The 114,927-nt window shown below is 60.1% G+C and carries 104 protein-coding genes, 1 tRNA gene and 2 pseudogenes (1 of these 107 only partly in view); 66 read left to right on the forward strand and 41 right to left on the reverse strand.

Annotated features, from left to right (window positions below; translation table 11 throughout):
* The first annotated feature begins 762 nt into the window (after positions 1–762).
* The 4 genes and pseudogenes from J1G18_RS15035 to J1G18_RS15045 all read left to right on the forward strand — a co-directional run bounded on the left by J1G18_RS15035 (position 763) and on the right by J1G18_RS15045 (position 3,159).
* Positions 763–1,068, forward strand: coding sequence for a type 1 fimbrial protein (locus tag J1G18_RS15035; protein ID WP_135296525.1), 306 nt, complete (start codon positions 763–765; stop codon positions 1,066–1,068).
* Between the two features lie 112 nt (positions 1,069–1,180).
* Positions 1,181–1,420: a hypothetical protein gene (locus J1G18_RS15040; RefSeq protein WP_003228000.1), complete on the forward strand. Its 240-nt coding sequence runs from the start codon at positions 1,181–1,183 to the stop codon at positions 1,418–1,420.
* A gap of 149 nt (positions 1,421–1,569) precedes the next feature.
* A pseudogene (locus J1G18_RS28435) lies at positions 1,570–1,851 on the forward strand (PAS domain-containing protein); the annotation flags it as partial.
* 204 nt (positions 1,852–2,055) lie between these two features.
* A complete protein-coding gene (locus J1G18_RS15045) occupies positions 2,056–3,159 on the forward strand; it encodes a methyl-accepting chemotaxis protein (protein ID WP_372241229.1) in 1,104 nt (367 codons plus the stop codon).
* Positions 3,160–3,299: 140 nt separating this feature from the next.
* Here the strand turns inward: J1G18_RS15045 and J1G18_RS15050 are convergent, their stop codons facing one another.
* From J1G18_RS15050 to norR, 5 genes are all read right to left on the reverse strand, one after another.
* Positions 3,300–4,049, reverse strand: a complete 750-nt coding sequence (locus J1G18_RS15050; RefSeq protein WP_098965525.1) for a YkgJ family cysteine cluster protein — start codon at positions 4,047–4,049, stop codon at positions 3,300–3,302.
* Positions 4,050–4,135: 86 nt separating this feature from the next.
* Positions 4,136–4,459 carry a hypothetical protein gene (locus J1G18_RS15055; RefSeq protein WP_098965524.1) on the reverse strand — a complete coding sequence of 108 codons (324 nt, stop codon included), beginning with the start codon at positions 4,457–4,459 and terminating at the stop codon, positions 4,136–4,138.
* Positions 4,460–4,604: 145 nt separating this feature from the next.
* Entirely contained in the window at positions 4,605–5,063 is a 459-nt protein-coding gene (locus J1G18_RS15060; RefSeq protein WP_139054200.1) for a GNAT family N-acetyltransferase, read from the reverse strand.
* Positions 5,064–5,090: 27 nt separating this feature from the next.
* Positions 5,091–5,993, reverse strand: a complete 903-nt coding sequence (locus J1G18_RS15065; RefSeq protein ID WP_223007993.1) for a chemotaxis protein CheV — start codon at positions 5,991–5,993, stop codon at positions 5,091–5,093.
* Positions 5,994–6,300: 307 nt separating this feature from the next.
* Entirely contained in the window at positions 6,301–7,860 is a 1,560-nt protein-coding gene (gene norR / locus J1G18_RS15070; protein WP_223007994.1) for a nitric oxide reductase transcriptional regulator NorR, read from the reverse strand.
* A gap of 162 nt (positions 7,861–8,022) precedes the next feature.
* Here norR and hmpA point away from each other — a divergent pair, with 162 nt between their 5' ends.
* The 11 genes from hmpA (at position 8,023) to J1G18_RS15125 (ending at position 17,667) form a co-directional block, all read left to right on the forward strand.
* Positions 8,023–9,204, forward strand: a complete 1,182-nt coding sequence (gene hmpA / locus J1G18_RS15075; protein WP_223007995.1) for an NO-inducible flavohemoprotein — start codon at positions 8,023–8,025, stop codon at positions 9,202–9,204.
* 237 nt (positions 9,205–9,441) lie between these two features.
* Complete coding sequence (locus tag J1G18_RS15080) at positions 9,442–10,002, forward strand: ester cyclase (protein ID WP_134787291.1); 561 nt, start codon at positions 9,442–9,444, stop codon at positions 10,000–10,002.
* A 25-nt stretch (positions 10,003–10,027) separates the two neighbouring features.
* Positions 10,028–10,537 (forward strand): disulfide bond formation protein B, encoded by a 510-nt coding sequence (locus tag J1G18_RS15085; protein WP_025109264.1) that lies wholly within the window; start codon positions 10,028–10,030, stop codon positions 10,535–10,537.
* An 825-nt stretch (positions 10,538–11,362) separates the two neighbouring features.
* On the forward strand, positions 11,363–12,304 hold the full coding sequence (cyoA, locus tag J1G18_RS15090) for a ubiquinol oxidase subunit II (RefSeq protein ID WP_027612162.1): 942 nt from the start codon (positions 11,363–11,365) through the stop codon (positions 12,302–12,304).
* 3 nt (positions 12,305–12,307) lie between these two features.
* Positions 12,308–14,335 carry a cytochrome o ubiquinol oxidase subunit I gene (cyoB, locus tag J1G18_RS15095; RefSeq protein ID WP_007968380.1) on the forward strand — a complete coding sequence of 676 codons (2,028 nt, stop codon included), beginning with the start codon at positions 12,308–12,310 and terminating at the stop codon, positions 14,333–14,335.
* 3 nt (positions 14,336–14,338) lie between these two features.
* Positions 14,339–14,962: a cytochrome o ubiquinol oxidase subunit III gene (gene cyoC, locus J1G18_RS15100; protein WP_003227982.1), complete on the forward strand. Its 624-nt coding sequence runs from the start codon at positions 14,339–14,341 to the stop codon at positions 14,960–14,962.
* Positions 14,962–15,297, forward strand: a complete 336-nt coding sequence (gene cyoD / locus J1G18_RS15105) for a cytochrome o ubiquinol oxidase subunit IV (protein WP_003227981.1) — start codon at positions 14,962–14,964, stop codon at positions 15,295–15,297. Before cyoC ends, cyoD begins: the two co-directional genes overlap by 1 nt.
* A 10-nt stretch (positions 15,298–15,307) precedes the next feature.
* The gene (gene cyoE / locus J1G18_RS15110) at positions 15,308–16,195 is read left to right on the forward strand and encodes a heme o synthase (RefSeq protein ID WP_003227980.1); all 888 of its coding nucleotides are present in this window, start codon (positions 15,308–15,310) and stop codon (positions 16,193–16,195) included.
* 126 nt (positions 16,196–16,321) lie between these two features.
* Positions 16,322–16,666, forward strand: coding sequence for a toxin (locus J1G18_RS15115; RefSeq protein ID WP_223007996.1), 345 nt, complete (start codon positions 16,322–16,324; stop codon positions 16,664–16,666).
* Positions 16,663–16,977 (forward strand): helix-turn-helix domain-containing protein, encoded by a 315-nt coding sequence (locus tag J1G18_RS15120; RefSeq protein ID WP_047599259.1) that lies wholly within the window; start codon positions 16,663–16,665, stop codon positions 16,975–16,977. Before J1G18_RS15115 ends, J1G18_RS15120 begins: the two co-directional genes overlap by 4 nt.
* A 198-nt stretch (positions 16,978–17,175) precedes the next feature.
* Complete coding sequence (locus tag J1G18_RS15125; protein WP_223007997.1) at positions 17,176–17,667, forward strand: RidA family protein; 492 nt, start codon at positions 17,176–17,178, stop codon at positions 17,665–17,667.
* A 67-nt stretch (positions 17,668–17,734) separates the two neighbouring features.
* Here the strand turns inward: J1G18_RS15125 and J1G18_RS15130 are convergent, their stop codons facing one another.
* The 3 genes from J1G18_RS15130 to J1G18_RS15140 form a co-directional block, all read right to left on the reverse strand.
* Positions 17,735–18,436, reverse strand: coding sequence for a hypothetical protein (locus J1G18_RS15130; protein ID WP_135296518.1), 702 nt, complete (start codon positions 18,434–18,436; stop codon positions 17,735–17,737).
* 119 nt (positions 18,437–18,555) lie between these two features.
* Positions 18,556–20,076: a sensor histidine kinase gene (locus J1G18_RS15135; protein WP_223007998.1), complete on the reverse strand. Its 1,521-nt coding sequence runs from the start codon at positions 20,074–20,076 to the stop codon at positions 18,556–18,558.
* Complete coding sequence (locus tag J1G18_RS15140; RefSeq protein WP_223007999.1) at positions 20,073–20,783, reverse strand: response regulator transcription factor; 711 nt, start codon at positions 20,781–20,783, stop codon at positions 20,073–20,075. Before J1G18_RS15140 ends, J1G18_RS15135 begins: the two co-directional genes overlap by 4 nt.
* 151 nt (positions 20,784–20,934) lie before the next feature.
* Between J1G18_RS15140 and msrB the strand changes: the two genes are divergently transcribed.
* Genes msrB through msrA form a run of 3 tightly spaced genes read left to right on the forward strand, consistent with a single transcriptional unit; the run spans position 20,935 to position 23,992 of the window.
* Entirely contained in the window at positions 20,935–21,453 is a 519-nt protein-coding gene (msrB, locus tag J1G18_RS15145) for a peptide-methionine (R)-S-oxide reductase MsrB (protein ID WP_223008000.1), read from the forward strand.
* 43 nt (positions 21,454–21,496) lie between these two features.
* The gene (locus J1G18_RS15150; protein WP_223008001.1) at positions 21,497–23,272 is read left to right on the forward strand and encodes a cytochrome c biogenesis protein DipZ; all 1,776 of its coding nucleotides are present in this window, start codon (positions 21,497–21,499) and stop codon (positions 23,270–23,272) included.
* 15 nt (positions 23,273–23,287) lie between these two features.
* Positions 23,288–23,992: a peptide-methionine (S)-S-oxide reductase MsrA gene (gene msrA, locus J1G18_RS15155; protein ID WP_223008002.1), complete on the forward strand. Its 705-nt coding sequence runs from the start codon at positions 23,288–23,290 to the stop codon at positions 23,990–23,992.
* A gap of 1 nt (position 23,993) precedes the next feature.
* Here the strand turns inward: msrA and J1G18_RS15160 are convergent, their stop codons facing one another.
* The 3 genes from J1G18_RS15160 to J1G18_RS15170 form a co-directional block, all read right to left on the reverse strand.
* Positions 23,994–24,509, reverse strand: coding sequence for a hypothetical protein (locus J1G18_RS15160; RefSeq protein WP_135296512.1), 516 nt, complete (start codon positions 24,507–24,509; stop codon positions 23,994–23,996).
* 61 nt (positions 24,510–24,570) lie between these two features.
* Positions 24,571–24,975: a GNAT family N-acetyltransferase gene (locus J1G18_RS15165; protein ID WP_135296511.1), complete on the reverse strand. Its 405-nt coding sequence runs from the start codon at positions 24,973–24,975 to the stop codon at positions 24,571–24,573.
* A 53-nt stretch (positions 24,976–25,028) separates the two neighbouring features.
* Positions 25,029–25,934 carry a LysR family transcriptional regulator gene (locus tag J1G18_RS15170; RefSeq protein WP_134787282.1) on the reverse strand — a complete coding sequence of 302 codons (906 nt, stop codon included), beginning with the start codon at positions 25,932–25,934 and terminating at the stop codon, positions 25,029–25,031.
* Positions 25,935–26,036: 102 nt separating this feature from the next.
* Between J1G18_RS15170 and J1G18_RS15175 the strand changes: the two genes are divergently transcribed.
* Complete coding sequence (locus J1G18_RS15175; protein ID WP_223008003.1) at positions 26,037–27,209, forward strand: aspartate aminotransferase family protein; 1,173 nt, start codon at positions 26,037–26,039, stop codon at positions 27,207–27,209.
* Positions 27,210–27,332: 123 nt separating this feature from the next.
* Here the strand turns inward: J1G18_RS15175 and J1G18_RS15180 are convergent, their stop codons facing one another.
* From J1G18_RS15180 to J1G18_RS15190, 3 genes are all read right to left on the reverse strand, one after another.
* Positions 27,333–29,252 carry an alkaline phosphatase D family protein gene (locus J1G18_RS15180; protein ID WP_223008004.1) on the reverse strand — a complete coding sequence of 640 codons (1,920 nt, stop codon included), beginning with the start codon at positions 29,250–29,252 and terminating at the stop codon, positions 27,333–27,335.
* A 73-nt stretch (positions 29,253–29,325) separates the two neighbouring features.
* Positions 29,326–30,057, reverse strand: a complete 732-nt coding sequence (locus J1G18_RS15185) for a hypothetical protein (RefSeq protein WP_223008005.1) — start codon at positions 30,055–30,057, stop codon at positions 29,326–29,328.
* Between the two features lie 110 nt (positions 30,058–30,167).
* Entirely contained in the window at positions 30,168–30,542 is a 375-nt protein-coding gene (locus tag J1G18_RS15190) for a hypothetical protein (protein ID WP_049827877.1), read from the reverse strand.
* Between the two features lie 119 nt (positions 30,543–30,661).
* On the opposite strand from J1G18_RS15190, the gene J1G18_RS15195 reads away from it, so the two are divergent.
* Positions 30,662–31,411 carry a hypothetical protein gene (locus tag J1G18_RS15195; protein ID WP_223008006.1) on the forward strand — a complete coding sequence of 250 codons (750 nt, stop codon included), beginning with the start codon at positions 30,662–30,664 and terminating at the stop codon, positions 31,409–31,411.
* A 24-nt stretch (positions 31,412–31,435) separates the two neighbouring features.
* On the opposite strand, the gene J1G18_RS15200 is transcribed toward J1G18_RS15195, so the two are convergent.
* Positions 31,436–31,765, reverse strand: coding sequence for a hypothetical protein (locus tag J1G18_RS15200; protein ID WP_135296506.1), 330 nt, complete (start codon positions 31,763–31,765; stop codon positions 31,436–31,438).
* A gap of 265 nt (positions 31,766–32,030) precedes the next feature.
* Between J1G18_RS15200 and J1G18_RS15205 the strand changes: the two genes are divergently transcribed.
* Positions 32,031–32,291 (forward strand): DUF6429 family protein, encoded by a 261-nt coding sequence (locus J1G18_RS15205; RefSeq protein WP_027612145.1) that lies wholly within the window; start codon positions 32,031–32,033, stop codon positions 32,289–32,291.
* Between the two features lie 67 nt (positions 32,292–32,358).
* Positions 32,359–32,715, forward strand: coding sequence for a hypothetical protein (locus tag J1G18_RS15210; RefSeq protein WP_223008007.1), 357 nt, complete (start codon positions 32,359–32,361; stop codon positions 32,713–32,715).
* Between the two features lie 166 nt (positions 32,716–32,881).
* Here the strand turns inward: J1G18_RS15210 and J1G18_RS15215 are convergent.
* A tRNA-Leu gene (locus tag J1G18_RS15215) sits at positions 32,882–32,966 on the reverse strand.
* Positions 32,967–33,074: 108 nt separating this feature from the next.
* Here J1G18_RS15215 and queA point away from each other — a divergent pair.
* The 6 genes from queA to J1G18_RS15245 all read left to right on the forward strand — a co-directional run bounded on the left by queA (position 33,075) and on the right by J1G18_RS15245 (position 39,178).
* Positions 33,075–34,139 (forward strand): tRNA preQ1(34) S-adenosylmethionine ribosyltransferase-isomerase QueA, encoded by a 1,065-nt coding sequence (queA, locus tag J1G18_RS15220; protein WP_121187070.1) that lies wholly within the window; start codon positions 33,075–33,077, stop codon positions 34,137–34,139.
* A 14-nt stretch (positions 34,140–34,153) separates the two neighbouring features.
* Positions 34,154–35,269: a tRNA guanosine(34) transglycosylase Tgt gene (tgt, locus tag J1G18_RS15225; protein WP_161794909.1), complete on the forward strand. Its 1,116-nt coding sequence runs from the start codon at positions 34,154–34,156 to the stop codon at positions 35,267–35,269.
* 43 nt (positions 35,270–35,312) lie between these two features.
* Positions 35,313–35,651 (forward strand): preprotein translocase subunit YajC, encoded by a 339-nt coding sequence (yajC, locus tag J1G18_RS15230; protein ID WP_003227923.1) that lies wholly within the window; start codon positions 35,313–35,315, stop codon positions 35,649–35,651.
* Between the two features lie 64 nt (positions 35,652–35,715).
* Positions 35,716–37,584: a protein translocase subunit SecD gene (gene secD, locus J1G18_RS15235; RefSeq protein ID WP_003227922.1), complete on the forward strand. Its 1,869-nt coding sequence runs from the start codon at positions 35,716–35,718 to the stop codon at positions 37,582–37,584.
* A 9-nt stretch (positions 37,585–37,593) separates the two neighbouring features.
* On the forward strand, positions 37,594–38,508 hold the full coding sequence (gene secF, locus J1G18_RS15240) for a protein translocase subunit SecF (RefSeq protein ID WP_139054231.1): 915 nt from the start codon (positions 37,594–37,596) through the stop codon (positions 38,506–38,508).
* 121 nt (positions 38,509–38,629) lie between these two features.
* Positions 38,630–39,178 carry a glycine zipper 2TM domain-containing protein gene (locus J1G18_RS15245; protein WP_027612139.1) on the forward strand — a complete coding sequence of 183 codons (549 nt, stop codon included), beginning with the start codon at positions 38,630–38,632 and terminating at the stop codon, positions 39,176–39,178.
* Between the two features lie 244 nt (positions 39,179–39,422).
* On the opposite strand, the gene suhB is transcribed toward J1G18_RS15245, so the two are convergent.
* A complete protein-coding gene (suhB, locus tag J1G18_RS15250; protein ID WP_003227916.1) occupies positions 39,423–40,241 on the reverse strand; it encodes an inositol-phosphate phosphatase in 819 nt (272 codons plus the stop codon).
* A gap of 145 nt (positions 40,242–40,386) precedes the next feature.
* Between suhB and trmJ the strand changes: the two genes are divergently transcribed.
* From trmJ to der, 19 genes are all read left to right on the forward strand, one after another.
* Positions 40,387–41,157: a tRNA (cytosine(32)/uridine(32)-2'-O)-methyltransferase TrmJ gene (trmJ, locus tag J1G18_RS15255; protein WP_027612138.1), complete on the forward strand. Its 771-nt coding sequence runs from the start codon at positions 40,387–40,389 to the stop codon at positions 41,155–41,157.
* Positions 41,158–41,160: 3 nt separating this feature from the next.
* The gene (gene cysE / locus J1G18_RS15260) at positions 41,161–41,937 is read left to right on the forward strand and encodes a serine O-acetyltransferase (RefSeq protein WP_003227913.1); all 777 of its coding nucleotides are present in this window, start codon (positions 41,161–41,163) and stop codon (positions 41,935–41,937) included.
* 239 nt (positions 41,938–42,176) lie between these two features.
* The gene (gene iscR / locus J1G18_RS15265) at positions 42,177–42,668 is read left to right on the forward strand and encodes a Fe-S cluster assembly transcriptional regulator IscR (RefSeq protein ID WP_007956690.1); all 492 of its coding nucleotides are present in this window, start codon (positions 42,177–42,179) and stop codon (positions 42,666–42,668) included.
* Between the two features lie 50 nt (positions 42,669–42,718).
* The gene (locus tag J1G18_RS15270) at positions 42,719–43,933 is read left to right on the forward strand and encodes an IscS subfamily cysteine desulfurase (RefSeq protein WP_007964423.1); all 1,215 of its coding nucleotides are present in this window, start codon (positions 42,719–42,721) and stop codon (positions 43,931–43,933) included.
* 83 nt (positions 43,934–44,016) lie between these two features.
* On the forward strand, positions 44,017–44,403 hold the full coding sequence (gene iscU / locus J1G18_RS15275) for a Fe-S cluster assembly scaffold IscU (protein WP_003227907.1): 387 nt from the start codon (positions 44,017–44,019) through the stop codon (positions 44,401–44,403).
* Between the two features lie 28 nt (positions 44,404–44,431).
* Entirely contained in the window at positions 44,432–44,755 is a 324-nt protein-coding gene (iscA, locus tag J1G18_RS15280; RefSeq protein WP_003227904.1) for an iron-sulfur cluster assembly protein IscA, read from the forward strand.
* An 8-nt stretch (positions 44,756–44,763) separates the two neighbouring features.
* Positions 44,764–45,285, forward strand: coding sequence for a co-chaperone HscB (gene hscB, locus J1G18_RS15285; RefSeq protein WP_003227901.1), 522 nt, complete (start codon positions 44,764–44,766; stop codon positions 45,283–45,285).
* Positions 45,286–45,336: 51 nt separating this feature from the next.
* Positions 45,337–47,202: a Fe-S protein assembly chaperone HscA gene (hscA, locus tag J1G18_RS15290; protein WP_003227899.1), complete on the forward strand. Its 1,866-nt coding sequence runs from the start codon at positions 45,337–45,339 to the stop codon at positions 47,200–47,202.
* Positions 47,202–47,543, forward strand: coding sequence for an ISC system 2Fe-2S type ferredoxin (gene fdx, locus J1G18_RS15295; protein ID WP_007964424.1), 342 nt, complete (start codon positions 47,202–47,204; stop codon positions 47,541–47,543). The genes hscA and fdx overlap by 1 nt, the downstream gene beginning before the upstream one ends.
* A gap of 14 nt (positions 47,544–47,557) precedes the next feature.
* On the forward strand, positions 47,558–47,758 hold the full coding sequence (iscX, locus tag J1G18_RS15300; RefSeq protein WP_003227895.1) for a Fe-S cluster assembly protein IscX: 201 nt from the start codon (positions 47,558–47,560) through the stop codon (positions 47,756–47,758).
* Between the two features lie 87 nt (positions 47,759–47,845).
* On the forward strand, positions 47,846–48,271 hold the full coding sequence (gene ndk, locus J1G18_RS15305) for a nucleoside-diphosphate kinase (RefSeq protein ID WP_098965481.1): 426 nt from the start codon (positions 47,846–47,848) through the stop codon (positions 48,269–48,271).
* A 28-nt stretch (positions 48,272–48,299) separates the two neighbouring features.
* The gene (gene rlmN / locus J1G18_RS15310; protein ID WP_003227893.1) at positions 48,300–49,448 is read left to right on the forward strand and encodes a 23S rRNA (adenine(2503)-C(2))-methyltransferase RlmN; all 1,149 of its coding nucleotides are present in this window, start codon (positions 48,300–48,302) and stop codon (positions 49,446–49,448) included.
* 12 nt (positions 49,449–49,460) lie between these two features.
* Complete coding sequence (pilW, locus tag J1G18_RS15315) at positions 49,461–50,219, forward strand: type IV pilus biogenesis/stability protein PilW (RefSeq protein WP_007964430.1); 759 nt, start codon at positions 49,461–49,463, stop codon at positions 50,217–50,219.
* Entirely contained in the window at positions 50,219–51,256 is a 1,038-nt protein-coding gene (locus J1G18_RS15320) for a helix-turn-helix domain-containing protein (RefSeq protein WP_098965479.1), read from the forward strand. Before pilW ends, J1G18_RS15320 begins: the two co-directional genes overlap by 1 nt.
* A gap of 3 nt (positions 51,257–51,259) precedes the next feature.
* Entirely contained in the window at positions 51,260–52,369 is a 1,110-nt protein-coding gene (gene ispG, locus J1G18_RS15325; protein WP_007964434.1) for a flavodoxin-dependent (E)-4-hydroxy-3-methylbut-2-enyl-diphosphate synthase, read from the forward strand.
* Positions 52,370–52,405: 36 nt separating this feature from the next.
* Positions 52,406–53,695, forward strand: a complete 1,290-nt coding sequence (hisS, locus tag J1G18_RS15330; protein WP_223008008.1) for a histidine--tRNA ligase — start codon at positions 52,406–52,408, stop codon at positions 53,693–53,695.
* 41 nt (positions 53,696–53,736) lie between these two features.
* Positions 53,737–54,378, forward strand: a complete 642-nt coding sequence (locus tag J1G18_RS15335; RefSeq protein WP_007964436.1) for a tetratricopeptide repeat protein — start codon at positions 53,737–53,739, stop codon at positions 54,376–54,378.
* Positions 54,371–55,522 carry an outer membrane protein assembly factor BamB gene (gene bamB / locus J1G18_RS15340; RefSeq protein ID WP_027612133.1) on the forward strand — a complete coding sequence of 384 codons (1,152 nt, stop codon included), beginning with the start codon at positions 54,371–54,373 and terminating at the stop codon, positions 55,520–55,522. Before J1G18_RS15335 ends, bamB begins: the two co-directional genes overlap by 8 nt.
* A 212-nt stretch (positions 55,523–55,734) precedes the next feature.
* Positions 55,735–57,207 (forward strand): ribosome biogenesis GTPase Der, encoded by a 1,473-nt coding sequence (gene der, locus J1G18_RS15345; RefSeq protein ID WP_027612132.1) that lies wholly within the window; start codon positions 55,735–55,737, stop codon positions 57,205–57,207.
* 41 nt (positions 57,208–57,248) lie between these two features.
* Here the strand turns inward: der and J1G18_RS15350 are convergent, their stop codons facing one another.
* Positions 57,249–58,538 (reverse strand): hypothetical protein, encoded by a 1,290-nt coding sequence (locus J1G18_RS15350; RefSeq protein ID WP_223008009.1) that lies wholly within the window; start codon positions 58,536–58,538, stop codon positions 57,249–57,251.
* 270 nt (positions 58,539–58,808) lie between these two features.
* Between J1G18_RS15350 and J1G18_RS15355 the strand changes: the two genes are divergently transcribed.
* Complete coding sequence (locus tag J1G18_RS15355) at positions 58,809–59,957, forward strand: pyridoxal phosphate-dependent aminotransferase (protein WP_223008010.1); 1,149 nt, start codon at positions 58,809–58,811, stop codon at positions 59,955–59,957.
* Positions 59,945–60,736, forward strand: coding sequence for an amidohydrolase (locus tag J1G18_RS15360; protein WP_098965474.1), 792 nt, complete (start codon positions 59,945–59,947; stop codon positions 60,734–60,736). The genes J1G18_RS15355 and J1G18_RS15360 overlap by 13 nt, the downstream gene beginning before the upstream one ends.
* Before the next feature lie 168 nt (positions 60,737–60,904).
* Here the strand turns inward: J1G18_RS15360 and leuA are convergent, their stop codons facing one another.
* The 4 genes from leuA to J1G18_RS15380 form a co-directional block, all read right to left on the reverse strand.
* Positions 60,905–62,584, reverse strand: coding sequence for a 2-isopropylmalate synthase (gene leuA / locus J1G18_RS15365; protein WP_223008011.1), 1,680 nt, complete (start codon positions 62,582–62,584; stop codon positions 60,905–60,907).
* Positions 62,585–63,048: 464 nt separating this feature from the next.
* A complete protein-coding gene (locus tag J1G18_RS15370) occupies positions 63,049–63,873 on the reverse strand; it encodes a peptidoglycan DD-metalloendopeptidase family protein (RefSeq protein WP_135296503.1) in 825 nt (274 codons plus the stop codon).
* Positions 63,874–63,876: 3 nt separating this feature from the next.
* Positions 63,877–65,256, reverse strand: coding sequence for an exodeoxyribonuclease VII large subunit (xseA, locus tag J1G18_RS15375; RefSeq protein ID WP_223008012.1), 1,380 nt, complete (start codon positions 65,254–65,256; stop codon positions 63,877–63,879).
* Between the two features lie 99 nt (positions 65,257–65,355).
* Positions 65,356–66,285: a LysR family transcriptional regulator gene (locus J1G18_RS15380; protein ID WP_223008013.1), complete on the reverse strand. Its 930-nt coding sequence runs from the start codon at positions 66,283–66,285 to the stop codon at positions 65,356–65,358.
* A 100-nt stretch (positions 66,286–66,385) separates the two neighbouring features.
* Between J1G18_RS15380 and J1G18_RS15385 the strand changes: the two genes are divergently transcribed.
* The 4 genes from J1G18_RS15385 (at position 66,386) to guaA (ending at position 71,115) form a co-directional block, all read left to right on the forward strand.
* Complete coding sequence (locus J1G18_RS15385; protein WP_223008014.1) at positions 66,386–67,159, forward strand: sulfite exporter TauE/SafE family protein; 774 nt, start codon at positions 66,386–66,388, stop codon at positions 67,157–67,159.
* Between the two features lie 144 nt (positions 67,160–67,303).
* On the forward strand, positions 67,304–67,852 hold the full coding sequence (locus tag J1G18_RS15390) for a hypothetical protein (RefSeq protein WP_027612124.1): 549 nt from the start codon (positions 67,304–67,306) through the stop codon (positions 67,850–67,852).
* Between the two features lie 116 nt (positions 67,853–67,968).
* Positions 67,969–69,438: an IMP dehydrogenase gene (gene guaB / locus J1G18_RS15395; RefSeq protein WP_027612123.1), complete on the forward strand. Its 1,470-nt coding sequence runs from the start codon at positions 67,969–67,971 to the stop codon at positions 69,436–69,438.
* Between the two features lie 99 nt (positions 69,439–69,537).
* Positions 69,538–71,115 carry a glutamine-hydrolyzing GMP synthase gene (gene guaA, locus J1G18_RS15400; protein ID WP_027612122.1) on the forward strand — a complete coding sequence of 526 codons (1,578 nt, stop codon included), beginning with the start codon at positions 69,538–69,540 and terminating at the stop codon, positions 71,113–71,115.
* 82 nt (positions 71,116–71,197) lie between these two features.
* On the opposite strand, the gene J1G18_RS15405 is transcribed toward guaA, so the two are convergent.
* Positions 71,198–74,140: a membrane-targeted effector domain-containing toxin gene (locus tag J1G18_RS15405; protein WP_223008015.1), complete on the reverse strand. Its 2,943-nt coding sequence runs from the start codon at positions 74,138–74,140 to the stop codon at positions 71,198–71,200.
* 226 nt (positions 74,141–74,366) lie between these two features.
* On the opposite strand from J1G18_RS15405, the gene J1G18_RS15410 reads away from it, so the two are divergent.
* Both J1G18_RS15410 and tadA read left to right on the forward strand, forming a co-directional pair.
* Positions 74,367–75,743, forward strand: a complete 1,377-nt coding sequence (locus J1G18_RS15410) for a multicopper oxidase family protein (RefSeq protein WP_095136913.1) — start codon at positions 74,367–74,369, stop codon at positions 75,741–75,743.
* Entirely contained in the window at positions 75,743–76,240 is a 498-nt protein-coding gene (gene tadA / locus J1G18_RS15415) for a tRNA adenosine(34) deaminase TadA (RefSeq protein WP_135296498.1), read from the forward strand. Before J1G18_RS15410 ends, tadA begins: the two co-directional genes overlap by 1 nt.
* Before the next feature lie 126 nt (positions 76,241–76,366).
* Here tadA and cmoB read toward each other — a convergent pair whose 3' ends face one another.
* The 10 genes and pseudogenes from cmoB to J1G18_RS15460 form a co-directional block, all read right to left on the reverse strand.
* On the reverse strand, positions 76,367–77,323 hold the full coding sequence (cmoB, locus tag J1G18_RS15420) for a tRNA 5-methoxyuridine(34)/uridine 5-oxyacetic acid(34) synthase CmoB (RefSeq protein ID WP_098965457.1): 957 nt from the start codon (positions 77,321–77,323) through the stop codon (positions 76,367–76,369).
* Positions 77,320–78,027 (reverse strand): carboxy-S-adenosyl-L-methionine synthase CmoA, encoded by a 708-nt coding sequence (gene cmoA, locus J1G18_RS15425; RefSeq protein ID WP_219737930.1) that lies wholly within the window; start codon positions 78,025–78,027, stop codon positions 77,320–77,322. Before cmoA ends, cmoB begins: the two co-directional genes overlap by 4 nt.
* A gap of 245 nt (positions 78,028–78,272) precedes the next feature.
* Positions 78,273–78,908 carry a lysoplasmalogenase gene (locus J1G18_RS15430; protein WP_223008016.1) on the reverse strand — a complete coding sequence of 212 codons (636 nt, stop codon included), beginning with the start codon at positions 78,906–78,908 and terminating at the stop codon, positions 78,273–78,275.
* 2 nt (positions 78,909–78,910) lie between these two features.
* Positions 78,911–79,303 carry a protease inhibitor I42 family protein gene (locus tag J1G18_RS15435; RefSeq protein ID WP_098965453.1) on the reverse strand — a complete coding sequence of 131 codons (393 nt, stop codon included), beginning with the start codon at positions 79,301–79,303 and terminating at the stop codon, positions 78,911–78,913.
* A gap of 218 nt (positions 79,304–79,521) precedes the next feature.
* Positions 79,522–79,602: pseudogene (locus tag J1G18_RS28440) on the reverse strand (hypothetical protein); the annotation flags it as partial.
* Positions 79,603–79,645: 43 nt separating this feature from the next.
* The gene (locus J1G18_RS15440) at positions 79,646–80,074 is read right to left on the reverse strand and encodes a hypothetical protein (RefSeq protein WP_135296494.1); all 429 of its coding nucleotides are present in this window, start codon (positions 80,072–80,074) and stop codon (positions 79,646–79,648) included.
* Between the two features lie 179 nt (positions 80,075–80,253).
* Positions 80,254–82,671: an endopeptidase La gene (gene lon / locus J1G18_RS15445; protein ID WP_027612113.1), complete on the reverse strand. Its 2,418-nt coding sequence runs from the start codon at positions 82,669–82,671 to the stop codon at positions 80,254–80,256.
* Positions 82,672–83,426: 755 nt separating this feature from the next.
* A complete protein-coding gene (locus J1G18_RS15450; protein ID WP_027612112.1) occupies positions 83,427–83,792 on the reverse strand; it encodes a DUF6124 family protein in 366 nt (121 codons plus the stop codon).
* A gap of 507 nt (positions 83,793–84,299) precedes the next feature.
* Positions 84,300–86,711 carry a glucose/quinate/shikimate family membrane-bound PQQ-dependent dehydrogenase gene (locus J1G18_RS15455; RefSeq protein WP_223008017.1) on the reverse strand — a complete coding sequence of 804 codons (2,412 nt, stop codon included), beginning with the start codon at positions 86,709–86,711 and terminating at the stop codon, positions 84,300–84,302.
* Between the two features lie 225 nt (positions 86,712–86,936).
* Complete coding sequence (locus tag J1G18_RS15460) at positions 86,937–88,298, reverse strand: carbohydrate porin (RefSeq protein ID WP_098965447.1); 1,362 nt, start codon at positions 88,296–88,298, stop codon at positions 86,937–86,939.
* Positions 88,299–88,597: 299 nt separating this feature from the next.
* Between J1G18_RS15460 and J1G18_RS15465 the strand changes: the two genes are divergently transcribed.
* On the forward strand, positions 88,598–88,828 hold the full coding sequence (locus J1G18_RS15465; RefSeq protein WP_003227831.1) for a VF530 family DNA-binding protein: 231 nt from the start codon (positions 88,598–88,600) through the stop codon (positions 88,826–88,828).
* A 1-nt stretch (position 88,829) separates the two neighbouring features.
* On the forward strand, positions 88,830–89,468 hold the full coding sequence (locus J1G18_RS15470) for a Pr6Pr family membrane protein (protein ID WP_098965445.1): 639 nt from the start codon (positions 88,830–88,832) through the stop codon (positions 89,466–89,468).
* Between the two features lie 106 nt (positions 89,469–89,574).
* Here J1G18_RS15470 and J1G18_RS15475 read toward each other — a convergent pair whose 3' ends face one another.
* Together J1G18_RS15475 and J1G18_RS15480 are read right to left on the reverse strand one after the other, a co-directional pair.
* Positions 89,575–90,360 (reverse strand): siderophore-interacting protein, encoded by a 786-nt coding sequence (locus tag J1G18_RS15475; protein ID WP_223008018.1) that lies wholly within the window; start codon positions 90,358–90,360, stop codon positions 89,575–89,577.
* Positions 90,357–90,938, reverse strand: a complete 582-nt coding sequence (locus tag J1G18_RS15480; RefSeq protein ID WP_223008019.1) for a PadR family transcriptional regulator — start codon at positions 90,936–90,938, stop codon at positions 90,357–90,359. Before J1G18_RS15480 ends, J1G18_RS15475 begins: the two co-directional genes overlap by 4 nt.
* A gap of 516 nt (positions 90,939–91,454) precedes the next feature.
* Here J1G18_RS15480 and J1G18_RS15485 point away from each other — a divergent pair.
* From J1G18_RS15485 to J1G18_RS15505, 5 genes are all read left to right on the forward strand, one after another.
* Positions 91,455–91,931 carry a CS1 type fimbrial major subunit gene (locus J1G18_RS15485; protein WP_177416203.1) on the forward strand — a complete coding sequence of 159 codons (477 nt, stop codon included), beginning with the start codon at positions 91,455–91,457 and terminating at the stop codon, positions 91,929–91,931.
* Positions 91,932–92,036: 105 nt separating this feature from the next.
* Positions 92,037–94,559, forward strand: coding sequence for a CS1-pili formation C-terminal domain-containing protein (locus J1G18_RS15490; RefSeq protein ID WP_223008020.1), 2,523 nt, complete (start codon positions 92,037–92,039; stop codon positions 94,557–94,559).
* A gap of 28 nt (positions 94,560–94,587) precedes the next feature.
* A complete protein-coding gene (locus J1G18_RS15495; RefSeq protein ID WP_223008021.1) occupies positions 94,588–95,844 on the forward strand; it encodes a hypothetical protein in 1,257 nt (418 codons plus the stop codon).
* Between the two features lie 59 nt (positions 95,845–95,903).
* Positions 95,904–96,668: a molecular chaperone gene (locus J1G18_RS15500; protein ID WP_223008022.1), complete on the forward strand. Its 765-nt coding sequence runs from the start codon at positions 95,904–95,906 to the stop codon at positions 96,666–96,668.
* Positions 96,665–97,156, forward strand: a complete 492-nt coding sequence (locus J1G18_RS15505; RefSeq protein WP_098965436.1) for a CS1 type fimbrial major subunit — start codon at positions 96,665–96,667, stop codon at positions 97,154–97,156. Before J1G18_RS15500 ends, J1G18_RS15505 begins: the two co-directional genes overlap by 4 nt.
* A gap of 48 nt (positions 97,157–97,204) precedes the next feature.
* Here the strand turns inward: J1G18_RS15505 and J1G18_RS15510 are convergent, their stop codons facing one another.
* From J1G18_RS15510 to J1G18_RS15520, 3 genes are all read right to left on the reverse strand, one after another.
* Positions 97,205–101,887: an NEL-type E3 ubiquitin ligase domain-containing protein gene (locus J1G18_RS15510; protein WP_223008023.1), complete on the reverse strand. Its 4,683-nt coding sequence runs from the start codon at positions 101,885–101,887 to the stop codon at positions 97,205–97,207.
* A gap of 165 nt (positions 101,888–102,052) precedes the next feature.
* On the reverse strand, positions 102,053–105,166 hold the full coding sequence (locus J1G18_RS15515; protein ID WP_098965432.1) for a transglycosylase domain-containing protein: 3,114 nt from the start codon (positions 105,164–105,166) through the stop codon (positions 102,053–102,055).
* 341 nt (positions 105,167–105,507) lie between these two features.
* On the reverse strand, positions 105,508–105,966 hold the full coding sequence (locus tag J1G18_RS15520; protein WP_098965430.1) for an REP-associated tyrosine transposase: 459 nt from the start codon (positions 105,964–105,966) through the stop codon (positions 105,508–105,510).
* Positions 105,967–106,591: 625 nt separating this feature from the next.
* Here J1G18_RS15520 and J1G18_RS15525 point away from each other — a divergent pair.
* Together J1G18_RS15525 and J1G18_RS15530 are read left to right on the forward strand one after the other, a co-directional pair.
* On the forward strand, positions 106,592–108,010 hold the full coding sequence (locus J1G18_RS15525; RefSeq protein ID WP_027612097.1) for an amino acid permease: 1,419 nt from the start codon (positions 106,592–106,594) through the stop codon (positions 108,008–108,010).
* Between the two features lie 166 nt (positions 108,011–108,176).
* Positions 108,177–109,664, forward strand: coding sequence for a glucosyltransferase domain-containing protein (locus J1G18_RS15530; RefSeq protein ID WP_223008024.1), 1,488 nt, complete (start codon positions 108,177–108,179; stop codon positions 109,662–109,664).
* A gap of 6 nt (positions 109,665–109,670) precedes the next feature.
* Here the strand turns inward: J1G18_RS15530 and J1G18_RS15535 are convergent, their stop codons facing one another.
* A complete protein-coding gene (locus J1G18_RS15535) occupies positions 109,671–111,290 on the reverse strand; it encodes an FMN-binding glutamate synthase family protein (protein WP_150368542.1) in 1,620 nt (539 codons plus the stop codon).
* A gap of 241 nt (positions 111,291–111,531) precedes the next feature.
* On the reverse strand, positions 111,532–112,332 hold the full coding sequence (locus J1G18_RS15540) for a helix-turn-helix transcriptional regulator (protein WP_223008025.1): 801 nt from the start codon (positions 112,330–112,332) through the stop codon (positions 111,532–111,534).
* 125 nt (positions 112,333–112,457) lie between these two features.
* Here J1G18_RS15540 and J1G18_RS15545 point away from each other — a divergent pair, with 125 nt between their 5' ends.
* On the forward strand, positions 112,458–113,279 hold the full coding sequence (locus J1G18_RS15545) for a carbon-nitrogen hydrolase family protein (RefSeq protein ID WP_223008026.1): 822 nt from the start codon (positions 112,458–112,460) through the stop codon (positions 113,277–113,279).
* A 207-nt stretch (positions 113,280–113,486) separates the two neighbouring features.
* Entirely contained in the window at positions 113,487–114,812 is a 1,326-nt protein-coding gene (locus J1G18_RS15550; protein ID WP_223008027.1) for an APC family permease, read from the forward strand.
* A 6-nt stretch (positions 114,813–114,818) separates the two neighbouring features.
* On the opposite strand, the gene J1G18_RS15555 is transcribed toward J1G18_RS15550, so the two are convergent.
* Positions 114,819–114,927: the 3' portion of an ATP-binding protein gene (locus J1G18_RS15555; RefSeq protein ID WP_123588571.1), read on the reverse strand. It continues 1,295 nt past the right edge of the window; the window shows 109 of its 1,404 coding nt (coding positions 1,296–1,404); its start codon lies beyond the right edge, outside the window — the gene reads right to left on this strand; it ends in the stop codon at positions 114,819–114,821.

Raw genomic sequence — 114,927 nt, forward strand, 5'->3', positions numbered from 1 at the left:
ACGCTGGGCCTCTCGGGCCGGTTTCTTTTTGGTCGGCATACATGCACCTCTGCGACATGTTATGCCCGAACACAAAATTTATGACACTCCCACAGCGGCTCACTTTTCCAGACGCCGGAGTGCCGGCCCAGCGAAAAGTAAGCAAAAGGCTTGGCCCCAACGTACGGCCCTCGCTGTGGCTCGGGTTCCTTCGCTCCGGGATTGATCCGGGCGCAGCGCCTCCGGTTTGCTTCGCTGCACCTCCTCTCGCCGTGTTTGGCTGCGCCAAACGGTCGCTGCGCTCCCACCCCCGGATCAATCCCTCCACTCAGCCTTCCGACGGGGCCGGCACGGCAAGATCAAGAGCTTTCGGCGAGCTGACACTCGGCCATTTGAGTGGTGAAGAGCGTGCGCTCGGCTTTAGCGCTTTGTTGGGAGCCAGCCTGCTGGCGATGGCGACCTGCGAGCCGACCACTCTCCACCTGACCACACCCATTCCAATTGTGGGAGCGGGCTTGCTCGCGAAGGCGGCCTGACAGCCGACCATTTTCCAGCTGAATGCACCCAATCCCATTGTGGGAGCCAGCCTGCTGGCGATGACGACAGTCCAGCCAGCGCCATTCAAAACCGTGACCATCCCCCCAATTCCACCACCCAATATCTCTAAATCGGAACGTTTGTGCCTCGCAACATCTACGCTCCTAAAGATCCGCCCCCACCCGCGGATAAACGTTGTACAGCCCGGCCGTCAAATTGAGCGGGCCTCTTCGGGAGTGTCGTGCAATGAATCTGAAAACCGCTTTGGCGAGTGTGCTTGTTTTGCTTCCATTGGCAGTCTGTGCCGCGCCGCAATCGACTTCCGGCGAGATCCGTTTCACCGGGCAGATTGTCGATTCCGGTTGTGCGGTGGAGCGTGCCGGGTCGTTGGCCTCCGATGTGTCCCGTCAGGTTGAAATCAAACCGGGTCTGCAAGTTGATGTGGATACCTATCGCAACGCTTGCAGCCATCAGTCGCTGCCGTTTTCCATGAACTATCAAGCGCTGAAGACGTCGAGCGATAAAGGCATCGTCACCATCACTTACCTGTAAACCGTTCGGCGAGCGGTGCAAATCTTCAGGTGCCGAGTCTGGGCGCGCAGGTATACTGCGCGCCTTCGCGGCTCACTGTTCGGGCCCGACTTTTTTGCTTTGCGGAGCTTTTATGACTTCCCCGACCCAACCGCCGGTTGACGACGCTGTGAGCGATGTCCCGGCTGAACTGGCTGACGCCAGCGAGAGCAAACCCGAGATTGCGGCTTTCAAATTCCCGTTCAAACCGGGTGAACTGGCGGCCGCCAAGGGTTCGAATCAGCCGTGGTACAAGAACGGCGCCAAGAACGGCCACACCAAGACCCCGGGCATGGCGCCGCCGGGCACCCGTCGCTCGATGGGCAAGCGCTGAGTTTCATCCCGCCTTCAGCCATCGACTGCGATTTTCGGTCGCAGTGATGGCTAAGTGCTCAGATCCTGAGCCAGATCAATATTTGACCAATTGGTGCGCTTAGAGTCAGCAGCCCTGCCGACTCTTCCCATAAAACGAGCGCGCTTTCCATGAAGATCAATCTCCCGGTAACCGGCCGTAACGTCGATGTGGCGCCGGACGCGAACATTCTTTCGACCACTGATCTGACCAGCGCGATCACTTACGCCAACGACGATTTCATCAGGATCAGCGGCTACAGCCGCGACGAATTGCTCGGCACGCCACACAACCTGCTGCGCCATCCGGACATGCCGGCGCAGGCGTTTGCGCACATGTGGCAGACGCTAAAGGGCGGGCGCTCGTGGATGGGGCTGGTGAAGAATCGTTGCAAGAATGGCGACCATTATTGGGTCAGCGCGTATGTCACGCCGGTCACGCAGAGCGGCGTGGCGGTGGAGTATCAGTCGGTGCGCACCCGGCCGGATGCACGGCAGGTGGCGGCGGCGGAGCGGGTGTACGCGCAGTTGCGTGGAGAGTTGAAGGGACGGCCGCCGCTGCCCACTTTAGGTCTGCGTGGCAGGATCACGGTGTTGGCCAGTGCGTTGCTGGGGCTGGTGTTGGGGATCGAGGCCTGGTTGCGTCCGGAGTCGGCATGGATCGATGGGCTGGCATTTGTTGTCGGCAGCAGTCTCTGCGCGTTGGGCGTGCGCTGGATCTTGCGGCCGCTGGAGCGGCTGAGCGAACGGGCGCGGCAGGTCGCGGACAATCCGTTGAGTCAGAGCATTTACACCGGGCGCCGCGATGAAATCGGCCAGATTGAATTCGCCCTGCAGATGCTCGAAGCGCAGGTCGGCGCTGTGGTCGGGCGCATCGGTGATGCATCGCAGCAGTTGGCCGGGCATGCGGCGCAACTGGTTGATCATTTGCAAAGCAGCCACAGCAGTTCGTTGGCGCAGCAAGCGGAAACCGATCAGGTGGCGGCGGCGATTCATCAGATGGCCGCCAGCGTCGCGCAAGTTGCCAGCCATGCGCAGCAGGCGTCGGTAGCGGCGGACATGGCCGGCACGGAAACCCGCGAAGGGCATTTGCTGGTCGGCGAGAGTCGCAGTGCGGTGTTGCGTCTGGCCGAGGAGTTGCGGCGGGCGACCGAGGTGATTCATCAGCTCGAAGGCCACAGCAGCGAGATTTCCGGGGTGATGGAGGTGATCCGCAGCATTGCCGAGCAGACCAATCTGCTGGCGCTCAACGCGGCGATCGAAGCGGCGCGCGCTGGTGATGCCGGGCGCGGTTTTGCAGTGGTGGCCGATGAGGTGCGCGGGTTGGCGCAACGCACGCAGCAGTCGACCAACGAGATCCAGCGGATGATCAGCAGCCTGCAAAATGGCGCGCGCGATGCAGTGCTGGTGATGCAGCAGAGCAGCGAGCATGTGGATAACAGCGTCGAACAGGCACAGCGCGCGGCGCGGGCGCTGGACGGGATCAGTGAGCGGGTCGAGCAGATCACCGAGATGAGCCTGCAGATTGCCGCGGCGGTGGAGCAGCAGAGTGCGGTGAGCGAGGACATCAATCGCAACATCGTCAGCATTCGCACGGCGTCGGAATTGACGGTGGATGAGGGGCGGCAGAGTCAGCGCAATTCGGAAGATGTGGCGGGGCTGGCGGGGGATTTGCGGTTGCTGGCGCGGGAGTTCTGGGGGCGGCGGCAGGTTCGGGATTGAGGTAGTCTGGGCCGACCTCTTCGGGAGCAAGCCCCCTCCCACAGGTTTGTGAGTTGATCATTTATTCTGTGTACAACTCAAAACCCTGTGGGAGGGGGCTTGCTCCCGAAGGGGCCATTGCAGGCAGTACAAAATCCGGATCAAGCCGCCCGCAGCGAAATGAATGCATACGTCTGCGCCGGCTCCGTCACCACCTTTGCTCCGGCGGCGAGCAACTGCCCAGCCACATCATCCCCGGACAAATGAAACAGCCATTCACTGGACGTTCCACTCAGCGGCTGTGCTGAAACCTGATCGATCACAGCCGCAAAAGCATCCATCTGCGGCAAATACGCGGTAAACCCGTCGCCCTTGAGCGCCGTAGTGCGAATCCCCAGCGCCGCGCAGATTGCATCCTTGATCCGGATGTCATCGCGATCAGCCTGGCGCGAGCGCTGGATCAGCTCCAGCAGTTCCTGATCGACCAGCTCCCCGCCGACAATCAGCAGCGGCCCCTGTTGCCACGACTCTGGCGGGCAATCCTTGGCCGCCGGGTTGAGCGGAATGTGCGGATTGATCTCTGCCGGATAAATCCTGCACACCAACGGTCGGCGTTCGTAAATGCGGCACAGGTTTTCTTCGTCAAGATTCCGGCAGCGACCGACGTTGTAGGCGGCGAAGGTGATGGCCACGTGGGCCTCGGTCGTGCCGCTGCGTACCACCAGCGAACGCCGTTCGGCGTGTTCACGCTGCTGCGCCGGCAGGCCCAGGCCGTTGCCGAGAAAGGCCTCCACCAGCACGATCACCTGACCGCCATCCGCCGCCCACATGCGGGCTTCGGCGAGGGTCAGGGGCACATGGTGGTCGGTGCAGCATTTGCCGCAACCGACGCAGGAAAATGTCGTATTCATTGCACGATCAATCTTCAATCAGAGTGTGATACGGCGACGTAAAGTCGCCAGGCTGAGGCTGATCGAAGCAAGTTGTGCGCCAGCCCTCAGGGCTTGGCGGTCGGGCGGATCGAGTCCCATTCGGTGACGAACGCGGTTTTCGACTTTTTGCTGTACAGGCACAGCTCAGTGCCTTGCTGACCTTTCATGTGTTTTTGCGGGTATTGGCCTTGCAACAGCACGGCGGTGTAGCCGACGCGGTCATCGAATTGCGCGGGGTTGCCGACCGGTTTGGCGTCTTTCAGGCCGCTGGCCTTGGTGCAGCTGGCGAGCACGGTTTTATCGTAAGCGGCCCAGGCGTCGGGGCTGGAGGCGTGGGCCTGTGAGGCCAGGGCGGTGAGGCAGAGCAGGCTCAGGGAGAGGGTTTTCATGGTTGGGCATCCTTGGTTTGGCCAAGGTTTGAGTATGCCTGAGGGGGAGAAGTTGCCTGGGCCGGCCTCTTCGCGAGCAAGCCCGCTCCCACAATTTGGAATGCGTTCCCCCTGTGGGAGCGGGCTTGCTCGCGAAGACGGTCGATCAGTCCGGCACAAGTTCCCGGCGAACCACCATCATCCCGGCACTCTCATACAACCGCTGCGCCCGCAGATTGTCTTCCAGCACCTTCAGATCGACAAATCCTTCGCGCCTTTGCTGAAACACCTTGAATGCATTCAGCAGCAATGCCCGACCCAAACCTCGGCCCTGAGCACGTGGGTGCACCACCAGATTCTTGATGTACGAACTGGTCCAGCATTGCGCCACGCCGATCACGCCTTCGTTATCGCGGGCGATGAAGCACAATTCAGGATCGTATTCGGCATCGCTTTCAAACCGCTGCTGCCACTCCTCCAGTGCCGGCACGCGACCACCGCCTTCGCGGTAGCCGAGTTGCATCAGCTGATGCACCGCCGCCGCCAGTTCCGGGCGATAAGTGCTCAGCTCAATGCCTTCCGGCCAGTGGATCGGCGGCACGCCTTGGCGAAGGTCGCGCCGCATCAAAAAGCAGTACGTCTGGCCCAAAACTCAGTGACCGTTGGCGGCGACGTGTTTGGCCGCTTCGATCAGGCGCTGGGTCAGTTCCGGCGAGGAGAACTTGGTCAGCACCGCGTTGGCCCCGGCCTGACGCGCTTTCTCGCTGTTCATCGCGCTGTCGAGCGAGGTGTGCAGCAGCACGTAGAGGTGGGCGAAGTCCGGCGTCTCGCGCAGGGTGCGGGTGAAGGCGTAGCCGTCCATCTCGGACATTTCGATGTCGGAGACGATCAGGTTGATCTGTTGCGCGGTGCCTTGCAGATCCAGCAGGCAGTCGATGGCTTCCTTGGCACTGCGCGCGGTGTGGCATTGCAGGCCGAGGTTGCGCAGGGTGTGCACCGATTGCTGCAGCGCTACCTGGCTGTCGTCGACCACCAGAATCCGTGCGTTACCAAGGACTTCGGCGTCTTCCATGCTCAGGTCGGTCGGGGCCATTTCGATCTGCGCCGGGGCGATGCTGTGGATGACTTTCTCGATGTCCAGCACTTGTACCAGCGTGCCGTCGACTGAGGTCACGCCAGTGATGTAGGCGCGCGAACCACCGGAGCCGAACGGCGGCGGCTTGATGTCGGTGGTCAGGCAATGGACGATTTTGCTCACCGCCTGCACATGCAGGCCCTGCTTCGAACGGCTGACATCGGTGACGATCAGGCAGCCGCCGTTCGGGTCTTCCAGTGGTCGCTCGCCGATGGCGCGGCTGAGGTCGATCACCGACAGCGACGCGCCGCGCAGGGTGGCGATGCCTTTAATGTGCGGGTGCGACTCGGGCATTTTGGTCAGTGGCGGACAGGGGATGATTTCACTGACTTTCAGCAGGTTGATCGCCATCAGCTTGCCGCTGCGCAAGGTAAACAGCAGAAGCGAAAGTGAATCTGCGCGGGCTTTGGTGGAAGACATATAAACCTTCTGTGGAAAAAGGTGATGGGCGAGGGTGCAAATCGCCAGAAACTATTGATGCCGGGTTATCGGCGTTAACGGGGTGGGCTTTAGGTCGGTTATCGGCTGGCGGCAGATCCAAAGCCCCTCACCCCAGCCCTCTCCCGAAGGGAGAGGGGGCCGAACGAGGTGTCTGGCGCTGTACATCGACCTGAATGACCGAGTCGATTATGGATTCAGTACGGATCTCTCACGTCGGCGGAATTCTTGAATATCCCCCAATCAGTCCCCTCTCCCTCCGGGAGAGGGCCAGGGTGAGGGTGTGCTTTTAGCTCTTCATCCCCAACCGCTTGGCCATCCGCCCAAGATTCGCCCTATCCAGCCCCAGCTCCCGCGCCGCACTCGCCCAGTTATCCTGATTGCGTTCCAGCGCCGCACTGATCAAGCGGCGCTGATACTCCTCAGTGGCGCTGCGCAAGTCGCCATTGATCAACGGTGCCACGGTTAAAATATTGGCAGTAGGCGCGGGCGAGTTATCCACAACCTCACGCGGCAGATCCAGATCCGCCGCGCTCAAACTGAGGATCTTCGGCCGCACCTTGCAATTGCCCAGTGCCTTCAGCGCGCTACGCCCGATCAAGTGTTCCAGTTCGCGCACGTTGCCCGGCCAAGTGTAGGCGAGCAACGCGTCCTGGGCATCGCTACTCAAACGCAGGCTGTTGAGGCCCATGCGCGAGCGGTTCTGTTCCAGAAAGAAGCCGCTGAGCAGCAACACATCGCGGCCGCGATCGCGCAGCGCCGGGACGCGCAGCGGGTACACGCTCAGGCGGTGATAGAAGTCGGCGCGGTAGCGGCCGCTGCGCACTTCTTCGGCCAGATCGCGGTTGGTCGCGGCGATCAGGCGCACATCGACCTGATGTTCCTTGTCCGAGCCGAGCCGCTGCAACTGGCCGCTTTGCAGCACGCGCAGCAACTTGGCCTGTACGGTCAGCGACAGTTCGCCGACTTCATCGAGAAACAGCGTGCCGCCATTGGCCAGTTCGAACTTGCCGCGGCGGTCGCTGGTGGCGCCGGTAAAGGCGCCGCGCACGTGGCCGAACAGTTCGCTCTCGACCAGGGTGTCGGGCAGGGCGGCACAGTTGAGGCTGATGATCGGTTTGTCGGCGCGCGGCGAGGCGGCGTGGATCGCTTGCGCCACCAGTTCCTTGCCGACCCCGGTTTCGCCGGTGATCAGCACAGTCAAGTCGCTGCCACCGACCAGGTTGATTTCCTCCACCAGCCGTTTGTGCGCTTTGCTTTGGCCGATCATTTCGCGTTGCTGCTGACCGCTGGCCTGGCGGTAGACCTCGGCGCGTTGGTGTTCGTCTTCGGCACGCAGCGCCAGGCGTTCGATACGTTCGGCGGCGTTGACCGTGGCCGAGGCGAGGCTGGCGAAGGCTTGCAAGGCGTCGAGTTCGATCGGCTCGAAACGCTCCGGATCGAGCGCATCAAGGGTGATCAGGCCCCAGAGTTTTTCATCGACGAACAGCGGACAGCCGAGACAGTCATGCACTTCGAGATGATCGCCCAGACCATCGACCAAGCCGTCGTAAGGATCGGGCAAGTCGCTGTCGGCGGCGAACCGCGTTGGCCCGGCGCCGTCCAGCAGGATCTCGAAACGGGGATGTTCGCTGACCTTGAAGCGCCGGCCGAGGGTGTCGGTGCTCAAACCATCCACCGCCAGCGGCACCAGCCATTCGCCGTCCAGGCGCAGCAACGCGGCGGCATCGCACGGCAGCAGGGCGCGCATGGCTTCGAGCAGGCGCCGATAGCGCTCGCCCTCGGGCAGTTCGCGGGACAGGTCGGAGACCAGTGGCAGTAGAGCGGTGAGCAGGGATTTGGCGGTCATGGTCTTGTAGTCAAAGAGACTCGATGTAGTCGCGATGACTATAAAACGCTTTGAGTCTAAATGACTACGTAAAAAATAAACCATTGATTTATAACGATAATTTATCTGGCACGAAAACTGATAAGCCTAAGGTAATTCTCAAAAAGCTCAGGAGTCATTCTTATGCTTAGCGTCCAGGATCGTGCCATCGTCAAATCCACTGTGCCTCTGTTGGAAAGCGGCGGAGAAGCGCTGATCACCCACTTCTACCGCATGATGCTCTCCGAATACCCTGAGGTGCGCCCACTGTTCAACCAGGCGCATCAGGCCAGTGGCGATCAGCCGCGCGCGTTGGCCAATGGTGTGTTGATGTACGCCCGGCACATCGATCAGCTCGACCAGTTGGGCGATCTGGTGGCGAAGATCATCAACAAGCACGTCGCCCTGCAAATTCTCCCGGAGCATTACCCGATTGTCGGCACCTGCCTGCTGCGTGCCATCTCCGAAGTGCTCGGCGACGAGATCGCCACTCCGGAAGTGATGAGCGCGTGGGGCGCGGCGTACGGGCAATTGGCCGAGATTCTGATCGGCGCTGAAGCCGCGATCTACGACCAGAAAGAACAAGCGGTCGGCGGCTGGCGTGGCGCGCGGGAGTTCATCGTGGTGAACAAGGTCGAGGAGAGCGCGGAAATCATTTCGTTCTACTTCGAGCCGGCGGACAAAGGCCCGATCCTGGCCGCAGAGCCGGGTCAGTACATCGGCATGAAGCTGATCCTCGACGGCGAAGAAGTCCGTCGCAACTACTCACTGTCGGCGCTGGCCGATAAAGGTCAGTACCGCATCAGCGTCAAACGCGAACCGGGCGGTCGTGCGTCCAACCACTTGCATGACCAATTGCACGTCGGCGCGAGCATTCAGCTGTTCCCGCCATCGGGCGAGTTCACCCTGACTGCCAGCGACAAGCCGTTGGTGCTGATCAGTGGCGGGGTCGGCATCACGCCAACTTTGGCGATGCTCGAAGCAGCGCTGCAAACCGAGCGCCCGGTGCACTTTATCCACTGCGCGCGCAACGGCAGCGTGCATGCGTTCCGCGACTGGATCGATGGGCTGGCGGCGCGTCATCCGCAGCTCAAGCGCTTCTATTGCTACGCCGAAGACGACGGCGTGAGCCCGGCGGCGGACAAGGTCGGGATCCTCAGCCAAGAGCAATTGGGTGAGTGGCTGCCGGCGCAACGCGATGTCGACGCTTACTTCTTGGGGCCGAAGGGCTTCATGGGCGCGATCAAGCGGCATCTGAAAGCGTTGGGCGTGCCGGAGCAGCAGAGCCGGTATGAGTTCTTCGGGCCGGCGGCGGCTTTGGAATAATCCTTAGGACTGAGTCGCCTTCATCGCGAGCAGGCTCACTCCTACAGGGGCGGTGGCGTACATGAAAATGGTGTACGAAGCAGACCTCTTGTAGGAGTGAGCCTGCTCGCGATGGCCGTTACACAACTTTGATTCTTAAAAAGTGTTTAAAGGTTAATCGTTTCTTAACCGGTTTATCGTTTATTCCCCGATGCTGATGATAGGCGCTCGTTCGTTTAACTGATCAGGATCGCCCCCATGTCGCACATCATCTTCTCCTCTCGTCTGAGCCTGGCAATGCTTGGCCTGTCGGCCGCTTTGCTGGCCAGTCCGTTTGCTGCGGCCGAATCGGCGTTGATCGCACCACAGACCCTGGTCGTCGATCAGAGCCTGCCCAAGGCTCAGCGCGATGCAATGGAGTTGGCGGCGCGGCGTTACGGCAGTTTCTGGAACAGTGGGGAAGAGGCCCTGGCCACGGCCGCCTTGTCGCCGCAGTTTGTCGACAAGACCCCGCCCGAAGGTCGGGTGCAGGGGCCGACCGGGCCGTTGCTGGCATCGAAGTTCTTTCGCACGGCGGTGCCGGACCTGAGCTGCGAGATCGAGCAAATGATCATTGCCGGTGACCGCGTGGTGGTGCATCTGCACTTTCGCGGACACTTCAGTGGGACGTTCAAGGCTCTCAAAGGGCAGGGCCAGCGTGTAGACTTCCGGGCAACCGATATCTATCAGATCGACAACGGTCGCATCGCGGCCAATTGGCATATCGAAGACAACATCAGTCTGATGGCGCAACTGCAAGCGCAGCCGCCAGCCAGCTGAACCATGGACATACAAGGGAAACGCGATGAGCGAGGAAACGATTCGACTGGGACGTGAGCGGCGCTTTCTGGTGCTGCTGGGCATCATCTGTCTGGCACTGATCGGCGGCGCGCTGTACATGCAGATCGTGCTGGGCGAGGCACCATGCCCGCTGTGCATCCTGCAGCGTTATGCGTTGCTGCTGATTGCGCTGTTCGCGTTTATCGGCGCGGCCATGCGCACCCGCCGCAGCATCACGGTGTTCGAAGTGCTGGTGGTGATCTGCGCGATCGCCGGCGCCGGTGTTGCCGGGCATCACGTGTACACCCAGTTCTATCCGGCGGTGAGCTGCGGCATCGATGTGTTGCAGCCGATTGTCGACGACCTGCCGCTGGCGAAGATCTTCCCGCTGGGCTTCCAGGTCGATGGTTTCTGCTCGACGCCGTACCCGCCGATCCTCGGTCTGTCGCTGGCGCAATGGGCGCTGGTGGCGTTCGTGCTGGTGGTGATTCTGGTGCCGCTGCTGACCTCGCGTAACCGAAAAGCACTGCGCTGAATCAACTCTTCGGCAGATTGGCCGATACAGAAAACGCCCCGATTTGCGTATCAGCCGATCGGGGCGTTTTGCATTTCAGAGTGTTTGTGAAATCACCGTGACGAACGGCAATGGAGAGTGCGGCAGGTGTGCGACATGTTGTCACACGCGCCATGTCGCAGGGCCTTTCGGCGACCCGGATTGGCGTAATGTTACAAAAAAGGATTGGTCTGTTTCGGCATTTTTCTGGTTTTGCACGCAGGTGCCAGATCAGGCAGTTTTAACAGGCTCTGGCAGATGGCCAGAGGCCTTTGAATATCGGGCTTTGCGCCGATTCGCTGCCGGGAAAATCCCTTCGGAGCTGTCTGAACTGAGGTGTATAGGCCTACATTTTTTGGTGTTTTTGTTGAGAATCGATTTCGATAACATGCGGAACTTTTGCAAAAACGGTGATGGATTGTTGCTCTGAGCGATAAAAATTATTTCGGGATAAGACATGGTGTATAGGGCGCTACCTATCTACAATCGCCCGCACTGAATTCCCGGCACTGTTCAGCCTTTATTAAGGAACTGGACAGGAAGTCGGGTGTCGAGCGGGCCGAAAGGCTTTTGCGACACCCAGGTGTCGGTGCCTTCCAACTTTCCGCACCAAATGGAATTGGTCTGTAACAAGGCCTTTGACCACGAATTCGAATAAGAACTGACCGCTGTCCATGGTTTTGTCGAGCGTCTGACGCGCGACGGGCGGCCCTTATTCAATCCAAAGAAAATGCCAACCCTTGGCAGGGTGAAGTGTTGGCGATCAAAACCCAACTGCATTGCGCAAGCTGCTTTAGAGGTCGTGAGATGAGTAAAAACAGGTACCCCAGATTACTAGGCCTAGTGCCGCTGCTCGGCACGTTGTTGCTGGGAGGCTGCAACATGACCCTGCTCAATCCAACGGGCCAGGTCGGCCTGGAACAGCGCAACCTGATCATCACCGCCACGCTGCTGATGCTGTTGGTCGTTGTGCCGGTTATCGTCATGACCTTCCTGTTCGCCTGGAAGTACCGCGCGTCCAACAAGGATGCCGTCTACACCCCGAAATGGTCGCACTCGACCAAAATCGAAGTGGCGGTCTGGACCATCCCGGTTCTGATCATCATCGCCCTGGGTTACATCACCTACATTTCGACCCACAAACTGGACCCGTACCGTCCGATTGAATCCGACGTCAAGCCGGTGACCATCGAAGTCGTTGCGCTGGACTGGAAGTGGCTGTTCATCTACCCGGAACAAGGCATTGCCACGGTCAACAAGATCGTGTTCCCGGCGCATACTCCGGTCAACTTCCGGATCACCTCCGACGCCGTGATGAACTCGTTCTTCATCCCGGGCCTGGGCGGCCAGATCTACGCGATGGCGGGCATGACCACCAAGCTGCACCTGATCGCTGACCGCAACGCTGAAATGGACGGTATCTCCGCCAACTACAGCGGCGCTGGTTTCACCGGTATGAAATTCAAAGCGATCGCAACTTCTCAGGAAGATTTCGACGCCTGGGTAAGTGAAGTCAAAAAGGCACCTAAACAGCTTGAACAAGCTGAATACGCAGCCCTTGCCAAGCCAAGCCAGAACAATCCAGTCGAGCTCTACTCCTCGGTCACGCCGAACCTGTTCCAGACCATCGTCGACAAGTACGAAGGCATGAAACCGGGCAAGCCGCTGAAGCACGAGAAGAAAGAGAAAGAAGTGGCGGCAACGGACATGGACTCGAATTCGCATTCAGCTGCCGGGGCAGAGGAGTAAACGATGTTTGGTAAATTAAGTTGGGAAGCGATCCCTTTCCACGAGCCGATCGTGATGGTCACCATCTCGATGATCGCGCTCGGTGGTCTGGCGTTGTTCGCTGCAATCACCTACTTCAAGAAGTGGACCTACTTGTGGACCGAGTGGCTGACGTCGGTCGACCACAAGAAAATCGGTGTGATGTACATCATCGTTGCCATGGTCATGCTGCTGCGTGGCTTTGCCGACGCCATCATGATGCGTACCCAGCTGGCCATGGCCACCGAGGGTTCGCCTGGCTACCTGCCGCCTGAACACTATGACCAGATCTTCACCGCTCACGGTGTGATCATGATCATCTTCATGGCGATGCCATTCTTCACCGGCCTGATGAACCTTGCAGTGCCGCTGCAGATCGGCGCGCGTGACGTTGCCTTCCCGTTCCTGAACTCCCTGAGCTTCTGGCTGCTGGTGTCCGGCGTTGTGCTGATCAACCTGTCGCTGGGTGTCGGCGAATTCGCCAAGACTGGTTGGGTTGCCTATCCGCCGCTGTCGGGTCTGCAGTACAGCCCTGGCGTGGGTATGGACTACTACATCTGGGCGCTACAGCTATCCGGGTTAGGTACGACGCTGACGGGGGTCAACTTCCTCGCCACCGTGCTGAAAATGCGTACCCCTGGCATGAAACTGATGGACATGCCGATCTTCACCTGGACCTGCACCTGGGCTAACGTCCTGATCGTGGCTTCGTTCCCGATCCTGACCGCTACCCTGGCACTGCTGACCCTCGACCGTTACATGGATTTCCACATTTTCACCAATGAACTTGGTGGCAATCCAATGATGTACGTCAACCTGTTCTGGGCCTGGGGCCACCCTGAGGTTTACATCCTGATCCTGCCGGCATTCGGCATCTTCTCGGAAGTGATCTCGGCGTTCACCGGCAAGAAACTGTTCGGCCACCACTCGATGATCTACGCTTCGGGCGCGATCTCGGTACTGGGCTTCATGGTTTGGCTGCACCACTTCTTCACCATGGGTTCGGGTGCCAGCGTCAACGCCTTCTTCGGTCTGGCGACGATGCTGATTTCCATCCCGACGGGTGTGAAACTGTTCAACTGGCTGTTCACCATCTACCAGGGCCGTCTGCGCTTCACCAGCCAGGTTCTGTGGACTCTGGGCTTCATGGTGACCTTCGCCATCGGCGGCATGACCGGCGTACTGCTGGCCATCCCGGGTGCTGACTTCGTTCTGCACAACAGCCTGTTCGTGATCGCGCACTTCCACAACGTGATCATCGGCGGCGCGGTATTCGGCTACATCGCAGGTTTCGGCTTCTACTTCCCGAAAGCGTTCGGCTTCAAGCTGCACGAAGGCTGGGGTAAAGCAGCGTTCTGGTTCTGGATCTCGGGCTTCTTCGTCGCGTTCATGCCGCTCTATGCACTGGGCTTCATGGGCATGACCCGTCGTCTGAACGCCACCACCAACCCTGAGTGGGTACCGTACCTGTACGTTGCCATGTTCGGTGCGGTGATGATCGCTGTCGGTATCGCCTGCCAACTGATCCAGCTGTACGTCAGTGTGCGTGACCGCAACAAGCCAGAGAACATGTGCGAACACGGTGACCCGTGGAATGCCCACACTCTGGAATGGTCGACCTCGTCGCCACCTCCGTTCTACAACTTCGCTGTGCTGCCTAAGGCTGACTGCATCGACCCGTTCACCGAAGCCAAGGAAAACGGTACTGCGTACCAGGCTCCGGCCAAGTACGAGCCGATCCACATGCCGAACAACACCGCCACTGGCGTGGTGATGGGCGCACTGCTGACCGTCTTCGGTTTCGCGATGATCTGGCACATCTGGTGGTTGGCGATCGCCAGCCTGGCCGGCACTGTCATCTACTTCGTGATCCACGCCGCACGTGACGACCAGGGCTACATGGTTCCGGTTGAAACGATCGAGCGCATCGAAGCCGAGCAGCACAAGCGTCTGGTCGCGGCAGGGAAAATCCCGGCCAATGCCACCCGTGTAACCTCGTTGGAACAGGCTTAAACCATGTCGAACTTAGTGACCAATGTTGGACACGCCCATGGTGACCATGGGCACGATGACCATCACCACGACTCGGGCGAGATGACCGTATACGGTTTCTGGCTCTACCTGATGACCGACTGCATTCTGTTTGCGTCGATCTTCGCGGTGTACGCAGTACTGGTAAACAACGTCGCCGGTGGCCCGTCGGGCCACGACATTTTCGAACTGCCATACGTGCTGGGCGAAACCGCTCTGCTGTTGTTCAGTTCGATCACCTACGGCTTCGCCATGCTGGCGTTGTACAAAGGCAAGAAGCAGCAGGTTCTGGGCTGGTTGTTCATGACCTTCCTGCTCGGCGCAGGCTTCATCGCCATGGAGATCAACGAGTTCCACCTGCTGATCTCCGAGGGCTTCGGTCCTAGCCGTTCGGGCTTCCTGTCGGCGTTCTTCACCCTGGTCGGTACCCACGGTCTGCACGTGTCCGCGGGTCTGATCTGGATGGGCATCATGATGTACCAGGTCAACAAGCACGGCCTGACGGCGACCAACAAGACCCGTCTGAGCTGCCTGAGCCTGTTCTGGCACTTCCTGGACGTGGTGTGGATCTGCGTATTCACCGTTGTTTACCTGATGGGGACTCTGTAATGGCTAATGCACACTCCCATGACAGCCATGATGCTGGCCACGGCAGCGTAAAGTCGTACGCCATCGGCTTCATCCTGTCGGTGATCCTGACTGCCATCCCGTTCGGCCTGGTGATGTTCCCGACCTTGCCGAAGTCGACCACGCTGGCAATCGTCCTGCTGTTCGCGGTAATCCAGGTGATCGTTCACCTGTATTACTTCCTGCACCTGGACCGTTCGATTGCACAACGTAACAACGTGATCGCGTTTGTCTTTACGGCCATCGTGATCCTGCTGCTGGTTGGCCTGTCGCTGTGGATCATGTTCAGCATCCACACGTACATGATGGCGAAGTGAGGTAGACCCGATGTCGCTCAAGCACTTTATCCAAATCACCAAACCGGGGATCATTTTCGGTAACGTGCTTTCTGTGGCAGGCGGGTTCTTCCTGGCCTCGAAAGGGCATGTAGATCTGGCGGTGTTCCTGGCCGCCATGATCGGCACATCCCTGGTTGTGGCCTCCGGTTGCGTGTTCAACAACTGCATCGACCGCGACATCGACCTGAAGATGGAACGCACCAAGAACCGGGTGCTGGTGCAGGGCTTGATCTCCCTGAAACTGGCCCTGGTCTACGCGACCATCCTGGGTGTTCTCGGCGTTGCCTTGTTGTACAAGGTGGCCAACCCGTTGGCCGCCCTGTTCGCGGTAATCGGCTTCATCATCTACGTCGGCTTCTACAGCCTGTACCTCAAGCGCAAGTCGGTGCACGGCACGCTGGTGGGCAGTCTGTCGGGCGCCATGCCGCCAGTGATCGGTTACGTTGCCGTAACCAACAGCTTCGACATGGCCGCACTGACCCTGCTGGTGATGTTCAGCCTGTGGCAGATGCCGCATTCCTACGCCATCGCGATCTTCCGCTTCAACGACTACCTGGCCGCATCGATTCCGGTGCTGCCCGTCAAGCGCGGAATCGAAGTGGCCAAGAAGCACATCCTGCTCTACATCCTGGCGTTCCTCGTGGCGACCTTGATGCTGACCTTCAGCGGTTACGCCGGCATGAGCTACCTCGCGGTCGCCGCGGCCATGGGCATGTACTGGTTGTACATGGCCTGGACCGGCTACAAGGCAGTGGATGACACGGTCTGGGCACGCAAGCTGTTCGTGTTCTCGATCTTCACTATCACCGCCCTGAGCGTCATGATGTCCCTGGACTTCAAGGTGCCGGCCGAGCTGCTGCTGACGTACGCGCCGTAAGGCTGGATGGCTTCACGAAAAACCCCGCACATTGAGAGATGTGCGGGGTTTTTTGTTGATCGGATGTTTATCAAAGGTCGAATTTGTTGATAGTCTGTCTATAGGCAATTTGCCTATAGTTTGCCCATGCGAACCGTATTTTTTGAAACCACAATATTCACCGCGAGCGTTGGTCGTTACCTGACGGACAATGAGTATCGGGAGTTGCAGAGTTATCTGCAGTGCAATCCAGCGGCGGGCGACGTAATACCGCGGACTGGTGGCTTCCGAAAAGTACGTTGGTCTGATGCACGACGTGGCAAAGGCCGACGAGGTGGCTTGCGGGTCATCTACTATTGGCTTATGAATGATCGTCAGTTCTGGATGTTTGCGATTTATGACAAAGATGAGCTTGAGAATCTGTCCGCCGAGAAAGAGAAGGCGCTCAAAAAAGCCATTGAGATAGAGTTGAGAAAAAGAGGTGCCTCATGAAAAAACGCGACCTGTTTGCGGAACTGATGCAGGGCGTTGAAGAGATGGCGGCCCATCGCGAAGGTAAAATTACGCTGCGCAATACGGTCGTCGAGGACAAACCGGTTCCCGAGGTTGGTGCACAAGAGATCGTTGCACTGCGTGAAAAATTGCACATGTCACAAGCGGTATTTGCAAAGCGAATCAGGACCAGCCCGAGCACATTGAGGAATTGGGAGCAGGAGAAGTCCAAGCCCAATGCTCAGGCGGCACTGTTGATCCGCTTGGTGGAGAAATTCCCTGATATGGTTGAGCGCTTGGGCGCTGTGTAGATAGTTCGTTGATATAGGTCATCAAGCCCCGCGATTCGATAGAGTCGCGGGGTTTTTCGTCCAGAACGACAGGTTGCGGTATCGCCGCAAACCACCTAGATTTGGATCCAGTCTTCAGTGATAGCGCCATGCCACTTCCTCGGCGCTCAACTGTTCCACTCCGCGATTCTTCATGCACTGATCAAAAGGCTGGGCGAAATGACTGAGAGGATGACCTGCGACGAACGTTTCATTGCCCTGGCACACGAGCTGAACTACGACATCTATGGCGAGAACACCGCCGGCGGCAATTACGCGCCGCTGATCCGTCATCGCGATGAGTTGTACATCAGCGGCATGGTGCCGCGGGTCAATGGCAGGATTCTGTATCCCGGTCGCGTGGGGTTGGAGTTGACCCTCAAGGACGCCCAGGCCGCCGCGAGCATCAGTGCCATGCGCTGCCTGGCGCTGATTGTCGATGCGGTGGGTTCGCTGGACAAGATTCGGGCGTTGTTGCGGGTCACGGTGTATGTGAAGTCGACCCCGGACTTCGTTGACCTGAGCGAGGTGGCCAACGGTGCATCGGACGTGTTCAGCCATGTGCTCGGCGATGCCGGCCGGCACACCCGCACTACGGTCGGTGTCTATCAGTTGCCGAAGAACGCCGCGGTTGAAGTCGACATGATCGTGGCGGTGCAGCCGGAAGTCTGACCGTTACGCCGCCCAACAAAAAGCCCCGCCTGAATCTCAGAGCGGGGCTTTTTTGTCGGTGCCGGGATTACTGCGCGGCGATGCTGTAACCATCGAACGCGGTTTGCTGTTGCAGGGCGGTGATGATGTTCTTGCGGTTGATCGCGTGTTCGGTGCCGGCGTTGTCGATGAAGGTCTCGCCCTCCAACTCGGCTTCTTCGCCTTCACCGATGAAGGTGAAACCGAGGAACTCCAGCGCTTCACGGTCAACGTTCAGACGCGAACGCGGCGTGCGCAGCGGCAGCGTTACGCTGCTGCCGTCCTTGCTGATGGTGAAGATTTCCAGTTCTTTCTTCTTGGCAGCCTTGCTCTTGCCGCCGCTCGGGTTGCTGATCGCCTGGTGGGTCTGATTCAGCACTTTGAGCGCGAGGCCGTAAACGATTTCCTGGAACGCCGGATCGTCCTTGAAGCAGGACAGGATGCGGCCGATTGAAAACTTGCTGCTCAGGTCTTCGAGGGCGGCGATGTCGGCGGCCTCGGCGTCCTTGAGGCGCTTGAGTTCGCCCATCAGCTCGTAGGCCTTGTCGTCATCGAAGCTGTCGTGCGCCTGACGGATCGCGGCGCGCAGCTCGCGGATCTGGTCACTTTCGCGGGTCGACTGGAAAGCATCCAGCACCATCTCGCTGATGATTTTGGCTTGTGGAAGGTGTTGTGAAAGATTGATGGAGTTTTCGTATTCCGCTTTGGACGATTCGGTGACTACGGATTCAGCGGTGTTGAAATCGGACATTGAAATTTCACTACTTTTTTAACTTGAGTGGAAACGAGAAAGCGCGAGGTCTTTTTCAGGCCGGTTAATTTAGGGGAGCGGGGCGGCGTTGTCACGGAACAACAGTCCGGTGGTGCGGATTATTTGTCCGGCGTGTTCAGGTTCATCGAGCGCACCATCCACTGTTCAGCGGTTTGCTGATCGGTCGGCAGCGTGAAGCGGAAAGTCGCCCCGCGCCCGGCGACATCGATCAACTGAATCTCACGCCCGTGCAGTTGCAGGATGCGGTGGACGATGCGCAGACCCAGTCCACCGTCACGCCGCGCCCCACCAATATTGAACGGACGCAGGAACAGACCTTCGCGCAGATCCGGAGCGATGCCGGGGCCGGAGTCGCTGACCGTGACTTCGACCAAGGCGCCCTGGGGTTTCAAGTCGAGCTCGATTTCACCGCCCGCAGGCGTGTGGCGCAAAGCGTTATCCACCAGGTTGGTCAGCACCCGTTCGATCAACCCGAGGTCGGCGCACACCGTCGGCAGGTTCGGACCGAAGCTGGCCTTGAGTTCGACGTGGCGTGCTTCGGCGCCCAGTTCGAATTTCTGGAAGATGTCCTGCAGCAGATCGATCAGCGAGAAGCGTTCCAGTACCGGTTGCACGAAACCGTGCTCCAGACGCACCAGCTCCAGCAGCGATTGCGCCAACCCGCCGACCTTGCGGCTTTGATCCAGCGCGATGCCCAGATAACGCCGGCGTTCATCGGCGGTGAGTGTGGCGTCTTTGAGTGACAGGGTTTCCAGATAGCCGTGCAGCGAGGCCAGCGGTGTGCGCAGGTCGTGGGAGATATTCGCCACCAGTTCACGGCGCTCCTGATCCTGGCGGGTCAACGAGCGCCACTGCTCACCGAGGCGTTTTTGCATTTGGCGGAAGGCGCCATCAAGCACGGCGATCTCATCCGGGTCAGCGCTTTTATCCACAGCTGCTGACGGAGCGGGCAGAGGTTGCGGCGTGCCATCAATGTCGAAGCAGCTGACGGTTTCGGTCAATCGGCGCAGTGGCCGGGTGATCAGGTTGAACGCCGTGAGACCGGCGATCAGGCATAGCAATGCGACCAGTCCGATCGACAGCAATGCAGTGTTGAGCGCGGCACTGGTCGCGCCACGTTCAGCGAAGCGATCGTGTTCTTCACTGAGCAACACCACGTACAGATAACCGGCGGGCTTGCCGTTGACCCGTAACGGCGCGGCACTGAAGACCTTGCGCCCGTCGGCACTGCGCGGGTCATCGCCGAGGATCGGCAACGGCTGGTCATTGAGCAAGCGGCGGATCGGCGCCAGATCAACCGTCTCACGGCGCAGATGTCCTTCCGGCGCCGCATTGCCGACAATCCGTCCCTCGGGGTCGAGCAGGTACACCTCGACACTCGGGTTGACCAGCATCAGCTTGCTGAAGAGTTCGCGCACGGCGCCGGGCATCAGGCCATGGCTGTCCATCAGCACCGTGTCATGGGCGATGTGCTGCGCCAGATCCCGCGACAGGCCTTGCACCACTTCCAGTTCATGCATCTTGCTGGAGCGCACCTGCAGCCATGCCGAGGTGCCGCAGCACACCAGCAGCAAAACGGCGAACACCAGCGACAGGCGCTGCGACAGGGTCAGTTTCATGGTTGTTCCGTACTGAATTTATAGCCTCGGCCCCACACGGTGAGGATGCGGGTCGGTTGCGCCGGATCGCTTTCGATTTTCGCCCGCAAGCGATTGATGTGGGTGTTGACCGTGTGCTCGTAGCCTTCGTGGCTGTAACCCCATACCGCGTTGAGCAGGTCCATGCGTGAGAACACCTTGCCCGGCTGTCGGGCGAAGAAATACAGCAAGTCGAACTCTCGCGGAGTGAGGTCCAGCCGCGCACCGTTGAGGGCGACGTCGCGGGTGATCGGGTCGATGCTCAGGCCATCGAGACTGAGGCTGCCGGCGTCCATCTTCAGGTTGCGCGCCATGGCGTCGACCCGGCGCAGCAAGGCTTTGACCCGAGCCACCAGTTCCAGCATTGAAAACGGTTTGGCGAGGTAATCGTCGGCACCCAGTTCCAGACCCAGAATGCGGTGCAATTCGCTGGAGCGGGCGCTAGTGATGATGATCGGCGTGTAGCGCGCCATCGCCCGGGCGCGGCGGCAGATTTCCAGGCCGTCGACCCCCGGCAGCATCAGGTCGAGGATCAGTGCATCCCATTGTCCCTGTTGCAACAGGCGCATGCCTTCGTCGCCATCGGCGCAGTGCACGACGTCGTAATGCTCATCGCGCAGGTGCAGGCAAATCAAGTCGGCGATGTGCTGGTCATCCTCGACCACGAGGATGCGTCTGGTTAATTCCATCAAGCTCAATCCTTCGGCGCAGTGAGCGCATTGTGCGGGTTTTCCTCGGGGCGAGTTATCACGAATTCGTTAACTTCCCGTGAGGATTTGGCGATCAACCCAAGCCTAGGCTGTGTTCCATGACAGGCACCTGGAATTTTTGGAGACGGCCATGTTTTCACGGCGACAGATTCTCGTAGCGAGCGGCGGGCTGGGGGTTGCAGCTCTGGTGGCGGGTGTATTGCCAAAATTTTCTTCGGGCTCCGCACTGATCGAGCAAGCCCATGCCGATGAGGTTTTCGAGGTGAGCCACAGCGACAGTGAATGGCACTCGCTGCTCTCGGACGAGCAGTACGCCATCCTGCGCGATGAAGGCACCGAACGGGCCTATACCAGCCCGCTCAACGACGAGCATCGCAACGGCACATTCGCCTGCGCGGGTTGTGATCTGGCGCTGTTTTCATCGGCGACCAAGTTCGACAGCCGCACGGGCTGGCCGAGTTTCTGGGCACCGTTGGAACATGCGGTGGCCACGCGTCAGGACCGATCGTTCGGTATGTCACGCAATGAAGTGCACTGCCGACGCTGCGGCGGGCACTTGGGACATGTGTTCGACGACGGCCCGAAACCCACCGGCCTGCGCTATTGCATGAATGGCCTGGCGATGACGTTCAAACCCGTGGCGGCATGAGCCATGGCCATTTTTCGATGTTCACTTTCTACAGGACGACACCATGTGGCTCTTGGTTCTCGCTTATCTGGGCGGTGTGCTGACGATCGTCAGTCCGTGCATCCTGCCTGTTCTGCCTTTTGTCTTCGCTCGCACCGGGCAGCCGTTTATCAAGAGTGGCTTGCCGCTCTTGGCCGGGATGGCGCTGACTTTCGCCCTCGTCGCCACACTGGCGGCGGTGGGCGGCGGTTGGGTGGTGCAAGTCAATCAGTACGGGCGCTGGCTCGCGTTGCTGTTCGTTGCACTGTTCGGGCTGACGCTGCTGCTGCCGCGCCTCGCCGAGCGCCTGACGCGGCCGCTGGTGTCGGCCGGCAGTCGGCTGTCCGAAGCCGCGGGCCAGGACAATCGTCCGCGTCCCGGCGCCTCGTTTCTGATTGGCGTCGCCACGGGTCTGCTCTGGGCACCGTGCGCCGGGCCCATCCTCGGTTTGATTCTGACCGGAGCCGCGCTGCAAGGGGCAAGCATCGCCACCACGCTGTTGTTGCTCGCCTACGCGGCGGGCGCCGCGACTTCACTGGCGGCGGCGCTGCTGCTGGGCAGTAAGGTCTTTGCGTTGATGAAGCGCTCGATCGGTACGGGGGAGTGGATCCGGCGCGGGTTGGGGGCGGCGATGCTGGCGGGTGTCGCAGCGATTGCGCTGGGCCTCGACACCGGGCTGTTGGCGCGGCTGTCGACGGCTTCCACGGGCGGGATTGAACAGGCGCTGGTCGGCAAGCTGACCAGCAAATCGCCGACGGGCAACGGAACCATGATGGCGCAGATTCCTGCTGCCGGCGGGGCGATGAAAGTTGCCGAGAAGGCACCGGGAACACTACCGGTCGAAGGCCAGTTGCCGCCGCTCAATGGCGCCGTGCAATGGCTCAATTCGCCACCGCTGGACGCCCAGGCATTGAAGGGCAAAGTGGTGCTGGTGGATTTCTGGACCTACTCCTGCATCAACTGCCTGCGCACCTTGCCATACGTCAAAGCCTGGGCGGAAAAGTACCGCGATCAAGGCCTGGTAGTGATTGGCGTGCACGCCCCGGAATTCGCTTTCGAGCGCGATGTTGGCAATGTCACTAAAGCCATGAAGGAGCTGGGTATCAACTATCCGGTCGCCATCGATAACGACTACAAAATCTGGCGTGCTTTCAACAACGAATACTGGCCGGCGCATTATTTTGCCGATGCTCAAGGACGGATTCGTTACCACCATTTTGGCGAAGGGGATTACGCCGAATCGGAACGGGTCATACAGCAGTTGCTGCGTGAGGCCGGGGCGAAAACCGTCGCCGACGGCTTGATCAACGCCGATGCCCAAGGCGTGCAACAGGCGCCGGACATGAATCAGGTGCTGTCACCGGAAACCTACGTCGGTTACCAGCGTGCGGAACATTTCGTACCGGAAACCGGGCTGGTGCCTGATAAGGTCGCGACCTATAACCCACCCGCCAACCTGACCCTGAATGACTGGAGCCTTGGCGGCCAGTGGGCCGTCGGTGCCGAGCGCGCCACCGCCAGTGCGCCGGCCAGTCGCATCGTCTATCGCTTCCACGCCCGCGATCTGCATTTGGTACTGGGGCCGGGCGCAGATGGCAAACCGGTGCGTTTCAAAGTGTCAATTGACGGTCAGGCGCCGGGTGATGCCCACGGAGTCGATGTCGCCGCGGATGGCAGCGGTCGCGTGACCGAACAGCGCTTGTACCAATTGGTGCGGCAAACGGACGAGGTGAAGGATCGGACCTTCACCATCGAATTTCTTGACCCGGGCGTATCGGCTTACGCCTTCACCTTCGGCTGATCGGGAGTGCGCAACATGAAAGCTCAAAACAACTGGCGTCGTGCATTGCTCGGCGTCGCCATGGCAGGTGTGATCGGTCAGTGCTCGGCGTTCTCTTTCGGCGCCGAGGATGCGGTGGCCATCCCGCCGCCAGCCCTCGACGAAACCACTCAGGCGCACAGTGAAACCGCGGTGTTCGCCGGTGGTTGTTTCTGGGGCGTGCAAGGGGTTTTCCAGCACGTCAAAGGCGTGCAGAAAGCCGTCTCCGGTTATGCCGGCGGCGCAGCGAACACGGCACAATACGAGCGGGTCAGCGAAGGCGATACCGGTCACGCCGAGTCCGTGCAAGTTACCTTCGATCCGACGCAAGTCAGTTACGGCAGCCTGCTGCAGATCTACTTCTCGGTGGCCCACAACCCGACCGAACTCAACCGCCAGGGGCCGGACAGCGGCACGCAATATCGCTCGGCGCTGTTCCCGGTCAATGCCGATCAACAACGGGTGGCCCAGGCCTACATCGCCCAACTTGACGCCGCGCATGCCTACAGCAAACCGATCGTCACCCAACTGGAAACCTACAACGGCTTCTACCCGGCGGAGGACTATCACCAGGATTTCCTCACCGAACACCCAAGCTATCCGTACATCGTGATCAACGACATGCCCAAGGTCGCGCAGTTGAAGCAGTTGTTTGCGCAGCGTTATCAGGAGAAACCAGTGTTAGTGAAAAGTGGTTCCTGAATTACTGCGAGGTTATTTGCCGGCGTTGGGACTGAAGCGTGCGCAGCAAACGGTAGTACTTCAGCGAACGAGTGCCGATCAACCCACAGACGAAACCTGACGCTGCAGCTTTGAACAGCAGCGTATCCAGAGCAGAGGCTTGCTCCGGATGCACGTCATCCTGATAACCGAAGTAGTAATTCACGGCAAAAAACAACAGGTACAACATCAACACTTTCCAAGTGCCGGGCAAGATCAGTCCCGTTTGCGAATCATCAAGCGTCACGTATTGCGCCGAAAACATTAGCCATGCCGTAACGCCGCCCAGCAAGAGGGCGCCAATCCAGCAGCTGAGGGACAGGACTGGGTTAAGCGTCAGATTTATTGAGAAGAGAGACCAGGCTATTAACACTGGTGGTGTGACCAGCATTGCTAAACGGCTTTTGGGGCTGGGCGTGCGAGCCTTGATCCCGAAATAAACGAGTACCAGGAAAACCGCATAAACCCACAGAGGGGTGTTTTGCAGAGTGATCAGCATCAATTGGCGTCCGTGCTTGAAAGAGAAGATGAATCATAGCGGTTGCCATGTTCGGCGGCGGTTATTTCAAGCGCGGTCGCTCCATGGCAATTACCGATGTTTCAAACCCCAAACTGGCAAAAAACGCCTCCGCACCTTCGCGCCCGGCGCGTAGTACCCAAGTGATCTCGGGGTTGTCCCCCATGACATGCTCGACCAGTGCGCGCCCGACGCCGGCGCGCCGATGCTGGCCATCAACTACGACCATCGACAGATAACCGTTGGACAAACCATCGGTGATGCCTCGGGCAAAACCGATGATTTTTTCGCCGCTCAGTGCGACGGCAGTGCGTTGCGAGTTTTCGATCAGTTGAGTGAAGTAGTCGCTGGAGCCTGTTCGGTGTCCCCAGCCATGTAGGCCGAGAAACAGCCGAACTGGCTCCACTTCGTCGGGCAACAGATCGCGTACGGTAAGGTCGTTTCTCATCGATAACAGCATCCTTGTCGGCAATCACCGGAGCGTAGTCGATAGCAATTGAGTCAGGATCTGCCCCAGGTTTGCATTGCGAATTCGACGAAGCGCCGCAGCTTGGGCAAACGATAACGATCCGGGGCATAGAGCAAATGCAAAGGGCGGCTCGGTGGCTGGTAATCGGGTATCACCGTCACCAGTTTGCCGTCGCGCAGATCCTGTTCCACCAGCGCATCCGGCAGCATGACGATGCCCATGCCGGTGCGTGCTGCCTGATGAAGGCCGGCGGAGGTGTTCATCAGCATCGGGCCGCTGACGTCGACCAGAATCTCGCCGTCCGGGCCGCTGAGGCGCCAGCGTTTTTCCACTGATTGCCAGTCGTCGCCGGCAGGGTAGGCGAACGACAGGCAGTCGTGTTGTTGCAGGTCTTCCGGGGTGATCGGCATGCCGCGTCGGGCGACGTAAGCCGGCGAAGCGCACACGGTCAGGGTGTAGTCGATCAGCGGCCGGGCGATCAGGTTCGACTGCTCGAAATGTCCCAGCCGAAACGCTACGTCGAGGCCGCTTTCCAGCAGATCCGGGCGGCGGTTGGTCAGCACCACATCCATTTTCACCTGCGGGTATTGCAGGGAAAATTCACTGAGCGCTGGGGCCAGGCGTTCGACACCAAAGGTCAGCGGCGCGGTGATGCGCAACAGGCCGCGTGGCTCGTCTAGGGCCTGTTCGGCCAAGCGTTCGGAGTCGGCCACCAGACCCAGAACGTCCAGACAGCGCTGGTAGTACACGTTGCCGAACTCGGTAAGCCGCTGCCGGCGGGTGGTGCGCTGCAACAATTGCACGCCGAGCCGTTGCTCCAGTGCGCGCAGGTGATTTCCGACCATGGTCGTGGACATTTCGCACTGCAACGCGGCCGCCGTCATGCTCCCGGCTTCTACAACCTTCACGTAGACGCTCATTGCCTGCAACAGGTCCATTATCAAGCTCTGCTTTTAAATGATTGAAGTTTTACCGAGTTTATCCAGTTCTGGTGGCTAACCATACTGCAAACACACCGACCTTCACTGGAGTTTGAAGTCATGACCGCCGCCCTGATGAACACCTACCAATCGCTGGCTCTGAGTTTCACCAGAGGTCTGGGCACTCGCCTGTGGGATCAGGCCGGTCGTGAATACCTGGATGCCGTCGCCGGGGTTGCGGTGACCAACGTAGGGCACTCGCACCCACGGATCGTCGCTGCTATTAGCGAACAGGCGGGGCTGCTGTTGCACACCTCCAACCTGTACAGCATCGACTGGCAGCAGCAACTGGCCAAACGGCTGACTGAGCTGTCGGGCATGGATCGCGCGTTCTTCAATAACTCGGGTGCTGAGGCTAACGAGACTGCACTGAAACTTGCGCGCTTGTACGGCTGGAGCAAAGGTATCGAACAGCCGCTGGTGGTGGTCATGGCCAACGCATTTCATGGCCGCACGCTCGGTACGTTGTCGGCGAGTGATGGCCCGGCGGTGCGCCTGGGCTTCAATGATCTGCCGGGGGATTTCGTCAAAGTGCCTTTCGGTGATCTGGCGGCGCTGGATCAGCTGCAGCACAAGCATGGCGCGCGCATCGTGGCGATTCTGGTCGAGCCGATCCAGGGCGAAAGCGGCGTGCAACTGGCGCCGCCCGGCTACCTCAAAGCCCTGCGGGAAGTGTGCAATCGGCGCGCCTGGCTGTTGATGCTCGACGAAATCCAGACCGGTATCGGCCGCACTGGCCAGTGGTTTGCGTTCCAGCATGAAGGTATCGTGCCGGACGTCATGACCCTGGCCAAAGGCCTCGGCAACGGTGTGCCGATCGGCGCCTGTCTGGCGCGGGGCAGAGCGGCGGACCTGTTCACGCCCGGCAGCCATGGCAGCACCTTCGGCGGCAACCCGCTGGCCTGCCGGGTCGGCTGCACGGTGCTGGACATCATCGAAGAACAGGGGCTGCTGGAGAACGTCAGAGTGCAGGGTGAGCGCCTGTTGACCCGCCTGCGCGCCGAACTGGCAGACAACCCCAATGTGTTGGCGATTCGCGGGCAGGGCTTGATGATCGGCATCGAGTTGAAACAGCCGATTCGCGATCTGACGCTGATTGCGGCGCGGGATCATGGATTGCTGATCAACGTGACGCGTGGCAAGACGATACGGCTGCTGCCGCCGCTGACGATTGATGAGCGGGAGGTGGGGATGATTGTCAGAGGGGTGGGGCGTGCCGTGATCGCGCACTGACGCGCAAACGAACCCCCTGTAGGAGTGAGCCTGCTCGCGATAGCGGTGTATCAGGCGATATACATTTTGAATGGCCTACCGCAATCGCGAGCAGGCTCACTCCTACATTGGAATAGGTGCACGTCAGTCCGGATAATCCCCCAACTCCGGCGCCAGCATCCGCGTCTTCACCGCCCCGTTCGAATTGTGCTGAATGATCTCGCTCGGCTGCCCCTGCGCATTGAAAAACACTTGCCCGATCCCCGCCGAATTCCACAGCCGCTCACCCGCTTCGGCATGTTCCGGGGTATAGGGCACGATGCGCATGCGTCGGCGTTTGGTGAACCAGTTCAACGGCGAGCGCGGCGAATAGAGCCAGCGGTTGAGGCGGTCAAACCATTCCAGCAGGGTTTTCGGGAACTCGTTCTTGATCCCGCTGCTGGTGATCTGCCAGATCCGTGGCCCGGCCTTGCGGTGTCGGATAAGTACTTCGTAGACGAAGGAATAATGCACATCGCCGGACAGCACCACGTAGTTCCCGGGTGTGCGGGTGTGTCGGAAAATGTTCAGGATCACCTGCGCGGCGCCGCGATGAGCCATCCAGTTTTCGGCGTCGACCAACAGGGGATAGCCGCACCAACTGAAAACTTTCTGCACGGTTTCGATCAACTTCACGCCGAAGATCGGCGCGGGGGAAACGATGATCGCTGACGGGTGATCGAGCAGTTCCTGCTGCAGTTCGCTCAGGGCTTCCCAGTCCAGTAAACCGGAGGGTTGCTTGAGTGCCATCTCGCTGCGCCAGCGCCGGGTGCGGGTGTCGAGCACTACCAGCGCCGGGCTGCTCGGCAGCACGAAATGCCAATGCTGAAAGCGCAGCAAGTCATCGATCAGCGCGTCCTGCACCGAGCTGTCGAGATATTGATCGTCACCACTGGCGCTCAGGCGGCGAGTGTTCTCCAGCACATCCTTGAACGCGTCCGGATTATTGCCCCAGCCCTGACACAACATGTACGCGATCAAGGCGTTGCCGATGATGCGTTTGGAGAACGGATGGCCGTAGGCGGTTTCCTCCCATTGCGCGGAAAGATTCCAGTCATCGGTGATGTCGTGGTCATCGAAGATCATCAGGCTCGGCAGGTGCGCCAGCGCCCGGGCAACGTTGGCCAGCCCGGCCTTGAAACCATCGATTCGGGTCTGCTCCAGGGTGTAGCGCTTCAAGCGTTCAGGTGTCAGCGATGGAGCAGCAGGATTGATCAACGCCCAGGCAACCGGCGACCACACCAGCAAATACATCGCCATCACTTCGGCGAACGTCACCAGATGATTGTCAGCACTGCTGCTGGTGAAGATCGGCTTACGCGCACCGCCGAAAAATCGCTCGCGCAAGGTCTCGTTGCTCTCCAGCGCGGGTAACAAATCCGCACGGTGGTAGTAGCTGGCCGGGTGTTCGTAGAGTCTGGCGCTGTCGCTGACCACCGCGCCTTCGAGGTGTTCGTCGAACAGACCGAGGCGCTCGATCAACGCATGAATCGCCCGCAGCATCGGGCCGGCAACATCGTCGGCGTAGATCTGGTCGCCGCTCATCATCAACAGGGCGGGGCGTTGTTGTGGATCGGTTTCTATCGCCAGCAACTGATCGACACAGAGCAGACCGTCTGCCGCCGGATGATGCGGCTTGCGGCAGGAGCCGTGGAGCAATTGATCGATCCGTGAGCGCACGACGAAGTTCGGGCAAGTAGCATCGCCATACACCAGATGTGGTGCCCAGTCGGCAATTCGCTGCTGGCCGTCGATCAGCAAGTCGTAACCCACAACGGTCTGACAGGGCAGGGCGCTGTCGAGCACAACGTCAATCAAATGAACGAACGCATGACGGCCTACAGGGATGACTGTGCATTTCCCGGCATCGAGAGGAATGTCTCCTACGCCTTGCAGGCGCAAGGTCAGTGACAGTTGACGCGTACCGACCAGCCACAGCACCACGCGCGTGGTTTCCAGCCGGCGCAGCAGTGGGCCGGCCAAGACGGGAGGCAGCGGATTCAGGTCAGCAGGTATCGGGGACATTCAGGGGGCAAAGCTCAAGACGCACAGGCTGGCGATGATAGCGCAGCCGGCGCCTTGAACCCTTAAACGAGGCTTAAGAGTCAGCCTTCTGCAGCTTCAGCGCCAGCAGTCGCCATTCGGCGGACGCGGGTTGCTCCTGCACCGAGCAGTCGAAGCGATAAGTGACGTCATCGCCGTTCATGTTGCGCGCGGTGACCTTGTTGCTGAGGGTGTAGACCTGATCCTTGAAGCGCTTGGTGACAATGGCGGAACTGTCGGCGAAGCGCTCCGACGCTGGGAAGCGCAGTGTGCTGGTGACCACCGTGCCGCACATGACATACGCGAGCATCGATTTATCGCTGTCGGCATTTTGCCCAAGCTTGTCGCGCAGCGCGGTGAGCGCTTTACGGCCCTGCGCGTCGCTCTGATCCAGGACGGTTTTTTCCGATATCGATTTCGGCGCCCGGCTGGCGTAATTCGGCAGCAGTGCGGAATCCGGCGGAGAAGGTTGGTTATCCGGCTCGATCGCGGCAAAGCCCGGCGCGTTTTCCAGCACCGCGGACGTTGAATCCGACTCGGCTTCGGGCAACAGACTGGTGGTGACATCGTTCTGTGCGATCACGTCTTCGACTGGCGCCTTTTCGGCTTTATGCGCCGACGGGAACAACGACAGGAAGATCGACAGCACCACCATGCCGACGATAAAACCGCCCGCCGCGCCAACGATGTTGCCGTAAAACAGATTCCAGCTGCCGCGGTTTTTCACCACCCAGCGCCACATCAAACCCCAGGCGGCGATAAATGCCAGAAAACTCAGAAACTCCATTCGATCCTTTCCTTAACCCTTCAATAGCCTGCAAAACAGCACCCACTGGCGGTGAGTGCTGAAGATGGACGGCAAGATATCAAAATAGAGGTCTGACGCCACGAAGACATTCACATGCCGAGATTGGGCGGATTGATCTGAACAAAAAACATGATCGCCGTTATGCCGGCCACAACGCCGCAAAGGCCGGCCAGTAGCTGACGCGCGACAGGGTGTTCGACCTGCGAGCGACGGGCCACCAGCATCCATACGCCGGTCAGCGCCGCGGCAGTCGCCAGCATTTCCAGAAGCGATCCCATGACCCCCGGGACCGGTGGCCGGCTAGAGCCGAACAGACCGACACAAAGCTGCGAAACCACCAGGCCGACAATCATGCCGCTGGCCGCACCCAACACATTGGCGAGTAGCAGATTCCACGCACCACGCTGCCTGACGACCCAGACCCACATGCCTATCCAGGCGATAAAGAAAAACACAACATCCATCGTATCCATCCTTCGAAACCCGTCACGGTACAAACGCTCGGCACCTTGCCGACAGTGGACGGCACGATAGCAAAATAGTAGCGTCGCGCCACTTTCTTGATTCCTGTAATGGACTACGCATGTCAAAAGTCGCTTCTGTTCTGCGCACGCTCTGTGCAATCACGCTCGCCAGCGCCATTACTCCGGCAATCGCCGCCTGGAAAGAGCCTCCGGAGAGCAGTTGGCAGTATTACCTCGCCAACTGCCAGCGAATGCAGGAAAAAATGGCCGACGTCCAGAGCGGTCGCGTACCTGGCGCCTTTGAGGTGGCGGGTGATCTGGAAGGCAGCCTGCGGATCATCAATGAGCGCCGCTTGAACCTGACGCCCCAATACCTCGGCTCCCGCGAATTCGCTCAATGCGAAAACGTCGCCGCCCAGGCCGAGGCAACGATTGCCCAAGGCAAGGCCGAGTTCGCCGCCAGAATGAACCAAGCCGCCGAACAAGGCCGCATCGCCCACCAGAACTCCCCCGAATACAAACGCGCCCGTTCTCTCGGCTACAGCGACGTCGGCGACATCTCCTTCCTCAAACTCCACGAAGACATGGACGGCGAAGCCCGCCTGAAAACCATGCTGATCACCGTCGACGAAATCTGCGGCCAACACTTCCGCGCCACGCAGTATGTGAAGCCGTATGTGATCTATACCGTGCGCCCGTCGGATGGCGGCTGTGGCGAGGAAAAACGCGTGGCGATCGTCGGCGGCCGGTCGGTGGAGAAGGGCGATTACATCGATGAGCGGGGCGAGTTTCAGTATGTGGGCTGGAAGAAGCTTGTGGGGGCGGATGGATTTCCCACGGATATTCGGGTTTTGAAGGCTCGACGCTGAAAGGTCAGCGAGTGAAGCAACTGATCAGAGAATGTCTTTCAGATAACCCTTGAGCGCGAGGAGCGGCTGATCAAGCTGCTCCAGCGACTGCGCCTGACTGAAATCGGCTGACAGCTTTTGCAGCTCCCGCCCCAGCGGTTTCTCGACGCCGCCCAACGCATCCATCGCCAAGCCCAGGCACTCGTTCATCTTGAACTGAATGGTTTCGACATCACCCCGGCGCACCAGCAGTTCGAAAACGTCTTTCTGATAGTCACCCATAACCATGTCATCCCGCAGAATCGGGCTCAGGCCTTCCTCCTCGTAAGCGAGTTTGAGGGAGAACAGGGCGACGGTTTCCAGTGACGTTTCCATGGTTGGCCTTGGAGGTTCTTGAGCTTGAGTCTTGAAATTCGGTACGACCAGCGATAGTCGCAACGGGGCGGAAGACCGGCTGCGGGCGTGCGTGATTATACTGAGTGGACGCATCAGGTGCAGTCCCTAGGCAAAACAGGTTGCACGGACAGCGCCGAGACATTCAATGACCTAAGCAACAGAACGAGTTTCTCAGGATGGCCAGCGAGTATGAGCTGCCAGACAAACTCAACGATAGTTCAGGCATATGAGCGGAGCGACGATCATGGAATACGACGAAAAGTTGATTGAAGAGGCTGTGCTTGCCCTGTTGGCCGCTTTCAGTTCCGACGACGGCAATGCATGGAAAGGCTTCGATTTTGAAGTCATGAACCGATTGCATGAACAGGGTCTCATCAGTAATCCGGTAAACAGGAACAAATCGATCTGGTTGACGGAGGAGGGCCAGGAACGAGGTCGTCAGATAGCTGAGCGTTTGTTTGGGGGAGTTGTTCAAGCCCCGCGTGCGCCTGATCCAGATATCTGAGTTCCTGTCTCGGCTCGTCGTTTGAACTGCGCCGCGCCAGTGGAACGCAAATGGAGGGGTTTTCCCGTTGGAGCATTTTCTGAATGAACCACAACTGACAAACGTTAGAGCTGCACTGTCCGAACCGTTCAACCATTTTCCCACTGATTACGATTACATCGCATGCCAGCTAAAAGGCGTCGATCCAGCGGTGCTCTACGAGATTTTTTATTCAGAAGTAGCGCCGGTGTGCTTTATGAACATTGCAGCGGTCTTGCCGACTGTCTGGACAGGTTTTGACCCTGATTGGCTCAGGGGCGAGATAGAGGAAAGGCTTGTGGCGCGGCAGCGTAATTGGTTTCGCAGGTTGTTCGACAAGTTGCTGATTCGTTGGTTGAAATACAACTACGACCATGTGTGGCAAGAAATCGCCAGCAGGCTTTGAGCTTGTGGCAAGCGTCTGAAGTTCTTCGCTTTTAGCGATCAATACTTCGCCAAGTTTATCGCGCAACCGGTCTCATCGCGGGTGAGCAGGTGGCCATTGAGTGGAGAGGGGGCACTTTCCGACAGACGAAAAAAAAGGCCTTGCTAAGCAAGACCTTTCTTAATTTTGGTGCCCCGAGGGAGACTCGAACTCCCACTCCTTTCGAAAACGGATTTTGAATCCGCCGCGTCTACCAATTCCGCCATCAGGGCTCAATGGCGGCGAAGTATAGAGAGGTGATTACCGTTGGTCAATCACGTTTCATGGTCAATTTTTGATAATTCCGCTAGACTTTCCGGCCCTGCTAGACGAACCCCATCATGCGCGTTGCTGACTTTACCTTCGAGCTTCCTGATTCGCTGATCGCCCGCCACCCGTTGGCCGAGCGTCGCGGTAGTCGCCTGCTGACCCTTGATGGGCCGAGCGGCGCCCTTGCACACCGTCAATTCACTGATTTGCTTGAGCATTTGCGCCCGGGCGATTTGATGGTATTCAACAATACCCGGGTGATTCCGGCGCGGTTGTTCGGGCAGAAAGCCTCGGGCGGCAAGCTGGAAATCCTCATCGAACGCGTGCTCGATTCGCACCGCGTGCTGGCCCATGTGCGCTCCAGCAAGTCGCCGAAGCCGGGTTCGAAGATCCTCATCGACGGCGGTGGCGAAGCCGAGATGCTCGCGCGTCACGATGCGCTGTTCGAGCTGGGCTTTGCTGAAGAAGTGCTGCCGCTGCTCGATCGCGTCGGGCACATGCCGTTGCCTCCTTATATAGACCGCCCGGATGAAGGCTCGGATCGCGAGCGCTATCAGACCGTGTACGCCCAGCGCCTGGGGGCGGTGGCGGCGCCGACGGCGGGGCTGCATTTCGATCAGCCGCTGATGGAGGCGATTGCCGCCAAGGGCGTCGAGACCGCGTTCGTCACGCTGCACGTCGGTGCGGGGACGTTCCAGCCGGTGCGCGTCGACAAGATCGAAGATCACCACATGCACAGCGAGTGGCTGGAAGTCGGCCAGGACGTGGTCGACGCCGTTGCCGCGTGCCGTGCGCGTGGTGGACGGGTGATTGCCGTGGGCACAACCAGTGTGCGTTCGCTGGAAAGCGCCGCGCGCGATGGCGTGCTCAAGCCGTTCAGTGGCGACACCGACATCTTTATCTACCCGGGCCGGCCGTTCCATGTGGTCGACGCCCTGGTCACCAACTTCCATTTGCCGGAATCCACGCTGTTGATGCTGGTTTCGGCGTTCGCCGGTTATCCCGAAACCATGGCCGCCTATAAGGCCGCCGTCGACAACGGCTACCGCTTTTTTAGCTACGGTGATGCGATGTTCATCACCCGTAATCCCGCCCCGACTGCCCCTGAACACACAGGCCCAGAGGAAACAGAATGAGTCGCGAATGTCGCATGTCCTTTGAACTGCTTGCCACCGATGGCAAGGCTCGTCGTGGTCGGCTGACCTTCCCGCGTGGCACCGTCGAGACCCCGGCGTTCATGCCGGTGGGCACCTATGGCACGGTCAAGGGCATGTTGCCGCGTGACATCGTCGCCACTGGCGCGGAAATCATTCTGGGCAACACCTTCCACCTGTGGCTGCGTCCGGGCACCGAGGTGATCAAGGAGCACGGCGACCTGCACGACTTCATGCAGTGGAAAGGCCCGATCCTCACCGACTCCGGCGGCTTTCAGGTGTTCAGCCTGGGTGCAATGCGCAAGATCAAGGAGGAGGGCGTGACCTTCGCCTCCCCGGTCGATGGCTCGAAAGTGTTCATGGGCCCGGAAGAATCGATGCAGGTGCAGCGCGATCTCGGTTCCGACATCGTGATGATCTTCGACGAATGCACGCCGTACCCGGCTGACGAAGACGTCGCCCGCGTATCGATGGAGCTGTCGCTGCGTTGGGCGCAGCGCTCGAAAAACGCCCATGGCGACAACACCGCGGCGCTGTTCGGTATCGTCCAGGGCGGCATGCACCAGGATCTGCGCATGCGCTCGCTGGAAGGCCTCGACAAGATCGGCTTTGATGGCTTGGCCATTGGCGGTCTGTCGGTGGGCGAGCCCAAGCACGAGATGATCAAGGTGCTGGATTATCTGCCTGGGATGATGCCGGCTGACAAACCTCGTTACCTTATGGGCGTTGGCAAACCGGAAGATCTGGTTGAGGGTGTGCGCCGCGGTGTGGACATGTTCGATTGCGTGATGCCAACCCGTAATGCCCGCAATGGGCATCTGTTCATTGATACAGGCGTGCTGAAGATTCGTAACGCGTTCCATCGCCATGATGATTCGCCGCTGGATCCGACCTGCGATTGCTATACCTGCCAGAACTTCTCCCGCGCTTATCTGCATCACCTGGACAAGTGCGGCGAAATGCTCGGCAGCATGCTCAATACCATCCATAACTTGCGCCATTATCAGGTGCTGATGGCTGGTTTGCGCGAGGCTATTCAACAGGGTACATTGGCCGCCTTTGTCGATGCCTTCTACGCCAAACGCGGGCTCCCCGTTCCGCCTTTGGACTGAGTTTTCTGACCCCAAGATTCAACATTTGCAACTGGAGTGCTAAATGAGCTTTTTTATCTCTAACGCCATGGCTGACGCAGCTGCACCGGCTGCTGCAGGCCCAATGGGCGGCGGCTTCGAGTGGATTTTCCTGGTCGGCTTCCTGGTCATCTTCTACCTGATGATCTGGCGTCCACAGGCCAAGCGCGCCAAAGAGCAGAAGAACCTGCTGAGCAGCCTTGCGAAGGGTGACGAAGTGGTCACCACCGGCGGCATCGCCGGCAAGATCACCAAAGTGGCCGATGACTTCGTGGTTCTGGAAGTTTCCGACACCGTGGAAATGAAGTTCCAGAAGGGCGCCATCGCCGCCACGCTGCCAAAAGGCACGCTGAAAGCGATCTAAGGTTCCAACTTCTACTCAATCGACGGGGCGCGCAAGGCGCCCCGCGTTCATAACGGGCGGCGTGATGCTGAACAAATATCCTCTGTGGAAATACATTCTGATCCTGGCGGTGCTGGCGGTCGGTCTGATTTATTCCGCTCCCAATCTATACCCCGATGACCCGGCCATTCAGATCAGCGGCGCCAGCACGGCACTGCAGGTCAATCAAGCCGATCTGGATCGCGTCAGCACCGCGCTGCGTGAGTCCGGGATCAACGTCAAGGCAGCTTCGCTGGCCGCCAACGGCAAGGGCGGTCTGATCCGTCTGACCAAGGCTGAAGACCAGCTGCCGGCCAAAGACGTTGTGCGCAAGGCATTGGGTGATGACTACGTCGTCGCACTGAACCTGGCACAGACCACCCCGCAATGGCTGCGCAACCTCGGCGCGCACCCGATGAAGCTGGGTCTGGACTTGTCCGGTGGTGTGCACTTCCTGCTGGAAGTGGACATGGACAAAGCCCTCGACGCCCGCCTGAAAGTCTACGAAGGCGACGTCAAGAGCCTGCTGCGCAAAGAGAAGCTGCGCTATCGCAGCCTGCCACAACTGGGCGGCGCCATTCAGTTGGGCTTCAGCGATGCTGACTCCCGCGAACAGGCCCGTGCGCTGATCCGCAAGAACTTCAACGATTTCGACATTGTTCCGGCCGACCTCAACGGTCAACCGGTGCTGCGTCTGGCGATGACCCCGGCCAAGCTGGCGGAAATCCGTGAATACTCCATCAAGCAGAACTTGACCACGGTACGTAACCGCGTCAACGAGCTGGGTGTTGCCGAACCGATCGTTCAGCGTCAGGGCGCCAACCGCATCGTGGTTGAGCTGCCGGGCGTGCAGGACACTGCCGAAGCCAAACGTATTCTCGGCAAGACCGCCAACCTCGAGTTCCGTCTGGCTGCAGAGCCGGGTGCTTCGAAAGCCACTTCCGAGACCTTCGAGTTCCGTGAAGGCAAGCGTCCTCCTGCGCAGATCGAGCGTGGCCTGATCATCACCGGTGACCAGGTAACCGACGCCAAGGCTGGTTTCGGCGAGCACGGCACACCTGAAGTGAACATCCGTCTGGACGGTCACGGTGGCGAGCTGATGAGCCGCGCGACCCGTTCGAACGTCGGCCGCAGCATGGCGGTGATCTTCATCGAACAGCGTCCGGTGACCACCTACGTTAAGCAGGTTGTTGATGGCGTCGAGAAAGACGTGCCGGTGCAGACCTTCAAGGAAGAGAAGAAGATCATCAGCCTGGCGACCATTCAGTCGCCGCTGGGCGCGCAGTTCCGCATCACCGGCCTGAACGGCCAGGGTGAATCGTCCGAGCTGGCGCTGCTGCTGCGTGCCGGTGGTCTGGCCGCGCCGATGTACTTCGCTGAAGAGCGCACAATCGGTCCGAGCCTGGGTGCTGACAACATCACCAAAGGTATCGATGCATCGCTGTGGGGCATGCTGTTCGTCTCGCTGTTCATCATCGCCATCTACCGCTTCTTCGGTTTGATCGCCACGGTCGCGCTGGCGGTGAACATGGTGCTGCTGCTGGCGCTGATGTCGCTGCTGGGTGCAACGCTGACCCTGCCGGGTATCGCCGGTATCGTCCTGACCATGGGTATGGCGGTCGACGCCAACGTGCTGATCTTCTCGCGGATCCGTGAAGAGATCGCAGCCGGCATGACCGTGCAGCGTGCAATCAACGAAGGCTTCGGCCGGGCATTCACCGCGATTCTCGACGCCAACCTGACCACTCTGCTGGTCGGCGGCATCCTCTTCGCCATGGGCACCGGCCCGGTGAAGGGCTTCGCAGTGACCATGTCCCTCGGGATCTTTACCTCGATGTTCACGGCCATCATGGTGACCCGCGCAATGGTCAACCTGATCTTCGGCGGACGTGACTTCAAGAAGTTGTGGATTTAAGGGGCTGCCATGTTACGTACAATCAACTTCATGGGCGTTCGCAACTTTGCGTTCGGCGTCACTGTGTTTCTCACCGTTCTGGCCTTGTTCAGCGTTTTCCACAAGGGCATGAACTGGGGCCTGGACTTCACCGGCGGTACGCTCATCGAGCTGACCTACGAGCGTCCGGCCGACGTCACCAAAGTGCGTGAAGAGCTGGTGACTTCCGGTTACCACGAAGCCATCGTGCAGAGCTTTGGTGCAACCACTGACCTGCTGGTGCGCATGCCGGGTGAAGACCCGCAGTTGGGTCACCAGGTGGCCGAGGCTTTGCAGAAAGTCGGCGGCGACAACCCGGCGACGGTCAAGCGTGTCGAGTTCGTCGGCCCGCAGGTCGGTGAAGAACTGCGCGACCAGGGCGGCCTCGGCATGCTGCTGGCGCTCGGCGGCATCCTGATCTACCTGGCTTTCCGCTTTCAGTGGAAATTCGCGGTCGGCGCGATCGTTTCGCTGATTCACGACGTGATCGTGACTGTCGGTATCCTGTCGTTCTTCCAGATCACCTTCGACCTGACGGTTCTGGCGGCGGTACTGGCGATCATCGGTTACTCGCTGAACGACACCATCGTCGTGTTCGACCGGGTTCGTGAAAACTTCCGTGTGCTGCGCAAGGCTTCGCTGATCGAGAACATCAACATCTCGACCACTCAGACCCTGCTGCGGACCATGGCAACGTCGATCTCCACCTTGCTGGCGATCGCTGCGCTGCTGTTCTTCGGTGGCGACAACCTGTTCGGTTTCTCCATCGCCCTGTTCATCGGCGTTCTGGCGGGTACCTACTCGTCGATCTACATCGCGAACGTGGTGCTGATCTGGCTGAACCTGAGCACCGAGGATCTGATTCCTCCGGCCAACACCGAGAAGGAAGTCGACGACCGTCCATAACGGCCATCGCTTCACCGGTTGTCAGCCCGAAAAAGGCGCGAGTTGAACTCGCGCCTTTTTTTATGCTCCAAGGCTGGGAGAAGCGCGGGCGCGTCCCGCATGTGATGGTCAGGAGGTTCATGTGAACAAGTCGTTGCTGGTTGGTGCGGTATTGGGTGCTGTCGGTGTGACTGCCGGGGGTGCTGTTGCCACCTACAGCCTGGTTAAAAGCGGCCCTGAGTATGCGCAAGTGCTGGCCGTTGAGCCGGTCAAAACACAGATCAAGACTCCACGTGAAGTGTGCAAGGATGTTGCTGTAACCCGCCAGGCGCCGGTCAAGGATCAACACCAGATCCTCGGTACCGCGATTGGTGCGGTAGCGGGTGGTTTGCTGGGTAACCAGATCGGCGGCGGTACCGGCAAGAAGATTGCCACGGTCGCTGGCGCGGTCGGTGGCGGTTATGCCGGTAACAAGGTGCAGGAAGGCATGCAGAACCGCGATACCTACACCACCACCCAGACTCGCTGTAACACCGTGAATGACATCAGCGACAAGGTTGTCGGTTACGACGTGCGTTATTCGCTGGATGGCAAGGAAGGCAAAGTGCGGATGGACCGTGATCCGGGCAACCAGATTCCGGTGGACAAGGAAGGTAAGTTGATTCTGTCGCAGAATCAGCCGGCTCAATAACCGTCTGATCGTTTAAAAAAGAGCACCCTGCGGGGTGCTTTTTTGTGCCTGCCATTCAAGCCTCACCACAAAGACCCTGTGGGAGCGGGCTTGCTCGCGAATGCGGTCTACCATCCAGAATTAATGTTGGCTGACGCGCCGCCTTCGCGAGTAAGCCCGCTCCCACAGTGGATTCGAGTGGAGGCTGAAATCGCAGGCATAAAAAAAGCACCCCGAAGGGTGCTTTTTGCTTTTCGCGGGAAGCTTAACGCTTCAGCGAAGCCGGCAGGTGCGGCTGGATCGCCGTCAGGACTGCCTTGAAGCATTTGGTGTTGCCGGCAACGATGTGGCCTTTCTCAAGGAAATCGTGACCGCCGGTGAAGTCGCTCACCAGGCCGCCAGCTTCTTGAATCAGCAGGGCGCCGGCAGCCATGTCCCACTCGGACAGGCCCGACTCCCAGAACGCGTCGAAACGACCGGCAGCCACGTAGGCCAGGTCCAGGCTGGCGGAGCCGGCGCGGCGGATGCCGGCAGTCTGGCCAACCAGGGCGCGGAACATGCCCAGGTAGTTGTCGAGGTTGTCCATCTGGTCGTCACGGAACGGGAAGCCAGTACCCAGCAGAGCGCCGTCGAGGCTGGTGCGACCGCTGACGCGCAGACGACGACCGTTCAGTTGAGCGCCGCGACCACGGCTGGCGGTGAATTCTTCCTGGCGAACCGGGTCCAGAACCACAGCGTGTTCCAGGCGACCACGGTATTTGCAGGCAATGCTGACGGCAAAGTGAGGAATGCCACGCAGGAAGTTGGTGGTGCCGTCCAGTGGATCGATGATCCACAGGTACTCTTCGCCTTCGATGCCGTTACCGACATGCATGCCGGTCTCTTCACCCTGGATCGAGTGATTCGGGTAAGCCTTGCGCAGAGCATCGATGATTTTCTGTTCGGCGGCGCGATCGACCTCGGATACATAATCCTTGGCGTCTTTTTCGTCGACCTTGATGGTATCCAGGCGCTCGATGGAGCGGAAGATCAGTTCACTGGCGCTGCGGGCGGCGCGCAGCGCGATATTCAGCATGGGCTGCATGGATGTGTCACCTAAGGTTGTTAAAGAAAGCCGCGCATTCTATCAGAACTTTTCTTCAGGTGAAGGTCGCTGTTCGCTTTCATAGCTTAACGGTAGGCTGTTCTGTAAGATTTGCACCCCTTTCCTGTGTCCGAGAGCGCCTCCCTTGCTGCAGAACATTCGTGTCGTCCTGGTCAATACCAGCCACCCCGGCAACATCGGCGGGGCCGCGCGCGCCATGAAAAACATGGGTCTGTCGCGGCTGGTGCTGGTCGAACCGCGGTTGTTTCCGCACCACGAAGCCGATGCGCGTGCTTCCGGTGCCGGTGACATTCTTGAAAACGCCCAAGTCGTCGCCACTCTGGAAGACGCTTTGGTCGGCTGCAATCTGGTGCTCGGCACCAGCGCCCGTGACCGCCGCATTCCCTGGCCGCTGCTCGATCCCCGCGAATGCGGGAGCAAAGTGGTCGAGGAAGCGGGGCAGGGCGCACAAATCGCGTTGGTGTTCGGTCGTGAAGACTCCGGCCTGACCAACGAGGAGCTGCAGCGATGTCACTTTCACGTGCACATCCCCTCCGATCCTGAGTTCAGCTCGTTGAACCTCGGGGCGGCGGTGCAGGTGTTGAGCTACGAAGTGCGCATGGCCTGGCTGGCCGCTCAAGGGCAGCCGACCAAGATCGAGAAAGAAGAAGTGGCCTCGGTGAAAAGCGCCGAACTCGCGACCATGGATGAGCTGGAGCGCTTTTACGAGCATCTGGAGCAGACGCTGGTTGCCATCGAATTCCTCGATCCGGAAAAGCCAAGGCACTTGATGGCGCGCCTGCGCCGATTGTACGGACGCAGCTCGGTCAGCCGGGCGGAAATGAATATTTTGCGTGGCATCCTCACGGAAACCCAAAAAGCGGCCCGTGGTGAGCTTCTTAAGCGGAAGGACTGAATGATGTTTGAGCGTTTGCGTGAAGATATCCAGAGCGTATTCCATCGGGACCCGGCGGCGCGTAACGCTTTTGAAGTCCTGACCTGCTACCCCGGTATGCACGCGATCTGGATTCATCGGTTGGCCGGGATGCTGTGGCGCAACGAGCTGAAATGGTTGGCGCGGCTGGTGTCGAACTTCGGTCGCTGGCTGACCGGGATCGAGATTCATCCGGGTGCCAAAGTTGGTCGGCGCTTTTTCATTGACCACGGCATGGGCATCGTCATTGGTGAAACCGCCGAGATCGGCGATGACGTGACCATTTATCAGGGCGTAACCCTCGGCGGCACCAGTTGGAACAAGGGCAAGCGCCACCCGACGCTGGGTGATGGGGTTGTCGTGGGGGCTGGTGCCAAAGTACTCGGGCCATTCACGGTGGGGGCTGGCGCGAAAGTCGGCTCCAATGCAGTGGTCACCAAGGAAGTGCCGCCGGGCGCCACAGTGGTGGGGATTCCGGGGCGGATCATCGTCAAAACCGATGAAGAGCAGGACGCCAAGCGCAAGGCGATGGCCGAGAAGATTGGTTTCGACGCCTATGGCGTCAGCGAAGACATGCCCGACCCGGTGGCTCGTGCCATCGGTCAGTTGCTCGATCACCTGCAAGCGGTGGACGGGCGGCTGGAGGGGATGTGCGGCGCGCTGAAGGATCTGGGCAGTAATTACTGTGCGAAAGATCTGCCTGAGCTGCGCGAAGAAGATTTCGCTTGCGTGAAGGGCAAGGATCAGAGCCAGGCCAGCTAAACCGGGGCGCCGCGTTTCGCGAGCAGGCTCGCTCCCGCTGGTGAATGCTTTCCAGTGTGGGAGCGAGCCTGCTCGCGAAGAACGATCTCGCGGTTGCGCTGGCTGTACGCCGCCAGCCTTTGCTATGATGCGCGCGCTCTTTTGCGGGTAAACCCGACTAAAGCACTAGGTCTTATAGTTGACTTAAATGCTCGGGAATTGCATACTCCCGCCCATTCTGAACTCCGTGGTAATTGTCCATGCGACTGACTACAAAAGGCCGATACGCCGTGACCGCCATGCTTGACCTGGCTTTGCACGCGCAGCACGGGCCGGTGTCCCTGGCCGATATCTCCGAGCGCCAAGGCATCTCCCTGTCCTATCTCGAACAGCTTTTCGCCAAGCTGCGCCGCAGTAACCTGGTTTCCAGTGTTCGCGGTCCAGGCGGTGGTTACCAGCTGTCGCGCGACATGCAGGGCATCCAGGTGGCTCAGGTGATCGATGCGGTCAACGAATCGGTCGATGCTACAAAGTGCCAGGGCCAGGGCGACTGCCATTCCGGCGACACCTGCCTGACTCATCACCTGTGGTGCGACCTGAGCCTGCAGATTCACGAATTTCTCAGCGGTATCAGCTTGGCCGACCTCGTAACTCGCCGTGAGGTGCAGGAAGTGGCCCAGCGTCAGGATCAGCGTCGTTGCAATGGCAAGGCGCCGCGCCTGGACAAGATTGAAGCGTCCGCCGTCGAATGACAGCCAAAGAGCTAGCGGCACGCCAGCCAGCCTGATTTAGGAGATAGTCCATGAAATTGCCGATTTACCTTGATTACTCTGCGACCACCCCGGTCGATCCGCGCGTTGCGCAAAAGATGAGTGAATGCCTGCTGGTCGACGGAAACTTCGGTAACCCGGCGTCCCGTTCCCACGTGTTCGGCTGGAAAGCTGAAGAGTCCGTCGAAAACGCCCGTCGTCAGGTGGCCGATCTGGTCAACGCTGACCCGCGTGAAATCGTCTGGACATCCGGTGCCACCGAATCCGACAACCTGGCGATCAAGGGTGCGGCGCATTTCTATGGCTCCAAAGGCAAGCACCTGATCACCAGCAAGATCGAACACAAGGCCGTTCTCGACACCATGCGCCAACTGGAGCGTGAAGGTTTCGAAGTGACCTACCTCGAGCCGACTGAAGACGGTCTGATCACCCCTGCGATGATCGAAGCGGCACTGCGCGAAGACACCATTCTGGTGTCGGTGATGCACGTGAACAACGAAATCGGCACCATCAACGACATCGCTGCCATCGGCGAACTGACCCGCTCCAAGGGCGTTCTGCTGCATGTTGACGCGGCTCAGTCCACTGGCAAGGTCGACATTGACCTGCAGAAGCTGAAAGTCGACATGATGTCGTTCTCCGCCCACAAAACCTACGGCCCTAAAGGCATCGGCGCGCTGTACGTCAGCCGCAAGCCGCGTGTGCGCATCGAAGCGACCATGCACGGTGGCGGTCACGAACGTGGCATGCGTTCCGGCACCTTGGCGACCCACCAGATCGTCGGCATGGGCGAAGCGTTCCGTGTAGCCAAGGAAGACATGGCTGCCGAAAACGTGCGCATCAAAGCCCTGAGCGACCGCTTCTACAAGCAGGTCGAGCATCTGGAAGAGCTGTACGTCAACGGCAGCCTGACCGCCCGCGTTCCGCACAACCTGAACCTGAGCTTCAACTACGTTGAAGGCGAGTCGCTGATCATGGCGCTCAAGGATCTGGCGGTATCGTCCGGTTCGGCCTGCACCTCGGCGTCCCTGGAGCCTTCGTACGTTCTGCGCGCCCTCGGCCGCAACGACGAACTGGCACACAGCTCGATCCGTTTCACCTTCGGCCGTTTCACCACCGAAGAAGAAATCGACTACGCCGCGCAGAAAGTCTGCGAGGCCGTTACCAAGCTGCGCGCTCTGTCGCCGCTGTGGGACATGTACAAAGACGGTGTCGACATTTCGAAAATCGAGTGGGCGGCACACTGATTTCAAGTCGCCGCGAACCGGCCCTGCGACCCCAGGTTGCAGGGCTTAAAGAGCGACTCTCTGATGAGTGAGGATTAAGCACCATGGCTTACAGCGAAAAGGTCATCGACCACTACGAAAACCCGCGCAACGTCGGCAAGATGAACGCGGAAGACCCGGATGTCGGCACCGGCATGGTCGGCGCTCCGGCGTGCGGCGACGTGATGCGTCTGCAGATCAAGGTCAACGATCAGGGCGTTATCGAAGACGCCAAGTTCAAGACCTACGGCTGCGGTTCGGCAATCGCTTCCAGCTCCCTGGCCACCGAGTGGATGAAGGGCAAGACGCTGGACGAAGCCGAGACCATCAAGAACACTCAGCTGGCCGAAGAACTGGCTCTGCCGCCAGTGAAAATCCACTGCTCGGTACTCGCTGAAGACGCTATCAAAGCGGCTGTTCGCGACTACAAGCAGAAGAAAGGCTTGATCTAAGCATTGCGCGACGAGTAAGGAGTCAACGATGGCTATCAGCATGACAGAAGCGGCTGCTCGACACGTGCGACGCTCCCTCGACGGGCGCGGCAAAGGTGAAGGGATTCGTCTGGGTGTTCGCACCACGGGCTGTTCCGGCCTTGCCTACGTGCTGGAGTTTGTCGACGAGGTGGTTGCCGAGGATCAGGTGTTCGAAAGTCACGGCGAGAAAGTGATCATCGACCCGAAAAGCCTGGCTTACCTGGACGGCACCGAGCTCGATTTCGTCAAGGAAGGGTTGAATGAAGGCTTCAAGTTCAACAACCCCAACGTACGCGGTGAATGTGGCTGCGGCGAAAGCTTCAACATCTGAGGCTTGTCGTGGGTATTCCTTGTCATTTCGCTTTATTCGAGCTGCAACCGAGCTTTCGCCTGGATCTCGAGCAGTTGGCCACGCGCTACCGTGAGTTGGCGCGCGGTGTTCATCCTGACCGCTTTGCCGACGCTTCCGAGCGCGAGCAGCGCTCAGCGCTCGAGCAGTCTGCGCGGCTTAACGACGCGTATCAGACGCTCAAGAGTCCTGCCCAGCGTGCACGCTACCTGCTGACCATCAGCGGGCATGAAGTGCCGATGGAAGTCACGGTCCATGACCCCGAGTTTCTCTTGCAGCAGATGCAATGGCGCGAAGAGCTCGAAGACCTCCAGGACAGCGCCGATCTCGACGGTGTCGCGGTATTCAAGCGTCGCCTGAAGGTGGCTCAGGAACAGTTGAACGAAAGCTTCGCAGCCTGTTGGGATGATGCGGCGCAACGCGAACAGGCCGAACGCCTGATGCGGCGCATGCAGTTCCTCGACAAGCTCACCTACGAAGTGCGCCAGTTAGAAGAGCGCCTCGACGATTAACCCAGTGCCGCTCCGGTCGCACGCCTGATATACAGATAAGTCCTGATCACGATGGCCCTACTGCAGATCGCCGAACCCGGCCAAAGTCCTCAACCGCACCAGCGTCGTCTGGCTGTGGGGATCGACTTGGGCACTACCAATTCGCTGGTCGCTGCGTTGCGCAGTGGTCTTTCCGAGCCACTGGCCGACGCTGACGGGCAGGTCATCCTGCCGTCCGCCGTGCGTTATCACGCCGACCGCGTCGAGGTTGGCGAATCGGCCAAACTGGCCGCGTCCTCCGATCCCTTGAATACTGTGCTGTCGGTCAAGCGCCTGATGGGGCGTGGTCTGTCCGACGTCAAGCAATTGGGCGAGCAACTGCCATACCGCTTTGTCGGCGGCGAATCGCACATGCCGTTCATCGACACCGTACAAGGTCCGAAAAGCCCGGTCGAAGTCTCTGCCGATATCCTCAAGGTTTTGCGTCAGCGTGCTGAAGCGACCCTGGGTGGCGAGCTGGTCGGTGCGGTGATCACCGTTCCGGCGTATTTCGACGATGCTCAGCGCCAGGCCACCAAGGATGCGGCGAAACTCGCCGGTCTGAATGTGCTGCGTCTGCTCAACGAGCCGACCGCTGCCGCCGTGGCGTATGGCCTGGATCAACACGCCGAAGGTCTGGTCGCAATCTATGACCTGGGCGGCGGAACGTTCGATATTTCGATTCTGCGTCTGACTGGCGGTGTTTTCGAAGTGCTGGCCACCGGCGGCGACAGCGCGCTGGGCGGCGATGACTTCGATCACGCGATTGCCGGCTGGATTATCGAGAGCGCCGGCCTGTCTGCCGATCTCGACCCGGGCGCACAACGCAATCTGCTGCAAACCGCCTGTGCGGCCAAAGAAGCCCTGACCGATGCGGCCAGCGTTGAAGTCGCCTACGGTGACTGGAAAGCGCAGCTGACCCGCGAAGCCTTCGATGCGCTGATCGAGCCGATGGTTGCTCGCAGCCTGAAAGCCTGCCGCCGCGCTGTGCGTGATTCCGGTATCGAGCTGGAAGACGTGCATGCCGTGGTCATGGTCGGTGGTTCGACCCGTGTGCCGCGCGTTCGTGAAGCCGTCGCCGAAGCCTTCGGTCGTCAGCCATTGACGGAAATCGACCCGGATCAAGTGGTGGCCATCGGGGCCGCGATCCAGGCGGATACGCTGGCTGGCAACAAGCGCGATGGCGGCGAACTGCTGCTGCTCGACGTGATTCCACTGTCCCTTGGGCTGGAAACCATGGGCGGTCTGATGGAAAAGGTGATTCCGCGCAACACCACCATCCCGGTCGCCCGTGCGCAGGACTTCACTACTTATAAAGACGGCCAGTCGGCCATGGCGATCCATGTGCTGCAGGGTGAGCGCGAGCTGATCAGCGATTGCCGCTCCCTGGCGCGCTTCGAACTGCGCGGCATTCCAGCGATGGTGGCCGGTGCGGCGAAGATTCGCGTGACCTTCCAGGTCGATGCCGACGGCCTGCTCAGCGTGTCTGCCCGCGAACTGGGTTCGGGCGTCGAGGCGAGCATTCAGGTCAAGCCGTCCTACGGTCTGACCGACGGTGAAATCGCCAAGATGCTCAAGGACTCGTTCCAGCACGCCAATGACGACAAGGTCGCCCGTGTCCTGCGCGAGCAGCAAGTTGATGCCCAGCGCCTGATCGAAGCGGTGCAGGGCGCTCTGGAGGCCGATGGCGAGCGTTTGCTCGACGCCGAAGAGCGCATGGTCATCGAGCTGCAGATGCAGGAACTGGCCGAACTGATGAAAGGCACCGATGGTTACGCCATCGAGCAGCAGACCAAACGTCTGTCGCAAGTGACCGATGCTTTTGCTGCCCGCCGCATGGATCTGACGGTGAAAGCCGCTCTGTCGGGGCGCAATCTGAATGAAATCGAGGATATCTGATGCCGCAGGTCATTTTTCTGCCCCACGAGAAGTTCTGCCCTGAAGGCATGGTCGTCGAGGCCGAGCCCGGCACTTCGATTCTCGAGCTGGCTCACGAACACCACATCGAGATGGAAAGCGCCTGCGGCGGCGTCTGCGCCTGCACCACTTGCCACTGCATCATCCGCGAGGGTTTCGACTCGCTGGAAGAGGCGGACGAGCTGGAAGAAGACTTCCTCGATCGCGCCTGGGGTCTGGAAGCGCAATCGCGCCTGGCCTGTCAGGCTATCGTTGGTGAAGAAGACATCACCGTCGAGATTCCGAAATATTCGCTTAACCATGCGGCCGAAGCGCCGCACTGACTGGTAAGACTGTCATGAGCTACGGTTGGAATGATGTTCAACGTATTGCAGAAGAGCTGGCCGAGACCCATGAGGGGCTCGATCCGTACTCTGTAGGTTTCGTCCGTCTGCAGCATATGATCGAGGAGCTGCCTGACTTCGATAAGACCTCTGGCCGCGTTGGCGAGAAGGTGTTGGAAAGGGTTCAGGAGCTTTGGGCCGCAGAATTGGACTGATCGTCTCGCAGGTTAGGCAATACCCAAGAACCCGCGTATAATTCGCGGGTTTAATTTTTCGCAAATTACCGTTTCTGGAGTTACACCATGGCTGTTCAACGTACTTTCTCCATCATCAAGCCTGACGCTGTTAAAAAAGGCGCTGCCGGCGAAATCGTTACCCGTTTCGAAAAGGCTGGTCTGAAAGTGGTTGCTTCGAAAATGAAGCAGCTGTCCAAAGCCGAAGCTGAAGGCTTCTACGCTGAGCACAAAGAGCGCGGTTTCTTCGGCGACCTGGTTGCTTTCATGATCTCCGGTCCTGTTGTTGTTCAGGTTCTGGAAGGCGAAAACGCTATCGCTCTGAACCGTGAGCTGATGGGCGCTACCAACCCTAAAGAAGCTGCTGCCGGCACCATCCGTGCTGACTTCGCTGAGTCGATCGACGCCAACGCCGTTCACGGTTCGGACTCCGAAGCCGCTGCTGCTCGCGAAATCTCGTACTTCTTCGCAGCTACTGAAGTAACCACTCGCTAAGCATTGCTTAAGGAGTGAAGGTGAATCCATGACTACATCGACTGTTAAAACAAACCTGCTGGGTCTGACCCAGCCGGAAATGGAAAAATTCTTCGACTCAATCGGGGAGAAGCGTTTCCGTGCCGGTCAGGTAATGAAATGGATTCACCACTTTGGCGTCGATGATTTCGACGCCATGACGAACGTCAGCAAAGCCTTGCGCGACAAGCTCAAGGCTATTGCTGAAGTCCGTGGTCCCGAAGTGGTCAGCGAGGACATTTCCAGCGACGGCACCCGCAAGTGGGTGGTGCGCGTGGCGTCCGGCAGCTGTGTCGAGACCGTCTACATTCCCCAGGGCAAACGCGGCACTCTGTGCGTTTCGTCCCAGGCAGGCTGTGCCCTGGACTGCAGTTTCTGCTCCACCGGCAAGCAAGGCTTCAACAGCAACCTCACCGCCGCCGAAGTCATCGGTCAGGTGTGGATTGCCAACAAATCCTTCGGCAGTGTTCCCGCCACCATCGACCGCGCCATCACCAACGTGGTGATGATGGGCATGGGCGAACCGCTGCTGAACTTCGACAACGTCGTGGCCGCCATGCATCTGATGATGGATGACCTCGGTTACGGGATCTCCAAGCGCCGCGTGACCCTGTCCACTTCGGGCGTGGTGCCGATGATCGATGAGCTGGCCAAGCACATCGACGTCTCCCTGGCGTTGTCCCTGCACGCACCGAATGACGCATTGCGTAACCAATTGGTGCCGATCAACAAGAAATATCCGCTTAAGATGCTGCTCGAGTCGTGCCAGCGCTACATGTCCGCCCTGGGCGAGAAACGCGTGCTGACCATCGAGTACACCTTGCTCAAGGACGTCAACGACAAGCTTGAGCACGCCGTGGAAATGATCGAGCTGCTCAAAGACATTCCATGCAAGATCAACCTGATTCCGTTCAACCCGTTCCCGCATTCCGGTTACGAACGGCCGAGCAACAACGCCATTCGTCGGTTCCAGGATCAGTTGCATCAGGCCGGCTTTAACGTCACTGTCCGCACCACCCGTGGTGAAGACATCGACGCTGCGTGTGGTCAATTGGTAGGGCAGGTGCTGGATCGCACCCGTCGCAGTGAACGTTACATCGCCGTGCGCGAGTTGAGCGCCGACAGCGATCTGGCACAGAACGCCGCGAACACTAACTAAGAGAGGATCTCTATGTCCCTGCGCTTTGCGCTGCTGTTGCTGATGGCCAGCCTGTGTGCTGGTTGTGTCCTGTCGGGTGACTACAACCCGATGAAGACCAGCAAGGGCCGCGACGAGGCGCGTGCCGCCTACGTGCAGCTGGGACTGGGATACTTGCAGCAAGGGATGACCGAGCGCGCCAAGGTGCCGCTGAAGAAGGCGCTGGAGCTGGACGGCTCCGATCCTGATGCCAACGCTGCCCTCGGCCTGGTGTTCCAGGCCGAAATGGAGCCGAAGCTGGCCGACGAACATTTCCGCAAAGCCCTGTCCTCGCGTCCCACCGATGCACGAATCCTCAATAACTACGGCAGTTTTCTCTACGAAGAACAGCGTTACAAGGAAGCCTACGAGCGTTTTGAGCAGGCAGCCGCCGATACCCTGTATCCTGAGCGTTCGCGAGTCTTCGAGAACCTCGGCATGACCGCCTCGAAACTCGGTCAGCGGGATCTGGCACAGCAGCAACTGGAAAAAGCCCTGCGGCTGAACCGTCAACAACCGCGCGCTTTGCTGGAAATGGCTGAGTTGTCCTTCGAAGACAGGCATTATGTGCCCGCGCGTGACTATTACGACCGTTTCAGCCTGCTAACCGAGCAAAATGCACGTAGTCTATTGCTCGGCGTTCGGCTGGCAAAAGTGTTTGAAGATCGCGACAAGGCCGCCAGTTATGGCCTGCAATTAAAACGACTCTATCCCGGTACGCCGGAATATCAGCAATACCTGTCGGAGCAATGATGAAAGCGGCGCATCCCGAAGTTGTAGCAGCGACTCGCGTTAATCCCGGTGAGACTTTGCGCCAGGCCCGCGAAAGCAATGGCTGGTCGCTGGCCGAAGTGGCCCTCAAGCTCAACCTCACCGTGACTTCCCTGAGCAATCTTGAAGCTGGCGCTTTCGACAAGCTGCCGGGGCATACCTTCGCTCGCGGTTACATTCGCGCTTATGCCAAATTGCTCGGGATGGATCAGACTGTTCTGGTTCAGCAATTCGACCAGTCCACCGGCACCGACTCACAGGGCAGCAACGTGCATGCGCTGGGTCGTATCGAAGAGCCGGTGCGGGTTTCACACACTATTTTGCGTATTGTCAGCCTGCTGTTGCTGGTCGCGGTCATCGGCGGCGGTTTCGTCTGGTGGCAGGATCAGACCTCGCAGCGCAGCAAGGACGTGACCAGCCTGGCCCCGGAGCACGTTGAAGTCGAAGGCGCCGACGGCACCACACAGATTCACCCGATCGACGAGCCGGAAGACCAGGCCGTTGCCGAAGGTCAGGCCGAAGGCGCAACCGCGCTGGCCCTGCCGCAATCGGAAACCACCGCTGAATCGACCGGTGCCGAGCCGGTTGCTCCGGCAACCGCACCAGCCGCCCCGGCTGCAACCACGCCAGCCGCACCGGTTCATACACCGGCTCCGGTTGTGACTGCTCCGGCGACTTCAGCACCGAATGCCCCGGCCACACCAGCGCCGACGGTCACCGCACCAGTGGTAGCGGCTACCTCTGCGCCGACCGCAGAAGCAGCTGTCCCAGCGGCTGGCGACGGCCAGGTGCAACTGCAGTTCACCGCCGATTGCTGGGCACAGGTAACCGATGGTCGCGGCAAAGTGCTGTTCAGCGGTCTGAAACATAAAGGCGACAGCGTTTCGGTTTCCGGCAAGCCGCCACTGGCGGTGCGTCTGGGTGTGGCTCGCGCCGCACAGGTCAGCTACAACGGCCAACCGGTCGATATCGCTCCGTTCACCAGTGGCGAGACTGCTCGCCTGAAGTTGGGTCAATAAGTCATGCACGGCGAATCTCCAATCAAACGTCGCGTTTCGCGCAAGATCTGGGTCGGTAACGTACCTGTTGGCGGCGATGCGCCCATCGCTGTGCAGAGCATGACCAACAGCGACACCAATGATGTGGCTGCCACCGTCGCCCAGATCAATCGTCTGGAAGCCGCCGGCGTCGACATCGTCCGCGTTTCGGTACCGGACATGGACGCCGCCGAGGCGTTCGGCAGGATCAAGCAACTGGTCAAGGTGCCGCTGGTTGCCGACATCCACTTCGACTACAAGATCGCACTGCGCGTCGCCGAACTGGGTGTGGATTGCCTGCGCATCAACCCGGGCAACATCGGTCGGGAAGACCGGGTGCGTGCCGTGGTCGATGCCGCCCGTGACCGCGGGATTCCGATTCGTATCGGCGTCAACGCCGGCTCGCTGGAAAAAGACCTGCAGAAGAAATACGGCGAACCGACCCCGGCTGCACTGGTCGAGTCCGCGCTGCGTCACGTCGAGCACCTGGAGCGCCTGAATTTCCAGGACTTCAAGGTCAGCGTGAAAGCCTCCGACGTGTTCATGGCCGTTGAAGCCTACCGTCTGCTGGCGAAAGAAATCGTCCAGCCGCTGCACCTGGGCATCACCGAAGCCGGTGGTTTGCGTTCGGGCACAGTGAAATCCGCCGTGGGCCTAGGTATGCTGCTCGCCGAGGGGATTGGCGATACTATCCGCATCTCGCTGGCGGCCGATCCGGTCGAGGAAGTGAAGGTCGGTTACGACATTCTCAAGTCTTTGCATCTGCGTTCCCGTGGCATCAACTTCATCGCCTGCCCGAGCTGCTCGCGGCAGAACTTCGATGTGGTCAAGACCATGAACGAGCTGGAAGGGCGCCTTGAAGACCTGCTGGTGCCGCTGGATGTCGCGGTGATCGGTTGCGTGGTCAACGGCCCCGGCGAAGCCAAGGAAGCCCATATCGGCTTGACCGGCGGCACGCCAAACCTGATTTACATCGACGGCAAGCCGTCGCAGAAACTGACGAATGACAATCTGGTGGACGAGCTGGAAAAGCTGATCCGCGAGAAAGCGGCCGAGAAGGTCGAAGCTGACGCAGCGGTCATCGCGCGCGGCTGAGCCTGACTGAAAGCCGAATGAATTTAAGGATTTAAAGTGAGTAAGTCTCTGCAAGCCATTCGTGGCATGAACGACATCCTGCCCGAACAGACCCCGTTGTGGCGTTATTTCGAGGGCACTGTCGCGCGTCTGCTGGATAACTACGGTTACAAGCAGATCCGCATGCCGATCGTCGAATTCACCGAGCTGTTCAAGCGCTCGATCGGTGAAGTGACCGACATCGTCGAAAAAGAGATGTACACCTTCGAAGACCGTAACGGCGACTCCCTGACCCTGCGTCCGGAAGGCACCGCGGCGTGCGTGCGTGCGGTGCTCGAACACGGCATCACCGGCGGTGGTCAGGTGCAGAAACTCTGGTACATCGGCCCGATGTTCCGCCACGAGCGTCCGCAGAAAGGCCGTTATCGCCAGTTCCACCAGATCGGTCTGGAGGTGTTCAACCTCGACGGTCCGGACATCGATGCCGAGCTGATCATCATGACCTGGCGCCTGTGGGGCGAGCTGGGCATCCGTGATGCGGTCAAGCTCGAACTCAACAGCCTGGGCACCAGCGAATCCCGTGGTCGCTATCGTGAAGCGCTGGTCGAGTATCTCTCGGCGCACCACGACAAGCTCGACGAAGACAGCCAGCGTCGCCTGAAAACCAACCCGCTGCGCGTGCTCGACACCAAGAATGCCGACACGCAGGCGGTACTGGTCGATGCGCCGAAAATGGCCGACTACCTGGACGACGAATCCCGTGCGCACTTCGAAGGTCTGAAGGCGCGTCTGGACGCGGTTGGCATCCCGTACGTGCTCAACCCGAAACTGGTGCGCGGCCTCGATTACTACAGCAAAACCGTATTCGAATGGGTCACCGACAAGCTCGGCGCCCAGGGCACGGTCTGCGCGGGCGGTCGTTACGACGGTCTGGTCGAGCAGATGGGCGGCAAGCCGACTACAGGCGTGGGTTTCGCCATGGGCATCGAGCGTCTGGTGTTGATGCTCGAAACCCTGGAGCTGATCCCGGAAGAAATCTCCCGTCAGGTCGACGTTTACCTCTGCGCCTTTGGCGAGGAGGCCGAACTGGCCGGTCTGGCCCTGGCCGAGCGTGTGCGTGACCAGCTTCCAAACCTGCGTCTGCAAGTCAATGCCGGCGCCGGCAGCTTCAAAAGCCAGTTCAAGAAAGCCGACAAGAGCGGTGCGCTGTACGCACTGATCCTGGGTGACGACGAAATGGCCCAGCAAGTGGTAGGTTTCAAACCCCTGCGTGGCCAGGGCGAACAACAAAGCATTGCCTGGGATGCGCTTGCCGCTCACCTGGCCACCTGCGTCGTGCAGGGTTGAAGCTGTCTAAACAGCCGATTTAGCGATTAAGGAGTATTGGGGTGTCGAGTACCGAAGACGAACAGTTGGCGGATTTGAAGGACTGGTGGACACGCAACGGCAAACCTCTGGTCACTGGCGGCCTGTTGGCGCTGGTCATCGTGTTCGGCTGGCAGGCTTTTCACAAGTATCAGAGCAACCAGTCGCAAGGCGCCTCGGTGCTCTATCAGCAACTGCTGGAAACCACGCTGACCCCGGACGGCAAGCCTGACGCTGCCCGCGTTGCGGATCTGGCCGGCAAGCTCAACAGCGAATTCGGCGGCACCGCGTACGCGCAGTACGGCAGCCTGTTCGTGGCCAAAGTAGCGGTCGACAGCGGCAAGCTGGACGACGCTGCGACTGAACTCAAAGCCATCGTTGCCAAACCGGCCAACCCGGCGCTGGGCGAAATCGCCCGTCAGCGTCTGGCGCAGGTGCTGGGTGCGCAGAACAAGGCCGATGAAGCCCTGAAGCTGCTCGACGGCGATGCCGACAAGGCGTTCCTGGCCACTCGCGAAGAACTCAAGGGTGATCTGCTGGTTCAGCTGGGTCGTACCGACGAGGCGAACACCGCGTATCAAAAAGCCAAGGCGGCACTGTCGGATGAAGCGGCAGTCGGTGGCCTTCAAATCAAGCTCGACGACCTGGCCAAAGGGGATGCGTGACGTGATCCGTTGGAAGCATGCAGCATTGCTGGCTCTGGCCATTCTGGCCGCGGGTTGCAGCAGCAACAGCAAAAAAGAACTGCCACCGGCCGAGCTGACCGACTTCAAAGAAGAAGTGGTGCTGCAAAAGCAGTGGAGCCGTTCGATCGGTGACGGTCAGGGCGAAACCTACAACATGCTGGTGCCGGCGATCGATGGTGACACCATCTACGCCGCCGACGTGACCGGCGTGCTGATGGCCATGGATCGCAGCAATGGCGACGTGAAGTGGAAAAAGGATCTTGAACTGCCTGTCTCCGGCGCCGTTGGCGTAGGTTACGGCCTGGTCACGATCGGTACCCTGAAGGGTGAAATCGTTGCCCTCGACGCCATCAACGGCGAAGAGAAGTGGCGCGCCCGGGTATCCAGCGAAGTCCTCGCGCCACCGGCCAACAACGGTGACGTCGTAGTGGTACAGACTCAGGACGATCGCCTGATCGGCCTGGACGCTGCTACCGGCGACCGTCGCTGGACCTACGACAGCACCCCTGCGGTACTGACCCTGCGCGGCACCAGCGCCCCCGTCGTGACCAACCGCCTCGCGGTGGCTGGCCTGTCGACCGGTAAAGTGGTCGCCCTGGACATTTCCAACGGCGTGCCGGTCTGGGAACAACGGGTCGCGATTCCAACCGGTCGTTCGGAACTGGAGCGCGTGGTCGACATCGATGGCGGTCTGCTGCTGTCCGGTGAAACGCTGTACGTCGCCAGCTATCAGGGCCGCGTTGCGGCACTCGACCTGCAAAGCGGTCGCCAATTGTGGCAGCGCGATGCATCGAGCTATGCCGGTGTCGCCCAGGGTTTCGGCAACGTCTACGTGAGCCTGTCTTCGGGCACCGTGGAAGGCGTTGACGAGCGTTCGACCACTGCACTGTGGAGCAACGACTCGCTGGCTCGCCGCCAACTGTCGGCTCCGGAAGTGTTCTCCAGCTACGTAGCCGTCGGTGACCTGGAAGGTTACCTGCACCTGTTGAGCCAGGTGGACGGTCGTTTTGTGGGTCGTGAGCGTATCGACAGTGACGGCCTGCGTGCCCGTCCGCTGGTGGTGGGCAACACGATCTATGTGTATGGCAACAGCGGCAAACTGGAAGCCCTGACCATCAAGTAACAACTATGCTTGGGGTTAACGCCCCAGGCAGCTTCACTTGTGGGAGCGGGCTTGCTCGCGAAGGGCGTCAACGAAGACGCGTACAGCCTGATTAAACGCGGTGCTGCTACGGTCTTTCGCGAGCAAGCCCGCTCCCACAGTGTTGCCCCGAGCACCAGCCGCTGCCTCGCAGCGGCTTTTGTATTTTCTGAAATAACGAAGTGGAGAGCCGCATGGTTCCCGTAATCGCCCTGGTGGGCCGACCAAACGTCGGCAAATCCACCTTGTTCAACCGCCTGACCAGGACTCGCGACGCCATCGTCGGCGACTTGTCCGGTCTGACCCGTGATCGCCAGTACGGTGAGGCCAAGTGGCAAGGGCGTTCCTACATTCTGATCGACACCGGCGGTATCTCCGGTGACGAACACGGTATGGACGAAAAAATGGCCGAGCAGTCGCTGCTGGCCATTGAAGAAGCGGATGTTGTGCTGTTCCTGGTAGATGCCAAGGCCGGTTTCACCGCCGCCGACCAGATGATCGCCGAACACTTGCGCAAGCGTAACAAGCGTTCCCACGTGGTTGCCAACAAGGTCGACAACATCGACCCGGAAATGGCCCGCGCTGAATTCGCCCCGCTGGGCATGGGCCACGCGATCCCGATCGCCGGTGCTCACGGCCGTGGTATCACTCAACTGCTGGAAGCGGCACTGAGCGATTTCCCGCGTGATGATGACGAACCGGCGGAAGGCGAAGAAGAAGAGATCGTCGCCGAGGGTGAGGAAGCCAAGCGCATTCCTGGCCCGAGCGAAAAAGACGGGATCAAGATCGCCATCATCGGCCGTCCGAACGTCGGCAAGTCGACCTTGGTCAACCGCATGCTCGGTGAAGACCGCGTCATCGTCTACGACCAGCCCGGCACCACCCGCGACAGTATCTACATTCCGTTCGAGCGTAACGACGAGAAGTACACGCTGATCGACACCGCCGGTGTGCGCAAGCGCGGCAAGATCCACGAAGAAGTCGAAAAATTCTCCGTGGTCAAAACCCTGCAGGCGATCAAAGACGCCAACGTGGTGATCTTCGTGATGGACGCCCGCGAAGGTGTGGTCGATCACGACCTCAACCTGCTGGGCTTTGCCCTCGAAGCCGGCCGTGCGCTGGTGATCGCAATCAACAAATGGGACGGCATGACCCCGAGCGAGCGCGACTTTGTGAAGGTCGAGCTGCAACGTCGGCTGTTCTTCGTCGACTTCGCCGACATTCACTTCATCTCGGCGCTGCATGGTACTGGCGTGGGCAACCTCTACGCCTCGGTGCAGAACTCGTTCAAGTCTGCGGTTACCCGCTGGCCGACCAGCCGCCTGACGCAGATTCTCGAAGACGCGGTCAGCGAGCACCAGCCGCCGATGGTCAACAGCCGCCGGATCAAGCTGCGTTACGCTCACCTGGGTGGTGCGAACCCGCCGATCATCGTGATCCACGGTAACCAGATCGAGAAAGTGCCGAAGTCGTATGTGCGCTATCTGGAGAACACTTACCGCCGTGTGCTGAAGCTGGTCGGTACGCCGATCCGCATCGAGTTCAAAGGTGGCGAGAACCCGTACGAAGGCAACAAGAACACGCTGACCGACCGCCAGGTCAACAAGAAGCGTCGCTTGATGTCGCACAACAAGAAAGCCAGCAAGAAGCGCCGCGACAAGAAGTGATTCAGGTCTTCACCCGAAAGGCGCCGCTTGCGGCGCCTTTTTTATGGGCTGATGGTTGTCATTGAGCGCTCTTTGGCGTTACTACCCTGGTAGCGCAGCAGGAAGAAGTCCGCATACGGAGACAAGCCTTGCGATTTTCCCAGCACCAGAATTCGGCCAATGTCGTCCACCGCGAGATCGATGGCACGCTCAAGCATGTTTCCCATGCCGTCACTTACCCAGCCCTGGCCTTCGCCAAAGTTCGGGTCCAATTCAGCATTGTCCAGAAAACGCGCCAATAACGGGACAACGTTCAGGTTTTTCTCGGCGTAACCCACAACCAGCGTCGTATTGTCGGGTTGTTGCAAAGCCTTCAGCCACGCGCAACGATCGTGAATCTTCACCTCGCTTCTAAAGGTGTCGTCACTGCCGTCAGCCTCCAGGCGAGCGAGCAGCGCTTGATCGCCCCGTGACCCAGCGCACAACAAACGATCGCCGGGAAGTGCGACGATGCTGGTGATGTTCCAGTCGGGCTTTCGCAGTTCGCCCTCTCTTCCGAATGACGGATCAATCTCGCCGTCAGCCGTGAATCGGTAGATGACCGCATCACTGCTCTCTCCCGAAAGTTCTCCAAATACCAGAATACGGTCATCGTTCTGGATGATCAGGCCCTTCTTGCGAAAGTTGTGTCCAGGTGCTGGTTTGATCGTGAGATGTCCGTTGCCCCGGGCAAAGTTATTGTCCAGCTTTGCGTCTTGGGAGATTCTGGCCAGTACTGCGGTCGAGTTAAGTGCATGCGGTGTGACGAGGTCATGCCAGACATGCTCAAAGGCGAAGACAAAATGACCGGTTGATTGCCTGTCTATGCTGGTGGGTGAGGCGCCTACTGAACTGCTCGGGTCACAGGGTAACTTGTAGACATATCTTCCTCCCCTGCCGAATGGCTCGTCGTAACGGCCGTTCATGTTCAGTCTGGCAAAAGCGGGGACATCCGTTGGCCGGTCATTAGTAAAGACACCTGCTAGAACTACCTTCGACCCGGTTATGAAGATTCGTTGACAGGCAGAGGCCAGTCGAGCGTCATCGGGGTTGAAGCGGTCGGCCATATAACCGTTATTGAAAGGCAAGTAAGGCTCACCTTTCTGGTTGAGGCACGTTATGGCGAAATTTTGCTGCAAGTCATCGCCCGATGGCTGTTCCACGTCGCCGGCAATAAAGATCCTGCCCTCGCTGGCGAGTGTAAGACTATTGGCGTGATAGGCACTCCCGAAATTGAATTTGAGTTTTTTCTTGCCGCCTTTGCCAAACGTGGTATCCAGATTACCTGCCTTAATGATCATTCGTGTTGTCATCACTGCGATTCCTTGAGATAACGAGGTTGAGCCGTGGACCCAGTTAAAAGCTTGCTGCAACTTACCGCTACTGTCAGAAGTTACAGGGGAGGGCGTATTGCGCGACCACTCATCCGTTTTCCTCCGGCGCGAGTAGGTTCAAGGTGCCTTTTTGTGATTTCGTATTGCCGCGCATCGTAGGGAACGACTTTTTTTATCGTATTCGAATGGGCTATTCTCGGGCTCTCCCGCGCCGTCGTCAGAGCCGGGTGTAGAGCAGGGAACCCCTCGATGATCACCAGTAAGCTGCCGAATGTCGGCATCACTATTTTCACGCAGATGTCTCAGCTCGCGGCGCAGACCGGAGCGATCAACCTGTCCCAGGGTTTTCCTGATTTCGACGGCCCACAATCCCTGCGTGACGCGGTCGGTCGGCATATCGCCAGCGGCCGTAACCAGTATTCACCCATGACCGGTCTGCCGGCGCTGCGCGAGCAAATCGCGGCGAAAATCGCGCGCAGCTATGGCGTGAAAGTCGATGCCGACAGCGAAGTGACCGTGACGCCGGGTGCGACCCAGGCGATCTTCTGTGCGATTCAGGCGGTTATCCACAGCGGCGATGAAGTCATCGTGTTCGACCCGTGCTACGACAGCTATGAACCGGCGACGCAGTTGGCGGGCGGCCGCTGCGTGCATGTGCAACTGAACCCGCACGATTTCTCCATCGATTTCGACAAGCTCGCCGCGGCCCTCAGCTCGCGCACGAAAATGATCGTCATCAACACCCCGCACAACCCGAGCGGTGCACTGATCAGCCGTGCCGAACTGGATCAACTGGCGGAATTGATCCGTGGTCGTGACATCTACCTGATCAGCGACGAGGTGTACGAACACCTGGTGTTCGACGGCGTGCCGCATGTCAGTGTGTTGGCTCACGAAGAGCTGTATCAGCGCGCCTTCGTGGTCAGCTCGTTCGGCAAGACCTACCACGTCACCGGCTGGAAAACCGGTTACGTGGTTGCGCCCCCGGCGCTGACCGCCGAGCTGCGCAAAGTGCACCAGTACGTCAGTTTCTGCGGTGTCACGCCGCTGCAATATGCCCTGGCCGATTACATGGCCGAGCACCCGGAACACGTCGAAGAGCTTCCGGGTTTCTATCAGGCCAAGCGCGACCTGTTCTGCGATTTGCTGGCGCCGTCGCGCTTCACTTTTACCCGCGTGACCGGCACGTATTTTCAGTTGGTCGACTACTCGCAGATCCGCCCTGACTTGAACGACGTCGACATGGCGATCTGGATGACCCGCGAACACGGCGTGGCGAGCATTCCGGTGTCGGTGTTCTATCAGAATCCACCGCAAGGCCAGCGCCTGGTGCGCCTGTGTTTTGCCAAACGCGAGGAGACGCTGCGCGAAGCAGCGGCAAAACTATGCGTGATCTGAGTGCATTGCCCGATCTCAATCTGGCGCTGATCCAGACCAGTCTGGCCTGGCATGACCGTCAGGCCAACCTCGAGCACTTTGAGGTGCTGCTGGAGCAGGCCCGAGGCGCCGACCTGATCATCCTGCCGGAGATGTTCACCACTGGCTTCTCGATGGAGTCGGAAACCCTCGCCGAAGCCGAGCATGGCCCGACCAGCAAGTGGATGAAGGCGCAGGCCGCGAAACTGAATGCGGTGATCACCGGCAGCGTGATCATTCAGGCGGCGGACGGCAGCCATCGCAATCGCCTGCTGTGGGCACGCCCGGACGGCGAAGTCTGGCATTACGACAAGCGCCACCTGTTCCGTATGGCGGGTGAGCACAATCACTACACCCCCGGCGAGCGTCAGGTGCAGTTCGAGTTGAAGGGCTGGCGTATCCGCCCGTTGATTTGCTACGACCTGCGCTTCCCTGTGTGGAGTCGCGACGCGCAGGACACCGATCTGCTGCTGTACACCGCCAACTGGCCGGGTGCGCGGCGTCTGCACTGGAACCGCTTGTTGCCGGCGCGGGCGATTGAAAACCTGTGTTATGTGGCGGCGGTGAACCGGATCGGCACCGACGGCAAGGGCTTTGCCTATACCGGCGACAGTCAGGTGCTGGATTTCCAGGGTGAGACGTTGCTGGCGGCGGGGGAGGCGGACGGGGTGTTCAAGGTTGTGCTGGAGGCCGCGCCACTGGCGGCGTATCGCGAGCGCTTTCCGGCCAATCTGGATGCGGATACCTTCGAACTCACTTGATATTCGCGACCGCTTTCGCGAGCAAGCCCGCTCCCACAGGTAGAACGCAATACCCTGTGGGAGCGGGCTTGCTCGCGAAGAGGCCCGATCAGGCAACACAAAACCAGCAGGCATAAAAAAAGGCCCCGGAGTTCACGCTCCGGGGCCTTTTTGCATGTCAGCGAAGGCTTAGGCCGCTTTCGCTTCCGGCTGGCTCAACGAGCGGTTCAGCGCACTGAACAGCGCCTTGAAGCTGGCGGTAGTGATGTTTTCATCGATACCCACGCCGTGCACCGCACGCTCGCCATTCACGCGCAGCTCGATATACGCGGCGGCCTTGGCGTTGGTGCCCGCGCCGATCGCATGTTCGTTGTAGTCCATGATCTCCACCGGAATCGGCAGGCCGGCCACCAGTGCTTCCAGCGCACCGTTGCCCTTGCCACGCCAGTGCAGGTTGGTTTCGCCCTGACCCTTGCTCGCCACTTCCACTTCGACGGCGCTGTTGCCGTTTTCTTCCTGCAGGCGATGGCTGACCAGCGCGTACGGGGTATTGGCTTGCAGGTATTCGCTGATCAACAGCGAGTGAATCTGCTTGGCGGTCATTTCCAGGCCGAGGCGATCGGTTTCACGCTGCACCACCTGGCTGAACTCGATCTGCATACGACGCGGCAGGCTGATGCCGTATTCCTGCTCCAGCAAGTAGGCGATACCGCCCTTGCCCGACTGGCTGTTCACACGAATCACCGCCTCGTAGCTGCGACCGATGTCTGCCGGGTCGATCGGCAAGTACGGGACTTCCCACAGGGTGTCCGGTTTCTGCTGGGCGAAGCCCTTGCGGATCGCGTCCTGGTGCGAGCCGGAGAATGCGGTGTGGACCAGGTCGCCGACGTACGGGTGGCGCGGGTGCACCTGGATCTGGTTGCACTCTTCGACGACTTTGCGCACGCCGTCGATGTCGGAGAAGTCCAGCTCAGGGTCAACGCCCTGGGTGTACATGTTCAGTGCGACAGTAACGAGGTCGACGTTACCGGTACGCTCGCCGTTGCCGAACAGGCAGCCTTCGACACGATCCGCGCCGGCCATCAGACCCAGCTCGGTGGCGGCGACGCCGGTGCCACGATCGTTGTGGGTGTGCAGGCTGATGATCACGCTGTCACGACGGTTGATGTTGCGGCCGAACCATTCGATCTGGTCGGCGTAGACGTTCGGGGTCGCGCATTCAACGGTGGCCGGCAGGTTGAGGATCATCTTGTGCTCAGGCGTCGGATTCCAGACCTCGATCACTGCGTCACAGACTTCCTTGGCAAACTCCAGCTCGGTGGCGCTGAAGGTTTCCGGGGAGTATTCGAAAGTCCACTCGGTGTCCGGCTGCATCGCCGCGTACTTGACGAACAGCTTGGCGGCGTTGACCGCGATGGCCTTGATGCCGTCCTTGTCCTGGTTGAAGACGATGCGACGGAAGGAAGGCGAGGTGGCGTTGTACAGGTGGACGATGGCTTTCTTCGCCCCGCGCAGGGATTCGAAGGTGCGCTCGATCAAGTCTTCACGGCCCTGGGTCAGCACCTGAATGGTGGTGTCGTCCGGGATGTGGCCTTCTTCGATCAGGCTACGCACGAAGTCGAAGTCGGTTTGCGAAGCGGCCGGGAACGAGGCTTCGATTTCCTTCACACCCACCTGAACGAGGGTTTTCCAGAAGCGCAGCTTCTTCACCGCGTCCATCGGCTCGATGAGCGACTGGTTGCCGTCACGCAGGTCGGAGCTGCACCAGATCGGCGCGGCGTCGATGGTTTTCGAGGGCCAGGTGCGATCCGGCAGATTGATGACGGGGAACGCGCGGTATTTCGAAGACGGGTCTTTGAGCATGCTCATCGGGAAATTCCTTATTGTCTGGGCCGAAAAGAGGCGGCCTGCCGGTGGAACGAATGTTCGGGAAAACGCTTGGGACGAGGCGCAGCGATTCAGCCCGGCAGTCGTGCGCTGACGAGGCACAAACTACGGTGCTGGCGAAGCTGAATAAGGGTGTGAGAGGTTTTCATGCCTTCAACCCTAACCGCGAGGGGAGAGGATGGCAAGCAGTCGAAAAAAATTGAGAGGAATACTCGAAAAGCTGCGATCGGCGCGATTTTATTGTGCTTCAGGCGGATGATCTTATTGATGTTTGCGCGGGGTTGGATTGGGGCGCAATTGAAACTGGTGGGGTGTGAGCAGTATTTGCGGTGTGGGATGGGCCGCCTTCGCGAGCAAGCCCGCTCCCACAGTTGATCGTGTTCACAACACAAATCCAGTGTGGGAGGGGGCTTGCTCCCGAAGGGGCCGGTAGCCTCAATCAGGAATTACGGTTGGAACGCACCAATGAAAATCGCCGGATCCACCCGCGCATCGTTCAGGCTGATGTTCCAGTGCATATGCGGCCCGGTTGCCCGGCCGGTCGAACCGACCTTGCCCACCACCGCGCCACGGGCCAGTTGATCGCCGACCTTCACGTCGATTTTCGACATGTGGCAGAACATGCTGATAAAGCCCTGGCCGTGATCGACAAACACCGTGTTGCCGTTGAAGAAGTAGTTGCCGGTCAGAATCACCTTGCCCGCCGCCGGAGTCTTGATCGGCGTACCGGCCGGCACCGCAAAGTCGAGACCGGCATGGGGGTTGCGCTCTTCACCATTGAAGAAGCGGCGCACACCGAACTTGCTCGACAATGGTCCGTTGACCGGTTTGTCCAGCAGCAGGTTGCTCGGGGTGTTCGGGCTGAAGCTGCGGTAAGCCTTGATCTGCTCGGCCAGTTCACCCTCGATGCGCTTGAGGTTGGCCGGGTTCGGATTGACCTGTTGAGTGTTCTTCAGGGTGATGTGCTGTTCCGGGTATTTCTTGTTGCCAACCGTGAACGGCAGATTGCGCCCACCGCTGCTGATCTGCTGGCTGCCGGGTTTGACCGTCAGCGGCACACCGACAATCGCCAGCCAGTTGTTCTGTTCTTTCACCACCAGCACCGGTTTGCCCTGATAGGTGGCTTTAGGCGCCTGAGTGGCGCTGCCCAGATCAACCACCGCCACCCCGCCCGGCACCGGTTTGTTCAGCAAACGGGTGATGTAACTGTCGGCGTGGGCGTTGAAGGAGGTCAGGCACAGCAACAATAACGGAGCAAAAAAACGCGGCATGGATCAGTCCAGTAAAGAAAGGGTGACAGGCGTCAGGTGGTTGTCCTCGACGCGCACTTGCAGTTCGCCTTCGCCCAGTCTGGCCTTCAGGCGTTGGCCGGTGTGGGTCTGCGCGGCGTTGCGAATGGCGTGCCCGCGTTCATCCAGCAGGATGCTGTAGCCACGGCCGAGGGTTGCCAGCGGACTGACCACATGCAGCGTCTGCATCTGGCTGTGCAATTGCAGGCGACGGCTTTTCAGGCCTTCGCGCATGGCTCGCGGCAGGCGTTCGGCGAGGCTGTCGAGGCGCTGGCGCAGCATCGCCAGTTGGCGTCCCGGGTGTTGCCCGGCGAGGCGGGTTTCCAGACGGATCAGGCGCTCGCGGCGGGTATTCAGTTGGCGTTCGAACGCCCGGCGCATGCGCATGTCCAGGTCATCCAGGCGTTGCGCTTGCTGACGCAGGCGTTCGCCGGGGTGGCGCAGACGGCGGGCCATGCCTTCCAGGCGCAGACGATCGCGCATCAGCCGGTCGCGCATGCGCATCACCAGACGCCGGTGCAGGCTTTCCACCTGACGGATCAGGTGGCTCGAATCCGGGGCCAGCAGTTCGGCGGCAGCGGAGGGCGTTGGGGCGCGCACGTCAGCCACGAAGTCACTGATCGACACGTCGGTTTCATGCCCGACGGCGCTGACAATCGGCGTCACGCAGGCATCGACAGCGCGGGCCACGGCTTCTTCATTGAAGCACCAGAGGTCTTCCAGCGAACCACCGCCCCGGGCGAGGATCAGTGCGTCGAAACCACGGGCGTCGGCCAGTTTCAGGGCGCGGACGATTTGCGCGGTGGCTTCACGGCCCTGCACGGCACTCGGGATCAGCGTCAGTTGCACCTGCGGCGCCCGGCGGCGGAACACGCTGATGATGTCGCGAATCACCGCGCCGGTCGGCGAACTGATGATGCCGATGCGTTGCGGATGCGCCGGCAACGGCACTTTGCGTTCGGCACTGAACAGGCCTTCGGCGCTGAGCTTTTCCTTCAGTGCATCGAAGGCCAGGCGCAGCGCGCCGTCACCGGCCGGCTCCACGGTATCGAGAATCAGCTGATAGTCGCCACGGCCTTCGAACAGCGAGACCTTGCCGCGCACCTTCACGGCCAGACCGTCCTTCAGCGCCTGACGCACCCGCGCCGCATTATTGCGGAACAGCGCGCAACGCACCTGCGCACCGCTGTCCTTGAGGGTGAAATACACGTGACCGGACGCCGGGCGGGCGAGGTTGGAGATTTCGCCTTCGACCCAGATGTTGCTGAACACGTCTTCGAGCAACACCCGCGCGCGGCCGTTGAGCTGGCTGACGGTCAGGACTTCACGGTCCAGGCCAAGTCTTGCAAAGGGATCTTTAATCATGGGGCGCAGTTTAAGGGCATTTGCCTGTCGATCACCATGACCCAACACAAAACCCCTTGTGGGAGCGGGCTTGCTCGCGAAAGCGGTGTGGCAGGCACATCAAGTTTCGACTGACACGCCGCTTTCGCGAGCAAGCCCGCTCCCACAGGGTTTTGTGAACATATTGATGAAGTGTTGCACCAGTGACGTGGGGGTTTGCCGATAGGCGAGGGCGACGGTGCTTTGGCAATCGGGATCACTCAGCGGTAAGAATCGTACGCCGTCGGGGGCGATGTCCTGCATTGATTCGGGCAGCAGGGCGATGCCGAATCCAGCCTGAATCAACTGCAACTGCGTAGTTTTGCGCGACATCACCCGCGCCGCTTTGGGAAAAAAGCCCTGACGCATACACAGGTCAGCGCACAAGTAACTGAGCCCGCCACGCTGCGGATGCGGGATCGAGATAAACGGCTCGTCCTTCAGTTGCGCCAATTCGACAGCGGCTGAATCGGCCAGGCGATGATCGTTCGGCACCGCCAGAAGCAAGCGTTCGGTGAACAATGGCACAACCTGAATACCTTCACGCTGACGCAGCACCGGCAGGCGCAACAGGCCAATGTCGAGGCGTCCTTCCGCGAGTTCCTCAAGCTGCGCCTCGGAGGACAGCTTGCCGATGTCCAGCGACACGCCCTGCTGCTGATCGAGATAAGTGCTGATCCGACGTAATAAATGCCCGTTGATCGATACGGTGCTGGAATGACTCAGACGCAGCGTGCCCAGTTGTCCGTTACCGACTTCGGTCGCCATCGTGCTGGCTTTGCTCAGTTCGTTGAGCAGGTTTCTGGCCCGGGGCAGAAACGCCTCACCCGCCGCTGTGAGCCGGGGCTGGCGTGCGGTGCGTTCGAACAGCGCGGTTTGCAGGCGGGTTTCCATGTCCTTGATCTGCCGGCTCAGCGCCGACTGCGCGATGAACAGGCGTTCAGCCGCGGCGCTGAAACTGCCGCATTCGGCGATTTCCACGAAGTAGCGCAGTTGACGGGTTGAAAGCATCAGGTATGCCTTTTCGAGATGAGTGAGTGGCTTTGAACATATTAGTCGCAAGGCTTGGCGCTGGCTAAAGTCATCACAGGCTTATAAAGGAAGCGAACCGATGAGCGTGGCGGGGTTATTGAGCGAGTGGACGTGGGGCGCGGGCGGCTGGGTGGTGATCGGCCTGGGAATCGCGTTGGCCTATATCGTCTTCGGGATTGCCGGGTTCGGTACCGCACTGGTCGCGGGGCCGATTCTGATTCTGTTCATGCCGTTGTCGAAAATCGTGCCGCTGCTGGTGCTGCTGGATTTCGTCGCGGCGTTCGGCAATCTGCTGCCCTCGCGCCGGGATGTGGCGAAGCCTGAGTTGTTACGGCTGCTGCCGTGCATGGCGGTGGGGTGCACGTTGGGGGTGATTTTCCTGCTTAACCTCAAATCCGATCTGTTGTTGCTGTTGATGGGGTTATTCATCAGCACTTATGCGGTTTACAGCCTGTGGGTGAAAACCCGGCCGACGCAGTTGTCTGCCGCATGGGCGCTACCGATGGGCACGGTAGGCGGGCTGTTTGGCGCGCTGTTTGGCAGTGGCGGCTTTCTATATGCGATCTATCTCAACAGCCGCCTGCCCAAGGACGCGGCGCGGGCCACGCAAAGTGCGCTGATCAGTTGCAGCACGGTGGTACGTTTGAGCCTGTTCGCCATCGCCGGGGTGTATGCCGAGCTACCCTTGTTGATGCTGGCGCTGTGTCTGTTGCCGGCCATGGTGCTGGGCCTGTGGATCGGGCGGCGGTTGACGATGCGCTTGTCGCGCGAGGCGTTTGTCCGATTGGTGACCTGGCTGGTGCTGGCGAGCGGGATTGCGTTGATCGGGCGCTACATTATTAGTATGGCGTGAGCACTTGACCGGATTTCGTCAGGGATTAAGCTGCCGGCCTTTAGGGCCCCTTCGCGGGCAAGCCCGCTCCCACATTGGAATGCATATCCCTGTGGTAGCGGGCTTGCCCGCGAAGGCGTCAGAAGCCATACCGCAGGACTTTCCATGAATTCGCAAAGCATCATCGTCCCGAAAATCTCCACCCTGCCGGTCCACGAACCCCGGGCGCGGGCGATCGTGCGCTGGCTGGTGCGCAAGAACATCATCGAAGAACAGTTGACCACTTGCGGCCGCACCGGCAATCGCATGGCCCATGCGATTGCCGACGGCGCGCGTGCGGTGGTGCTGCACCCCGAGGCGCTGCCCTTCGGTGAGCCGATCAACGGCCTGGAGATCATCGTCAAGCGCTGCATCTACACGCCGGCCAAGGGCTTTCTCGAAGAAGCCGGGTGCGCCGAGTGCCGCCGCGAAGTCGGCGAAGCGCTGTTCGAAAGCCTGGAAGACTGGTTTCCAGGCCGCACCGACAACTTCACCTGCCCGGAATGCGGGCATGAAGACGACATCAACGGCTTTCTGTTCTTGCAGGAATGTGCGTTTTCCAACCTCGGCTTCATCTTCAACAACTGGCTGGAAGCCGGGTTCAAGCAGAGCTTTATCGATGAGTTCGCCGATTGGCTCGATCAACCTGTCTCTTGGGTCAAGGTGGAGCTGTAGCAGCGGGGGTCTCCGTATATCAGCAACATTGATATTAAGCTGAGTTTTACATTGAACAGCAGGGGGTGTCTGACTATAATGGCGCGCTTCCATTTTCCCGCTCGGGAGCCCCCGCGATGCTGCGTATCAGCCAAGAAGCTCTGACATTCGACGACATTCTCCTAGTGCCTGGTTATTCCGAGGTGCTTCCTAACGAAGTCAGTCTCAAGACCCGCCTTACCCGTGGCATCGAGCTGAATATTCCTCTGGTTTCTGCCGCCATGGACACCGTTACTGAAGCCCGTCTGGCAATCGCCATGGCTCAGGAAGGTGGTATCGGTATCATCCACAAGAACATGACCATCGAGCAGCAAGCTGCCGAAGTGCGTAAGGTCAAGAAGTTCGAAGCCGGCGTCGTGAAAGATCCGATCACCATCGAGGCTGATGCCACGGTGCGTGACCTGTTCGAACTGACCCGCATGCACAACATTTCCGGCGTTCCGGTGCTGCACGATGGCGACCTGGTCGGCATCGTCACCTCCCGTGACGTCCGCTTCGAAACCCGTCTGGAAGCCACCGTACGTGAAGTGATGACGCCTAAAGAGCGTCTGGTCACCGTGCGTGAAGGCGCCGACAAGAACGAAGTCCGCGAGTTGCTGCACAAGCACCGCCTGGAAAAAGTCCTGATCGTCGACGACAAGTTTGCCCTCAAAGGCATGATGACCGTCAAAGACATCGAAAAAGCCAAAGCCTACCCGCTGGCCAGCAAGGACGATCAAGGTCGTCTGCGCGTTGGCGCTGCCGTCGGTACCGGTAAAGACACCGGTGACCGCGTTGCCGCGCTGGTCAACGCCGGTGTGGACGTGGTGGTGGTCGACACCGCACACGGTCACTCCAAGGGTGTGATCGACCGCGTTCGCTGGGTCAAAGAGAATTTCCCTGAAGTGCAGGTGATCGGCGGCAACATCGCCACCGGCGCAGCCGCCAAGGCCCTGGCCGAAGCGGGTGCCGATGCGGTCAAGGTCGGTATCGGCCCTGGCTCGATCTGCACCACCCGTATCGTCGCCGGTGTCGGCGTGCCGCAAATCAGTGCCATCGCCAACGTCGCCGCTGCCCTTGAAGGCACTGGCGTACCGTTGATCGCCGACGGCGGCATCCGGTTCTCCGGTGACCTGTCCAAGGCCATCGTCGCTGGGGCGTCCTGCGTGATGATGGGTTCGATGTTCGCCGGTACTGAAGAAGCGCCGGGCGAGATCGAACTGTTCCAGGGCCGTTCGTACAAGGCTTATCGCGGTATGGGTTCGCTGGGCGCCATGTCTCAAGCGCAAGGTTCTTCCGACCGTTACTTCCAGGACTCCTCGGCAGGCGCCGAGAAACTGGTTCCGGAAGGGATCGAAGGCCGTGTGCCGTACAAAGGCACCCTGACGGCGATCATCCACCAGTTGATGGGCGGTCTGCGTTCCTCGATGGGTTACACCGGCAGCGCCAACATCGAAGAAATGCGCACCAAGCCTGAGTTCGTGCGGATCACCGGTGCCGGTATGGCCGAATCCCACGTTCACGACGTGCAGATCACCAAAGAAGCGCCAAACTACCGCGTAGGTTGATGCTTCAAGCAAATCGTTAAGCAACCGGGGCTGTTTTATTCAGCCCCGAGTTGTTTCTGAATCACGACTGTTTCTGAATTACTTAGACGAGACTGAATCATGGCCCTCGACATTCACGCTCACCGCATCCTGATCCTCGACTTCGGTTCGCAATACACCCAACTGATTGCCCGCCGCGTGCGCGAGATCGGTGTGTATTGCGAGCTGCACCCGTTCGACATGGACGAAGAGGCGATCCGCGAATTCGCACCTAAAGGCGTCATCCTCGCCGGCGGCCCCGAGTCCGTGCACGAAGCCAACAGCCCGCGCTGCCCACAGGCAGTCTTCGATCTGGGCGTGCCGGTCTTCGGTATCTGCTACGGCATGCAGACCATGGCCGAGCAACTGGGCGGCAAGGTTGAAGGTTCCGAGCTGCGTGAGTTCGGTTACGCCCGCGTTGACGTAGTCGGCAAGAGCCGCTTGCTCGACGGCATCGAGGACCACATCGACGCCGACGGCCTGTTCGGTCTCGACGTGTGGATGAGCCACGGTGACAAGGTCACCAAGATGCCGGAAGACTTCCACATCCTCGCCAGCACCCCAAGCTGCCCGATCGCCGGCATGTTCAACGACGAGCGCGCTTACTACGGCGTGCAGTTCCACCCGGAAGTGACCCACACCAAGCAGGGCGGTCGCATCCTCTCGCGCTTCGTGCTCGACATCTGCGGCTGTGAAGCCCTGTGGACTCCGTCGAAGATCGCTGAAGACGCCATCGCCAACATCCGCGCACAGGTCGGCACCGACAACGTGCTGCTGGGTCTGTCCGGCGGCGTTGACTCCTCGGTGGTTGCGGCGCTGCTGCACAAGGCCATCGGCGACCAGTTGACCTGCGTGTTCGTCGACAACGGCCTGTTGCGTCTGCACGAAGGCGAGCAAGTGATGGCCATGTTCGCCGAGAACATGGGCGTCAAGGTGATCCGCGCCAACGCGGAAGACCAGTTCCTGAACAACCTGGCCGGCGAAGCCGACCCGGAGAAGAAGCGCAAGATCATCGGCCGTACCTTCATCGACGTGTTCGATGCCGAATCCTGCAAGCTGGACAACATCAAGTACCTGGCGCAAGGCACCATCTACCCGGACGTGATCGAGTCGGCTGGCGCGAAAAGCGGCAAGGCCCACGTGATCAAGTCGCACCACAACGTGGGCGGCCTGCCGGAAGAAATGAACCTGAAACTGGTCGAGCCACTGCGCGAACTGTTCAAGGACGAAGTCCGTCGTCTGGGTCTGGAACTGGGCCTGCCGTACGACATGGTCTACCGTCACCCGTTCCCGGGCCCGGGTCTGGGCGTGCGTATCCTCGGTGAAGTGAAGAAGGAATACGCCGACCTGCTGCGTCGCGCCGACCACATCTTCATCGAAGAACTGCGCAAAGCCGACTGGTACCACAAAGTCAGCCAGGCATTCGTGGTGTTCCAGCCAGTGAAATCGGTTGGCGTGGTCGGCGACGGCCGTCGTTACGCCTGGGTCGTGGCCCTGCGTGCCGTGGAAACCATCGACTTCATGACCGCACGTTGGGCACACCTGCCTTACGAACTGCTGGAAACCGTCTCCGGCCGCATCATCAATGAAATCGAAGGTATTTCGCGCGTCACTTACGACGTGTCGAGCAAGCCGCCGGCGACCATTGAGTGGGAGTGATCCCGCGCAAGCCGTAAAGGCTTGATCGCCGCAACCGAAAAGCCGTGTGAAATCCGTTTCACACGGCTTTTCTGTTTTTGCGTTACAGCGGTTTTGACCAGCCACCCAGTTGCATGCCCATGTCATCCAGAGCTTGCAGCAGGGCTTTCATGCTCGGGTAGCGTTTACCGCTCACCGAAGTCCAGCCGGGGCGTTCGATGTAGAAGTGCTTGCCGTCTGTGTCGATGACGGTCCGTACCAGTTCTCGGGTGCGGCTGCGATGGACGATGAATGTCAGGTTGGGTTGCTGCTTCAGGGAGTACATGCCGTAGCGAGGCAGCAGGGTTTCGAATTCGGTCATGGTGTGCGCGGTCCAGGGTGTTTCGATTTGCAGGCGCAAGTCGCCTCTGACCAGCGCGGAACGATCGTGCGCCGTACCGCCCAAGGGCAGGATTCTCCCGGGATCGACTTCAATGCCCCGTGAAGTCCCTTCGGCGACATCCTCGACGCGAATGCCGATTGCCTCTTCCAGTTCGCTGACGCCGGCAACCCCATCAAAAGTGTTGGAGTGAGAGTTGCCCATCAGCGCCACCCATTTGTGCGCGCCGCGTGCGGACTGATCGGCACGGATCATCAGACGCGCGAAGTAATTCATCATTTTCTGCCGCGCGGTGTTGTTGCCCAATGGCAAGTCCATGCCGTTGAGTCGGTAACTCGCCATGCAATCGATGGCTTGTACATGGATCCCCTGCTTTCTGGCTTCCTTGACCAGTTCCAGGAACGTGTAGCGCTCCAGCGGATCGGTCATGTTGCCGACGTCGAGTGCCTTGAGATAGGCCTCGAGTTTTTGCGGCATGTTGCCGGTGCGGAAGAACTCATCAAGCGCGGCTTGATGGAAATCGGTCAGCAGGTGCTCCATGTACAGGCTCTTCACCTGTTTGCTGGCGAGCAATTGCATGTTCTCGATCAGCCATTGCTTGCTGCCGATGGCCGTGTGGCTCTCGCCGATGACCAGGCCCCGGGCATGTTCGAGGATTTTCTCGATGATTTCTTCGGCGGTCGCGTCTGCCGCCAGGGCGGGCACCGGAGGACGAACGGGCAGGCGCAGCGTGCTGAAAAAATCCAGTGCATCGTGATACAGGCGTTTGCGGATGACCTTGAAGTCGCGGTAGGCATCGAACTCGTTCAGGCTGTCGTAGAAATCGCGCAAGGCCTCGTCATTCAGCCCGGCCGCGCCTTCCTCCAGATGCGCCTTGAGCGGTGCGGGTACGTCGTATTGCGAGGCGGGCAGGGCGGTCAGCGGGCTGCGGCTGCTTGATCCGGCCAGTGCCGAAGGTTTGCCACCGCCGGCGAGTCCTGCGCGGGGCATGGCTTCCCATTCACCCTCAGGGTTCAGGCGTACCGGGATCGAGCGAGTAAAACCGTGGGGGTGCTCAGGATCGATGACCGCCCAGTGTCCGCTGCCGTTGATGTCGGCTTCGTAGCGGACGTAATAGGCGGTGTCGTCCATCAGGATGGCGGTCGAGGGGTTCGAATCGAGCAGATAAATGCCCTGGAATTTTCCGGGCTCGCTCACCGGCGTAATGCCATCGAGCAACTCATTGGCTTGCCAGCTCGGCGGAATGACCGGTCGCGGGGTGTCTTCAATCAGGGGGGTGGCAATCGGCGGCTGAGGCCCACCCATCGGCGTCCCGACTTTATCGGTCAGGTCGCTCATCTCCGCCGCTTCGGCGGCATCCACCTCGGGTCCGACCTCGGCCAATGATCCCGGGCCCTTGAGTGCCAGCAGATTGAACAGCATGTCGATGCCGCTGAGCACCGCACCGACAATCCCGGCCTTGCGCTCGGCGGCGGTTTTGCCATTGACCGCCTGATCGATGTTCAGCCCCATGTTGGCAATGCTGGCGCCGATCACCGGCAATGCGACTGGCCAGCCGACCACCGCCATTGGCCCGAAAACCTTGACCCCGGCGCTGAGGTAGCCGATCCACAGCTTCTTGCGCAGGTCACCGTTGGAGGTCAGGGACAGGCTGGCTTCGGCAAACATCGCCGTGCGGGTCGAGTCACTCAGCCAGGTGAAGGCGTCGCCACTGACCGCGCGGTTGTCCTGATTGATCATCGAGTGATCGTAGCGGCCCCACGTAGCCACCAGGCGATTCATCAGGTCACCAAGATTAGCGTTGATCTGCTGCCGGTCGGCCAGCGAGAAATGCGCAAGGAATGTCTCGCGCGCCGCAGGTGTGTTCATCCGCTGCAGGATCCAGAAGTGCAGGTCGGTGGCGCTTTCCAGTACATGGAATGCATCGCTGTTGCCGGGCAGGTAGAGGATCTGCCGACCCTGGGGCATGACGAAACGCAGGACGTTGGTAGCGGCGTAACCGGCAATGTCCAGCGTGCGCACACTGTCCGGGCAAGGGTGGCTGGTCTGCAGCATTGGCAGGCTGACTGGCCACGTCAGCGGGCCGATCGCCGCTTGCGTGACGAACTGGAAATCCTCGCCACTCAGCTGACGTTTGTCCCGCGCCTGTAGCGCTTTGATCAGGAAGTTGCACTTGGCCAGGGTACGAAAGTCGCTGCCGCTGGTGTTCCAGAATGCGTTCAGTTGAGCGTCGTACAGCGCGCTGAAGTCGATGCTCCAGAAGTCCTTGAGCACATCGTTGCTATGCAGGCGCACTTCATTGCGTTCATCGAAGGTACGGGCGTCGGGACCGGCAGTATAGAAACCGCCATAGACATCGAGCAGGTCGGCGTTGTCCTGATCGGCGACGCGAAAGCGGTGAATCACCAACTGGGTCAGGGTCATGCTTGACGTGGGCGTGGCGTGCACGTGCTCCCAGCCGGTGAAGGCATTCGAACTGCTTTGCGAGGCGTCGAAGCGGTGGAAATACACCTGATCCGGGTCGAGGCCGTGGACCTGGTATTTGATCAACAAGTCGCTGGCGACCTGTCGAGCAGCGTCCTGCAGGCTCGGGCAGGTCTGGATGACGGTGGCGGCAATCGCCTTGAGCGCGGCCTTGTCGGCGGCGTTGGGCATCGGGTTGGGCATGTGTTTGGGCTCTCTGTCCTTGAGTAACGGGTGGCACAGGATGGCGCGGCTGTTCGATGCATGTGCACTACATAGTTATGTCACCTGAGCAGTTGAAATCGTGTACGCGCGAGGCGCAACTGCGTCCATCCGCCGCGCTGCCCTTACTGTTTCGCAATTGCAGGTGTATCGTATTTGCCTTTTGCGGGCCCGGTGCCCGACGCAGATACGTGAGGTAGTTGAGTTCATGTCCTTTACCCGTCGCCAAATCCTCGGTGGCCTGGCCGGTCTTGTTGTCGTTGGTGTCGGAGCGGGAGGCGCGTCGCGCTACTGGCTGGGCAAGATGGCCGATGCTGACGCGGGCCACGACTACGAGCTGATCGCGGCGCCACTGGACGTTGAATTGGTGCCAGGGCACAAGACCGAGGCCTGGGCGTTCGGCCCGTCGGCGCCGGGCACTGAATTGCGCGTGCGTCAGGGCGAGTGGCTGCGGGTGCGTTTCATCAACCACCTGCCGGTGGCGACCACCATTCACTGGCACGGCATCCGTTTGCCGCTGGAGATGGACGGTGTGCCGTACGTCTCGCAATTGCCGGTGCTGCCCGGTGAATACTTCGATTACAAATTCCGCGTGCCGGACGCGGGCAGCTACTGGTATCACCCGCACGTCAGCAGCAGCGAAGAGCTGGGGCGCGGGCTGGTCGGGCCGTTGATTGTCGAAGAGCGCGAGCCGACCGGTTTCAAGTACGAAAAGACCCTGAGTCTGAAGAACTGGCACATCGACGAGCAAGGCAATTTCGTCGAGTTCAGCATCCCCCGTGAAGCGGCGCGTGGCGGTACGGCGGGGCGCTTGTCGACCATCAACGGTGTGCCAACGCCGGTGATCGAGTTACCGGCGGGGCAGATCACCCGGGTGCGTTTGCTCAACCTCGACAACACCCTGACCTATCGCATCAACATCCCCGGCGTCGAAGCGCAGATCTATGCGCTGGACGGCAACCCGATCGAGCCGCGGCCGCTGGGCAAGGAATACTGGCTCGGCCCCGGCATGCGCATTTGCCTGGCGATCAAGGCGCCGCCGGCCGGTGAAGAGTTGTCGCTGCGCAACGGCCCGGTGCGACTGGGAACCTTGCGCTCGGTGGCCAATAACGATGCGCCAACCGAGTGGCCGAAAGCCTTGCCCGCCAACCCGGTGGCCGAGCCGGATCTGGCGAATGCCGAGAAACTCAACTTCAATTTCGAATGGGTCGGTTCGGTGTCGGTGAATGTCGACAACGGCAAGCCACCGAGCCTGTGGCAGATCAACGGCAAGGCCTGGGACATCACGGACAAGACCTGCGCCGATCGGCCGATTGCCAGCCTGAAACTGGGCCAGAGCTACATCTTCGAACTGAAGAACATGACTCAGTATCAGCACCCGATTCACCTGCACGGCATGAGCTTCAAGGTGATTGCGTCGAACCGGCACAAGATCACGCCGTACTTCACCGACACCTATCTGCTGGGCAAGAACGAGCGTGCGCAAGTGGCGCTGGTGGCGGATAACCCGGGGGTATGGATGTTCCATTGCCACGTGATCGACCACATGGAAACCGGCCTGATGGCCGCCATCGAGGTGAAGTGATGCGCCAGATTCGCCCCGCCGCGATCATCGACCGCAGCCGTGACCGCGATTTCATGCGTGAAGCGCTGGAGCTTGCTGCCCAAGGCGCAGCCCTCGGCGAAGTGCCGGTGGGCGCGGTGCTGGTGCAGGACGGTGAAATCATCGGGCGTGGCTACAACTGCCCGATCACCACCAGCGACCCGAGTGCCCACGCGGAAATGGTCGCGATCCGCGCTGCTGCGCAAGCTGTCAGCAACTATCGCCTGCCCGGCAGCACGCTGTACGTGACGCTGGAACCGTGCAGCATGTGCGCCGGGCTGATCGTGCATTCACGCATTGCCCGGGTGGTGTATGGCGCGCTGGAGCCGAAGGCCGGGGTTGTGCAGAGTCAGGGACAGTTCTTTACCCAGGGCTTTTTGAATCACCGGGTGTTGTATGAGGGTGGGGTGCTGGCCGAAGAATGTGGAGCAGTGCTGACCGAATTCTTCAGAGCCCGTCGCGCAAAACCATCTGAATAAACACAACCCCCAACTGTAGGAGTGAGCCTGCTCGCGATAGCGGTCTGACATTCAACATTGCTTTGACTGTCAGACCGCTATCGCGAGCAGGCTCACTCCTACAAGGTTATGCGGTGTTTGAGAGGGTTACTTACGGGCCACAATCACCGCGCGCATCGGCGCTGGCAGCCCTTCGATGGTCTTGCTGTGATCCTCGGGATCAAGGAAGTCGCTCAACGATTGATACTTCATCCACTCGGTACCGCGTTGTTCTTCAACGGTGGTGGTGCTGACGTCCACGCATTTCACATCGGTGAAGCCTGCCCGACGCAGCCACAATTCCAGCGCCGGTACCGACGGCAGGAACCACACGTTGCGCATCTGCGCGTAGCGATCTTCCGGCACCAGCACTTGATGCTTGTCGCCTTCAACCACCAGCGTTTCCAGCACCAGCTCGCCGCCCTTGACCAGGCAATCCTTCAGCGCCAGCAAATGCTCGATCGGCGAACGTCGGTGGTAGAACACACCCATCGAAAACACTGTGTCGAAGCCTTCAAGGTTCGGCGGCAGGTCTTCGAACGGGAACGGCAGGTGCCAGGCATTCGGCTCGGACAGATAACGCTGCACGGCCTGGAACTGGCAGAAGAACAGCCAGTTCGGATCGACGCCGATCACGCTGTCGGCACCGGCGCCGAGCATGCGCCACATGTAATAGCCGTTGCCGCAACCGACGTCGAGGATGCGTTTGCCCTTCAGGTCCAGATGCGGGGCGACCCGCGACCACTTCCAGTCCGAGCGCCATTCGGTGTCGACGTGTACGCCGAACAGGTCGAACGGCCCCTTGCGCCACGGCGAAAGGCCCATCAGCGCGGTGCGCATTTGTGCGCGGGTTTCGTCGTCGCAGTCGGTGTCGAGTTTCAGGCCGTTGAGCAGATCGACTTCAGTCGGCTCAAGTTTCGGCAACGCGTCCAGCGCGCTCTGCCAGCGCTCCAGATCGCCGTGACCTTTCTCCATTTTCTTGTCGAGTTGCCCTTGCAGGGTGTTGGCCCAGTCGGCCAGCGGGCTACCGGCCAGACGGCGGGCGAGGGGGGACAGATCAATCATGGCAAGGCAATCAACGAGGCAAAGTTAAGACACTGGAACCACGGCACGACTTTCGAGAACCCGGCGGCCAGCAGGCGTTCGCGGTGTTCTTCGAGGCTGTCGGGCTTCATGACGTTTTCGATGGCGCTACGCTTCTGGGCAATTTCCAGTTCGCTGTAGCCGTTGGCGCGTTTGAACGCGACGTGCAGATCGGTGAGCAGCGCGTGTTCTTCGGCATCGTTGAAGCGCAGCTTCTCCGAGAGAATCAGCGCGCCGCCGGGCAGCAGCGACTGGCGAATACGCGAGAGCAACGCGGTGCGCTGCTCCGGGGCGATGAATTGCAGGGTGAAGTTCAGTGCCACCACCGAGGCCGGTTTGAACTCGAGCGCGAGAATGTCGCCTTCGATCACTTCGACCGGTAACAACTCCTGGAACATCGAATCCTGACCGTTGAGGTACTCGCGGCAGCGTTCGACCATCGCCGCCGAGTTATCCACCGCGATCACCCGGCAACCGTCGGTGCGCACGTGACGGCGCAAGGCTTGAGTCACGGCGCCGAGCGAAGCACCGAGGTCGTACAGAACGCTGTTCGGTTGGGCAAATTGCGCCGCGAGTACGCCGAGGTTTTCGACAATGGTCGGGTAACCCGGGACCGAGCGCTTGATCATGTCCGGGAACACCCGCACCACGTCCTCGTTGAAGGCGAAGTCAGGCACCTGGGCCATCGGCTGGGCGAAAATGCGATCGGGTTCTTTGCTCACGGCGGTTCCGGCGGTGTTGATGAAAAGGCCGGCATTTTAGCCAAAGTGGCGTCGGGATGCTTGGGTTGTCCGACGTGGCGAGGGGATTTATCCCCGATGGGCTGCGAAGCAGCCCCAAGATCTGTGCCCGCGGTCTGTCTGACATACCTGATTGACCGGTTTCAGGGCCGCTGCGCAGCCCATCGGGGATGAATCCCCTCACTACAAAATTAGCGGTGTTTCACGGAAAACGCCGAAGCGGCAATCCCCCACTGGCCCAGCCAGTAACTGAGGATGATCACGTACGGCGCAGCATGAAACGGCGCCACAAAGCGATCAATGCCGATCACACTGTCGGAGAACACGAACGCCAGCGCACCCGCCGCCGCCAGCAGCGCCGAACGCTTGGGCACATCGGTGCCGAGGCGGGCGAGGGCGCGCCAGAGCATGGCGCTGATCGCGGTGCCATAGACGACCACTGGCACTAGCAACGGCCCGAGGCCACTGGAAATCAAAATCCCCAGCAGCACCGCGCCGACGCCGAGCGCGAGCACCAGCGGCAAGAGCGCCAAACGCTTGCAATCGCTGAGGTAAGCCTTGAGGTACGCCAGGTGCGCAACCAGAAACGCACCCAGACCAAACACAAACAAATCCCCCGGCCACGCCAGCAACACGTCACCGAGCACAGAGAAAATCAGCCCCAGACTGATCCCGCGTCGATAGTCGCTGGGTGGCGCATCGTGCAGCCAGCCGAGCAGCGCCAGCACCGGTAACGGTTTGACCAGCAGGCAGAGCAGCGCCGCATGCGTGCTCACACCGTAGAGAAACGTCACCGCGCCCATCAGCGCCAGAATCAGCCAGCCCACGATCAGTTCACCGAAATGGCGCAGTCGAAGGTTTCTGCCGGTTCAACTTCCGGTTCCCAGGGCTGCTGCGAGGTCAGGCGCAAGCGGCCGTTGCCGGTGGCAAAGGCCTGGAAGCGCCAGGTGGAAAAACCGCCCGCGCCGACCATGCCGGAATCTTTCGGACTGCTGTAAACCTCAGGGCTGAGTGCATGTAGCACGCCGCCGGCGGAATCCTGAATTGCCCAGCGATAGCCCGTGGTCGGGTTGCTCGGCAGCATCACGATCAGGTTTTGTCCGTTGGTCAACTGCACGGGGCATTCGCTCTGGTTTTCCACGGTCACGTTCTGTTTTGGCTGCGTGGCGCAGGCGGCCAGCAAAGAGAGGGCGAGAGGGACAAACAGGCGAGTGGCGGACATAGGCTCAGTGGCTCCGGCGTTGACGACGAACGGCGAGCATAACTGAAGATGAGACAAAGTGTGACGGTGAGGCGGTTCTGTGGTGTTGCCACAGACGCCTTCGCGAGCAAGCCCGCTCCCACAGTAGTTGTGTGGTGACCACAAATGCTGTGTTCACTACAGAACCCTGTGGGAGCGGGCTTGCTCGCGAAGGCGGCGTGTCAGGCTCTGGATAACTGTCAGAACAACACTTTCGCCACATCCGCAAAGCGCTTGGCGAAGTGCACGGTAATGCCCTCCTTCAGATAATCCGGCAACTTAGCGTCGGCCGATGCAAAAATGCTGACTTTGATCAGCAGCAGACTATTGATGGATCATGGTAAATGAGCAAATAACAGGAAAACTTTCGTCACTGCCCTCTTTTGTGAAACTTATATCCATCGCACAGGAGTAGCGATGGGTGACAGGGTCAAGGTTGAGAAAAATAACGCCTTCTCCCGGAATGGTCCTAAAAAAATCGGCGTTAAAATTTCCGTCATATTCGACTCTGATATTTTCTGCAGGAAAGTCATGCCTGCCATTGTCCGGATACTTCTGGTCTTTTTTTGTCAGGAAAACCCTGACGTTTCTTGAAAAGTTCGGTTGGTCAGGACGGCGGTAGATTCCTTCCAGGGCTAGGGTTTCTTTATGAGTACTTATGATTAGTTTATCGGTCGAGAAGTTGACGTCCTCTGGAATGTAGGCTGTCAAAATACCGCGAGCAAACGTCCTTGCATCTTTTGAGTTATTCATCTTGAAGCTCCTGTGTCTAACCTGGGGGGAGAAACAAGGTAGAGCTTATTCAAGATAGAAAACTTCGGAACTGTCAGAAATGTCAGTTTTTTATATCGCTTGGCAATTATGAAGTGCTCGGCTATGCGAAGAAGTATTGGTCGTTATCGTTGTTTGATTGATAACGACCAATGTCTAAATCAGAACAAAACTTTCGCTACATCCGCAAAGCGCTTGGCGAAGTGCACGGTAATGCCTTCCTTCAGATAATCCGGCAACTCCTCAAAGTTGCCCCGGTTCGGCTCCGGCAGGATCAGTTCGAAGATCTTCTGCCGCCGCGCCGCGATCACCTTCTCACGCACCCCGCCAATCGGCAGTACATGCCCGGTCAGGGTCAGTTCGCCGGTCATCGCCACGCCTTTTTTCGGCGGCTGATTGCGGGCGAGCGAGAGCAGGGCGCTGGCCATGGTCACGCCGGCGCTCGGGCCGTCTTTCGGTGTGGCGCCTTCCGGCACGTGCAGGTGGACGAAGGCCTCGTCGAAGAATTTCGCATCGCCGCCAAACTGTTTCAGGTGTGAGCTGACGTAGCTGTAGGCGATCTCCGCCGACTCTTTCATCACGTCACCCAGTTGCCCGGTGAGTTTGAAACCACGGTTGAGCGTGTGAATTCGCGTGGCTTCGATCGGCAGGGTCGCGCCGCCCATGCTGGTCCAGGCCAGACCGGTAATGACGCCGGTGCCGGACAGCACTTGTTCATTGCGGAACACCGGATGGCCCAGCGAGGCTTCGAGGTCTTTCGGCCCGAGCTTGATCACTGCTTTCGGGTCGTCGATCAGCTTCATCACCGCTTTGCGCACCAGTTTGCCCATCTGTTTTTCCAGTTGGCGCACCCCGGCTTCACGGGCGTAACCGTCGATCAAGGCCTTGAGCGCGCTGTCGCTGATGCTCAGGCTGCCTTTGGACACGCCGGCCTTTTCCAGCAGCTTCGGCCACAGGTGGCGCTTGGCGATGGCGACTTTTTCTTCGGTGATGTAGCCCGACAGGCGAATCACTTCCATGCGGTCCAGCAGCGGGCCGGGAATCGAATCCAGGGTGTTGGCGGTGCATACGAACAGGACTTTCGACAGGTCCATGCGCAGGTCGAGATAGTGATCGAGGAATTCGACGTTCTGTTCCGGGTCGAGGGTTTCCAGCAGCGCCGACGCCGGGTCGCCCTGGTAGCTCTGGCCCATCTTGTCGATCTCGTCGAGCATGATCACCGGGTTCATCACTTCGACGTCTTTCAACGCCTGCACCAGTTTGCCCGGTTGCGCGCCGATGTAGGTGCGGCGGTGGCCCTTGATCTCGGCTTCGTCACGCATGCCGCCGAGGCTGAAGCGGTAGAACGGCCGGCCAAGGGATTCGGCGATGGATTTGCCGACGCTGGTTTTACCCACGCCCGGCGGACCGACCAGCAATACGATGGAGCCGCTGATTTCGCCTTTATAGGCACCGACCGCAAGGAATTCGAGGATGCGGTCCTTGATGTCGTCGAGGCCGGCGTGGTGTTTGTCGAGTACCTTGCGCGCGTACTTGAGGTCGAGTTTGTCCTCGCCGTACACGCCCCACGGCACCGAGGTCGCCCAGTCGAGGTAGTTGCGGGTGACCGCGTACTCTGGCGAGCCGGTTTCAAGGATCGACAGTTTGTTCATTTCCTCTTCGAGGCGTTTCTGCACCTGTGCCGGCAGGACTTTGCCTTCCAGGCGTTGTTCGAACTGTTCGAGATCGGCGCTGCGGTCGTCCTTGGTCAGGCCGAGTTCCTGCTGGATCACCTTGAGTTGTTCCTTGAGGAAGAACTCACGCTGATGCTCGCCGATCTTGCGATTGACCTCGGCGGAGATCTCTTTCTGCAGGCGCGCGACTTCGACTTCCTTGCGCAGCATCGGCAGGACTTTTTCCATGCGCTTGAGCATCGGCACGCAGTCGAGCACTTCTTGCAGCTCATTACCTGTCGCCGACGTGAGGGCGGCGGCGAAGTCGGTCAGCGGCGACGGATCGTTGGGGCTGAAGCGGTTGAGGTAGTTCTTCAGCTCTTCGCTGTACAGCGGATTGAGCGGCAGCAGTTCCTTGATCGCGTTGATCAGCGCCATGCCGTAGGCCTTGACCTCGTCGGTCGGCTCGGTGGGCTGGTGCGGGTATTCGACTTCGACCAGGTACGGCGGGCGGTGGTGCTTGAGCCAGGTCTTGATGCGTACGCGGCTCAGGCCTTGGGCGACAAATTGCAGTTTGCCGTTTTCACGGCTGGCGTGATGGACCTTGACCAGCGTGCCGTATTCGGGAAGGGCGCCGGTGTTGAAGTGGCGCGGGTCTTCCTGGGGCGTGTCCATGAAGAACAGGGCCAGGGAGTGGTGGTCGGATTTGCTCACCAGATCGAGGGTTTCGGCCCAGGGTTCTTCGTTGACGATGACCGGCAGCACTTGGGCCGGGAAGAACGGGCGGTTGTGGATCGGGATGACGTAGACCTTGTCCGGCAGGTTCTGGCCGGGCAGGGCCAGGCCTTTGCCGGATGAGGTGTGTTCGATGTGTTCTGCTTCGGTGTAGTCGTCGGGGTTGTCCGGGAATTCTTGCTGGTCGCTCATGGGGCACCTGCGCAATGGGGTATGGGTCTTAGATGGGGCAGGCTTTGGGTGGTTTCAATGGGGGGCGGTGTTTCTGCTTGGGTGTTCAGGGTTTTGACAGGCGTCACGCTTTGGACTTGGCGGCCTTTGGGCCGACCAGGTTCTTGGGGTTTTGGGGGTATATCCGTTTTTTTGGGTGTGGCGGCTGGCGGTTTCGCCCTTACGGCGAGTCACCTTTTCCAGACGCCGAAAAGGTAACCGAAAAGGCTTGCTCCTGCGTTCGGCCCGCTCGCTGGGGCTCGGGGTTCCTTCGCTCCGGGACTGATCCGTGGGGCAGCGCCTCCGGTTTGCTTCGCTGCACCTCCTCTCGCTGTGTTTGGCTGCGCCAAACGGTCGCTGCGCTCCCACCCCCGGATCAATCCCTCCACTCAGCCTTCCGACGTCGCCCGTGGATCAAGATCAAGAGCGGTACTCGAGCTTGCGCTCATTGTTTTGAGTGGGGCGGCTGCGCCGCATGGGGCATACACGAATCAAAACTGTGGGAGCTGGCTTGCCAGCGATGGCGGCCTGACAGCCAACCGATCTCCAACTGAATGCACCGGGTTCAAACTGTAGGAGTGAGCCTGCTCGCGATGGCGGCCTACGAGCCGACCCATCTCCACCTGACTCACCCAATTCCACTGTGGGAGCGAGCTTGCTCGCGAAAGCGGTGTGTCAGTCACCGCAAGTGTTGGATGTGCTGACGCTTTCGCGAGCAAGCCCGCTCCCACTATGGCTCAGCTGTGTGCCGCAGATTGGGTGATTTCCACATTATCCAGCACCCGATTCACCGCCAGTTCGGCGAGCATGATGATTTGCTGAATGGCCAGTATCGTCCGGCGCTGCGGGATGTCGATGTACGCGGCGATGTCGCTGGTCATGAGGCTGGCTTGGGCCAGTGATTCGCAGGCGTGAACCAGCAGGCTTTCGTTGTCCATGTCCGGGGCGACCTGGAACATGCTGCTGGGTTTGTGGAATCTCACCGCGGCGGCGGAGGGCTTCAGGTAGTGATCCAGCGCACGCTCGGCGGCGTCGTGGAGTTTTCTGGAATCGAGGGATTCGTAGGGGGAGGTTTCGGGGGGATTCGGTGTGGGTTTGATCATGATGAATTCTCAGTTGGTGAAGTGGAGCTACCTTCAATTGCCGCGACGCAATCTGAGGTGGCAGCTGTACGCGGGTTCGCGGACCGATAACTGAGGAATCGGCATACCCCCAAAGAAGGTATCCCGCGCACAGCCGCCATGACACAACCAACAGGCATCCGAGGTGCTGTCAGGTTGGCGATTATGCATCAGTTATCAGGCCGCGACGCCCGGCCGCTGAATTTCCAGCGACCACCAGAGCCTATCCAGCCAACTTCCGAGGCACAACCGACGCGACTTGTCGGAAATCTCCCGCGTATAACGCGCTTCTGTAGGACGGACACCGTCCAGTGTGGGAGCGGGCTTGCTCGCGAAGGCAATGTGTCAGCCGGCAAACTCATTGGTTGATACACCGCTTTCGCGAGCAAGCCCGCTCCCACAGGTTTGTCCGGTGGACTCAGAAAGTGTGGGCACAAAAAAGGCGATGCCCCTCACGGAGCATCGCCTTTCCTTTACCGCCGCTAAAACTTATTCCGGCAGTTTGTACGCAATCACATAGTCACCCATCTTGGTGCCCAGCGAACCGTGACCGCCAACAACGAGCAGCACGTATTGCTTGCCGTCCTTGCCGGTGTAGGTCATCGGAGTCGCTTGACCGCCTGCAGGCAGACGCGATTTCCACAGTTCTTTACCGGTGTTCACGTCGTAGGCGCGCAGGTACTGATCGAGGGTGCCGCTGAGGAAGCCGACGCCGCCTGCAGTGACCATCGAACCGCCCATGCTTGGTACGCCCAGGGTGAAGCCGATCGGGATTGGCGAGCTGTCGCGGCTGGTGCCGTTTTTGCGTTTCCACACAACTTTACCGGTGGTCAGGTCGATACCGGCAACGTAGCCCCAGGCCGGGGCCTGGCACGGTACGCCCAGTGGCGACATGAACGGGTGCATGATCACCGCGTATGGCGCGCCGGTGTTTGGCTGCACGCCAGCGGTTTCGCTCTCGCGTTTGCTGCCGGCAGCGACTTTCTCGCGTGGCACCATTTTCGAAACGAAGGCCATGTAGTTCGGGCTGGTGAACAGCATCTGGCGAACCGGGTCGACCGAGACGCCGCCCCAGTTGAACACGCCGACGTTACCCGGATAGATCAGGCTGCCCTGTTCCGACGGAGGCGTGTATTGGCCTTCGTAGCGCAGTTCCTTGAACTGGATGCGGCACAGCATCTGGTCGAACGGGCTGGCGCCCCACATGGCTTTTTCGGTCAGTTCCGGGGCCAGCAGGTTGAGGTCCGAACGGGCCTGGGTCGGTGCGGTGTGGTCGCCTTTCACGGCGCCTTGCGGAACCGGGATTTCCTTGATCGGGATGATCGGCGTGCCGTCACGACGGTCGAGGACGTACAGGCTGCCCTGTTTGGTCGGGGCGATCAGCGCCGGTTTCACGCCGTCGGCGGTTTTCATGTCGAGCAGGGTTGGCTGGCTGCCAACGTCCATGTCCCACAGGTCGTGGTGGGTGAACTGGTAGTTCCAGCGCACTTTACCGGTGGCCAGGTCGAGGGCAACGATGCCGGCGCTGAATTTCTCGGCGCCTGGGGTGCGGTCTGCGCCCCACTGGTCTGGAGTCTGGTTGCCCAGTGGCAGGTAAACCATGCCGAGTTTTTCATCGACGCTGGCCAGCGACCACATGTTGGCCGAGTTGCGGCTGTAGGTTTCGCCTGGGGCCAATGGCTCGGTGGCGTCCGGCTTGTCGCTGTCCCAGTTCCACACGAGGTGGCCGTCGCGCACGTCGAAAGCGCGGATCACGCCCGATGGCTCGTTGGTCGACTCGTTGTCAGTGACGTGACCGCCCATGATCACCAGATCACGGGTAATCGCCGCTGGCGAGGTGGAGTAGTAGCCACCGGCGGTGAACGGGCCGATGCCTTGGGTCAGGTCGACCACGCCGTTTTTGCCGAAGCCTTCGCAGATCTTGCCGGTGTCGGCGTTCAGGGCGATCAGACGGGCATCGGCGGTTGGCAGGTACAGGCGACGCGGGCAGGCCTGAGCGACAGCTTTACCAGCTTCGGAGATGACGGCGGAAGCGGCGTTTTCCGACTTGGCGTAAGCGGCTTCGTCGTAGTACGACACGCCACGGCAGGTCATGTGGGCGAAGCCCTTGAAGCCCACCGGGCTCTTGATCTGCGGGTCGAAGCGCCACAGTTCCTTGCCGGTGTCTGGATCCAGCGCCAGCACTTTGCTGTGTGCGGTGCAGGCATAGAGCATGCCGTTGACTTTGAGCGGGGTGTTTTCGTTGGTCAGCTCGACCGGGTCATCGGCGGTTGGCAGGTCGCCGGTCTGGATGCGCCAGGCTTCTTGCAGCTTGCCGACGTTGGCCGGAGTGATCTGCTTCAGCGGCGAATAGCGGTCGCCGAACTCGGTGCGGCCATAGGCCTGCCAGTCGCCTTCAGGCATTTGCGGTGCGGTGCTGGTCATGTCCGCGGTGTCGCGGCCCAGTTCACCAAAGGTTTCGCCCGGGTGGGTGAACAGGCTGGCCAGGGCAGTGACGCCGGCCAGCACCACGGCCACGGTCAGGCCACCCGTGCCCATCGGCGCCGGGCCATTGAGCAGCAACGGACGACGGAACCACGGCAGCAACATCACGATGCCGAGAACGAACCACAGGGCCAGACGCGGCACCAGTTGCCACCAGTCCAGACCGACTTCCCACAAGGCCCAGACCGTGCTGGCGAACAGCACGATGGCGTACAGGCCCAGCGCTGCACGACGACGCAGCAGCAACAGAATGCCGCTCAGCGCAATGCCGATACCGGCCAGCAGGTAGTACAGCGAGCCGCCGAGCATGCTCAGCTTGACTCCCCCGGCCAACATGGCCAGGCCCATCAGTAGAAGCAGAATGCCGAGCAGGCTCGGTAACAGACGGCCCCGACTCGAAGCACTTTCGGTGCTCATAGTGTGATTCTCCGTGACGTTTATTTAGTCCCGCGCTTTAGTCACTCTAGATGACGATTGGGCGCAGGTATGGTTCAGATAAAAACTTGTCTAGCTAACGAATTTCATCAATCCCTGTGGGAGCGGGCTTGCTCGCGAAGGCGTCGTGTCAGTCGATGCATCCGTCTTCTGAGACACCGCTTTCGCGAGCAAGCCCGCTCCCACCTTGGGGATTTGCGTAAATCTTTAGAACGAGGACTGGATCTTGATCCCCGCGATCAGTGCGTCATCGACCTCGTTCACGCCGCCCGGATGGCGGATGTATTGCAGGTTCGGGCGCACGGTCAGCCAGTTGGCAACGTGCACGCCGTAATACAGTTCGGCGCTGTATTCGGTGTCCTGCGGCGGCAGGAAGGACGGGTCGTCATAGTCGTAGACGGCGTGCGCCTGATTGCTCGCTTCGGCGTTCTTGCGGAAGGCCGGGTTGACGTGGACGCGGGCCAGGGCGAAACCGATGTCGTCTTTGGCGCGGGCATCGAACGGGCCTTTGTAGACCACGCCGGCCTGCACGTAGTTGTCGATCGCGTTGGTTTTCTTGTCGTGCATCGTCGCGTTGGCAAACACGCTCAAGCCGCGCGAGTGGTCGCTGGCGAGGCTGGTGACTTGCTGCTGCGCACCGAACCACACGCCGTGTTTGCTCGACGCGCTGCGGTAGGCTTCGCCGCTCAGTGCAGCAGGCTGGCCGTTCTGGTCTTTATAGACGTCAGAGGCCTTGGCGCTGCTGTAGTAGTAACCGGCACGGTATTCGCCCGGCAGGCCGTTGAGCTTCGGCGTCCACACCAGTTCCACCGGCAACACGGCGCCTTGGGTACCGCTGCCGCTGAGTTTGAAGCCGTTGCCGCGATCGAGGTTTGACGGGTTCTGCTCGTAGGCGCCGACCTGCGCGTACAACTCTGGGGTCAGGTGATATTTGACCCGCAGCGCCCATTGGCTGACCGGCCAGTTGTACCAGATGCCGCCGACCCAGTTGCCGACCTGCGAGCCGCAGAACGCCAGGTTCTGAAAGTCGCACGGGAAGCTGTTGAAGTCTTCGCCTTCGCCGAAGCGGCCGACCTTGATGTCGAGCTTCTGGTCGAAGAATTTCTGCTGGTACCACATCTGCGTCAGGCGCGTGGTCTGGCCACGGCCCCAGACTTCCTGGGCCGAGGTGAAGCCGCCAACGCGTGGATCGTTGATCCGGTCGTTGCTGATGTTGTTGCCACTGCGCTTGGTGATGGTCAGCTGAAACTCGGCGTCGTCCCAGCCAAGGATTTTTTGCAGGTCCAGGTGCGTGCCCAGACCGAACTGGTCGCTGTAACGCGCGGTGCGATCGTGGTCGTAGCCGCCGTGCAGGTTGCTGCCCATTTCGCCGGTGTAGTCGAGTTTGAAGTCGTAGCCTTTTTCCGCCAGTTCGGTACGCGTGCCGTTCCAGTCACCGAGCATCCACGGTGAGTCGCTGTCGAAAGCGGGGGCCGCCTGGGCGTAGGTGGCGAAGCCGAGCGCGGTGCAGCCGCCGAGCAGGCGCAGGGCTGAGATAGCGCTGTCTCGGGAGAAGGAAAAATCAGGCATGGGTCAGTCTTTTTTGGTGTTTTACGGGGGTAAACCGAGCGCTTCAATTTGACGCAGGCAGTGAAGCGATTCAGCTGAAGGGCGGCAGGATAATGATCTGTAACAAAAAGACAAAGGGCTTTTGCAGACATGCAGCATTTCTGATTCGGTAACAGTGCGGCAAACGGGCGCATTGTGGCGATGGCTGCAGGCTGCGATCTTCTCGGGTTGGCCTACATTTGATGCAAGGCCTTCCACCTGACCGGCCCCTCGGCTAAGGTGCGCGGCTTGTGCATTTTCCCTCCGTCCAAAGGCCTGGCATGAACGACCACACTCCCGATCCGCTGCATGGCGTAACCCTTGAACAGATCCTCAATGCGCTGGTGGCGCATTACGAGTGGTCAGGGTTGGCCGAGCGCATCGATATCCGCTGCTTCAAGAGCGACCCGAGCATCAAGTCGAGCCTGACCTTCCTGCGCAAAACCCCGTGGGCGCGGGAGAAGGTCGAGCGCTTGTACGTGAAACTGATGCGCACCAAGCGTCCGCTCTGAGATGGACGCCGTTACGCGGCGACGCCTGATCACGCTCATCGCCACGCTCGGTTGGGCCGGGCTGAGTATCCAGCTGTACCTGATTTTCCTTGCGCGGCTGAGTGTCGACGCCAGCCTGCTGGGCGGGCTGGTGAGTTTCTTCAGTTACTTCACGGTACTCACCAACACCCTGGTGGCGACCGTGCTGACCTGCGCTGTCACCGGGCGTGAATCCGCCGCACAGCGCTGGTTTCTCCAGCCATGGGTGAGCAGCGGGATTGCGGTCAGCATTGCGGTGGTCGGTCTGGCTTACAGCATTCTGCTGCGGCATTTGTGGCACCCGCAGGGCTGGCAATTTGTTGCCGACGAATTACTCCACGACGTGATGCCGCTGATGTTTCTCGGCTATTGGTGGTGCTGCGTGCCTAAAGGGACGTTGCGCCTGTGGCACCTGCCGCTGTGGCTGATCTATCCGCTCGTGTACTTCGTTTACGCCTTGCTGCGCGGGCATCTGCTTGGCGCCTACGCGTATCCGTTCATTGATGTGGCAATGCTCGGTTATACACAGGTGTTCATCAATGCCGGGGGGATATTGGTGGGGTTTGTGCTGATTGGCTTGCTGGTGATCGGGATCGACCGCTGGCAGTCAGGACGAAGTTAAAAGGTCAATGTGGGAGCGGGCTTGCTCGCGAAGGCGTCAGGTCAGTCAACATCATGGTTGAATGATCGACCGCATTCGCGAGCAAGCCCGCTCCCACAAGGGCAAATCACTCTTCTGCCGAACCCTCAGCCCGCCAGTAGCCGACGGCTTTGACGAACTGCTCATTGTGTCCATGCTCATCCAGCAGCACCCGGCGAATCTGTCGCGAAACCTTGGTCTCGGTCGCTACCCACGCATACAGATTGCCCTTGGGCACCTGCAGCTCTTTGACCGTGGTCAGCAGGTTGTCCTTGCCCCCGTCGCGCAGGACCCAGATCACATTGACCTGCGCCGCACTCTCCAGCACTTGTTGCTCGGCACCGTTCTCCACTTCGATCACCACCAGCGCCTTGCGATTGGCCGCCAGGCCTTCAAGGCGGCGGGCGATGGCGGGGAGGGCGGTTTCGTCGCCGATCAGCAGATAGCTGTCGAAGATGTCCGGCACGATCATCGAACCGCGTGGCCCGCCGATGTGCAGGAATTGCCCGGGTCTGGCCTGTTCAGCCCAGGTCGAGGCAGGGCCGTCGCCGTGCAGGACGAAGTCGATGTCCAGCTCGAGTTTTTCCAGGTCGTAGCGGCGCGGGGTGTAGTCGCGCATCTCGGGCAGCGGGCCGTTGTCCTTGCCGGCGCCGAGCACCATGGTTTCCAGCGCCGCAGCCTGTTCGGCATTCTGCGGAAACAGCAGCTTGACGTGATCGTCGGTGCCCAGGCTGATGAACCCGGCCAGTTCCGGCCCGCCGAGGGTGATGCGGCGCATGCGCGGGGTCAGGTCGACCACGCGCAGGACTTCGAGTTTGCGGCGTTTGATTTCGTGCATCACGCGGTGAATGGTTTGCGTATCGACTGCAGTCATTCGGCTTTCTCCGGGGCAGATTGAACGGCAGGGCCGTCGACGATGGCTTTGGCGGTGTCGTTGAGCAGCGCGGCAACCCGCTGGATTTCTTCCGCGCTCCAGCGTCCGTGGTGCAGTTGCAAGGCGTGGCGCAGGTTGTGCACCGCCTCGTGGATTTCCGGCGGCCGGTCATGGCCGCGCAACGAGCGTTTGCTGACGTCGATGCGCATGCGCACGCCGTCCAGCGCTACCGCTTGTTCGCTTAGGGACAAACGACCGGCGTCGGTCACGCTGTAGCGTTTTTTGCCGGCCTCGGCGTCGCCGCTGATCAAGTCGCTTTCTTCAAGGAAGGTCAGGGTCGGGTAGATCACGCCGGGGCTTGGGCTGTAGGCGCCGTCGAACATGCCTTCGATCTGGCGGATCAGGTCATAGCCGTGGCACGGCTGCTCGGCGATCAGCGCCAGCAGCAACAATTTCAGATCACCGGGGGCGAAGACCCGTGGGGCGCGTCCACCGCGTTCGCGGCCGGGGCGTTTTTCGAAGCCGTCACGGCCGTCGCCGTGTTCGCGGTGATGATGGGGGGAATGATGGTCTCTCATTTTCCTGCTCTCTCGTCGTGTTTAGATACAACTTAAGATATATCTTTAGGCGTTGACAAGGGTTCCTGACCAACGGCGCTCACCTGACCGATCGAATCTGCGGTCGAAAAAACCGGAAAATGATCAAGAAAACGCAGTATTAAATCCCCCGGCAAAGGCGCAGATTAGTGCTGATTCTCTAATATTCCGTTTCGCCCTTTGTTTCCGGGAAAGTGTGGTACATGTCTTACGGAAGTTGCTACCAAGTTGTGGCGCATGCAGTCATTCGGCTGGCGCGCTGTAGCCTGCTTCTTACAGTTGGACGGGAACTTTCCTGAATTTCGCGGTTTTTTCTTTCTCATCTAATAGCGTCCAGGCTACAAGGTCGCAGGACGTTGCCTGCTTACTTTGAAGATAAATTGGTTGAACATTCTTCGGCGTTGAAAGTTAACGGTGAGCACTGACTGCTCGTGACTGTTCAGTTCACCTTGACTGCTCGACGACTCAACTAATTTTATATAAGACAGGTATTCAATGATGCTCAAGAAACTCGCCTTTGCCGCCCCTCTGACTGTCCTGGCCATGAGCGCCTCGATGGCGTTTGCCGCCACTGAAGCCAAGCACTCCATCAGTCTCGTGGCGCACGTGCCGGCTGACGACTTCTATGCGGTGCCGGTGGATGCCGATCTGGTCAACAAGGATCAGGACATGAGCTACAACCCGGCCACCAATTCGATGCGCGAAGTCAACGGGCACTTCGACGTGCTGCACACGGCCGGCAAGGTTCATGCACGTCTGGAAGGTGTGCCGAAGCTGATTGGCGGTAACAACACCATCGACCTGAAAGTCGAACTCAACGGCAAGACGCTGACCACCACTTCGCAGGAAGTGGTCGGTGATACCGAGTCCAATACGCGTTATCGCGCGCCCTTCAAGATCAGCGCTACCGGTGCCAAACCGGCCGCTGGCGATTACACCGGTGTGGTCATGCTGGTCGTCGAACCTTCGGTTTGAGTCATAACGGCAATACCTGACGTTACTTGTCCAGTAACGTAACCGGCCGGCAACTTTGAAGTTGCCCGGCCGGGCTTTTACTTCCGGTAATCAGAGTATTAATCCATGTATCCGATGACGCCCATCGCGGCTGCGCTTGCATTGCTTTTGAGCAGCAGCGTACTGGCGGCGCCGCCTCCAGTCGATAATACCCCGCGAAGTTTGCTGGCTCAGGCGAAAGGTCTTCCGGCGGACTTTGAAGAGCATTTCTTTGATGTGCCTTTGGCGGTTCGTGTCGAACTTGATCAACAACCGCTGGGCGAGGCAATGATTGTATTGTCGCGTGATGATCGCATTACCTTGCTCGACTTCACCGACACCAGTGACAGCCGTATCAGTGCCGCCGAGCGCGAAACCTGGGCCAGTCTCCTCAAATCCGGCGTAGCCCTGGGCAACTGCAGCGGGCAATGCCCCGAGCAACTGCTGGCGGTGCATTACAACCTGGAAAATTCACTGCTCTCGATCGCCACCGAAAACGCCGAGCGCGATCTGCAGACGCAACGCTTCCATGAGCAGCCCGAGGGGGGCAGCAGCGGTCTGATGCTGCGTAATCAGCTGAACCTCAATGGCGGCCAGAACCAGGATCTGGGCGGACGTTTCGGTCTGGAAGCCAGTGCCAGTCTCGGCAACTGGAGCCAGGCCTTCAATATGCAACTGGCGCGCCTCGGCGGGCCGGACACCAAGACCTATCATGCGGTACACGAGCTTTACACCCAGCGCGAACTGCAGGGCAGTTTTTTCCGCCTGGGCTATTTCACCCCTAATTCCGAAGGCCTGACCCGCCAGCCCCGTTCGTTCGGCACCAGCCCCGATACGGCGGTGGGTGTGATGTATGGCAGCTCCGACAGCCTGGCGGTCGACAGCCCGCGGCCCAGCGTCTACCCGATTTTCGTCACGGCCAATCGCCAGGCGTCGGTGGAGATCTATCGCGATGGCCTGCTGATCAATACGCAAGCCGTGCCGGCCGGTTTACAGACGCTGGATACCCGGCCCTTGCCCGGTGGCATCTATGAAGTCGAAGTGCGCCTGATCGAGGATGGCCAGACCACCGCGACTACTCAGGAGCTGGTCTACAAACCGGTGAACTGGCAAAACCTCGACCAGCGCTGGCGCTATAACGTGTTCGCCGGGCAGGAAAGCAAACTGCTGAGCAATTGGGAGGAACAGCAAAGCGGCGATCTCGCCGCCGGCGCTGCGCTCAACTACCTGCTGCACCCGCGCGTGATCCTTGGCCTGTCGGCGCGTCAGGTACGCGACACCTTGCAGTACGGCACCTCGATCGACTGGAGTCTGGCCGACAGCATCAGCCTCTTCGCCAATCTCTATCAGACCGAAGACCACGGCACCGGCGCCGATGTGCAGGGCCTGTACAACTATGGCGCCGGCAGTCTGGTGGTCAGCCACAACCGCAGCTGGCTCGATACCCGTAACAGTTACGACACGCTGCCCGACGGTACCCGGGTGCGGCAGCGCAATGTGTTCACCGGCGAAACCAGTAACTCGTCGCTGGCGCTCAACCACCGTATCAGCCGCAAGGATTCGCTGAGTGCGCGGGTCTCGCACAGCACAGGCAACGTCGAAGGCGTGGGCATGGACCTGGGCTGGACGCAGCGCACCGAGCTGTTTGGCAGCGATGCCAACTGGCGGCTGTCGCTGTTCGACCGGCCGGGCAGCTACAGCAGTGGCGAGGCGCGTAATCGCGGGATCGACCTGAGCATCAACATGGCACTGGGCGGGCCGGGGCAGCAGATTTCCGGCAGCATCGGCAGCCGCACCGCCCGCGATGGCGGGCGCGACAACAATGGCTCGATCGGCTATCGCAAGGATCTGCAGAATCACATTCTGCAAAGCGTTTCGGTCACGGCGCTGACCGACACCTACGGCGTCGGTCTTTCGAGCCTGGCCAACTTCCGTACCGACTGGGTCAATGGCGACGGCTTCGTGCAGCGCTCGTCCTATAACGGCAACTTCACCGGTGGCGTGAACCTCGACAGCAGCGTGATCGTCGGCGGTCAGCAACTGGTCATGACCAGCCAGCATCAGGGCCGTGGCGCCGGAATGATCGTCGATGTCGAGTCGGATATCGCCGACGTCACCCTGCGCGCCGACGACCTCAGCGGCGGCAGTTCAGCGCTGCGGCCGGGGCGTAATTTCATCCCGCTCACGGCGTACCGCAACAGTTCGGTGGGCTTCGATTTCGAAGGCAATCACGTTCCGGCCGCCAACATCGAACCGTCTCGCGCCCGCTATCACCTGAACAAGGGCGGCGTGGAGTACCGCAAGGTGCGGGTGATGAAAACCGTCACCGTACTCGGACGCCTGCTCGACCCCCAGGGCCAGCCGCTCAAAGGCCATCACGTGATCAATCACGCCAGTCGCGGGGTCAGCGAAGTCGACGGGTTTTTCTCGATGGAGATGCACGCCGGCTCACCGACCCTCGAAGTGCGCTACGCCGATCAACTGCTGTGCCAGTTCCGGCTCGACCCCGACCAACACCGTAGCGAAAACAACGTGCTGATGATCGGCGATTTGCGCTGCTCGCCGGACACGTTGGCCGACGTCACCCAAAAGGCTCACACCGCGGGTTGATCCGGCCTGCTTCAGGAGATTTGCAGACATGAACGTCTCACCCTTGGCTACATACCTGCGTCGCGGGCTGGCCGCTGTTGTGCTGGTCGCCGGCACGGTATCTGCGGCTCACGCCGAACAGGTGTCGATTACCGCCGAGTTCAAGCCGGACTCGTCTTATCCGCACCGCAACAAGTTCCACAACACCACGCCTTCCAGTGGTTACTGCACCTACGATCCGGCGCAGTGCGAGCAGCACGAAATATTCAGCTTGCAGGTGCCGATTCAGTTCAACGCTCGTGCGCCGATTGCGGCGAATCATCCTTCGCCGCGGCAAGGGGCAACGTTTCAGGTACCCGTGCAGTGGCGTGAACTGACGGTCTATCACGAGACCACCCACGAGCCAAAAATCGTCAAGGTGCGGATCGTCGGTATCGGTTCGCGCTATGTGACCGAGAATGTGATGAAACTGGTGGAGGGCGCCGAAGACGATCGCAGCGCCCACAACCTGTTGTGGGGCTTGAGTTGGGTCTATGCTCCGGCGCCCTGTCAGTACAGCGGTGTGGGTTGGTACTCCCCCGATTCATACTCGTTTTTCTGGAAAACGCCAGCGGCCGCTGCCTGTACCAAACAGGCGAAGTTCGATGTGCCGTGGTTGCGTCTGGAACACCTCGATTTTGCCTATGAACTGGTCACCCCCGACCCGCTTGGGATGTCGTCGGGGGACTACAGCGGTTCGCTGACCTACAGCGTCGGGCCGAATGCGGATTTCGATTTTGGCGATGTGATGTTGCCGTCGAGTTCGTCTCTGACCTTGAATTTCAATCTGAATGTGCAGCACACCCTCAAAGTCGACATCCCGCCCGGTGGCGAAAAAGTCCGCCTGGTTCCCAACGGTGGCTGGCAGAGCTGGCTGCAGGCCGGACGGCGGCCGGTCGGGCTGTTCCGCGACCAGACCTTCAACATTTCGGCGTCATCGCGTTTCAAGATGCTGATCAATTGCGGTCCCGGAGTAGGTGCCGAGTGCGGATTGCAGGACAGTAATAATTACCGTCGAGTCGAGCTGTACGTCAGCGTCAGCATGCCCAATGGCATAACCGATCTTGCCGGCCAGCCGGTGCGGCGCATGCCATTGAAGCCCAGCGCCGGGAATGCCCTGTATTTCAAGCCCGGTTTTTATGTGGATCGAGCACCGGGAACCCTGCATTTCGAAGTTCGGCCGCATTCGATGGCAGAGATGCTGCAGCCCGGTGTGAGCGACAGCTATTCCGGCACTGTCATTGTGATCTGGGATTCGGATATCTGATGGGCCATTCAGCGATGAGTCGAGTCGGCACTGTGTTCAACGACCAAGGAATCAAGGTGATGAAGCGTCTGGTGTTAGCAATGGTTTTGAGCGGGCTGCCCTTTGCCCTGCAGGCCGGCCCGCAGATCAATGTCGGGACGGTCTACGACTATCTCGACGGTGACAAGAGCACGTACCTGAAACGGGTATTCAACAGCGGCGACAGCACTGCATTCGTCAAGGTCAACATTCTCGAAATCCTCTATGACGCCGACGGTACCTCGCGGGAAATCGAGGTCAGGAGCCAGGCTGACATGAGCAGTCGTGACGGCCTGATGGCCAGCCCCGCGCGGCTGATCGTGCCGGCCAACGGCATGCAGGGTACGCGTCTGTTGATGATGGGTGAGCGTGACCGGGAGCGCTATTTCCGCGTGCGGTTCATCCCCGTTGTCCCGGAAAAGGAAGACGAATTCGCCGTGTCCGCCGAGGAGCGTGAGCAATACAAAACCACCTTGTCGGCCGGGGTCAACGTCATGACCGGTTTCGGTACGGTGTTCTTTGTGCGCCCGAAAGACAGCCGTTTCGACAGCGTGATCGAAGACACCCCGACAAGCTATCGAGTGCGCAATAACGGCAACACCGTGGTGCTGATCGACGAGTTCCGCAATTGTGCGCTGAAAGACGAAACCGCCTGCGAGCCAACCACCAAACACCATATCCGCGCAGGCAACAGTTTCGAGTTCGACAAGCAGGCCGGACGTGAATACCGCTTCAATCTGGTGGAAGGCGACAGCAAGAAGTCCCTGCGCGTAGCCGGCCTCTCATCACGGGGTGACCTGAGATGATCAAGCCATCGTTGATGACTCTGTGCGCGGGCGTTCTGATCCTGTTCAGCGCGGAATCGTTTGCGGCACGCGAAGAGCACCGGTTCGAGGTGTCGGTGGATATTCCGACGCTGGGTTTTTATGTGATACCGGCCGAAACGGACTGGATTCATCGTGAACAGATTCTGCCGTGGAATATCAGCACCAAGAGCCTCGGCGGAATGCGCAAACACTTCGACCTCAGGCACGACACCAGTGCCATCGAGGCCCGCCTGGAGAACGTAGCGTTTCTGTCCAATGGTCGCGAGGAGCAGAACATTTATCTGCGCGTCAGCTTCGCCGATACCGTGCTGACTCACGAGACGCCGCGTCAGGTGGTTTCTGCAGAGCAGGCCAGGGCCGGCGGGCGTTATGCGCTGGAGATCCAGCCGATCACGCCCGCCGGCGGCTACAAGCCGGGGAATTACTATGGCAACGTGCACCTGATCTTCAATGCGGCGGCGCCCTGAGGTGGCCCGGCCTGCCCGATGTGCAACGGGCAGGCCGGCACGCCGTTATCAAAGCCCGGCGCGGGTCAGGGCTTCACGGGTCAGGCGACGCGCGAGCTCTTTTTCGTCATCCGCCAGATCGACCAGCAGCCGCTCGAACAGCGCGTCGCTGATCGGTTCTTCATTGAACACCACGGTTGCCGGCGCCGGCAGATCGTTCATCAACGTCTTGAGCTGTTCGCGCAAGGCTGCGCGTTCCTCGGCCACGGTCGATTGCACCCACTGGCGCTGGATCTCGCGCAGCGATTCAAGGGCTTCGTAGCGGTGCTGGAACAGACGCTTGTTGCTTTCCAGGCGCACGGGATAGCGCTCGCTCAAATACTCTTTCCAGAAGTCGAGCTCAAGCATCTGGTTGACCAGGCCATCACCTTCACCCAGCGCCAGTACCGTGTCGCAGGCCTGATCGATCATCGCGTCAGTGACGCCGGACACCGCCCGGTACAGCATGCCCTCGGACTGCCAGGGCAAGCCGAGACGTTTGGCCAGGCCGGTCTGGTAGGCCAGATAAACTTCCACGTCGTCGGGATTGCCGCCACGGCTGGCGACATCGGCCCGGGCGATTTCGTTGACCTGTTCCAGGCGCGCCGCGCCTTTGGCCAGCGTCACCAGTTTCAGTTCCAGTTCCTTCGGCTCGACCGAATAGGCATGCGCCTCGTAGGCCAGCACGTTCACCCCCATGTGGTTGAACAGCTGCGTACCGGCATCGGCGCAGTCCACCGGCGCCACCACCATGGTGAACAGTTTTTCGCGCAAGCGACTGTCGACGTGCACGGCGTCGAGCATGCGCCAGACGCGTTGCATCAACTGCTCGCGCGCCGTTCCGCCAGCGCGGAAATCGGCAAACTCACGCACGCTGAGCAACGTCGCCATGAACGGTGCGGCCATGGGATCTTCCACCAGCTCTGTCCACGGTGTTTCGCGATCAATGCCCCAGCCCGGCACGTCGGACCAGTAGTCGGCGCCATAGTTGGAGATGATCGAGGTGCCCGGGATGGCGACCGGCATGATCGGCTCCGGTGGCAGTGCCATCGAACGGCGACTGTCCTGGTAACGCAACTGGTTGAGATCAGACAGCGCCGCGACGTCCAGACGTGTGCGCGCCACCAGCCATTGCCCATCGGAACCGCTCGGCACGTCGGGGATTACCGTCAGCGGGTTGCCGCGCAGATCGAGCAGCAGACCGCGTGGCCGAGGCTTGGCCAGAATGCCGTCCGGCCAGGTGGTCAGGCCGGTGTTCTTCAGCGCCACCACTTTGAGGCGCGGCATGCGTGACAGATCAGGCGACAGCCCCAGCGGGTTGTCGTCCATTCTCAGCACTTCGAGGTAGGTCAGGTTGCCTAGCCGTTCCACGGCGGCACGGTCCAGCACAATGTGGTTGTTGTTCAGACGCAGACGTTCGAGGCGGGGCATCGTGCTCCCGATGCGGTCCGGCAAGCGCGTCAGCTCGCAGTATTTGGCACTCAGCTCGACCACGTTCGGAAAGTCTTTGAGCAGGCCGTTGGCGTCGGGGGAAAACCGCGCGTTGTCGAGGTTGAGCAGCGTGACCTTGTCGAGAAACTTCTTCAGCGGTGGACGCTTCGCCCACCAGGTTTCCAGATTCGTGGAGAGCAGTTCCCGCGAGAGGTCCAGCGCATAGGCCGACGGATCGGCGCGGTTGCCCAGGTGCGCGTTCTTGCGTTCGAAGCAGTTCAGCAGACTTTCGTAGATATGCAGCCCGCCACCGTCACGGAACCCCTGACTGCCCGGCCCCCAGCTCTCCGGTTGCTGATAGCGCCAGCGATGGACGATGACCCGCAGTTCATCGAGTTCATCTTCATGTGCCTCGATGGCCTTGAGCGGCTCGCCGCGTTCGGTCAGGGCATTGGCAAACGCTTCGACCTCGCTCGGGCTGAAATGCGGATGCAGATCCTGGATGCGTTGCTCCAGCGTGGCGGCATTGCGGCTCAGGCCCGGGCCGCGCACCAGAAACAGGGTGTTGTATTCAGCGATCGGGCGGATCGGCGGACTGGCGAGTAGCGTGCGCCGCTCGCTGGGGGCCTGGGTTCTGGCGATGATCCACTGCTTGAACGGTTCGACGTCGTCGGTTCGATACCCCAGGGCACTGCGGCCATCGTGATTGATCGCCTGCAGGATTGCCTCGTACAGGCCACTGGCAGGGTGGATCGGCAGGTCCGCGCCATCGCGCACTTGATAGCGATCGGCAGCGACCCGCACCAGCACCCGGACGCGCTCGGCGACCGCAGCACCGGCTTCGCAGCGCAACTCGCCATCGAACGTGCCTTCACGGATTTCAATCCGCAGCGCCCCGAAAGTATCGCTGTAATGCCGCAGCGCGCCGAGGATCAGCCGTTCGCTGTCGATATTGCTCAGGGCTTCCTGCTGCAAACCCTGGGCGGCGCGCACGGACTGCAATTCAAACTGCACCTCGCGGGCGGTCGTGCGCAAACGCAAGGGCAAACGACGTTGCGCCGTGGCTTGCTGCTGTTCCAGCGGCCGGGCATGAGACACCACCCGTTCGGCGAGAACCGGCGTCAACTGTGGACAATCCACCAGCACCTGGCTGGCCGCCGGCGACAGTGGCGCGTCGGGCTGCACCGGCCGCGCCGGGCCGAGGCGATCCAGCGTATCGCTGAGCAATGGCGGCGGCGGGGTGTTGTCCACATGCATGCGGCGCAGCATGTCGTCGTCGGTGCCGGTCAGCAGGCGCATGTGCTCCAGTTGCGCGTCGCTGAAACCATCGGTGCGATGGCCGATGCGTCGCATCAGTTTTGGTCCGTCCCACAGACGCGGGCTTTCCGTTTCACAGACCCAGGCCCCGTCGGCGTTGTGTGCAAGCGTCGGTGCGTAGGCCCGGGGACGTCGCGGATGGCGCAGGCGGTGTTTCCCGGAAGCCGGATCCTTGGTCACCTCGAACAGGTGTTGATCCAGGCGCAACAGGTGTTTGTCCCCCAGCGTATGAACGCCGTGCGCATCGGGGCGGGCCGGGCTCGGCAGGGTCTGTTCCGGCAGGCGATAGGGCGCCAGATCCGGATTCCACAGGCGGGTCTGGCCATCGGCCAACTGCACCGGTTTCAGGCCTTCGACAAACGACGACAGCTTGACCCGTGCGACACGTCCCAGGCTGGCGCCAGCGGCGAAGGCGCCGAGCTGGACGATGCTTTGCAGCACGCCGATGGCTTGCTCACCCGCTTCGGCCAAGTGCCCTTCGGCCATGTCGACGATGCCTTCAAAGACGCCGTCGAGCAGTTGATACGTGGTGTAGGCCAGCATCAATTCGCCGAGCCCCGGCACCAGCGGGGTCACCACCAGCAGCGCCACGTTGAAAATATCCGAGAGGATTTTCCCCAGATTGTCCCACCAGGCCCAGCGGGCCATGCGGTCGGCATACTCGGTGGAAATGGCGATCTCCCGGGCGTCATTGAAAATCTTGTTGAGCTTCTGCTGGTGGAAGTAAGCCCAGAGACTGCCGGTGTAGCGGGTATCGCGGTCGTCCTGGACTTTCGTCAGACGAAAGCGCAGGTCGGGGTGATCCACAGGCGTTTCGCGCCAACTGGGCAGGTGGGTTCCCGGCGGTACGGCGTGCCATTTCACGGTGCTCAGGCGGGCGTTCAACCCTGCAAAAAAATGCCCGCGTTGCTGATGGTTGACGAACTGGCTGAAAAACCGCTGATAGCTGCCGGCAGCGTCGCGGTCGCGCAGTTGCCGCGTCAGTTCCGCCATGAAGTCCAGCGCCGAGGGGTATTGTTTGAGCGGGTGTTCCGGGTCATGGGGCACATAGGCAATCACCGGAACCGGGGTATTGGCGGTGTCCACGTCAGGGGCTATTAGGGTGATACCGGTCAGCGCCGTATCCATCATGGCGAGGTTGTAGTAGTTGATGGCTCGCCCGCGCCAGCGCAGGTTGCGCCGATCATCGAGCATGCCCTGGATGACCTCGTAGGCGTCGCGGTCAATGTCCTTTTTCGCCAGGGCCAGCTGGGCACAGACGCTCAATGTACTTTTCTGGCTGAAGATGACCCGGTATTGCAAAACCTGGCGGGCGACACGGTTGCCCGAGCGCAGAAAATCGTTGAGATGCTGCTCGTATCGGGCGCCGATATTCAGCTCGCGGCACAGTGACTTGAACTGCTCGATACTCACTTTGTGCTTGAGCGGCCTGACCGTGAAGTGGCCGTTGGCATCGGGGCGGGTAATGAACTCCGAGGCCGGGCTGAACGCTTCATCACGGGAAAAATTATGCAATGCAGCGTCGAGCAGCGAGACGGTCCGGCTGGTGGTTGCACCGGCAAAGTCATGGGCCCACCACGCGCTGTTGACGGGGGCGTACAGGCGCAGCCAGGTGTTCTCGACGTCGTCCTCGACGCCGAAGCGCTGTCGCAACGCCTGCTGTAATAACGGTTTGGCGAAGGCGTAGACGTCTTGCAGGCTGCTCAAGGCCTTGTCCACGTCGTTTTGTGCTTTCCAGGCATTTTGCATCTGCTGTTGCAGACGCCGATGTTCGGCGTCCGATACCTCTTGATACCAGGCCGGCAGTTTCAGTCGGTGCAGCTGCAATTCATTGACCCGCTTTGCTGAGCTTGCGCGCAGCCAGGCCGGGATGGCTTTTTCGATCGTCTGATAATGAACACTGACATCCGGTGAAACGAGGGGCGCCGTGCGTGGCGGTTGCCCCTGCGGGGAAAGGGTGGGCATTGCTGGATCGTCCTTGATCAAAAATGGAGCGATCAGCCTAGGCAAGGACAGTGGGCGAAAAAAGCGCAAATACCCGGTTGAAAGCGCCGGGGTTGCGTACGGAGCCTTCGAAAAACACGGAGGGAAAAATACACAGTTACCACCACGCCACGCTGCTTTCGTGGCTTACCGGGCGGCGGTGACCTCCGGCGCCTGGCACAGCGTGTGCGTGCCCGGTTGCAGGTATGGCGAAAGGATCGGCGCCATGCCCTTGAGCACTTGCACCGGCAGTGCCGAGGTGAACTTGAAGTTCTCCGCCGAGCGTCCGGGGACGAACGCGGTGAGCGTGCCGAAGTGGTTGTTGCCGATGTAGAACACGAAGGTCGCGGTACGGTTGATCGACTTCGAACTGAGGATGCGCCCGCCGGAGCCGATGGCTTCGATGCGGTTGTCGCCGGTGCCGGTCTTGCCGCCCATCACCAGCGGGGTGCCGTCGGCGGTTTTGAAACTGCCGGACACCCGTTTCGCCGTACCCGAGTCCACCACTTGTGAAAGAGCCTCGCGCATCGCTGTGGCGACCTCCGATGGCATCACCCGTTTGCCCACATGCGGGTCGTTGGTCAGACGCGTTTCATACGGGGTGTCTGCAGCAAAGTGCAGGCTGTCGATGCGCAGGGTCGGCATGCGCACGCCGTCGTTGAGGATGGTGCCGATCAGTTCGGCCAGCGCGGCAGGACGATCGCCGGAGCTGCCGATGGCGGTGGCCAGCGACGGCACCAGATGGTCGAACGGATAGCCGACTTTCTGCCAGCGCTGGTGGATTTCCAGGAACGCTTCGATCTCGAGCATGGTGCGGATGCGGCTGTCACGGGCGCCCTTGTGCTTGCTCTTGAACAGCCAGCTATAGACTTCCTGGCGCTCGAACTGGCTGGCCTTGACCACCTGGCTGAAGGTGGCGTCCGGGTTGTGCAGCAGATAGCCCATCAACCACAGGTCCAGCGGATGGACCTTGGCGATGAAGCCCTGATCCGGCAGATCGTAGGTGCCCGGGCCGTAGGCGTCGTACAACCGGATCAGGCGATCGTCGGTGAGTTTCTCGGTGAGCTTGGCGCCTTTGAGGTGGGCGCGCACGAAGCTGTTGAAGTCTTCCTGACTGGCATTGGGCAGCAGATAACGATGCACCGCGGCCATGCGGATCGGGGTCGGGCGCATGCTGTCGAGGAAGGTGTCGAGGCGCGCCTGGGTGTCCTTGTTCTTGTACTTCTTCCAGAACTTGAGCAGGAACGAGGTGCCTTCGCGGTCAGCGAAATTGGCCAGGTATTCCTGACGTCGCGGATCGCGGTCGTCTTTGAGCAGTTCGGCGCTGCTGTTGGGGCCGGAGTAGGTGACGTAGCGCACCACGTCGCGCATCAGGCGAATGAATGGCAGGTTGATCGACTCGCGCAGCGCATCGCGCAGAGTCGGCAGGCGGCCGTTGTCTTCCTTGCGAAAGTTGTGGAACACATGCAGGCCGCCACCGGTGAAAAACGCCTCGCCGGGGCTGGCCGAATATTTGCGGTCGAGCGCAGCGCCGAGCATTTTCGACAGGTCGTGGTCCTTGTTCTGGATCAGGTAATCGATCACCCACTGGCTGAGGCGGTCCTGATCCGGTACTTCGACCTTCTTCAGTTCCGGCACGCTCATGGCGCCGTACTTGTCGTGCAGTTCGGAGATGATCTGCAGGTAAGTGGTGAGCACGCGCATCTTCGCCGTCGAGCCGAGCTCCAGCTTGCTGCCTTCGTTGATGTCGAACGGCTGGTCGGTGCTGTCGGTCTGCACGCGCACCCGCGAGCCGTCCGGGGTCAGTTCGAACAGGGTGAAGCTGTAGCGCACCTGGGTGGTGCTGGTGGGGGTGAGCAGGCGTTCGCCAATCAGGCCGATCTGCCCGGCAAACGTGGGGTCGGCGAGTTTTTTCAGGTAATCGGTGGCCTGGGTCTGCAACTCGCCCTGCAAGGTGCTGGTGGCTGAGAGGTCGAGGCGATCAAGGTCGTACAGCGGACGGTTGAGCATACTCGCCAGACGGCTGCGGGCGACGCTGATGCCCTTGTTGGTTTCGATCGGCTGAAGGGTCGGCTGGGTCTGCCAGTCGCGGTAAGTGACCTTGCTCGCCAGTGCGGCATCGGCCAGCGCGCTGTCGATCACGCCGCCCTGTTTGAGCAGGCGCAAGTGGCTGTCGGTGAGGTCGGCGAGTTCTTCGCGGCCTTTGGTCAGGTAATGCGAAGGGCGGCGCTGGGCGATCATCAGCGAGAGCATTTCGCGCAGGGCCAGGCCTTTGTCGGCCATGGTTTTCGCATCGGTGGCCGGGCTGTTCAGCTGTGCATTGGCCTGGTTGAAATCGCTGCCGTACCAAACCCGCAAACCTTCGGCCATGCCGTGTACTTCACCGTGCCCCGGTACAGCGGAAAGCGGCACGCTGTTGAGGTAGTCGCGGATGATGTTCTGCCGTGCGCCGAGGGTTTCGGGGCCGGGTTGATAGGCGCGCACGCTGGCGGAGATCATCTGGCGGATCTTCTCGGCGCCAGACACCGTCAGGCCATCGGGCGAATGCCGGTACTTTTCCAGCTGTGTCGCCAGGGTGCTGCCGCCCGCCGATTGCCCCGGCAGGTGCAGCAACTTCGCTACCTGCGACCACGCGGCCATGCCGAAACGCGGCCAGTCCACCGCCGGGTTGGCCAGCGGTTGTTTGGGGTCGAGCAGAAAGCGGTTTTCGATGAACAGCAAACTGCTGACCACCACCGGCGGAATCGCCGCAAAACTCGAATACAGCTGCTGCGGGTACTTGTACTGATACAACGGCGCAGCGCGGCAATCGGTGATCGACAGCCCGGCCTGGATCTTTTCCGAATAGGGCACGAACAGGCCCTTGTCGGTGTAGCTCAGCAGCGCGGGTGAAAATCGTGTCTGCTCGGTGATCACGTAATTGCGCTTGAGCAGGCGTGGCAGGAATTCATCGAGAGAGCTGTAGCCCAGACGCAGATCGAACGGCCCGTTGCCCGGATAGCGGATCGCTTCGCTGGGACCGGGCTCCAACTGATATTTGAGCGAGGCGGCGTACTGGCTCAGCTCCCGGGACTGGAAACGCGAGGTACGCATCTCCTTACTCGCGGCCAGACCCACCACGATGGCGATAATCAGCAGCAATAACCAGAACGCCTTCCAGCCATGTCGGCTGCGGCGTTTTTTTGGGGGGACAGGCGCTTCATCCACACGTTCAGTCGGAACCACGGCTTTACTCGAATCGGTTTGCCACAAAGCGCCCATAGTCGATTGATCCATTCACGCAGATTGATCGGACTTGACTGAAGCTTAGACGGTGGTTGGTGATGGGGAAAAAAAAGTGCGGGGAAGCCATCTGAACAAAACTGGAGTCGCTGGCTATTTTGAGTGGAGGTTAACTGTGGTGAGGGGATTTATCTGTGGTGAGGGGATTTATCCCCGATGGGGCGCGAAGCGGCCCCTGAACAAGGGGCTACGCATTTTAATAGCTGGGCCTGCTGCGCAGTCCATCGGGGATAAATCCCCTCGCCACAGATAAGTCCCCTCACCACATTCAAATCTCCTGACCACAGATGAATTGACATGATTGAGTTTAGGTAATGGACCTAGAGCCAGCAGGCGTCCCAAAGCGGGTAGTCGCCAATCCGCTCTACCAATCCCGCCCGTAGCGGATTGGCGATGATGTACCGGGCGAATGGTTTCAAGTCCTCACCATCACGGATAGCGCGGTCGTGGAAACCGGTTTGCCACAATCGACCGCGCCGACCGGTTTTCCTGTTAACGGCTTGGGTGCAGCGCGCCTTTACCGCGCCAATGACTGTGCCAAGGTTGTCGCTTTTCAACTGCATCAACCAATGAAAGTGATCAGGCATGACCACCCAGGCGATGGACTCCACTAAGCCTTGTTCATGGGCGTGGCGGAACTCTGTAACCAATAATCGGCCTGTGCGCCAGTCGGAAAATACGGGTTGGCGGTCATATACAACTGAAGTAACGAAATAGGCTCGGTCTGTTTCGGAATGTCGGCCTAAACGAAGACGGTAAGTATTTGGTTTGACTGGCATGTTCGCTCCCTGCGTTCAGTCATCAAGGCCTGAAGGCTAGTGGCGGATTACTTGAGCCGGGTCTGTAAATGCCGTAGGAATTTTCGTTTTTCAGGCGGGGCGGGGAATATTGACGTCACGTGTGGCGAGGGGATTTATCCCCGATGGGGCGCGAAGCGGCCCTGACCAAGGGTGATCACATTTTAAGAGCTTGGGCCTGCTGCGCAGTCCATCGGGGATAAATCCCCTCACCACAGAAAGCTTTCAACGCAATAGGCCATATGAACTGAGGAGTACCGGTTTAGAGCTCTTTAATCTTCAATACCACCAAAGCAGGGCCATGACGGTGCACCATCATCGTGCAATACTCGCCGGGATTTTTTGTGGTGAATATTCCTACGCATATCAGGTAATATCTCTCCGCAAAGCGGCTTTTTGCCGAGACTTCTAGCTGAATGTTGTCACTTATAGAGTGAAAAGCCCTGTGGCAAGCTTTCTATACTGCACGCCCCGCTGATCTTGCAGGCAGGGTCCTGCATGACGTGTCTGCCCACGAAGCAGGCGCGGTGTCGGGAAGCTGAGGCCTATCGGTCGAGGCTTCGACACACGGTGGTCATATCCAATAACAAGACGAGGTTGTATCCCTATGCCAGTCGGCAATCACCTGCCCCATGGCGAGACCGCTCACGGCGGCCCGCTTAAACGCGAACTCGGCGAACGGCATATTCGCCTGATGGCACTCGGTGCCTGTATCGGCGTCGGCCTGTTTCTCGGCTCGGCCAAGGCCATTGAAATGGCCGGCCCGGCGATCATGCTGTCGTACATTCTCGGCGGCCTGGCGATCCTGGTGATCATGCGCGCCCTCGGCGAAATGGCCGTACACAACCCGGTGGCCGGCTCGTTCAGCCGCTATGCCCAGGACTACCTCGGCCCGCTGGCGGGCTTTCTCACCGGCTGGAACTACTGGTTCCTGTGGCTGGTGACCTGCGTCGCGGAAATCACCGCCGTTGCCGTGTACATGGGCATCTGGTTCCCCGATGTACCGCGCTGGATCTGGGCCCTCGCGGCGCTGATCAGCATGGGCTCGATCAACCTCATCGCGGTAAAAGCCTTCGGTGAATTCGAGTTCTGGTTCGCCCTGATCAAGATCGTCACCATCATCGCCATGGTCATCGGCGGCGTCGGCATCATTGCTTTCGGTTTCGGCAACGACGGCGTGGCGCTGGGGATTTCCAACCTGTGGGCCCACGGCGGCTTCATGCCCAACGGCGTGACCGGTGTGCTGATGTCCCTGCAAATGGTCATGTTCGCCTACCTCGGTGTCGAGATGATCGGCCTCACCGCCGGTGAAGCGAAGAACCCGCAGAAGACCATTCCCGATGCGATCGGCTCGGTGTTCTGGCGCATTCTGCTGTTCTACGTCGGCGCGCTGTTCGTGATCCTGTCGATCTACCCGTGGAACGAAATCGGCACCCAGGGCAGCCCGTTCGTGATGACCTTCGAGCGTCTGGGCATCAAGACCGCCGCCGGCATCATCAACTTCGTGGTGATCACTGCGGCGCTGTCGTCGTGCAACGGCGGCATCTTCAGCACCGGGCGCATGCTCTACAGCCTGGCGCAGAACGGCCAGGCCCCGGCCGGTTTCGCCAAGACCTCCAACGGCGTGCCGCGTCGGGCATTGCTGCTGTCGATTTTCGCGCTGCTGATCGGCGTGCTGCTCAACTACCTGGTGCCGGAGAAAGTCTTCGTCTGGGTCACCTCGATCGCCACCTTCGGCGCGATCTGGACCTGGGTGATGATCCTGCTGGCGCAACTGAAATTCCGCAAAGGCCTGAGCGCCAGCGAACGTGCCGGCCTGAAATACAAGATGTGGTTGTACCCGGTCAGCTCGTACTTCGCGCTGGCGTTTCTGGTGCTGGTGGTCGGCCTGATGGCGTACTTCCCGGACACCCGCGTGGCGCTGTATGTGGGGCCGGTGTTCCTGGTGCTGCTGACTGTGTTGTTCTACGTGTTCAAGCTGCAGCCGACCGGTGAAACGCAGGGTGCGGTGCGTTCGGTTTCGTAAGTCGACAGTACGGTGATACACAAGCCCCGGCCCATTGGTCGGGGCTTTTTTCATGGGCGCTTCAGAAGCTGTAACCGCCGGTCTGAAAGCGCGATACAAACCCAGAAGCAAGGCTCAAACCTGTATCACTCAGCAATCCCGCGCGGCAGTGAACCGAGGCGCGCACATGAGAACGAGCGCATTTCTCCAACGAGAACTCAGTCAGCGTCAGGTCGCGCTGTTCTTCCTGCTGGCTACCGCGTTGTACGTCCTGCCCCTGATCCTCGCCGACTTCCCCTACATCGACGACAACTGGCGCACGCTGGCCGCCGGCAATGCCTGGGCCGGGCAGGGGCGATTGTTTGCCGACTGGTTTTATCAAGCGCTGACGTTCACCGGCGCCGCGCCGAACATCTTTCCGTTGCCGCTGTTGCTCGCCGTCGTAGCGATGAGCCTGGCCCTGACGCGCCTGACCTTTCACTACTTTGCAGAACCGACGCTGGCCTGCTGTCTGGTGCCGTTGCCGCTCTGGTATAACCCGTTCCTGCTGCAGAATCTGTCCTATCAATACGACGGCCCGATCATGGCCCTGAGCATGGTCGCGGCGATCTACGCCATCACATTCGAAGGTTCATCGCGGGTGCAGCGCTGGCTGGTGCCTGCGGCGTTGCTGGCGCTGGCAATCGGTCTTTATCAGATCAGCTTCAATGTGTTTCTCGGGCTGTGTTGTGTCGAGTTGATCAGGGCTGTTCAGCGGCGAACGCAGGGGCCGGAGATTCTGCGGATGCTGGGCTGGAAACTCGCACAAGCGGGCCTGGGCATCCTGATCTACAGCGCCACGGCGTACCCGTTCATGGAAACGTTGCGAAAAACGGATCTGTTGAACCTGGACGCCGATCCGCTGTTGCAGATCGGCATCAATTTCGCTCGGCTCCTGGAGAAAGTCGCGCTGCTGTTTCACGGCGGCTACCCGTGGGTTTTCGCTGCGCTGGTGTTGTGTGCGATCGCCGGCTGTGTGCGCCTGATTCAGTACCGCCAGAACCGTTGGTCAACCCTGTTGCTGTGCTTGCTGACGCTGCCAGTGCTGGTCTTGCTGGTGCCGGGGATCACGCTGCTGTTCCGTGACTTCAATGAGGGCGCGCGCACCCTGATGGGGTTCGGCGTGTTGTTGCTGGGGTTGTTCTATCTGTCTCACGTTGCGTTGGCATCCGCGCACCGTCGCTTGCCCTTGCTGCTGATCATTGCGCTGCTGGCGACTCTCTCGCTGTCCTTCGCGTATGGCCGGGTGCTGAGCCTGCAGAAAACCTTCGCCAACAGCGCGCTGTACAGCCTGAGCCACGACATCGCCGCCCATCGCGAGTTGCGTGAAGCCAAGCGGATCTATCTCTCGGTGAGCTACTCCGAGCGCTGGCTGGCCAGTGCGACCGGTTCATTCAAACGGCTACCGGTTCTGAAGTATTTGCTCAACGTCGACTACTTCATGCTCGCGGAAAATCTGCCGTCAGCAGGCATTACCAACGTGGTCGCCGAACGCGAACGGCGCAACGCCACCCGCGTCGGCTATCAGGGGTTTCCAGCGCTGGTGGACAGCCTGTATTACCGGATTTACCTGATTGGCGATTACGGTTTCATCGTCATGAAAGAGCCGCCGCCCCACCGCCTGCTCAGTTGGTGACGAGGCTCAGGCTGCCGCCACTTCCTGCGGCTCAAAGCTGTCTGCTCGCGCCATCTGCCACATCCGCGAATAGAACTCGCCATTCACCTCACCCGTGAGCAATTCCCCCGGTTTCAGAAACACATGCAGCTGCGAGAACAGTTTGATCTCGGTCGCCGACATGCGGCGCACCAGGTGCTTGGCCGACAGTTGCGACGGATGCTCAAGACCGGCTGCCGCCAACATTTCCGCCAGCGCCTTGAGCGTGTTGCGGTGGAAGTTGTAGACGCGCTGAGCCTTGTCCGGGACGACGAGGGCGCGTTGGCGCAGAGCGTCCTGGGTGGCGACGCCGGTCGGGCATTTGTTGGTGTGGCAGCTTTGCGACTGGATGCAGCCGATGGCGAACATGAAGCCGCGCGCCGAGTTGGCCCAGTCGGCGCCGATGGCCAGCACGCTGGCGATGTCGAAGGCACTGACGATCTTGCCGCTGGCGCCGAGTTTGATCTTGTCGCGCAGGTTCAGGCCGACCAGGGTGTTGTGCACGAACAGCAGGCCTTCGCGCATCGGCACGCCGATGTGGTCGGTGAATTCGACCGGTGCGGCACCGGTGCCGCCTTCCTTGCCGTCGACTACGATGAAGTCCGGCAGGATGCCGGTTTCCAGCATGGCCTTGGCGATGCCCATGAACTCCCACGGATGTCCGAGACAGAACTTGAAACCCACCGGTTTACCGCCGGACAGTTCACGCAGTTGCTGGATGAAATGCATCATTTCGATTGGCGTGGAAAACGCGCTGTGGCGTGACGGCGAGATGCAGTCTTCGCCCATCATGATGCCGCGGGTGTCGGCGATTTCCTGGGTCACCTTGTGTTTTGGCAAGATCCCGCCGTGGCCCGGTTTGGCGCCCTGGCTCATCTTGATTTCGATCATCCGCACCTGCGGGTTCTGCGCCTGGGTGGCAAAGCGCTCCGGGTCGAAACGGCCGTCGCTGGTGCGGCAGCCGAAGTAGCCGCTGCCCAGTTCCCAGGTCAGGTCGCCGCCGTGTTCCCGGTGATACGGGCTGATGCTGCCTTCGCCGGTGTCGTGGGCGAAGTTGCCGAGCTTGGCGCCCTGATTCAGCGCGCGGATCGCGTTGGCGCTGAGCGAGCCGAAGCTCATCGCCGAGATGTTGAACACCGAGGCCGAATACGGCTGGGTGCACTGCGGGCCGCCGACGGTGACGCGGAAACTGTTGGGGTCGCTCAACGGTGCCGGGCGCATCGAGTGGCCGATGAATTCGAAGCCCGATTGATACACGTCGATCAGCGTGCCGAAGGGTTTGTCGGCGCTTTCATTTTTCGCCCGCGAGTACACCAGCGAACGCTGGGCGCGGGAGAAGGGCAGGGCGTCGCTGTCGGATTCCAGCAGGTACTGGCGGATCTCCGGGCGGATGCCTTCGACCAGATAGCGGATGTTGCCCAGGATCGGGTAGTTGCGGCGCACCGCGTGCGGGCTCTGCAGCAGGTCGAACAGACCGAGCAGGCTCAGCACGCCGGTGACGGCGGTGATCGGCCACAGCCAGTCGTGTTCGAGAAAGGGCAGGCTGGCGAGGGTGAAAATCACGCAGACGGCAAAGAAGGCGTAGCGGCTCAGGAGTGACAGGCTCATACGGTTTCCTTGGTTCGGACTCAATGGTTTGCAAACCTGTGGCAGCAGGCGGGCCTGTTGAAGAGATTTATTGTGGTGAGGGGATTTATCCCCGATGGGTGGCGAAGCCGCCCCAAAACCATTCACTGCGGTTTAACTGAAAGACCGCATGCATAGACTTGGGGCTGCTGCGCAGCCCATCGGGGATGAATCCCCTCACCACAGAGAATCTATCGACACAGGAAAGCATTTCCACGCGTTATCAGGCGTTCTGCGCCTGGAGAAAAATCGAAAACAGCTCCGACTGGGATTTGATCCCCAGCTTGCTGTACATGTGTTTCTTATGGACTTTCACGGTTTCTACGGAGATTTCCAGCTTACGGGCGATTTCTTTACTGGAGCAACCGCTGAGCATCAAACGCCCGACATCCAGCTCCCGGGCGGTCAGTTGCGCACCCTTGAGTTGTTGCACCGAGGCTTCCAGTTGCACCCGCCAGTCAGCGGGTGCAGGCGCGGTAGCGAGGGCCACGGTCTGGTTGATCTCGTACGGCAGGCGCTGACGCAACAGGCCCAGCACCCACGGCTGGATCAAAGACAGCAAAGCGATCTGTTCGCCAGTGAAACGTTTTTCACTGCCCAGCGACAGGCACAACGTGCGCTCGCCTTCGAGTTGGCAATTGAACTGGATTTCGTCGGCGACCACATTCAGACGAAAGTATCGCTGGTAATACTCGGTCAGCTCGAAATGCTCCGGCGCCACCTCGGACAGGCGGTACAACCCGGTGCGCGACTGCTCGCGGCAGGCGATGTAGAACGGGTCGAGCAGGTACAACCCGCGCAGATAATCCTGAAACAGCGGGTCGGGACTGCCGTCCTCGCCGGGGCATTCGGCGAACACCTGCGGGTGCTGATCGGCACTGAACAGCAGCACCACCCAACTATCGAACGCCACGTACTGGTCGAGCAGGCGCACCAGTTGCGCCCAGAAATTCGGCTTGTCCAGCGCGTCGATCAGTTGCCCGACGGCGCGGTGCCAGGTGATGTCATCAAACGAAACGGTCATGGATCTACCCCTATCGGGTTACCCCGGCCGCGTGATTCCCTGGCCGGTTGCTTGCTGCGCATACTGGCCCACAGACAGCCACCGGGCAATCTTTCAGCGCCCGGCCATGACCATAAGGACTCGCGATGAAAGTCGAACTCGCCCAACTGGCGGGCCGTGACAAAGACACGGCGTACAACCTCGAACGTGCCCTCGCGGCGATTGCCGCATGCGCCGTCGACACGCAATTGATCGTGTTCCCGGAAACCCACCTGATGGGCTTTCCGAGCGCCGACACTGTGGCGCAGATCGCCGAGCCGCTGGATGGCCCGACCGTCCGCGCGGTGCTGGCCGCCGCCCGCGAGCGCAACATCGCTGTGGTGATCGGCATGGCCGAAAACGACAACGGTCGCTTCTACAACACCACCCTGCTGATCACCCCCGAAGGCATCGCCCTCAAGTACCGCAAGACCCACCTCTGGGCTTCGGATCGCGGCGTGTTCGAACCCGGCGACCGCTATGCCACTTGCGAGTGGAACGGTGTGCGCGTCGGCCTGCTGATCTGCTACGACATCGAGTTTCCCGAATCCGCCCGCGCACTGGCGCAACTGGGCGCCGAATTGCTGATCGTGACCAACGGCAACATGGACCCGTACGCCCCGACGCACCGCACCGCAATCATGGCCCGCGCCCAGGAAAACCAGGCGTTTGCGCTGATGGTCAACCGCGTTGAGGCCGGGGATGACGGCTTGATGTTTGCCGGCGGCAGTGCGCTGGTGGATCCGCTGGGGGAATTGCTGTTCGAAGCGGGGCGTGAGGAAGGGCAGTTCAGCGTCGAGCTGGATTTCGACCGGTTGGAGGTTGCGCGCAAGGATTACCGCTACCTGGATGATCAGCGTTTGAAACTGCCGGGGGAGGTGGTGGAGCACGCTTCTGGATTGCGTGAGTTGCTGATTCCTGCGCGCTGATCCGGGTTCTGTGTCGGTCGGGCTGACGCCTTCGCGAGCAAGCTCGCTCCCACAGGGGAGCGCGGTCACTGTGGGAGCGAGCTTGCTCGCGAAGAGACCAGTCCAGACAACACACCTGCTTGATCCAAAAAACAACAAAGCCACACCCGAAATATTCGCCGAACTCGGCTCTGCCATAAATCCAATAACATTCGGAGTAAGTCGCCCATGGCTCGTTTGCAACGCACCCTGTCATTAGGGTCGGTGGTGCTGTTCGGCATCGCCTACATGACGCCGATCATTGTCCTCGGCACTTTCGGCATCCTCGCGCAATCCACCGCCGGCATGGTCCCGGCCGCGTATCTGGCGGCACTGGTGGCGATGTTCTTCACCGCCATGAGCTACGGGCGCATGGCCGCCGCGTTCCCGGTCGCCGGTTCCGCCTACAGCTACGTGCGCAAGGCGATCAGCCCCAAGCTCGGCTTCATCGCCGGTTGGGCGGTGCTGCTCGATTACCTGTTTTTGCCGATGGCGATCTGGCTGATCGGCGCGGCGTACCTCGCTTCGGCCTTCCCGTTGATCCCGCAGTGGATCTGGGTACTGGCGTTCATCGGCATCACCAGCGCGATCAATATCATCGGCCTGAAACTGGCCAACGGCATCAATGCCTTGCTGATGCTGGTGCAATTTCTGGTGCTGATCGCTTTCGTCGCGTTGTGCGTGCACTACGTCGGCGGCGATGCGCGCACGCCGTTGTGGTCGATCAAACCGTTTTTCAACGGCGACATGCAGATGCCGCTGATCATGAGCGGCGCGGCCATCGCCTGTTATTCGTTCCTCGGTTTCGACGCGGTCAGTACGCTGACCGAAGAGACCCGCGACCCACGCCGCACCATTCCACGGGCGATCATGTTGATTACGCTGATTGGCGGGCTGATCTTCGTCGGGGTGTCGTACTTTGTGCAGATCGCCCACCCGTCATTCCAGTTCGACAGCGTCGATTCGGCGGCCTATGAAATTGCGCGCAACATCGGCGGCGATCTGTTCGTCTCGATCTTCCTCATTGGCTTGATCGTCGGCCAGTTCGCCTCGGGGTTGTCGGCCCAGGCCAGCGGTTCGCGTCTGCTGTTTGCGATGGGCCGCGACGGCGTGTTGCCCAAGTCATTTTTCGGCACCTTGCATGCGCGCTTTGGCACACCGGTCAACAGCATCCTGCTGTGTGCAGTGGTGGCGTTGCTGGCGCTGAAACTCGACGTGACCACGTCCACTTCGTTCATCAACTTCGGCGCGTTCCTGGCGTTCAGTCTGGTCAACCTGTCGGTGATCTTTCATTACTGGATCGGCGGCGAGAAAAAGGGCCCGCGTGAGCTGGTGCTGTTTCTGATCTTCCCGTTCATCGGGTTGGTGGCGGACTTGTGGCTGATGGTCAACCTGGATCACCTGGCGGTGTATCTGGGCCTGAGCTGGCTGGCGATTGGCGTGGTGTATCTGGCGGTGCTCACGGGGGGCTTTCGTCGTCAGCCGCCGGAGATGGATTTTCAGGAAGCGACCTGAGACACCTCAGGCTGCGGGTCGGCTCTGGCGCATCGGTAACTCGATGCGAAAGGTTGTGCCTACGCCCGGTTCGCTGCGGACTGAAATGTCGCCACCGTGTTTTTTCACGATGCCG

Source organism: Pseudomonas sp. MIS38 (assembly GCF_019891575.1).
In the GTDB taxonomy this organism is placed as follows: domain Bacteria; phylum Pseudomonadota; class Gammaproteobacteria; order Pseudomonadales; family Pseudomonadaceae; genus Aquipseudomonas; species Aquipseudomonas putida_A.

Coding starts and splice junctions, on each gene's coding strand:
- J1G18_RS15035 (WP_135296525.1), top strand. CDS start 763: ATGAATCTGAAAACCGCTTTGGCGAGTGTGCTTGTTTTGCTTCCATTG.
- J1G18_RS15040 (WP_003228000.1), top strand. CDS start 1,181: ATGACTTCCCCGACCCAACCGCCGGTTGACGACGCTGTGAGCGATGTC.
- J1G18_RS15050 (WP_098965525.1), bottom strand. CDS start 4,049: ATGAATACGACATTTTCCTGCGTCGGTTGCGGCAAATGCTGCACCGAC.
- J1G18_RS15055 (WP_098965524.1), bottom strand. CDS start 4,459: ATGAAAACCCTCTCCCTGAGCCTGCTCTGCCTCACCGCCCTGGCCTCA.
- J1G18_RS15060 (WP_139054200.1), bottom strand. CDS start 5,063: ATGCGGCGCGACCTTCGCCAAGGCGTGCCGCCGATCCACTGGCCGGAA.
- J1G18_RS15065 (WP_223007993.1), bottom strand. CDS start 5,993: ATGTCTTCCACCAAAGCCCGCGCAGATTCACTTTCGCTTCTGCTGTTT.
- norR (WP_223007994.1), bottom strand. CDS start 7,860: ATGACCGCCAAATCCCTGCTCACCGCTCTACTGCCACTGGTCTCCGAC.
- hmpA (WP_223007995.1), top strand. CDS start 8,023: ATGCTTAGCGTCCAGGATCGTGCCATCGTCAAATCCACTGTGCCTCTG.
- J1G18_RS15080 (WP_134787291.1), top strand. CDS start 9,442: ATGTCGCACATCATCTTCTCCTCTCGTCTGAGCCTGGCAATGCTTGGC.
- J1G18_RS15085 (WP_025109264.1), top strand. CDS start 10,028: ATGAGCGAGGAAACGATTCGACTGGGACGTGAGCGGCGCTTTCTGGTG.
- cyoA (WP_027612162.1), top strand. CDS start 11,363: ATGAGTAAAAACAGGTACCCCAGATTACTAGGCCTAGTGCCGCTGCTC.
- cyoB (WP_007968380.1), top strand. CDS start 12,308: ATGTTTGGTAAATTAAGTTGGGAAGCGATCCCTTTCCACGAGCCGATC.
- cyoC (WP_003227982.1), top strand. CDS start 14,339: ATGTCGAACTTAGTGACCAATGTTGGACACGCCCATGGTGACCATGGG.
- cyoD (WP_003227981.1), top strand. CDS start 14,962: ATGGCTAATGCACACTCCCATGACAGCCATGATGCTGGCCACGGCAGC.
- cyoE (WP_003227980.1), top strand. CDS start 15,308: ATGTCGCTCAAGCACTTTATCCAAATCACCAAACCGGGGATCATTTTC.
- J1G18_RS15115 (WP_223007996.1), top strand. CDS start 16,322: ATGCGAACCGTATTTTTTGAAACCACAATATTCACCGCGAGCGTTGGT.
- J1G18_RS15120 (WP_047599259.1), top strand. CDS start 16,663: ATGAAAAAACGCGACCTGTTTGCGGAACTGATGCAGGGCGTTGAAGAG.
- J1G18_RS15125 (WP_223007997.1), top strand. CDS start 17,176: ATGACTGAGAGGATGACCTGCGACGAACGTTTCATTGCCCTGGCACAC.
- J1G18_RS15130 (WP_135296518.1), bottom strand. CDS start 18,436: ATGTCCGATTTCAACACCGCTGAATCCGTAGTCACCGAATCGTCCAAA.
- J1G18_RS15135 (WP_223007998.1), bottom strand. CDS start 20,076: ATGAAACTGACCCTGTCGCAGCGCCTGTCGCTGGTGTTCGCCGTTTTG.
- J1G18_RS15140 (WP_223007999.1), bottom strand. CDS start 20,783: ATGGAATTAACCAGACGCATCCTCGTGGTCGAGGATGACCAGCACATC.
- msrB (WP_223008000.1), top strand. CDS start 20,935: ATGTTTTCACGGCGACAGATTCTCGTAGCGAGCGGCGGGCTGGGGGTT.
- J1G18_RS15150 (WP_223008001.1), top strand. CDS start 21,497: ATGTGGCTCTTGGTTCTCGCTTATCTGGGCGGTGTGCTGACGATCGTC.
- msrA (WP_223008002.1), top strand. CDS start 23,288: ATGAAAGCTCAAAACAACTGGCGTCGTGCATTGCTCGGCGTCGCCATG.
- J1G18_RS15160 (WP_135296512.1), bottom strand. CDS start 24,509: ATGCTGATCACTCTGCAAAACACCCCTCTGTGGGTTTATGCGGTTTTC.
- J1G18_RS15165 (WP_135296511.1), bottom strand. CDS start 24,975: ATGAGAAACGACCTTACCGTACGCGATCTGTTGCCCGACGAAGTGGAG.
- J1G18_RS15170 (WP_134787282.1), bottom strand. CDS start 25,934: ATGGACCTGTTGCAGGCAATGAGCGTCTACGTGAAGGTTGTAGAAGCC.
- J1G18_RS15175 (WP_223008003.1), top strand. CDS start 26,037: ATGACCGCCGCCCTGATGAACACCTACCAATCGCTGGCTCTGAGTTTC.
- J1G18_RS15180 (WP_223008004.1), bottom strand. CDS start 29,252: ATGTCCCCGATACCTGCTGACCTGAATCCGCTGCCTCCCGTCTTGGCC.
- J1G18_RS15185 (WP_223008005.1), bottom strand. CDS start 30,057: ATGGAGTTTCTGAGTTTTCTGGCATTTATCGCCGCCTGGGGTTTGATG.
- J1G18_RS15190 (WP_049827877.1), bottom strand. CDS start 30,542: ATGGATGTTGTGTTTTTCTTTATCGCCTGGATAGGCATGTGGGTCTGG.
- J1G18_RS15195 (WP_223008006.1), top strand. CDS start 30,662: ATGTCAAAAGTCGCTTCTGTTCTGCGCACGCTCTGTGCAATCACGCTC.
- J1G18_RS15200 (WP_135296506.1), bottom strand. CDS start 31,765: ATGGAAACGTCACTGGAAACCGTCGCCCTGTTCTCCCTCAAACTCGCT.
- J1G18_RS15205 (WP_027612145.1), top strand. CDS start 32,031: ATGGAATACGACGAAAAGTTGATTGAAGAGGCTGTGCTTGCCCTGTTG.
- queA (WP_121187070.1), top strand. CDS start 33,075: ATGCGCGTTGCTGACTTTACCTTCGAGCTTCCTGATTCGCTGATCGCC.
- tgt (WP_161794909.1), top strand. CDS start 34,154: ATGTCCTTTGAACTGCTTGCCACCGATGGCAAGGCTCGTCGTGGTCGG.
- yajC (WP_003227923.1), top strand. CDS start 35,313: ATGAGCTTTTTTATCTCTAACGCCATGGCTGACGCAGCTGCACCGGCT.
- secD (WP_003227922.1), top strand. CDS start 35,716: ATGCTGAACAAATATCCTCTGTGGAAATACATTCTGATCCTGGCGGTG.
- secF (WP_139054231.1), top strand. CDS start 37,594: ATGTTACGTACAATCAACTTCATGGGCGTTCGCAACTTTGCGTTCGGC.
- suhB (WP_003227916.1), bottom strand. CDS start 40,241: ATGCAGCCCATGCTGAATATCGCGCTGCGCGCCGCCCGCAGCGCCAGT.
- cysE (WP_003227913.1), top strand. CDS start 41,161: ATGTTTGAGCGTTTGCGTGAAGATATCCAGAGCGTATTCCATCGGGAC.
- iscR (WP_007956690.1), top strand. CDS start 42,177: ATGCGACTGACTACAAAAGGCCGATACGCCGTGACCGCCATGCTTGAC.
- J1G18_RS15270 (WP_007964423.1), top strand. CDS start 42,719: ATGAAATTGCCGATTTACCTTGATTACTCTGCGACCACCCCGGTCGAT.
- iscU (WP_003227907.1), top strand. CDS start 44,017: ATGGCTTACAGCGAAAAGGTCATCGACCACTACGAAAACCCGCGCAAC.
- iscA (WP_003227904.1), top strand. CDS start 44,432: ATGGCTATCAGCATGACAGAAGCGGCTGCTCGACACGTGCGACGCTCC.
- hscA (WP_003227899.1), top strand. CDS start 45,337: ATGGCCCTACTGCAGATCGCCGAACCCGGCCAAAGTCCTCAACCGCAC.
- fdx (WP_007964424.1), top strand. CDS start 47,202: ATGCCGCAGGTCATTTTTCTGCCCCACGAGAAGTTCTGCCCTGAAGGC.
- iscX (WP_003227895.1), top strand. CDS start 47,558: ATGAGCTACGGTTGGAATGATGTTCAACGTATTGCAGAAGAGCTGGCC.
- ndk (WP_098965481.1), top strand. CDS start 47,846: ATGGCTGTTCAACGTACTTTCTCCATCATCAAGCCTGACGCTGTTAAA.
- rlmN (WP_003227893.1), top strand. CDS start 48,300: ATGACTACATCGACTGTTAAAACAAACCTGCTGGGTCTGACCCAGCCG.
- pilW (WP_007964430.1), top strand. CDS start 49,461: ATGTCCCTGCGCTTTGCGCTGCTGTTGCTGATGGCCAGCCTGTGTGCT.
- J1G18_RS15320 (WP_098965479.1), top strand. CDS start 50,219: ATGAAAGCGGCGCATCCCGAAGTTGTAGCAGCGACTCGCGTTAATCCC.
- ispG (WP_007964434.1), top strand. CDS start 51,260: ATGCACGGCGAATCTCCAATCAAACGTCGCGTTTCGCGCAAGATCTGG.
- bamB (WP_027612133.1), top strand. CDS start 54,371: ATGCGTGACGTGATCCGTTGGAAGCATGCAGCATTGCTGGCTCTGGCC.
- der (WP_027612132.1), top strand. CDS start 55,735: ATGGTTCCCGTAATCGCCCTGGTGGGCCGACCAAACGTCGGCAAATCC.
- J1G18_RS15350 (WP_223008009.1), bottom strand. CDS start 58,538: ATGACAACACGAATGATCATTAAGGCAGGTAATCTGGATACCACGTTT.
- J1G18_RS15355 (WP_223008010.1), top strand. CDS start 58,809: ATGATCACCAGTAAGCTGCCGAATGTCGGCATCACTATTTTCACGCAG.
- J1G18_RS15360 (WP_098965474.1), top strand. CDS start 59,945: ATGCGTGATCTGAGTGCATTGCCCGATCTCAATCTGGCGCTGATCCAG.
- leuA (WP_223008011.1), bottom strand. CDS start 62,584: ATGAGCATGCTCAAAGACCCGTCTTCGAAATACCGCGCGTTCCCCGTC.
- J1G18_RS15370 (WP_135296503.1), bottom strand. CDS start 63,873: ATGCCGCGTTTTTTTGCTCCGTTATTGTTGCTGTGCCTGACCTCCTTC.
- xseA (WP_223008012.1), bottom strand. CDS start 65,256: ATGATTAAAGATCCCTTTGCAAGACTTGGCCTGGACCGTGAAGTCCTG.
- J1G18_RS15380 (WP_223008013.1), bottom strand. CDS start 66,285: ATGCTTTCAACCCGTCAACTGCGCTACTTCGTGGAAATCGCCGAATGC.
- J1G18_RS15385 (WP_223008014.1), top strand. CDS start 66,386: ATGAGCGTGGCGGGGTTATTGAGCGAGTGGACGTGGGGCGCGGGCGGC.
- J1G18_RS15390 (WP_027612124.1), top strand. CDS start 67,304: ATGAATTCGCAAAGCATCATCGTCCCGAAAATCTCCACCCTGCCGGTC.
- guaB (WP_027612123.1), top strand. CDS start 67,969: ATGCTGCGTATCAGCCAAGAAGCTCTGACATTCGACGACATTCTCCTA.
- guaA (WP_027612122.1), top strand. CDS start 69,538: ATGGCCCTCGACATTCACGCTCACCGCATCCTGATCCTCGACTTCGGT.
- J1G18_RS15405 (WP_223008015.1), bottom strand. CDS start 74,140: ATGCCCAACCCGATGCCCAACGCCGCCGACAAGGCCGCGCTCAAGGCG.
- J1G18_RS15410 (WP_095136913.1), top strand. CDS start 74,367: ATGTCCTTTACCCGTCGCCAAATCCTCGGTGGCCTGGCCGGTCTTGTT.
- tadA (WP_135296498.1), top strand. CDS start 75,743: ATGCGCCAGATTCGCCCCGCCGCGATCATCGACCGCAGCCGTGACCGC.
- cmoB (WP_098965457.1), bottom strand. CDS start 77,323: ATGATTGATCTGTCCCCCCTCGCCCGCCGTCTGGCCGGTAGCCCGCTG.
- cmoA (WP_219737930.1), bottom strand. CDS start 78,027: ATGGCCCAGGTGCCTGACTTCGCCTTCAACGAGGACGTGGTGCGGGTG.
- J1G18_RS15435 (WP_098965453.1), bottom strand. CDS start 79,303: ATGTCCGCCACTCGCCTGTTTGTCCCTCTCGCCCTCTCTTTGCTGGCC.
- J1G18_RS15440 (WP_135296494.1), bottom strand. CDS start 80,074: ATGAATAACTCAAAAGATGCAAGGACGTTTGCTCGCGGTATTTTGACA.
- lon (WP_027612113.1), bottom strand. CDS start 82,671: ATGAGCGACCAGCAAGAATTCCCGGACAACCCCGACGACTACACCGAA.
- J1G18_RS15450 (WP_027612112.1), bottom strand. CDS start 83,792: ATGATCAAACCCACACCGAATCCCCCCGAAACCTCCCCCTACGAATCC.
- J1G18_RS15455 (WP_223008017.1), bottom strand. CDS start 86,711: ATGAGCACCGAAAGTGCTTCGAGTCGGGGCCGTCTGTTACCGAGCCTG.
- J1G18_RS15460 (WP_098965447.1), bottom strand. CDS start 88,298: ATGCCTGATTTTTCCTTCTCCCGAGACAGCGCTATCTCAGCCCTGCGC.
- J1G18_RS15465 (WP_003227831.1), top strand. CDS start 88,598: ATGAACGACCACACTCCCGATCCGCTGCATGGCGTAACCCTTGAACAG.
- J1G18_RS15470 (WP_098965445.1), top strand. CDS start 88,830: ATGGACGCCGTTACGCGGCGACGCCTGATCACGCTCATCGCCACGCTC.
- J1G18_RS15475 (WP_223008018.1), bottom strand. CDS start 90,360: ATGACTGCAGTCGATACGCAAACCATTCACCGCGTGATGCACGAAATC.
- J1G18_RS15480 (WP_223008019.1), bottom strand. CDS start 90,938: ATGAGAGACCATCATTCCCCCCATCATCACCGCGAACACGGCGACGGC.
- J1G18_RS15485 (WP_177416203.1), top strand. CDS start 91,455: ATGCTCAAGAAACTCGCCTTTGCCGCCCCTCTGACTGTCCTGGCCATG.
- J1G18_RS15490 (WP_223008020.1), top strand. CDS start 92,037: ATGTATCCGATGACGCCCATCGCGGCTGCGCTTGCATTGCTTTTGAGC.
- J1G18_RS15495 (WP_223008021.1), top strand. CDS start 94,588: ATGAACGTCTCACCCTTGGCTACATACCTGCGTCGCGGGCTGGCCGCT.
- J1G18_RS15500 (WP_223008022.1), top strand. CDS start 95,904: ATGAAGCGTCTGGTGTTAGCAATGGTTTTGAGCGGGCTGCCCTTTGCC.
- J1G18_RS15505 (WP_098965436.1), top strand. CDS start 96,665: ATGATCAAGCCATCGTTGATGACTCTGTGCGCGGGCGTTCTGATCCTG.
- J1G18_RS15510 (WP_223008023.1), bottom strand. CDS start 101,887: ATGCCCACCCTTTCCCCGCAGGGGCAACCGCCACGCACGGCGCCCCTC.
- J1G18_RS15515 (WP_098965432.1), bottom strand. CDS start 105,166: ATGGGCGCTTTGTGGCAAACCGATTCGAGTAAAGCCGTGGTTCCGACT.
- J1G18_RS15520 (WP_098965430.1), bottom strand. CDS start 105,966: ATGCCAGTCAAACCAAATACTTACCGTCTTCGTTTAGGCCGACATTCC.
- J1G18_RS15525 (WP_027612097.1), top strand. CDS start 106,592: ATGCCAGTCGGCAATCACCTGCCCCATGGCGAGACCGCTCACGGCGGC.
- J1G18_RS15530 (WP_223008024.1), top strand. CDS start 108,177: ATGAGAACGAGCGCATTTCTCCAACGAGAACTCAGTCAGCGTCAGGTC.
- J1G18_RS15535 (WP_150368542.1), bottom strand. CDS start 111,290: ATGAGCCTGTCACTCCTGAGCCGCTACGCCTTCTTTGCCGTCTGCGTG.
- J1G18_RS15540 (WP_223008025.1), bottom strand. CDS start 112,332: ATGACCGTTTCGTTTGATGACATCACCTGGCACCGCGCCGTCGGGCAA.
- J1G18_RS15545 (WP_223008026.1), top strand. CDS start 112,458: ATGAAAGTCGAACTCGCCCAACTGGCGGGCCGTGACAAAGACACGGCG.
- J1G18_RS15550 (WP_223008027.1), top strand. CDS start 113,487: ATGGCTCGTTTGCAACGCACCCTGTCATTAGGGTCGGTGGTGCTGTTC.